The 115,343-nt window shown below is 45.2% G+C and carries 106 protein-coding genes, 4 tRNA genes and 5 pseudogenes (1 of these 115 running past the window's edge); 21 read left to right on the top strand and 94 right to left on the bottom strand.

Features of this window, described 5'->3' with window-relative positions; all coding sequences use genetic code 11:
* Positions 1–494: the 3' portion of a sensor histidine kinase gene (locus N773_RS0100595; RefSeq protein WP_024855943.1), read on the top strand. 388 nt of this gene lie to the left of the window's left edge; 494 of the gene's 882 nt are visible here — the last part of the coding sequence; the start codon falls outside the window, past its left edge; it ends in the stop codon at positions 492–494.
* Positions 495–520: 26 nt separating this feature from the next.
* Here N773_RS0100595 and N773_RS0100590 read toward each other — a convergent pair whose 3' ends face one another.
* The 3 genes from N773_RS0100590 to N773_RS0100580 all read right to left on the bottom strand — a co-directional run bounded on the left by N773_RS0100590 (position 521) and on the right by N773_RS0100580 (position 2,201).
* On the bottom strand, positions 521–1,279 hold the full coding sequence (locus N773_RS0100590; RefSeq protein WP_024855942.1) for a DUF3169 family protein: 759 nt from the start codon (positions 1,277–1,279) through the stop codon (positions 521–523).
* On the bottom strand, positions 1,266–1,484 hold the full coding sequence (locus N773_RS0100585; RefSeq protein ID WP_024855941.1) for a helix-turn-helix transcriptional regulator: 219 nt from the start codon (positions 1,482–1,484) through the stop codon (positions 1,266–1,268). Before N773_RS0100585 ends, N773_RS0100590 begins: the two co-directional genes overlap by 14 nt.
* A gap of 87 nt (positions 1,485–1,571) precedes the next feature.
* Positions 1,572–2,201 (bottom strand): hypothetical protein, encoded by a 630-nt coding sequence (locus tag N773_RS0100580; protein ID WP_024855940.1) that lies wholly within the window; start codon positions 2,199–2,201, stop codon positions 1,572–1,574.
* Positions 2,202–2,481: 280 nt separating this feature from the next.
* Here N773_RS0100580 and N773_RS0100575 point away from each other — a divergent pair, with 280 nt between their 5' ends.
* Both N773_RS0100575 and N773_RS0100570 read left to right on the top strand, forming a co-directional pair.
* Positions 2,482–3,300 carry an AraC family transcriptional regulator gene (locus N773_RS0100575; protein WP_024855939.1) on the top strand — a complete coding sequence of 273 codons (819 nt, stop codon included), beginning with the start codon at positions 2,482–2,484 and terminating at the stop codon, positions 3,298–3,300.
* Positions 3,301–3,309: 9 nt separating this feature from the next.
* Entirely contained in the window at positions 3,310–3,792 is a 483-nt protein-coding gene (locus N773_RS0100570; RefSeq protein ID WP_024855938.1) for a hypothetical protein, read from the top strand.
* 68 nt (positions 3,793–3,860) lie between these two features.
* On the opposite strand, the gene N773_RS0100565 is transcribed toward N773_RS0100570, so the two are convergent.
* The 13 genes from N773_RS0100565 to N773_RS0100500 all read right to left on the bottom strand — a co-directional run bounded on the left by N773_RS0100565 (position 3,861) and on the right by N773_RS0100500 (position 16,259).
* Complete coding sequence (locus N773_RS0100565; protein ID WP_037286760.1) at positions 3,861–4,709, bottom strand: TPM domain-containing protein; 849 nt, start codon at positions 4,707–4,709, stop codon at positions 3,861–3,863.
* A gap of 12 nt (positions 4,710–4,721) precedes the next feature.
* Positions 4,722–5,798, bottom strand: coding sequence for a hypothetical protein (locus N773_RS0100560; protein ID WP_024855936.1), 1,077 nt, complete (start codon positions 5,796–5,798; stop codon positions 4,722–4,724).
* A gap of 119 nt (positions 5,799–5,917) precedes the next feature.
* The gene (locus N773_RS0100555) at positions 5,918–7,264 is read right to left on the bottom strand and encodes an SPFH domain-containing protein (RefSeq protein WP_024855935.1); all 1,347 of its coding nucleotides are present in this window, start codon (positions 7,262–7,264) and stop codon (positions 5,918–5,920) included.
* A gap of 68 nt (positions 7,265–7,332) precedes the next feature.
* Positions 7,333–7,611, bottom strand: a complete 279-nt coding sequence (locus N773_RS0100550) for a hypothetical protein (protein WP_024855934.1) — start codon at positions 7,609–7,611, stop codon at positions 7,333–7,335.
* Between the two features lie 149 nt (positions 7,612–7,760).
* A complete protein-coding gene (locus tag N773_RS0100545) occupies positions 7,761–10,115 on the bottom strand; it encodes a protein kinase domain-containing protein (RefSeq protein WP_024855933.1) in 2,355 nt (784 codons plus the stop codon).
* Between the two features lie 538 nt (positions 10,116–10,653).
* Positions 10,654–11,895, bottom strand: a complete 1,242-nt coding sequence (locus N773_RS0100535) for a sodium ion-translocating decarboxylase subunit beta (RefSeq protein ID WP_024855932.1) — start codon at positions 11,893–11,895, stop codon at positions 10,654–10,656.
* Between the two features lie 27 nt (positions 11,896–11,922).
* Complete coding sequence (locus tag N773_RS0100530; RefSeq protein ID WP_024855931.1) at positions 11,923–12,390, bottom strand: OadG family transporter subunit; 468 nt, start codon at positions 12,388–12,390, stop codon at positions 11,923–11,925.
* A 311-nt stretch (positions 12,391–12,701) separates the two neighbouring features.
* Positions 12,702–12,977 (bottom strand): hypothetical protein, encoded by a 276-nt coding sequence (locus tag N773_RS0100525; protein ID WP_024855930.1) that lies wholly within the window; start codon positions 12,975–12,977, stop codon positions 12,702–12,704.
* Positions 12,978–13,543: 566 nt separating this feature from the next.
* Positions 13,544–14,485 carry a hypothetical protein gene (locus tag N773_RS22820; RefSeq protein ID WP_024855929.1) on the bottom strand — a complete coding sequence of 314 codons (942 nt, stop codon included), beginning with the start codon at positions 14,483–14,485 and terminating at the stop codon, positions 13,544–13,546.
* 83 nt (positions 14,486–14,568) lie between these two features.
* Complete coding sequence (locus N773_RS0100515; protein ID WP_080678372.1) at positions 14,569–14,901, bottom strand: hypothetical protein; 333 nt, start codon at positions 14,899–14,901, stop codon at positions 14,569–14,571.
* Positions 14,902–15,113: 212 nt separating this feature from the next.
* Positions 15,114–15,500: a DUF2809 domain-containing protein gene (locus N773_RS0100510; protein WP_024855927.1), complete on the bottom strand. Its 387-nt coding sequence runs from the start codon at positions 15,498–15,500 to the stop codon at positions 15,114–15,116.
* 10 nt (positions 15,501–15,510) lie between these two features.
* Positions 15,511–15,795: a hypothetical protein gene (locus tag N773_RS0100505; RefSeq protein ID WP_024855926.1), complete on the bottom strand. Its 285-nt coding sequence runs from the start codon at positions 15,793–15,795 to the stop codon at positions 15,511–15,513.
* 41 nt (positions 15,796–15,836) lie between these two features.
* Positions 15,837–16,259 carry a hypothetical protein gene (locus tag N773_RS0100500; RefSeq protein WP_024855925.1) on the bottom strand — a complete coding sequence of 141 codons (423 nt, stop codon included), beginning with the start codon at positions 16,257–16,259 and terminating at the stop codon, positions 15,837–15,839.
* Between the two features lie 863 nt (positions 16,260–17,122).
* Here N773_RS0100500 and N773_RS0100490 point away from each other — a divergent pair.
* Positions 17,123–17,923, top strand: a complete 801-nt coding sequence (locus N773_RS0100490) for a mechanosensitive ion channel family protein (protein ID WP_024855923.1) — start codon at positions 17,123–17,125, stop codon at positions 17,921–17,923.
* Positions 17,924–17,967: 44 nt separating this feature from the next.
* Here N773_RS0100490 and yicI read toward each other — a convergent pair whose 3' ends face one another.
* The 8 genes from yicI to N773_RS0100450 all read right to left on the bottom strand — a co-directional run bounded on the left by yicI (position 17,968) and on the right by N773_RS0100450 (position 28,120).
* A complete protein-coding gene (gene yicI, locus N773_RS0100485; RefSeq protein ID WP_024855922.1) occupies positions 17,968–20,313 on the bottom strand; it encodes an alpha-xylosidase in 2,346 nt (781 codons plus the stop codon).
* A gap of 400 nt (positions 20,314–20,713) precedes the next feature.
* Positions 20,714–21,976: a CapA family protein gene (locus tag N773_RS0100480; RefSeq protein ID WP_024855921.1), complete on the bottom strand. Its 1,263-nt coding sequence runs from the start codon at positions 21,974–21,976 to the stop codon at positions 20,714–20,716.
* Positions 21,977–22,106: 130 nt separating this feature from the next.
* On the bottom strand, positions 22,107–22,856 hold the full coding sequence (pflA, locus tag N773_RS0100475; RefSeq protein ID WP_024855920.1) for a pyruvate formate-lyase-activating protein: 750 nt from the start codon (positions 22,854–22,856) through the stop codon (positions 22,107–22,109).
* A gap of 12 nt (positions 22,857–22,868) precedes the next feature.
* The gene (locus N773_RS0100470; protein WP_024855919.1) at positions 22,869–23,756 is read right to left on the bottom strand and encodes a DUF3592 domain-containing protein; all 888 of its coding nucleotides are present in this window, start codon (positions 23,754–23,756) and stop codon (positions 22,869–22,871) included.
* 223 nt (positions 23,757–23,979) lie between these two features.
* Positions 23,980–24,231: an autonomous glycyl radical cofactor GrcA3 gene (grcA3, locus tag N773_RS0100465; RefSeq protein ID WP_013497868.1), complete on the bottom strand. Its 252-nt coding sequence runs from the start codon at positions 24,229–24,231 to the stop codon at positions 23,980–23,982.
* A 48-nt stretch (positions 24,232–24,279) separates the two neighbouring features.
* Positions 24,280–24,525, bottom strand: coding sequence for a hypothetical protein (locus N773_RS0100460; protein ID WP_024855918.1), 246 nt, complete (start codon positions 24,523–24,525; stop codon positions 24,280–24,282).
* Positions 24,515–26,635: a formate C-acetyltransferase gene (gene pflB / locus N773_RS0100455; RefSeq protein WP_024855917.1), complete on the bottom strand. Its 2,121-nt coding sequence runs from the start codon at positions 26,633–26,635 to the stop codon at positions 24,515–24,517. Before pflB ends, N773_RS0100460 begins: the two co-directional genes overlap by 11 nt.
* A 645-nt stretch (positions 26,636–27,280) precedes the next feature.
* Positions 27,281–28,120 carry a prephenate dehydrogenase gene (locus N773_RS0100450; RefSeq protein ID WP_024855916.1) on the bottom strand — a complete coding sequence of 280 codons (840 nt, stop codon included), beginning with the start codon at positions 28,118–28,120 and terminating at the stop codon, positions 27,281–27,283.
* Between the two features lie 329 nt (positions 28,121–28,449).
* Here N773_RS0100450 and N773_RS0100445 point away from each other — a divergent pair, with 329 nt between their 5' ends.
* The 5 genes from N773_RS0100445 to N773_RS0100425 all read left to right on the top strand — a co-directional run bounded on the left by N773_RS0100445 (position 28,450) and on the right by N773_RS0100425 (position 33,844).
* Positions 28,450–28,962: a YqiA/YcfP family alpha/beta fold hydrolase gene (locus tag N773_RS0100445; RefSeq protein ID WP_024855915.1), complete on the top strand. Its 513-nt coding sequence runs from the start codon at positions 28,450–28,452 to the stop codon at positions 28,960–28,962.
* Between the two features lie 150 nt (positions 28,963–29,112).
* A complete protein-coding gene (locus tag N773_RS0100440; protein WP_024855914.1) occupies positions 29,113–29,850 on the top strand; it encodes an N-acetylmuramoyl-L-alanine amidase in 738 nt (245 codons plus the stop codon).
* A gap of 371 nt (positions 29,851–30,221) precedes the next feature.
* On the top strand, positions 30,222–31,355 hold the full coding sequence (locus tag N773_RS0100435) for a serine hydrolase (RefSeq protein WP_024855913.1): 1,134 nt from the start codon (positions 30,222–30,224) through the stop codon (positions 31,353–31,355).
* Positions 31,356–31,412: 57 nt separating this feature from the next.
* A complete protein-coding gene (locus N773_RS0100430; RefSeq protein WP_024855912.1) occupies positions 31,413–32,855 on the top strand; it encodes a hypothetical protein in 1,443 nt (480 codons plus the stop codon).
* A 131-nt stretch (positions 32,856–32,986) separates the two neighbouring features.
* Positions 32,987–33,844: a hypothetical protein gene (locus N773_RS0100425; RefSeq protein ID WP_024855911.1), complete on the top strand. Its 858-nt coding sequence runs from the start codon at positions 32,987–32,989 to the stop codon at positions 33,842–33,844.
* Between the two features lie 248 nt (positions 33,845–34,092).
* Here the strand turns inward: N773_RS0100425 and N773_RS0100420 are convergent, their stop codons facing one another.
* From N773_RS0100420 to N773_RS22475, 3 genes are all read right to left on the bottom strand, one after another.
* The gene (locus tag N773_RS0100420; RefSeq protein WP_024855910.1) at positions 34,093–34,857 is read right to left on the bottom strand and encodes a type III pantothenate kinase; all 765 of its coding nucleotides are present in this window, start codon (positions 34,855–34,857) and stop codon (positions 34,093–34,095) included.
* Positions 34,858–34,969: 112 nt separating this feature from the next.
* Positions 34,970–35,635, bottom strand: coding sequence for an ECF transporter S component (locus N773_RS0100415; RefSeq protein WP_024855909.1), 666 nt, complete (start codon positions 35,633–35,635; stop codon positions 34,970–34,972).
* A gap of 16 nt (positions 35,636–35,651) precedes the next feature.
* The gene (locus tag N773_RS22475) at positions 35,652–35,807 is read right to left on the bottom strand and encodes a hypothetical protein (protein WP_196231588.1); all 156 of its coding nucleotides are present in this window, start codon (positions 35,805–35,807) and stop codon (positions 35,652–35,654) included.
* 233 nt (positions 35,808–36,040) lie between these two features.
* On the opposite strand from N773_RS22475, the gene N773_RS0100410 reads away from it, so the two are divergent.
* On the top strand, positions 36,041–37,369 hold the full coding sequence (locus N773_RS0100410) for a family 43 glycosylhydrolase (protein ID WP_024855908.1): 1,329 nt from the start codon (positions 36,041–36,043) through the stop codon (positions 37,367–37,369).
* A gap of 814 nt (positions 37,370–38,183) precedes the next feature.
* On the opposite strand, the gene N773_RS0100400 is transcribed toward N773_RS0100410, so the two are convergent.
* From N773_RS0100400 to N773_RS19430, 29 genes are all read right to left on the bottom strand, one after another.
* A complete protein-coding gene (locus N773_RS0100400) occupies positions 38,184–38,825 on the bottom strand; it encodes a glycoside hydrolase family 25 protein (RefSeq protein WP_024855907.1) in 642 nt (213 codons plus the stop codon).
* A 20-nt stretch (positions 38,826–38,845) separates the two neighbouring features.
* Positions 38,846–39,157 (bottom strand): hypothetical protein, encoded by a 312-nt coding sequence (locus tag N773_RS0100395; protein WP_024855906.1) that lies wholly within the window; start codon positions 39,155–39,157, stop codon positions 38,846–38,848.
* A 2-nt stretch (positions 39,158–39,159) separates the two neighbouring features.
* Positions 39,160–40,107: a hypothetical protein gene (locus tag N773_RS0100390; protein ID WP_024855905.1), complete on the bottom strand. Its 948-nt coding sequence runs from the start codon at positions 40,105–40,107 to the stop codon at positions 39,160–39,162.
* Between the two features lie 23 nt (positions 40,108–40,130).
* Positions 40,131–40,493, bottom strand: coding sequence for a hypothetical protein (locus tag N773_RS0100385; RefSeq protein WP_024855904.1), 363 nt, complete (start codon positions 40,491–40,493; stop codon positions 40,131–40,133).
* Positions 40,483–40,938, bottom strand: a complete 456-nt coding sequence (locus tag N773_RS0100380; RefSeq protein ID WP_024855903.1) for a hypothetical protein — start codon at positions 40,936–40,938, stop codon at positions 40,483–40,485. The genes N773_RS0100385 and N773_RS0100380 overlap by 11 nt, the downstream gene beginning before the upstream one ends.
* A gap of 12 nt (positions 40,939–40,950) precedes the next feature.
* Positions 40,951–41,316: a hypothetical protein gene (locus N773_RS0100375; protein ID WP_024855902.1), complete on the bottom strand. Its 366-nt coding sequence runs from the start codon at positions 41,314–41,316 to the stop codon at positions 40,951–40,953.
* Positions 41,317–42,067: 751 nt separating this feature from the next.
* Entirely contained in the window at positions 42,068–43,042 is a 975-nt protein-coding gene (locus N773_RS0100365) for a hypothetical protein (RefSeq protein WP_024855901.1), read from the bottom strand.
* 188 nt (positions 43,043–43,230) lie between these two features.
* A complete protein-coding gene (locus N773_RS19465) occupies positions 43,231–43,863 on the bottom strand; it encodes a terminase small subunit (RefSeq protein WP_024855900.1) in 633 nt (210 codons plus the stop codon).
* 522 nt (positions 43,864–44,385) lie between these two features.
* Positions 44,386–46,323, bottom strand: coding sequence for an ABC-F family ATP-binding cassette domain-containing protein (locus N773_RS0100355; RefSeq protein ID WP_024855899.1), 1,938 nt, complete (start codon positions 46,321–46,323; stop codon positions 44,386–44,388).
* Between the two features lie 133 nt (positions 46,324–46,456).
* Entirely contained in the window at positions 46,457–46,777 is a 321-nt protein-coding gene (locus N773_RS0100350; RefSeq protein WP_196231587.1) for a hypothetical protein, read from the bottom strand.
* A gap of 790 nt (positions 46,778–47,567) precedes the next feature.
* On the bottom strand, positions 47,568–48,413 hold the full coding sequence (locus N773_RS0100345) for a restriction endonuclease (RefSeq protein ID WP_024855897.1): 846 nt from the start codon (positions 48,411–48,413) through the stop codon (positions 47,568–47,570).
* Positions 48,414–48,520: 107 nt separating this feature from the next.
* A complete protein-coding gene (locus N773_RS0100340; protein WP_024855896.1) occupies positions 48,521–49,057 on the bottom strand; it encodes a phosphoribosyltransferase family protein in 537 nt (178 codons plus the stop codon).
* A 37-nt stretch (positions 49,058–49,094) separates the two neighbouring features.
* Complete coding sequence (locus tag N773_RS0100335; RefSeq protein WP_024855895.1) at positions 49,095–49,496, bottom strand: hypothetical protein; 402 nt, start codon at positions 49,494–49,496, stop codon at positions 49,095–49,097.
* Positions 49,497–49,531: 35 nt separating this feature from the next.
* On the bottom strand, positions 49,532–50,929 hold the full coding sequence (locus N773_RS0100330; protein ID WP_051454306.1) for an NCS2 family permease: 1,398 nt from the start codon (positions 50,927–50,929) through the stop codon (positions 49,532–49,534).
* Positions 50,930–50,987: 58 nt separating this feature from the next.
* Positions 50,988–51,542, bottom strand: coding sequence for a hypoxanthine phosphoribosyltransferase (gene hpt, locus N773_RS0100325; RefSeq protein WP_024855893.1), 555 nt, complete (start codon positions 51,540–51,542; stop codon positions 50,988–50,990).
* A gap of 22 nt (positions 51,543–51,564) precedes the next feature.
* Entirely contained in the window at positions 51,565–52,194 is a 630-nt protein-coding gene (gene upp, locus N773_RS0100320) for a uracil phosphoribosyltransferase (protein WP_024855892.1), read from the bottom strand.
* 62 nt (positions 52,195–52,256) lie between these two features.
* Entirely contained in the window at positions 52,257–53,624 is a 1,368-nt protein-coding gene (locus tag N773_RS0100315; RefSeq protein ID WP_024855891.1) for a uracil-xanthine permease family protein, read from the bottom strand.
* Positions 53,625–53,868: 244 nt separating this feature from the next.
* A complete protein-coding gene (locus N773_RS0100310) occupies positions 53,869–54,495 on the bottom strand; it encodes a hypothetical protein (RefSeq protein WP_024855890.1) in 627 nt (208 codons plus the stop codon).
* Positions 54,492–55,163 carry a CDP-alcohol phosphatidyltransferase family protein gene (locus N773_RS0100305; protein WP_024855889.1) on the bottom strand — a complete coding sequence of 224 codons (672 nt, stop codon included), beginning with the start codon at positions 55,161–55,163 and terminating at the stop codon, positions 54,492–54,494. Before N773_RS0100305 ends, N773_RS0100310 begins: the two co-directional genes overlap by 4 nt.
* Before the next feature lies 1 nt (position 55,164).
* Positions 55,165–56,496 (bottom strand): B12-binding domain-containing radical SAM protein, encoded by a 1,332-nt coding sequence (locus tag N773_RS0100300; RefSeq protein WP_024855888.1) that lies wholly within the window; start codon positions 56,494–56,496, stop codon positions 55,165–55,167.
* Positions 56,497–56,501: 5 nt separating this feature from the next.
* On the bottom strand, positions 56,502–58,136 hold the full coding sequence (locus tag N773_RS0100295; protein ID WP_024855887.1) for a class I adenylate-forming enzyme family protein: 1,635 nt from the start codon (positions 58,134–58,136) through the stop codon (positions 56,502–56,504).
* Positions 58,120–58,770 carry a lysophospholipid acyltransferase family protein gene (locus tag N773_RS0100290; protein WP_024855886.1) on the bottom strand — a complete coding sequence of 217 codons (651 nt, stop codon included), beginning with the start codon at positions 58,768–58,770 and terminating at the stop codon, positions 58,120–58,122. Before N773_RS0100290 ends, N773_RS0100295 begins: the two co-directional genes overlap by 17 nt.
* Before the next feature lie 172 nt (positions 58,771–58,942).
* Positions 58,943–60,082: a leucine-rich repeat domain-containing protein gene (locus N773_RS20940; RefSeq protein WP_024855885.1), complete on the bottom strand. Its 1,140-nt coding sequence runs from the start codon at positions 60,080–60,082 to the stop codon at positions 58,943–58,945.
* 252 nt (positions 60,083–60,334) lie between these two features.
* The gene (locus N773_RS20935; protein WP_024855884.1) at positions 60,335–61,570 is read right to left on the bottom strand and encodes a leucine-rich repeat domain-containing protein; all 1,236 of its coding nucleotides are present in this window, start codon (positions 61,568–61,570) and stop codon (positions 60,335–60,337) included.
* A 281-nt stretch (positions 61,571–61,851) separates the two neighbouring features.
* Entirely contained in the window at positions 61,852–63,249 is a 1,398-nt protein-coding gene (locus N773_RS20930) for a leucine-rich repeat protein (RefSeq protein ID WP_024855883.1), read from the bottom strand.
* Between the two features lie 281 nt (positions 63,250–63,530).
* Positions 63,531–65,867: a BspA family leucine-rich repeat surface protein gene (locus N773_RS20925; RefSeq protein ID WP_024855882.1), complete on the bottom strand. Its 2,337-nt coding sequence runs from the start codon at positions 65,865–65,867 to the stop codon at positions 63,531–63,533.
* A gap of 179 nt (positions 65,868–66,046) precedes the next feature.
* Positions 66,047–67,246: a leucine-rich repeat domain-containing protein gene (locus N773_RS20920; protein WP_024855881.1), complete on the bottom strand. Its 1,200-nt coding sequence runs from the start codon at positions 67,244–67,246 to the stop codon at positions 66,047–66,049.
* Between the two features lie 251 nt (positions 67,247–67,497).
* Positions 67,498–69,066 (bottom strand): leucine-rich repeat domain-containing protein, encoded by a 1,569-nt coding sequence (locus N773_RS20915; RefSeq protein ID WP_024855880.1) that lies wholly within the window; start codon positions 69,064–69,066, stop codon positions 67,498–67,500.
* A gap of 202 nt (positions 69,067–69,268) precedes the next feature.
* On the bottom strand, positions 69,269–71,113 hold the full coding sequence (locus N773_RS19430; protein ID WP_024855879.1) for a BspA family leucine-rich repeat surface protein: 1,845 nt from the start codon (positions 71,111–71,113) through the stop codon (positions 69,269–69,271).
* Between the two features lie 344 nt (positions 71,114–71,457).
* On the opposite strand from N773_RS19430, the gene N773_RS0100250 reads away from it, so the two are divergent.
* Positions 71,458–72,387: a LysR family transcriptional regulator gene (locus N773_RS0100250; protein ID WP_024855878.1), complete on the top strand. Its 930-nt coding sequence runs from the start codon at positions 71,458–71,460 to the stop codon at positions 72,385–72,387.
* A gap of 255 nt (positions 72,388–72,642) precedes the next feature.
* Here N773_RS0100250 and gdhA read toward each other — a convergent pair whose 3' ends face one another.
* Positions 72,643–73,992, bottom strand: a complete 1,350-nt coding sequence (gene gdhA / locus N773_RS0100245) for an NADP-specific glutamate dehydrogenase (RefSeq protein ID WP_024855877.1) — start codon at positions 73,990–73,992, stop codon at positions 72,643–72,645.
* Between the two features lie 668 nt (positions 73,993–74,660).
* Between gdhA and N773_RS0100240 the strand changes: the two genes are divergently transcribed.
* The 4 genes from N773_RS0100240 (at position 74,661) to N773_RS0100225 (ending at position 78,970) form a co-directional block, all read left to right on the top strand.
* Complete coding sequence (locus N773_RS0100240; protein WP_024855876.1) at positions 74,661–74,843, top strand: hypothetical protein; 183 nt, start codon at positions 74,661–74,663, stop codon at positions 74,841–74,843.
* Complete coding sequence (locus tag N773_RS0100235) at positions 74,840–76,639, top strand: PIN domain-containing protein (RefSeq protein WP_024855875.1); 1,800 nt, start codon at positions 74,840–74,842, stop codon at positions 76,637–76,639. Before N773_RS0100240 ends, N773_RS0100235 begins: the two co-directional genes overlap by 4 nt.
* A 71-nt stretch (positions 76,640–76,710) precedes the next feature.
* A complete protein-coding gene (gene uvrC, locus N773_RS0100230; protein ID WP_024855874.1) occupies positions 76,711–78,555 on the top strand; it encodes an excinuclease ABC subunit UvrC in 1,845 nt (614 codons plus the stop codon).
* 4 nt (positions 78,556–78,559) lie between these two features.
* Positions 78,560–78,970 carry a peptide deformylase gene (locus N773_RS0100225; RefSeq protein ID WP_024855873.1) on the top strand — a complete coding sequence of 137 codons (411 nt, stop codon included), beginning with the start codon at positions 78,560–78,562 and terminating at the stop codon, positions 78,968–78,970.
* 439 nt (positions 78,971–79,409) lie between these two features.
* Here the strand turns inward: N773_RS0100225 and N773_RS0100220 are convergent, their stop codons facing one another.
* The 17 genes from N773_RS0100220 to N773_RS21690 form a co-directional block, all read right to left on the bottom strand.
* Positions 79,410–79,787 (bottom strand): VOC family protein, encoded by a 378-nt coding sequence (locus N773_RS0100220; protein WP_024855872.1) that lies wholly within the window; start codon positions 79,785–79,787, stop codon positions 79,410–79,412.
* Positions 79,788–79,847: 60 nt separating this feature from the next.
* A tRNA-Cys gene (locus N773_RS0100215) sits at positions 79,848–79,918 on the bottom strand.
* A 9-nt stretch (positions 79,919–79,927) separates the two neighbouring features.
* Positions 79,928–80,000, bottom strand: a tRNA-Gly gene (locus tag N773_RS0100210).
* A 39-nt stretch (positions 80,001–80,039) separates the two neighbouring features.
* Positions 80,040–80,113, bottom strand: a tRNA-Asp gene (locus N773_RS0100205).
* A gap of 25 nt (positions 80,114–80,138) precedes the next feature.
* A tRNA-Val gene (locus N773_RS0100200) sits at positions 80,139–80,214 on the bottom strand.
* 297 nt (positions 80,215–80,511) lie between these two features.
* The gene (gene hslO / locus N773_RS0100195; protein WP_024855871.1) at positions 80,512–81,393 is read right to left on the bottom strand and encodes an Hsp33 family molecular chaperone HslO; all 882 of its coding nucleotides are present in this window, start codon (positions 81,391–81,393) and stop codon (positions 80,512–80,514) included.
* A 96-nt stretch (positions 81,394–81,489) separates the two neighbouring features.
* A complete protein-coding gene (locus N773_RS0100190) occupies positions 81,490–81,867 on the bottom strand; it encodes a hypothetical protein (protein ID WP_024855870.1) in 378 nt (125 codons plus the stop codon).
* 30 nt (positions 81,868–81,897) lie between these two features.
* The gene (locus N773_RS0100185) at positions 81,898–82,653 is read right to left on the bottom strand and encodes a class I SAM-dependent methyltransferase (RefSeq protein WP_024855869.1); all 756 of its coding nucleotides are present in this window, start codon (positions 82,651–82,653) and stop codon (positions 81,898–81,900) included.
* The gene (locus N773_RS0100180) at positions 82,650–82,958 is read right to left on the bottom strand and encodes a YerC/YecD family TrpR-related protein (protein WP_024855868.1); all 309 of its coding nucleotides are present in this window, start codon (positions 82,956–82,958) and stop codon (positions 82,650–82,652) included. Before N773_RS0100180 ends, N773_RS0100185 begins: the two co-directional genes overlap by 4 nt.
* A gap of 129 nt (positions 82,959–83,087) precedes the next feature.
* Entirely contained in the window at positions 83,088–83,798 is a 711-nt protein-coding gene (gene yihA, locus N773_RS0100175) for a ribosome biogenesis GTP-binding protein YihA/YsxC (RefSeq protein ID WP_051454240.1), read from the bottom strand.
* Between the two features lie 84 nt (positions 83,799–83,882).
* Positions 83,883–84,278, bottom strand: coding sequence for a cytidine deaminase family protein (locus N773_RS0100170; RefSeq protein ID WP_024855866.1), 396 nt, complete (start codon positions 84,276–84,278; stop codon positions 83,883–83,885).
* Between the two features lie 20 nt (positions 84,279–84,298).
* Complete coding sequence (gene lon / locus N773_RS0100165; RefSeq protein WP_024855865.1) at positions 84,299–86,725, bottom strand: endopeptidase La; 2,427 nt, start codon at positions 86,723–86,725, stop codon at positions 84,299–84,301.
* Positions 86,726–87,015: 290 nt separating this feature from the next.
* Positions 87,016–87,261 (bottom strand): 30S ribosomal protein S18, encoded by a 246-nt coding sequence (rpsR, locus tag N773_RS0100160; RefSeq protein WP_024855864.1) that lies wholly within the window; start codon positions 87,259–87,261, stop codon positions 87,016–87,018.
* Between the two features lie 54 nt (positions 87,262–87,315).
* Positions 87,316–87,909, bottom strand: coding sequence for a single-stranded DNA-binding protein (locus N773_RS0100155; RefSeq protein ID WP_024855863.1), 594 nt, complete (start codon positions 87,907–87,909; stop codon positions 87,316–87,318).
* A 69-nt stretch (positions 87,910–87,978) separates the two neighbouring features.
* Positions 87,979–88,269, bottom strand: coding sequence for a 30S ribosomal protein S6 (rpsF, locus tag N773_RS0100150; protein ID WP_024855862.1), 291 nt, complete (start codon positions 88,267–88,269; stop codon positions 87,979–87,981).
* Between the two features lie 133 nt (positions 88,270–88,402).
* Positions 88,403–89,368 carry an RING finger protein gene (locus N773_RS0100145; RefSeq protein WP_024855861.1) on the bottom strand — a complete coding sequence of 322 codons (966 nt, stop codon included), beginning with the start codon at positions 89,366–89,368 and terminating at the stop codon, positions 88,403–88,405.
* A gap of 159 nt (positions 89,369–89,527) precedes the next feature.
* Positions 89,528–90,646, bottom strand: coding sequence for an ISAs1 family transposase (locus tag N773_RS21690; protein WP_024855860.1), 1,119 nt, complete (start codon positions 90,644–90,646; stop codon positions 89,528–89,530).
* A 377-nt stretch (positions 90,647–91,023) separates the two neighbouring features.
* Here N773_RS21690 and N773_RS0100135 point away from each other — a divergent pair, with 377 nt between their 5' ends.
* A complete protein-coding gene (locus N773_RS0100135) occupies positions 91,024–92,520 on the top strand; it encodes an LCP family protein (protein WP_024855859.1) in 1,497 nt (498 codons plus the stop codon).
* A gap of 309 nt (positions 92,521–92,829) precedes the next feature.
* Here the strand turns inward: N773_RS0100135 and N773_RS19425 are convergent, their stop codons facing one another.
* Positions 92,830–94,308, bottom strand: coding sequence for an IS1182 family transposase (locus N773_RS19425; protein ID WP_043537916.1), 1,479 nt, complete (start codon positions 94,306–94,308; stop codon positions 92,830–92,832).
* 444 nt (positions 94,309–94,752) lie between these two features.
* On the opposite strand from N773_RS19425, the gene N773_RS0100125 reads away from it, so the two are divergent.
* Positions 94,753–95,130, top strand: a complete 378-nt coding sequence (locus N773_RS0100125; protein WP_024855858.1) for a hypothetical protein — start codon at positions 94,753–94,755, stop codon at positions 95,128–95,130.
* Between the two features lie 19 nt (positions 95,131–95,149).
* On the opposite strand, the gene N773_RS0100120 is transcribed toward N773_RS0100125, so the two are convergent.
* Both N773_RS0100120 and tnpB (N773_RS23445) read right to left on the bottom strand, forming a co-directional pair.
* Complete coding sequence (locus N773_RS0100120; protein WP_024855857.1) at positions 95,150–95,344, bottom strand: hypothetical protein; 195 nt, start codon at positions 95,342–95,344, stop codon at positions 95,150–95,152.
* Between the two features lie 92 nt (positions 95,345–95,436).
* Positions 95,437–95,601, bottom strand: a pseudogene (gene tnpB / locus N773_RS23445) (IS66 family insertion sequence element accessory protein TnpB); the annotation flags it as partial.
* A 170-nt stretch (positions 95,602–95,771) separates the two neighbouring features.
* Here tnpB (N773_RS23445) and N773_RS0100115 point away from each other — a divergent pair.
* Genes N773_RS0100115 through N773_RS0100105 form a run of 3 tightly spaced genes read left to right on the top strand, consistent with a single transcriptional unit; the run spans position 95,772 to position 99,711 of the window.
* The gene (locus tag N773_RS0100115; protein WP_024855856.1) at positions 95,772–97,709 is read left to right on the top strand and encodes a tyrosine-type recombinase/integrase; all 1,938 of its coding nucleotides are present in this window, start codon (positions 95,772–95,774) and stop codon (positions 97,707–97,709) included.
* Positions 97,706–98,674 carry a tyrosine-type recombinase/integrase gene (locus tag N773_RS0100110; protein WP_024855855.1) on the top strand — a complete coding sequence of 323 codons (969 nt, stop codon included), beginning with the start codon at positions 97,706–97,708 and terminating at the stop codon, positions 98,672–98,674. Before N773_RS0100115 ends, N773_RS0100110 begins: the two co-directional genes overlap by 4 nt.
* Entirely contained in the window at positions 98,671–99,711 is a 1,041-nt protein-coding gene (locus N773_RS0100105; protein ID WP_024855854.1) for a tyrosine-type recombinase/integrase, read from the top strand. The genes N773_RS0100110 and N773_RS0100105 overlap by 4 nt, the downstream gene beginning before the upstream one ends.
* Before the next feature lie 4 nt (positions 99,712–99,715).
* On the opposite strand, the gene tnpB (N773_RS22110) is transcribed toward N773_RS0100105, so the two are convergent.
* The 5 genes from tnpB (N773_RS22110) to N773_RS0100080 all read right to left on the bottom strand — a co-directional run bounded on the left by tnpB (N773_RS22110) (position 99,716) and on the right by N773_RS0100080 (position 103,076).
* A complete protein-coding gene (gene tnpB, locus N773_RS22110; protein ID WP_024855853.1) occupies positions 99,716–99,994 on the bottom strand; it encodes an IS66 family insertion sequence element accessory protein TnpB in 279 nt (92 codons plus the stop codon).
* Positions 99,988–100,305 (bottom strand): IS66 family insertion sequence element accessory protein TnpA, encoded by a 318-nt coding sequence (tnpA, locus tag N773_RS0100095; protein WP_024855852.1) that lies wholly within the window; start codon positions 100,303–100,305, stop codon positions 99,988–99,990. Before tnpA (N773_RS0100095) ends, tnpB (N773_RS22110) begins: the two co-directional genes overlap by 7 nt.
* Before the next feature lie 419 nt (positions 100,306–100,724).
* On the bottom strand, positions 100,725–101,024 hold the full coding sequence (locus N773_RS0100090; protein WP_242840333.1) for a sigma-70 family RNA polymerase sigma factor: 300 nt from the start codon (positions 101,022–101,024) through the stop codon (positions 100,725–100,727).
* A gap of 10 nt (positions 101,025–101,034) precedes the next feature.
* Positions 101,035–102,768, bottom strand: coding sequence for a recombinase family protein (locus N773_RS0100085; protein WP_024855850.1), 1,734 nt, complete (start codon positions 102,766–102,768; stop codon positions 101,035–101,037).
* A gap of 125 nt (positions 102,769–102,893) precedes the next feature.
* Positions 102,894–103,076: a hypothetical protein gene (locus N773_RS0100080; protein ID WP_024855849.1), complete on the bottom strand. Its 183-nt coding sequence runs from the start codon at positions 103,074–103,076 to the stop codon at positions 102,894–102,896.
* Between the two features lie 259 nt (positions 103,077–103,335).
* On the opposite strand from N773_RS0100080, the pseudogene N773_RS21680 reads away from it, so the two are divergent.
* A pseudogene (locus tag N773_RS21680) lies at positions 103,336–103,691 on the top strand (IS66 family transposase); the annotation flags it as partial.
* 163 nt (positions 103,692–103,854) lie between these two features.
* On the opposite strand, the gene tnpC reads toward N773_RS21680, so the two are convergent.
* The 12 genes and pseudogenes from tnpC to N773_RS19400 form a co-directional block, all read right to left on the bottom strand.
* A complete protein-coding gene (gene tnpC, locus N773_RS0100075; protein ID WP_024855848.1) occupies positions 103,855–105,489 on the bottom strand; it encodes an IS66 family transposase in 1,635 nt (544 codons plus the stop codon).
* A 152-nt stretch (positions 105,490–105,641) separates the two neighbouring features.
* On the bottom strand, positions 105,642–105,998 hold the full coding sequence (tnpB, locus tag N773_RS0100070) for an IS66 family insertion sequence element accessory protein TnpB (protein WP_024855847.1): 357 nt from the start codon (positions 105,996–105,998) through the stop codon (positions 105,642–105,644).
* Positions 105,992–106,366 carry an IS66 family insertion sequence element accessory protein TnpA gene (gene tnpA, locus N773_RS20905; protein ID WP_024855846.1) on the bottom strand — a complete coding sequence of 125 codons (375 nt, stop codon included), beginning with the start codon at positions 106,364–106,366 and terminating at the stop codon, positions 105,992–105,994. Before tnpA (N773_RS20905) ends, tnpB (N773_RS0100070) begins: the two co-directional genes overlap by 7 nt.
* A 454-nt stretch (positions 106,367–106,820) precedes the next feature.
* A complete protein-coding gene (locus N773_RS0100060; RefSeq protein WP_024855845.1) occupies positions 106,821–107,933 on the bottom strand; it encodes a hypothetical protein in 1,113 nt (370 codons plus the stop codon).
* Positions 107,930–108,403: an RNA polymerase sigma factor gene (locus tag N773_RS0100055; RefSeq protein ID WP_024855844.1), complete on the bottom strand. Its 474-nt coding sequence runs from the start codon at positions 108,401–108,403 to the stop codon at positions 107,930–107,932. Before N773_RS0100055 ends, N773_RS0100060 begins: the two co-directional genes overlap by 4 nt.
* Positions 108,404–108,711: 308 nt before the next feature.
* Positions 108,712–108,900: pseudogene (locus N773_RS23440) on the bottom strand (BspA family leucine-rich repeat surface protein); the annotation flags it as partial.
* Between the two features lie 103 nt (positions 108,901–109,003).
* Complete coding sequence (locus tag N773_RS0100050) at positions 109,004–109,747, bottom strand: IS1096 element passenger TnpR family protein (RefSeq protein ID WP_024855843.1); 744 nt, start codon at positions 109,745–109,747, stop codon at positions 109,004–109,006.
* Between the two features lie 169 nt (positions 109,748–109,916).
* Complete coding sequence (locus N773_RS0100045; RefSeq protein ID WP_024855842.1) at positions 109,917–110,717, bottom strand: IS1096 element passenger TnpR family protein; 801 nt, start codon at positions 110,715–110,717, stop codon at positions 109,917–109,919.
* Positions 110,718–111,270: 553 nt separating this feature from the next.
* Positions 111,271–112,080, bottom strand: a complete 810-nt coding sequence (locus N773_RS0100040; protein ID WP_024855841.1) for a nucleotidyltransferase domain-containing protein — start codon at positions 112,078–112,080, stop codon at positions 111,271–111,273.
* A 54-nt stretch (positions 112,081–112,134) separates the two neighbouring features.
* Positions 112,135–112,806: pseudogene (locus N773_RS19410) on the bottom strand (UDP-N-acetylglucosamine pyrophosphorylase).
* Between the two features lie 10 nt (positions 112,807–112,816).
* Positions 112,817–114,677 (bottom strand): annotated as a pseudogene (gene glmS / locus N773_RS19405) (glutamine--fructose-6-phosphate transaminase (isomerizing)).
* 111 nt (positions 114,678–114,788) lie between these two features.
* Positions 114,789–115,343, bottom strand: a 555-nt coding sequence (locus N773_RS19400) for a thiamine pyrophosphate-dependent enzyme (protein WP_347495387.1), incomplete at its 5' end; no start/stop codon positions are given.

The raw sequence follows: 115,343 nt of genomic DNA, 5'->3' as shown, positions 1-115,343 counted from the left end.
AGGAGCTGATAAACTCATTCTTCGAGCTGTGGAAGATAATCTCCTGCGGCAAAAGTCCCGAAAGATCAAACATTGATATCGTAGCCGTACTTGAAGAAGCAATAGTACATTACTACGATGACTACTGCGGCAGGGACAGGCAGATAGTATTCAACTGCACACAGCGCAAACGAATGGTATCATCAAACAGGAATATGCTGCTGCGAATTTTCGATAACCTCATCGGCAACGCCCTGAAACACGGCGAAGGCGACCTGACCATCACCGTGATCGAAAGCGATGAACTGCGTATAACCTTTGAGAACGTTCCTATCTCTCAGGATATCGACACCGAACATATCTTCGATGAATTCTACACTACCGATATCTCCCGCACCAAGGGCAACACAGGACTCGGGCTTGCGATAGCCAAGCAGTTTACCGAAATGCTGGACGGGACTATCTCCGCTGCGCTTTCAAACGGCAAATTCATACTGACTGTTACTATGCAGTGAGCCATATCTGCGGCTTTTTGGGGATATCAGTGCTTATGTTCAAGCTTATACGCCGTAACGCAGTATGCGGTGTTCATTGTCAGCCATATGACACCTATGCATATTATTGGGATAAGCCCGTAGTGCAGTATCGTCTGAAGTACAAAAGCCAGGAACCACATGAACAAACAAGCGACATTTCCCGCCCTGTATGCGGTGAATCCTGCCTGCCATATCAGCTGTTTCTGGGCTTCGTCACAGCTGTCGAGCCATTTTTTCTCAAATTTGGGGTCAAATACCGAACCTTGTTTTTCGGGATTCAGCTTTTTGACGAGGTCCACACATCTGTCAGTCAGTAAAAGGGCACCTGCCATACCCAGCAGGAATACCACTGTGACCAATGTAAACAGCGCTGCAGATACCCTTGACTTTTCCAGGAAATATACTGCACTTGCTAAAAGCATGGTATTGAATATCATGTCGGTGGAACCGATGATATTAGCATGGTCAAGGGTGCTTTCCACACTGTCGATATAGTCTTCATCGTCGCCGTCCCACTTTTCGGCGGCTTTTTTTGCTGATATCATTTTCGCAAAAGCAGTGATAAGTCCGCCTATTACTATTACAGCGTGCAGAACAGTCAATACTATCGCGGCGTACTTTTCGTTTACCCTGAATATTTCCCTGAAATCCACTCCCTTGGTGGCTTTTCCCGCCATTCTTCCGACAGCGTAACCCAAAAAATACATCACCAGTACAACACACGCAACTTTCAGAACCACATTCAGTGTCTTACTCTTTTTCATTTTCGTCCTCCTCATATTCAAAAATATCTTCTACACTTACCTTGCATATCTTCGCCAGTTTCAGCGCCAGCGTGACCGACGGCGAATAATCTCCCCGTTCTATCTGGCTGATAGTCTGTCGGGAAGTACCTGCCAGCTTGCCCATCTCAGCCTGATTTACCCCAAGACGGGCACGCATCTCTTTTAAATGATTGTAAAGCGGCATCTCACCACTCCTTGTCCGTTTTTACCCTGACCTCCGAGAAATTTTTCGGAGGTCTTATTATTTGTGCTTATGTTTAAGCCCCTATTTTCAAAGCTGCATATCCTCTTTCTTCTCGTCATCCTCATTGCCGCCGATATTCACCTTATCCTTGCCTATCCTGATAGCCGCACCGCTGCATAACGTGATGAATCCCAGTATCAGAAATACAAATCCTATGACATTCATGGTGTTATCCTTGAAGCAAATGAAGAATACTATCGAAAAGGTGAAAAATGACGATGCTGTCATACCAAAGGGGGCAAAACCGCTGTCCTCAACATCCTTTGCAGTGGTTATCTCGCCGTTCCAGTCAACAGAATTAACACCTGTGAAGACGATTATCTCCTGTATCTGTGCTTTGAGATATTCAACAAAAGCATCTTCTTTCAACTCATAGCCCTTTGCCGTAAAATTGTAGTTCTTTACCAGCCTGAAACGCTTTTTGTCGTCGGGGTCGATGATCTTATCGAAGGTATAAAGGCATATGCACTGCTTCTCTTTATTGGTGAGACAGTAGGCAATGCCCTTGCTGCCCAAAGCTTTTTCACAGGCTGCCTTTACTTTTTCGGTATCATCGAAAAGGGCGGTAAAATTGGGGTCAGCGAACTTTTTCATCCTTACCTTGCTTATATCTGTCTGGCTTATCTTTCCGTTTATAGATGCTATGTTCTCTTTCATGACAATACTTCCTTTCATTCTGACAATTATCTTTTTCACTTTGACAAGTATTCTTTTCTTTATGACAACTATCCTTGTCATATTTGCATTATACCACTGACAAGGATAGTTGTCAACAATTTTGAGACAGAAAAGAGCATCTTCGTGTAAATGCACAAAAGTCGCAGTCTACAATTATTTAGAATGTGGAATTTTGCACGAGGGCTTGTTTGCTCTTGACGATGGAGAGTATTTGTGGTATTATAAATATAACAATATTAACCTATGGAGGTTACACACCATGTTCTTTGACGATTACCCTATCGTAGGCACCGAGACACGTTTGCCTATATACATAATAACCATCGGACAGAATGAATATCAGTCCCACGTAAGCAGACCCGAGGGCTTCCGCTACCCGCAGATAATCTACTGCACAAAGGGCAGCGGTATGCTGAACGTAGGCGGCGCAAGCTACCGCATATCCCCTAATATGGGATTTTTCCTGCCTGCTGAAACGCCGCATGAATACTATACCACAGGTGATCTTTGGGATACCCGCTGGATAACCGCAGGGGGCTACGGCTATGACCGTATGCTGAAAGAATTCGGCATGACAGAACCCCGCGTGTTCAGGCTTAGCGATATTAATGTGCTGGAAGAAGGCTTTATGAAGATGCATGAGGCGCTCCGCAGTGATACGATATTTGGTAATTATCGCGCATCGGGACTGCTTTATAACTTCCTTATAGATTTTTACAGGGTAGTATCAGGCGAGTACGAGGGCAGCGAACCCTCGGGACCGCTGGTAAAGGCTATCGAGTACATAAACCGCAATTATCCCGAAAAGATAACGCTGGAACAGCTTTGCGATGTATCCGGTGTCAGCAAACAGCATCTGTGCAGGCTTTTCAGAAAGTCCCTTAACTGCCGTCCTACTGAATATGTGGCAAAACGCCGTATACGCGAGGCTAAGACGCTTCTTGCAAATACGGAGAAGCCTATCGAACAGATAGCTGTGGAAACAGGCTTCTGCACCCCCGGATACCTGTGCGAACTTTTCAAGAGGTATGAAGAGATAACTCCCGGCGAGTATCGCAAGGAATTTACAAGGGATTAGTTCAGGCCTATGAAAGTTTCATTTGATCTTGATGACACGCTTTTCGTATCAGAGAAGAAATTTAAAGTTGAACCTGCGCTGGGCTTTCCGTGGAATCTGATCTACAAGGAAAGACTAAGGGCGGGGACTATCGACCTTATGAATTATATAAGGAATGCAGGTATAGAACTCTGGATATACACCACATCTTTCCGTTCGGAGAAATATATCCGCGGGATGTTCCGCCGCTATGGCATAAAGCTTGATGAAGTCGTTAACGGCAAACGCCATGCCGACGAAGTACAGAAGGGACATTCGGAGGGTATGCCATCGAAATACCCCAGCAAATACCGCATCGACCTGCATATCGATGATGATATCTCCGTTGCGCAGAACGGTCGGACATACGGTTTCAAGGTATTCACTGTGGGCGCACAGGACGATGAATGGGCGAACAAGATAATAAGTGAGATAGATAAGATAATGACGAGAAAGAAAGAGGAAAAGCGGTGAGATCGCTTATCACAGAAATTTAAGAAAAAAATAACGGCGGAGAGCTTAATGTTCTCCGCCGAGTTTTTTTAGAATTTTCCGCCCGAACCACTGTGGCTGTGTCCTGAGGAACTGTGGTGTGACGATGTTCCGCCGCTTCTGCCGCTGCTTCCGCTGCTGCTCTCGATACGTGTCCTTGTGACGTTTTTGTACAGGAAGTTATCGCGCTTAACAGTAATTTTGAAGCTGCCCTTGCGTATATAGTCGTCAGCACCGTGCTGCATGGATACGCTAGTCAGCTGTGCTTTTATGGATTCCGATACGATAAGACCAATAACCGCACCGCCTATCAGAGAACCTAATATCCAGCCGGGATGAAGCCTGCCCTTTGCCTTGTGGTTTACATCATAGGGTGTGCCTTTCTGCCATTCCTTGATGAAATCCTCACTGATATCGGCAAATTCATCAAATGCCTCTGCATAGTCGCCCTTTTTGAGTTCGGGAAGTATCTGATCCCACATAAACTGCTGACCATAATCGGTAAATATCTCTATGCCCTTACCGCATCCCGAAAACCATCGGTCACGTTCTTCCATTGAAAGCATCAGCACAAAGCCATCTTTGCTTTGCCCGAAGCCGAAACCGTTGTAATCGTAATAATCATCTGCATAAGCCTGAGGACTTCTGTCACCCAGTGAATAGCAGGTAAATATCACAACGTCTATCTGATACTCCTCGCTTATCCTGTCAAGCTTTTTAAGCAGGGCAGATTCTGCAAGTTCAGGAATTATATCGGCATCATCTACAAGACGAGGCTTGAGCCTTTCCGCGGGGATAGTGCGGGTAGAGGCGAATTCCTCGGGAATAGAGGCAAACGCGGGTATTGCGCTTATCACCATTACTGCTGCTGCCGCAAGGGCTGCAAAAATCTTCTTCATGATGCGCACCCCCTATCTGAAAAACATATAGCCTATGCCGAATATGGCTATAGCTGATATTATGGCCGTTATAAAGAATGTGCGCCAGAAAGCCTTGGGGTCGCAGGGCAGGTTGCCTACGAACTTTCCTGTCTGACCGTTCATGCCGAAGAGAAATGTTTTGCCGTTCCAGCTGGTGGTCAGTACCCATACAGGATAGAGGGCATACTTTGCCTTTGCCTGTTTGAGTCGGAGATTATCGCCCTCCTTGGTGACGCTGGAATAGCCCTGAACCGTATTTCTGAATGCGTCGTCAACACTTTCCTTGGCACGTACTGTGGCGCGTTCTGTCGAATCATCGGAACTGACATCGTACTTATCTGCCAGATAACCTGCCAGATAAGCGGTCTGGAAAGGTACTGCGTCCTTGAAATTGAAAGGACCTACGGACTCCATCAGGTCATCGGGCATTTTTGTGGAACCGTCAACGGGTATATTATCAAAGGACATAGTACCCTCGCGGTATACAGAATAGTAGCTTGTCTCGGTGATGCGGTAATTGCCCGAAGTATGGGAATGGGTCGTGGAACACTTATAACGCACACCTCCGTCGGCATCGGCATCAAAAAGCCAGCAGGGGACGTATATGCCCTTTACCTCGTCAAGATGGTTCTCATCCTTGAAAACCTTGGGCAGGAACTTCTTGCCGATGAGGTGCTTTTTAAGACCCTCAACCGCCGCATTCTTATCCACCTTGAAAGGTATGACGTAATCGGGTTTAAGGGTGCCGCGGAACTGACCTGTCATGACAACGGGGTTATCGCAGTATGGGCACTTAGTTGCACCAAGGGTCTCATCGCCGATTATCTCACCGCCGCAGGACTGACAGGAATAGACACGCATATTATCTGTCTCGCCCTCCTGCCACTGGTTGGCTTCGGGGTTCCAGTCTAACTCGTCGTTGCCGTCTGTGCTGAGGTCTTCGTCATATGCGAGGAGGGTATCCATATCGAACTCGGTCTCGCAGTAGGGGCATTTCATCTTCTGCACCTGAGAATTGAACTCTATGGCACCTGCACAGCACGGGCATTTATATTCTTGTACTGCCATCTATGTTTCTCCTAATCATTATATTCTGTCAAAAGACTGATACAGCCTTTGCCATACAAAACAATTGCAGAGATGCCTGCACCTCTGCAATCGCGTATTATTATGTTAAAATGCGCTTATCAGGTAGTTGCGTCGTTATCATCGAATACGTCGCCGCACTCGGGACAGAACTTGGGAGGATTGGAAGGATCCGCAGGAGTCCAGCCGCACTTGTCGCACTTATATACCTTAGCGCCTGCGGGCTTGGGTGCACCGCAGTTCTGGCAGAATTTGCCCTGATTTACTGTACCGCATGAGCAGGTCCAGCCGTTGACTTCTGCGGGAGCGGGCTTGGCTGCGCCGCAGTTCTGGCAGAATTTACCTGTATTTGATGTACCGCAGGAGCAAGTCCAGCTGTCAGCTGAGGGAGCTGCTGCCTGTGCCTGCTGCTGACCCATAGCGAATAGCTGCTGAGCATTCATGCCGCCAGCCTGCTGAGCCATATTTACGCCCATAAAGCCTGTCATAGCGCCTGCTGCATTGCTGCCTGCCGCACGCATAGCATCGCCCTGTGCTGCAACAAGTCCGCCTGCTGCCATGGTAGGATCTGCGTACATACTCATACGTCTGCCTTCCATGAAGAGCTTCTGGCTTTCCTGCTGAGCCTGCTTTATCATTTCCTGATCTTCCTTGGGCAGGTTGAGAGCCTTGATGGCAACTTCGATAACCTCGATACCCATATTCTTGCCCCATGAATCAGCAAGAGCGGTATTTACTGCGTTCTTCAGCTCGGTCTTCTTGCCTGCGATCTGGTTGGGTCTTATCTCCATATCCGAAAGGGTGGAGAATGCAGGAGTCAGCGCATCGATGAATTCAGCCTTCATTCTGGGAGCGATAGTCTCTTTTCTGTATTCGCTTGCCTGATTGCCGCAGATATTTGTGTAGAACAGCAGGGGGTCAACTATCTGGAATGTGTACATACCGCTGCACTTGATGGAAACATCAACGTCAAGACCGATCTTGGAGTCAACAACTCTGAAAGGTACTACCTCGGGAGTGCCGAAGAGGTTGTTGGAGATCTGCTTGGTATTGAAGTAGTAAACTCTCTGGTCCTTTCCGGGATCGCCGCCGTAGGTTATACGCTGACCGATCTGCTGGAATGTCTGCTTGATCTTCTGACCAAGCTTACCGTCAGCAAACAGTGATGGTGTGCCCAGTTCAAAAGTATATCTGCCGGGGCGGTTGCAGACTTCGATGATAGCGCCGTCTTCAACGATTATCATTGTCTGTCCGTCAGCTACTGCGATGCCAGAACCTGCGGTGATGATATTATCACTGCCCTTTTTATTCTGTCCTCTGTTTGTAATGACTTTCTGTCCTTTTACCATCAGCACTTCATCAGGGAGTGCCTCACAGTAAAAATATTCCTTCCACTGATCTGCCATTGTGCCGGCTGCTGCGCCGATGGCTGCTGCAATAAGTCCCATAGTTAGACCCTCCTTAAAAATTGTTCATTCTTCAATAAATATATAATACCTTATTATAATGGTATATTTTACCTTTTGCTATCTATCCGTTCATAGCCTTTCTGCGAATAGGGATTCTTGTTCACCTTCGGTTTTTCTGGAACATCGGGCTGAGAAGCTACCCAGTGCAGGAACAGCGTCCTTGCGCCTATGCCTGCAAGCCAGCATCCAAGCACCGTCCAGAAGCACCATATCGGGAGACCCAGCTTTAAATGCAGCACCAGAAGCACTGCGGCTATCAGTCCGCCCCATATATTCAGCAGGAGGTTCAGTGCGAATGAACCAAGAAAGCTTATCAGTCCTTTCACGCTATTCCTCCGTTCACAGAAAATAAAATTTTAATTGGAAAGCTACACAACTTTCCTAAATATTATAGCATATTTATTCACTGATTGCAAGACCTTTAGCCAAATTATTTTGGATATATTGCCAGTATTTTAATGCAAAGTTATCAAAATCATGGTTCAAGCAGTACCTTATTTCCGTTTCCGTCAACCACAACGATGTTTTTCAAACTGCCTCTGCCGAAGCTGCCTGTGGTACGACAGCTGACTTTCACACTGCGTTCGCCGTAGGGTACAAGAATTATATCCGTGGTATCGATAAGGTTGCCTCTTGCGTTTTCTGAACCGTTATAATAAATGTTCAGGTCAGGCCAGAGGAAATCCGAACCAGTATTGGTCACGGTCAGTTCGACCGTCAGCTTGTTGCCGTCTATCTCGGCGGACTCGACTTCGACTTCAAGTTCGTCCATATAGCCCACATCGTACCAGCCGCTTACCACGCCGTTACCCAGCATGGGGTCGGTGGAAGACAGGTAGTATGAATTCACATAGCCGTAAGTGTTATTATATACGGTATAGTACCATGCCGAACTGCCTGTATACCATATCTGCAAAGGAGTGCAGTCGGGTATGGCCGCCAGCTTTTTAGATGAGGAAGATTTTTCCTCACGCAGTGCCAGCGAATCGCCGTCTGTATCCACATACATTGTGCCCTTTGAGGTATAATTCAGTGCTGTACCCTCGGTAGCACCGCAGACCGTACAGGTCTTGGGTTTGGTGAGGGTGGCTTCTTTCCAGGTATGACCCTTTGCCTTGCCCCTTGTTTCGCCGCAGTGTTCGCAGGTCTCGGGTTCGGTGCAGGTTGCGGCTTTCCACTTGTGACCTATAGCCTTGCCCTCGGTCTTTTTGCATCTCTCACAGGTCTTGGGTTCGGTGCAGGTGGCTTCTTTCCACTTGTGACCCAGTGCGTCCTGACCTATCAGCCCGCAGACTTCACAGTACTGGGGCATTTCGCAGTCAGCGTCCTTCCAGGTATGTCCAAGTGCTTCGCCTTCGGTCTTTCCGCAGACGGTACAGGTCTTGGGGTGGGTGCAATCGGGCTGCATCCAGGTATGTTCAAGCTTGCTGCCCTCCTCCAGCCCGCAGACTTTACAGCGTTTCGGGTGGGTGCAGGTAGCGTCCTCAAACTCATGGTCTGCCAGTTCGCCGCGGGTCTTTCCGCAGCGGGTGCAGGTCTCGGGTTTTGTGCAGGTCGCCGCCTGCCAGTGGTGCAGGCATATGGTCTTTGTAAAGAAAAGCCCGCCTACACCCAGTAAAAAGCATATGGTCAGCCCGATGATCAGTGCCGCCCTTTTTGTAGCCTTTGAAAGATGTGCAGGCTTTTTCTCCTTTGGCGGGAGTTTTGCAGGGGGCTGTTTTTTGCGACGCTCGGGTCTTGCGGGGGCGGGGCGTACTATCAGTTCTTCCTCTTCCTCCTCGGTATCTCCCGGGCGGACAAAAATGCTGTCGGTCAGTTCGAGTTCGTCCCTTGTGTCTGTTTTTTCCTCTTTAGCAGGGGTAGTTTCGGGTGACTTTGTATCTACCTTATTATCAGTATCTTCTGTGGTATAGTAGCAGCCTTCCAGTGCCGACAGAAATTTTTCGGCATCGGGGATACGGTCGGCGGGGTCGAAAGCACAGCAATCCATGACCAGTTGTTTCAGCTTTTCACTGCCGTTTTTCGGCTTGCCGAAGTTTTTGCCGCTGAGTCTTGAAAATATAGCCGCATCGACTGCATTGCGGTTATCGCCCTCATTCACAAGGGGCAGACGGTCTTCATTCAGCAGATAATACAGGGTTATGCCCAGTGAATAGATATCGGCGGAAGCGCCGTAATGCTGTTCATTGGGGGTGCGGGCGTTCCAGACCTCGGGCGCCATAAAAGGCTGAGTACCCACAAAGGTGGCGAAACTTCCCGCCCTTGTCTGCTTGGCTATGCCGAAATCACCGAGGTAGAATTCGCCTTTATCGTCAACATAGATATTATCTGGTTTTATATCGCGGTGGAGCATATTTATCTCCTGCATTGAGCGCAGGGCTTCACCTATCTGCGAAGCAAGCTTAGCCACCTGACGCGGGGACATTACTCCCCTGCTGTTTATGTACTCGGTGAGTGTGGTATAATATTCCATCTGAATGAGCACATCAAAGCCGATAACATCGCCGTCATCGCCGATGATATCGCGGTAGGTATGGTTTATGCAGTGTACCAGATGGGGCTTATCCCCAAGGCGGTACATATTCTTTATCTCTTCCGCCACCTGCTGTTTGCGCTCTGCCATTTCCTGCTCGCGGCTCTCGCGGGTGGTGGAAACGCTTCTGTCGAGGATAATGGGCAGTACCTTTACTGCGCAGTATCTCACCTGTCCGTAAAGCTCCTGACGGAACTTATATACCTTGCCCGAACCTCCGCTGCCAAGATAGGAATCCTTGTACCAGTTCTCCCAAAGCGGCTCGTAGGACGACAGTCTCTCGCCTATGTCTTTCATATGCTCACCCCCTTGCTTCACATTTGATGTTTGTCATACATCATCTTTTTCACCCACATTATATCATAAACTCACATTATTTTCAAGGCTAATAATCAACCTTTCATTTTACTTTCACCCGTTTTGCACATATCGCAACCCCTGCTTGCGGCGGTGCGCGTATCGGGGGACAAATCTTTCAATTCGGTAACGGGGACAGGGAGAAATGTAATTGTTTTTCGAGTTGTGAAGTTGCTGACATTGATGGAAATATGTGATATCAACGGTGTTGAAAAGATAAACGATACAGATGTCACCAAAGCGGCTGCACAGGCTCCTTTTTATGTTTCGGTATAAAGAATTTAATATATTTAACAGATTATGGCATAATACTCCAAGATTTTAGTAAATTTTTATCAATTGGTTATTGCAATTTTGTCAGTAATGTGTTATAATATCAATAACAGGGACAGGACTTCCCTTACTTGCTTATGCAAGGCAAGATATACTGGTCACACAAAAAAGAGCTGTCAAAACTGACAGCTCTTTTGCTTTTATCTTATTTTACTATCGCAAGCAGTACGCCCGCAGCAACGGCGGAACCGATAACGCCTGCAACGTTAGGACCCATAGCGTGCATCAGCAGATAGTTGGTAGGAACTTCTTCCTGACCTACCTTCTGGGAGATACGTGCTGCCATAGGAACGGCGGAAACGCCTGCAGAACCGATCAGAGGATTGATCTTGCCCTTTGTGAGGATGTACATCAGCTTACCAAGCAGGATACCGCAAGCAGTACCCAGTGAGAATGCGATAACGCCCAGCAGCATTACCTTGCCGAAGTCAAGGGATATTACCTTATCAGCCTGAGTTGTTGCACCAACGGTAACGCCCAGGAAGATGGTGATTATGTTCATCAGTTCGTTCTGTGCGGTCTTTACAAGACGGTCGCAGCAGCCGCTCTCTTTCAGCAGGTTACCGAACATCAGCATACCTACCAGAGGTGCAGCGGAAGGTATCATCAGTGCGATGATAAGTGTAACCAGTACGGGGAAGATAAGCTTCTCAAGTCTGGAAACAGGTCTCAGCTGACCCATAACAACGGAACGCTCTTTCTTGGTGGTCAGCGCTCTCATTATAGGAGGCTGGATGATAGGTACGAGAGCCATATAGGTGTAAGCTGCAAGAGCGATAGTACCAACGGAGTTGGAACTGTTGCCGGTCAGCAGACGTGACGAAACGTAGATAGATGTAGGACCGTCAGCACCGCCGATGATAGCGATGGATGCGCAGTCAGCAGCACTCATGTTGAGTATGGCAGCACCTACGAAGGTGAAGAAGATACCGCCCTGTGCAGCAGCACCGAGGAGGAAGCTTCTGGGGGAAGCGATCAGCGGACCGAAGTCGGTCATTGCGCCGATGCCGAGGAATATCAGCGGAGGATAAAGCTGGAGCTTAACGCCCATGTAGAGTATATCCAATAGTCCGCCGTGTTCAAGTATTCGTTGATAGTCGATGTAGTGGTCATTTACCGTGCCTGCATCTTCTTTGTAGTCTTTATAGTATTCCCAGAACTCGGGGTGATACATCTCAGCGCCGGGAAGGTTTGTCAGCAGCATACCGAAGGATATCGGCAGAAGCAGCAGGGGCTCGAAACCGCGTCCCACAGCGAGATACATGAACAGGAATGATATAAGTATCATTATGATGTTCTTCCAGCCGCCGTCAGCAAAGAATCCTGCAAAGCCCGATTCCTGTGCCAGCTGAGTCAGAGTGTTCCAAAACGATTGAATTATAGCCATTTTATCAGATCACGTTCCTTTCCAAAGCTAAAACGGGCGGGTATTATCCATTATGCCCGCAGCAGACCATGCAGATCTTCTCGGCTTAGCAGCCTTAACGCCCTTGAGCACGGGCTTTTTGCCGCTGCCCTCATACATTACGGAAAGGGCACCCATGATGGCTGCAACGACCTCTTCCTCGATACCGTCCTCAACTGCGGGTGCAGGTGCGGGGGCGGGAGCAGGTTCTGCCTTTACTTCGGCTTCTGCTGCCTTTGCTTTTGCAGCTGCCTCGGCTTCTGCCTTTGCCTTTGCTTTAGCTTCCGCGCTCTTGTTGATACCCTCGAATATCTTGCCGTAAAGCGTTACGAGCAGGATCAGGATTATCAGACCCATGAACACCACGGAAATACCCGTGATAACTACCGATGCGATAGTCTCGCCGCCGAGATCGGTCTTGTCGGGCGGGATATTGCTGGAAAGCAACTGAGCAAACTTGAATTGTAAATCACTCATATAAGAACTCCTCCAAGAATTTATTCAACATACGTATCAATTATACACCACCTGACAGAAAAATACAAGACCTTTTTGGCAAATTTTTATTTTTTTTAATAATTTTTTCTTACCGCGGTAAAACGTCGGTTTACAGGGGTATAATTTGTTAAGTGAAAGCGTTTTGAGAGCGTATTTACGCTTTGGGGTTATCAATTATTGTCATTTGTGAGATATTTTTCTTTCACATAAACATATCGCAAGTAAAAAAAACAGCCCCTAAGCATTTTCAAAAAATGCTCAGGGACATAGAGCGGATCTAATTTGTTAATTTATTGTTCTGATTTTTTCTTTTTGAGATTTGAAGAACATACAACGCCTGCACTGATCGCACTGAAAATCAGTGGTACACAGACAGCAAAGCCGACATTTATTCCCGAAAAGGCTTTATTCATGATAATGACATCGTGGATATACCCGATGGCAGACATAAGTATCAGCAGTATGACTGTCATTATTATAAATATCGGGACAAACAGTTTGAGCCAGTTTGTTTCTGTTTTTAAGCTCTCATAATGATCACACAGTTTTGCATAATAACCACGCATTGTCTTCATTCCTTTCGCAGTGATAATGGGATTTATCTATACCTGATTATACCACGATATTCATGTGCTGTCAATATTTATACCACAGGATGTTTTTCTACTAAGCCTTAAATCATTATCTATATCCAACGCTCTAACGTCGGTAGAAAAATTAAATAAGCAAATGCTAACACAATTAATATTATTACTGAATAAATAATTATCCTAAGAATATGATCTATTATCATAAAAATATAATCTATTGAACGTAACATAAAAGCTCACCTTCTCTATAATGATATGATTTTGAACGTATATACCTTACACTAAAAAACGAACATAGGATATCAATGATAATATTATTGCTAATATTATTGCTGAATATGTAGTTAGCTCGAAAAAACGTTCTATTAGCTTAAAAATATGCTCTAATGCACGTAACATAAGTTATCTCCTATTTTAACGATATTGATTTTAAACGTATACTTTTTCATAATGTGTATACCACATGATACCAAAATATACGGTCGTATACTTTGGTATATTTTCGTATCGGTTCGTATATTTTGGTACAGCTTGTATTTGGTTTACTGTTTGCCTGAATCATCAATGCCAAACATCTCATATAAAATAGTATTATTTCCACTGTGTTCAGCTTCATTTTTAATAAATTTCAGGTAGTATTTTCCGTTCTCTTTGTAAGTGGTACATTCTATCAACAGATTGCTATGATCTATGAAAGTATTATATGATATATTGTATATTTTATAATCTTCCTGTCCTTGACAAACATTTTCATTTCCTTTGAACTGTTTCAAATATTCGAGTTCCGCATCAATGCTGTCAAATCCTTCTGAAATAACAAACAATTTTTCAACTCTATTTTGAGAGCTTCTATAATATGCTTTGCTTATATCAAGGTCAATGTATTCCAAGCCCAGTTCAGACCAAAGGTTCTTTTTCTCCTGATCGGTAAAGGTTGTTTTTTCATAAGTCTTGATACGGCTCTTAATATATGTAAAATCCTCATCAGCTTCAATCATTGCAGCACCACTTTTATAAAATCTCAGGTAGTATTTTCCGTTTTCTTCGTATGTGATACAAACTATAGATTTATTCTCATTATCTATATCGGTATTATATCTTATACCCAATATTTCTTGAATATTATTTCTTTTATCATCATCTGTTTTATTTTCATTCTTGACCATATCACCTATATGGACATCTTCATTGAACTGTTTTAAATATTTGATCTGTGCGTCAACGCTGTCAAATCCTTCTGAAACAACAAATAGTCTATGACTATATATATTATAATATGCTTTGCTTATATCAAGGTCGATGTAATCCAAGCCCAGTTCTGACCAAAGGATCTTTGTTTCCTGATCGGTAAAAGATGTTTTTTCATGAAGCTTTGTACCACGCGCTGCATATTTTTCAAAGCTATAAACAAAAAAGCCCCAAAATAATAACACTATTGCTAAAAATATAATTTTAATGATATGTTCTTTTATAAATCGTAACATAAGTTATCTCCTTTTCCCCATTACAAATATAACGCCGTGTAAGTATTTAATTCCTTGGTTATCAAATGCAATATAAAGCATTATTATTCATCATTAAATCCAAACATCTCATATAATCCCCCGGCTTTTGGGACATAAAATTCCAGATAATATTTTCCGTTATCTTCGTAAGTGTAACAATTACGAAAATATCCTTTATCGGTACATTCTATATTAAATATTTCGTATAATATCTGTCCTTTGTAATTATCCGAAGTAACCGGGCTAAAGGGATCGTTAACTATTTCAATATTTTCGTTTCCATCGAACTGTTTTAAATATTCGATTTCCGCGTCAATGCTGTCAAATCCTTCTGATACAACAAATAGCTCTCTATTATAATATGCTTTGCTTATATCCAGATCAACATAATCCATACCCAGTCTTGACCAAAGGATCTTTGTTTCCTGATCGGTAAAAGATGTTTTTTTATGAAGACTAAAATAATTATGACAACTATAAACAATAGACCCCAGAAAATATAACACTATTGCTAAAAATATAATTTTAATGATATGTTCTTTTATAAATCGTAACATAAGTTATCTCCTATTCTATCTATAAACCTATTGTGGCATAGTGCGCATCGTCAGTCTTTATGGGTAGGTTTCATACAAACCGCTGCGACGGCGTTCAGCAGACTTCCTGCGGCGTAGGCAAAGATATCTTCCCATGCGAAGCCTGTGCCCATGAGAATTGCGGGCAGACTGCGTGGTGCAAAGCCGAGGATCTTGTAGAGCTCGAAATACTGCGATACTTCGACTGCGCAGGCGAATATGAAAAGTATCAGCGGCAGTGTGCGTGGGAATTTTTCGGTAAATATGCGCACGAAGAAGTACATTGCGGGCATAACGAGGACATCTCCGATATATGCACGGACGAAGCCGTGGGCGTACTTTCCTATGAGTATCTCGATGATGAGAAGTGCGGCGAAGATCGCTGTGTTTACTAGTTTACGTTTGGTTGACTGTTTCATAATTTTCTCCTTATTCCATGTGTTTTAAATGTACTCGGTATTTTCCGTCATACGGTTCTATCCTTATGTATATCCGTTTGCCGTCGCTGTATTGGTAATCATCGCCGCTTCCGGGGTATCCTTTTTCGATACCACACTTTATGTTGTTTTGCAGAAATTTCTCTGCGTCATCGACTTCGACAACAAGCTCACAGGTTATCGCAATAAGAAAGCTATCATCTTTATAGCTCGCGATCGATGCGAAAGCACGAATAGTACACCGCAAAGCAGCAAACAGCGAGAACATAAATGACATAAACGTACATGAGCGTCTTATTGGATTTTCTCTCCATATTATCACTCCATCTGTTTTTTACTTGCTATCCTGTTCTTGATCATGATCTTGATAGCTCCGATTATTGAAATTGCTATACATACATCAGCATGGAAATATAAACTGATAAGCACGCCTAATCCGTCGCCAGCATTTGGCTCTCCGCAATGGGAATGAAAAATGGTAAACAGAAAATAGAATACCGGTATAAAAAGCGAGAGCACAAACCCTATTACGGTAAACAATGCAACCGAAACCAAAAAGACCAGAAAAGGCTTTATTGAGTCGTAACGGATCACTCTCCAAAGTAAATAAATACCAAAGACAGCCCCGGAAATATAAATACCAATTATCGGGCCTATAGCGGCACCCAGAAATATAGTGATATTACAAATCACGGAACATATCAGACCATCAATGATCTCCAGCGAATAATTTTTCATCATATCATCTCTCCATCTTAGAAATTTGCATGCATTTTTAACGTGACATCATTATATCACGTTCGGAACTGTTTGTCAATAGTTTTTTATTGAAAAACAATATTTTTTTACTAAGTTTCAAAAATCCGATTTTTATGATATCATTTGCGGACGGGTGATTGAATATATATGGACGGACTGCGGGGTATGTCGCCCCTCTCTACATTCGGGTCGAGAAATCAACGAGCTGTCGCCGTTGATTTCGGGCGCGGCAATTATTTTACGGATATAGAAAGAGCGTGGACGTTTGTTTTGTCCACGCTCTTATTGATGATTATTGCCGCGCCTTTTTTGTTGGCTGGAGTTTGTTTCGCTCTTATAGTTCGTTTTGCATTTTGGTTTTGCGCCTTGGTGATTGAGGGACTCCGCCCCTCAAACTCCTCGCAAGCCTTTCGCGAAAGGCTTGAGCCAAAGCTCAATTCGCGGCTTAGTCTGTTTAGTGCTCTCATTTTATGCCGCGAAATCCGCCCGTCCGGCGTTAGGACCTTTTCGCGAAAAGATTGACCAAAAGCTCTCTTCCTTGGCATTCTATCCTAAGTATAGCTACGTTATCTTCCAGCCAATAATTATGAATTGTGAATTATGAATTATGAATTAAACAAGGCTCTCTTCCTTCGCATACTTACCCAACTTCGTGGTTGCCATATCCATATTGTGACCCGCCGTCAATCAATTTTATCGTACTATCAAAACTATAAATAGGCGGAAACGGCCCGCCCGGCCGAGGGCATTTTAGCGGGTTTACTTTTTTTGAAAACTGTGGTATAATATCTATGTAAAAAAGTTCAGCGCAGCCTGAAAATAAATGATAATTACGGAGTGATTCTATGCTAGACAGATTTCTTATACGTCTTGAAGATATGCTGCCTAATATGCTGGCGGCTGTGATAATACTCGCAGGAGGATATATCGCGCAGATGATAACACTTCGGCTGATGGGCAAAGCTTTGAAGCTGAAACACGTTGATGCTACGGTACACAAGTTCCTGATGTCCATGGTCAAGGTAATAATAACGATCATCGTTGTGGTGAGTGCGCTTTCGGCTATGAAAGTGCCTATGTCCTCGATACTGGCGGCTATCGGCACGGCGGGCATCGCTATCGGTCTTGCTTTGCAGGACAGCCTTTCAAATGTGGCAGGCGGGTTCATAATACTTTTTGCGAAGCCTTTCCGCTGTGGAGACTATGTAAAGATCGGCGAAAACGAGGGTACGGTGGATATCATCTCGATACTCTACACAAAGCTGAACACCATCGAAAACAAGGCGGTATACATTCCCAACAGCATAGCTTCAAAGAGCGCGGTGACTAACTGCACTTCAGAAAAGAACCGCTGTATCGAACTGAAATTCCCCATATCCTACTCGGAGGATCACAAGAAGGTCATGGAGCTGATCAGAGGTGTGCTTCAGGCTGAAAACAGGGTACTTTCGGTACCTGCGAAACCGCTGGTAGTCATCGGTGAACATGGCACTCATGCAGTCATAATACTGACCCGTTCATGGGTAAGGACAGAGGATTACTGGCAGACACGTTGGGATATTTTGCAAAAGGTCAAGGAAGCTTTTGACGAGAACGACATTGTTATTCCTTTCGAGCAGTTGGATGTGCATATGAAAGATAAATAAGCAAAGCTCGGAAAGCATAACGCTCTCCGAGCTTTTTTGTGTCATTAAAGTTCGATGATGACCTTGCCGTTTCCTGAGGCGGGGTTGACTTCAACGCATTTATCGGTATTAGCAACGCTTATCCTGAAGCCTGCCTTTGTATCGGTGTACTCGCACTCGATCTTATTGCCGTTTCTGGTGGCTTTAAGTTCGAACACCTTGTTAGCTTCGGTGTCGTATATCGGGCAAAGGATAGTCTTTCCGTCTTCGGGTTCGTAAATGGTGAAATTGGTACCGTCCAGATAATCGTACTCTATATCCCTCTTGAAGTTACCGTAGGCAATGATAGAGTTTGGTCTTGCAAGGGCAGGAATCTCGAAATAGCTGCACTTATGGGTGTACCATCTGCCGCCCTCGAATACCTTGCCTGTGATGATATCTGTCCATCTGCCCTCGGGCACGTAATACTGGGCTATGCCATCTTCGTTGAGTATGGGGGCAACAAGGATATTATCACCAAGCATATACTGTCTGTCAAGGGTGAGACAAGCGGGGTCATCGGCAAAATCTATGACCATAGCCCTCATCATGGTAACGCCGACCTCGTGGGTCTTTATTGCCTGTGACCATATGTATGGCATCAGCTCGCCTTTTTTCTTGGTGAAGAAGCGCAGAACATCGCAGCTTTCCTCATCAAACAGCCACGGCACGCGGTAGGACTGGTTGCCGTGAAGTCTTGAATGGGTGGAGAACAGACCGAATGCCGCCCATCTCTTGTAGATATCGGGGGTAGCAGTAGCTTCAAAACCTGCCATATCATGGGAGGTGTAGCCGAATCCCGAGATACAAAGGCTGAGACAGCCTCTTACGACTTCTGCCATTGAATTGTAATTGCCCGAGCAGTCGCCGCCCCAGTGTACGGGGAATTTCTGTCCGCCTGCTGTTGCAGACCTTGCGAACAGGCACGCCTTGTTTTCGCCGTAGTACTCTTTCAGCACACCAAATACGCACTCATTATAAAGGTATGTGTAGAAGTTATGCATCTTGATTGGGTCTGCGCCGTTATGGTAGACCACATCGCGGGTGGGTATCCTTTCGCCGAAATCGGTCTTGAAAGTGTCAACACCCATTTCGCACAGCTTTCGGAGGTATCCTGCGTACCAATTGCAGGCATCGGGGTTGGTGAAGTCAACTATCGCCATACCGGGCTGCCATTCATCGCACTGGAACACCGAGCCATCGATATTCTTTATGAAATAGCCGTGTTCCATGCCCTCGTCGAACAGGCGGGAACGCTGACCCACATAGGGATTAATCCATACGCAGGTCTTCAAGCCCTTGGTCTCGTGAAGCCTTTTCAGCAGGCCCTCGGGGTCGGGGAACTGTTCGGTATCCCATTCAAAGTTGCACCATTCCAGTCCTTTCATCCAGAAGCAGTCAAAGTGGAAGACCTGCAAAGGTATATCCCTTTCAGCCATGCCGTCGATGAAGCCTGTGATGGTAGCTTCGTCATAGCTGGTGGTGAAGGAGGAAGTCAGCCACAGACCGAAGGAGAATGCAGGGGGAAGTGACGGTTTGCCTGTAAGGTCGGTGTAGCCTTTCATGACCTCTGTGAGGTTCTCGCCGCCGAATACGAAATACTCCATATTCTCGCCCGGCAGTGTGAAACTGACCTTTGATACGGTATCGGAGCAGACTTCAAAGCTGACCTTATCGGTGGAGTTTACGAATATGCCGTATCCGCGGGAGGATACGTAGAAAGGCACGCTCTTGTAGCTCTGGTCGGAGCAGGTACCGCCGTCGGCATTCCATATCTCAACATTCTGACCATTTTTTGTGAAAGTTGTGAACTTTTCGCCGAAGCCGTAGAAGTACTCACCCACAGAGGTATCCAGCTGTTCTCTGATATAAGTCTTGTGAGGGTCAGCGGGATAGCTCCAGAAAGTGTCATCAGCCTGCACTACCATTCTCGCCTGCTGCTTGAATGCGCTCTCCTTGATAACGCCTGTGCTTCTCCAGCCGCCGCTTGTAAGTTTCTTATCTTTGTAATAATATGAAACTTCCCAGTTATCTCTCGATACTACAACTCTGGTATCACCCGATACCAGCACTGCTTCGTGCTCGGTTATAGTAACTGCGGGCTTGTAGCTGCCCTTGTTAAGCACGAAATGGGGTCCGTTATCCTTGTACCCCTTGTGGTGAGTCATATTCACCCTTATAACATTTTCAAATTCAGATGTATATGTTATCTCAAGATTTGCACTGCCCAGCAGCTTGTATCTCTCTCTGCCCGAAAAGGGTGTAGCCACTACCATGAAGCCGTTCTCGACTTCCACCACATCATAAGCCTGCACCATGTAGTTAACTTCGTAGCCCCTCTGATTGAGCCAGAAACCGTCAGCAAATTTCATTGGCTGTTACCTCCTAATTTTGCCCTGATATCAAAAAATGAAACCGTCAGCGAAAGTGTTCGCCGAAGTGCTTTAGATATATTTTAATACATTCTGCAAAGTAATGCAATAACAATTTACTGCATTGTGTAATATTATTAACCCATTATTGCGGTTTTTGCACTGAATTTTCAGTGAATTGATTTGATGTTCATATCATTTCCTGAAACCGCAAAAAAACAACGCCCATGCAAAAACATGGGCGCAATAATTATTCAATAGGGTCACTCTTTTAGTACATCAACACGAAGTTATCCTCCCCCCGCCGCAGGCAGGGAGAGGATAAACGCCAAGTATTTCAATTTCTGATACAACACCGGTTAATTTGGTGTGTCAGCGGGATAGCCATCTTATTCAATACTTATTCTATGCTGAGAAACTCATCGGGGATATAGCTGAGGCAGTCCTCAACGCACTGTCTGTTGAAGCCTTCGATATAGTTTCTCTCAAACATTTCATCGGTATAATCCTTATATGGATACTCGGCGCAGTTGTACCAATCGCCGTCGTAGCTGTCGGCTTCAAAATGGGATATTATGGGTATCGCCTTGACATTTTCAAAGCTGATAGTACCTGTTTCGGGGTCTTTCACAACATTCAGCTTGCCTATGATACCCACAGGTGCGCGGAGGTCGTACATGGTGGAAATGAAATTACCCAGACCGTAGTAGCAGAAAGCCTTTCCGCCGTCGGGCTTATCGATATAATTGCAGGTGCTTATGGTGTGCGCCTGTGTACCGATAATAAGGTCTGCGCCCCATTCTACCAGCTTGGGCGCCATAGTTTCCTGAACGACATTCAGTTCATTCTCTATCTCGTTACCAAAATGACAGCTTACCACCACCACATCTGCGAGTTCGTTTGCCGCCCTAACCTGACGTTCAACTATATCCTCATCGGATAGGTATACCACCCTGCCGGGTTCACCCTCTTCGATGTAGAAACCGTTTGTATGCTCCATATATCCCAGGAATGCAAAAGTTATACCGTTTACTTCCTTGGTGCGGATATTTTCGCTGTCGGCTTCATCGCGGTAAGCGCCGTAGTGTACAACGCCCTTGCTGTCCCAGTAGTCGAGACTGCTTATCAGACCGTTTCCGCCCATATCCAGCACATGGTTATTGCTCATGGATATGACATTGAAGCCGATATCCACCATATGGTCGCCGTTTGCCGTAGGTGTGGCAAAGAGGGGGTAGCTCTGGGGGCCGTAATCATCGGTCACGAGAGTTTCCTGATTTAGTATCGCAAGGTCAGTGCCTTCAAGGTAACGCTCCACATTCTGGTAAGCGTAGGTGAAATCATAATGATCGTCATTGCCCTTATGCCAAGCCTCGTTATAGATATTATCATGAACAAGATTATCGCCTGCGCAGAGCAGGGATACCACATTGGAGGGCTGATCTTCGGGGATAGGAAGCTTTTCAGCCTGCTCCTCATCGGTGGTTATCTCGTCCTCTGTCTTTTTCTTGAAATTCAATCCATTGTCTTTTATACCAACAGGGGGCTCTTTACCATTATCAAGGCCCTCTGTATCTCTTACACCCAGACTTGCGCAGCCTGCTGATGCCATCATCATAACGGCGCACAGGAGTGCTGTGAGTTTGTTTGCTTTCAAACGCATTATAATCCTCCGTTTCGGAATTGATTCAATAAGAGTATTATACCACAGAACAGAGCAAAAGTAAAGACCGAGATTTTTGAACCATAATCATTGACAAGGGGTGTGGCTTTTCAGCGAGCGTATGCCGCCACTATTTTTTGAAGTTTTCTCTGAGTTCGTCTTTCAGACCCCTCATGATGATATCTCTGGCGCGGAGTGCACCCTCTTTCGTCATCTGCGGAGTATCACCCAACGGATATTCCATTCCAAGTTCTTCGTACTTATGTCTGCCAAGGGTGTGGTAGGGCAGGACATCCAGGGCTTTAAGGGTCTTTATGCGGGCAAGAAAGTGTCCCAGCCTATACAGGCTTTCTTCGTCATCGGTAAGGTCGGGGACAACAACGTGCCTTATCCAAACGGGTATACCGTTATCGCTGAGATACTCCGCGAAAGCGAGTATACCTTTATTATCGTGACCTGTTATCTTTTTATGCATCAAAGGGTCGATGTGCTTTATATCCAGCATCACAAGGTCGGTGGACTTGATAAGCCTGTCGAATGCGGTGGTATCATTTGGTTTGAAAGTAATACCGCTGGTATCAAGACAGGTGTTTATGCCCTTGGACTTTGCCTTTTCAAAGAGTTCTGTCAGAAAACCGATCTGAAGACAGGGTTCGCCGCCTGTGCAGGTTATCCCGCCGTTATGCATGAATTCCTTGACCGCTTCATACTCGGTGAGGATATCCTCTGCTGTGACTTCCCTGCCGCCGTCAGACCGCCATGTATCGGGATTATGGCAGTAAAGGCACCTCATGGGACAGCCCTGAAAGAACACCACAAACCTTGTTCCAGGACCGTCAACTGCGCTGAAACTTTCTACCGAATGGATACGTCCCGTCATTAAAACATCTCCTTAAAATATACCAAAAAGCCTTAACAGGCATATCACGCCGCCGCCCAGCATCAGTGCGCCGAAAACCATCAGCGCCCATGCCGAGGGGTCGCTGCCGCGGTAGATATCCCTTGGGTCATTGGGGTTGACCATGATATCTGTACCCTGACCCTCATAGAACTGCTGGGGACTGGTATAAACATCATCATAGGCAGTATAGGCTCTTCCGCCTGCAATATACTGCCATATTGGTGCGTACATCATATTATGATGCTTGTCTCCGCGCTTTTGTCGGTTGCCTATGCACACTGCCCTTGTTTTCTCAGTACAGCGGCGGAGTTTCATGTGCCTTGTTACAGGCGGCGTGCCGATGAGGATAATTCCGCTCAGAGTCAGTATCAGCGATGACATATGAAGCGACAGTGACGGTACGAAAAGCGTGACAAGTCCAGCAGCACCTACCGCACCGCCGCCGATAGCCGTCATCAGGGCTTTCAGCTTGCGCTCGGGTTTATAATCGTCCATTTTACGTCGGCAGAGTATGCCTGTACCCATTATGCCGAAGCCAAGGGACATAGCAGCCAGGGAGCCTGAAAATCTGCCTATGGTGAGAAGACCGATTATTCCCGCAAATAACGGCACAAAGCTTTTCAGGCTGAACTGCTTATCGGGCACGTGTTCGGGGAGAAGGGTATTCTGACCCAACTGCACAGGCTGACCCTGCGGAACGTTCTGACCCATAGGCTGACCCATCTGCATCGGCTGACTGTTCGGCTGTACAGGGTGCCAGTTCTGCTGACCGTAGTTCTGACCATTCTGCGGCATCATATCACCGCTGGTGACCAGTTCCTGATCGCGCGGAAGTCTTTCGCCTGTCAGCTGTTCAAATCGATCTCTGCTCATTTGCATTCTGATTATCTCCTTTTTTGTTTTGTCTCCTGTTTTTATCTCTGTGGGCTCTGCCCATATTGATTTTACCATATTTTTCGGGAAAAGTAAATATGGTGCGTAAGAAAGTTTCGCAGGTAAGTGACAAAACATCAGCGGTGTATTGGTTGGGTATTGATCATTCAGAGATATTTGTCACCATATATAACAAAAGCCCCCGAAGAACGGGGGCTTTATCATTAATTTACAAACTCTCGTGGAAAGTTCTGGAGATAACGTCGTCCTGCTGTTCCTTTGTCAGCTTGACGAAGTTTACTGCATATCCCGATACCCTGATGGTCAGCTGGGGGTATTTCTCGGGGTGTGCCTGTGCATCCAGAAGTGTCTCGCGGTTAAGCACGTTGACATTCAGATGATGTCCGCCCTTTTCGGCATAGCCGTCAAGCAGACCTATAAGGTTATCAACCTGTGCGTCGGTAGGTTCAAAATTTGCCATAACTATCCGTCCTTTCTTATACTAAACGATAGCTTTGGAACTGCCGTATCACAGTTCCTCGTCGTCCTCATCGGGCGCTTTTTCGTTGGGCTGACAGCACGCTCCCGTGCCGCAGTCGTTGCTTCTGAAAGTCTGAACGGTCATTTCGGGCTCGTCCTGACCCTCACGCTTGGCTTTCAGCAGGGCTTCGGCGTCAATATTTATATGACCCTCGCCGCCTGCCATAAGCCTGTCTATCATTTCGACAAGTTCGTTTACCTTGCCGTCTTCATCGTTTGAAGCTTTAATTGCCATTATTAAGATCCTCCGCGATGCTTGCGATATCGATATCGCCTACGAACATTTCATCGTCCTTGCCCAGTGCGCCGGGGATAATGGAGAAGGTATTGGAGATACCGTCCTGTGCGTGTCTGAAAGGCAGCTTAGCAACAGATGCCAGTGAAGAAGCAGCACCGTGAGTGTCTCTGCCGTGCATGGGGTTAGCGCCGGGTGCCAGAGGCACGCCTATCTTTCTGCCATCGGGGGTGGAACCAGTCTTTTTGCCGTATACAACATTTGATGTGATAGTCAGTATGGACATGGTAGGCACGCCGTCACGGTAGGTATGGTGCTTTCTGATCTTGTTCATGAATCTCTTAACGATATCAACAGCAAGCTTGTCAACTCTGTCATCATTATTGCCGTACTTGGGGAAATCACCCTCAACGATGTAATCAACAACAACATTTCTTGCTACATCTACAACGTTTCCTGCCTTATCCTTTATCTGGATATCCTTGCGGACAGGCTTTACCTTAGCGTACTTGATAGCGGAAAGTGAGTCAGCAACTACGGAAAGACCTGCGATACCAGTTGCGAAGTATCTCTTGACATCTCTGTCATGGAGAGCCATCTGGAGTCTTTCATAGCTGTACTTATCGTGCATGAAGTGGATAACGTTCAGGGTATTTACATACAGACCTGCCAGCCATTCCATCATATCGTCGTACTTCTCCATAACATCGTCGAAGTCCAGATATTCGCTGTCAACAGGACGGTACTTAGGACCTACCTGAACGCCAAGGCGCTCATCAACGCCGCCGTTTATAGCGTACAGCAGGCACTTAGCAAGGTTTGCTCTTGCACCAAAGAACTGCATTTCCTTGCCCACTACCATTGAAGATACGCAGCAGGCAACAGCGTAGTCGTCGCCGTGAGTAGCTCTCATCAGGTCGTCGTTCTCGTACTGTATAGCAGAAGTTCTTATTGACATCCTTGCGCAGAACTTCTTGAAGTTTTCGGGCAGCTTAACACTCCACAGAACCGTCATATTAGGCTCGGGTGCGGGGCCCAGATTGTTCAGTGTATTGAGGTATCTGAAAGAAGTCTTTGTTACCATGGGCACGCCGTCGATGGAAACGCCGCCGATAGACTCTGTTACCCATGTGGGGTCGCCTGAGAACAGGGAGTTGTACTCGGGAGTTCTTGCGAACTTGACCAGTCTCAGCTTCATGATGAAGTGGTCTACCAGTTCCTGAGCCTGTTCCTCGGTCAGAACGCCGTTTTCGATATCTCTCTGGATATAGATATCGATGAATGTGGAAGTTCTTCCCAGTGACATTGCTGCACCGTTCTGCTCCTTGACAGCTGCAAGGTAGCCGAAGTACAGCCACTGTATAGCTTCCTGAGCGTTCTTTGCAGGTCTGGAGATATCACAGCCGTATATCTCGCCCAGCTTCTTCAGTTCGCCCAGTGCTCTGATCTGCTCTGCCAGTTCCTCACGCAGTCTGATATTCTTTGAAGTCATTCTGACCAGAGAATTATCCAGCTGATCCTTCTTATCCATTATAAGGTAATCAACGCCGTAGAGTGCTACACGTCTGTAGTCACCGATGATACGGCCTCTGCCGTAAGCATCGGGCAGACCTGTCAGAATAGCTGCGTGTCTAGCCAGCTTCATCTCGGGAGTATAAGCATCAAAAACGCCCTGGTTATGGGTCTTTCTGTACTCGGTGAATATCTTCACTATCTCGGGATCGACCTCATAGCCGTACTGCTTGCAGGCAGCCTGAGCCATTCTCAGTCCGCCGAAGGGCTGAAGAGAACGCTTGAAAGGCTTATCTGTCTGGAAGCCTACTATCTTTTCAAGATCCTTGTTAAGATAGCCTGCTGCATGGCTTGTGATGGTAGATACTATCTTGGTATCCATATCCAGCACGCCGCCTGCTTCTCTTTCCTGTCTTGAAAGCTCGGTCACCTGTTCCCAAAGCTTGGTTGTAGCCTCGGTAGGACCAGCGAGAAAGCTCTCGTCACCGTCATAGGGTGTGAAATTTTTCTGGATAAAGTCTCTAAGATTGACAGAGGTACTGGACCATCTGCCGGGATTGAAACCTTTCCACTCCTCATCGAACCAATTTCTTTCCATTGTACATCTCTCCCTAACTATGCGGCACAGCACCAAAAAGCTCCCGTTATTTTTACGAAAGCCCAGATATCATTCATGCCGCGTTAATTGTTCGGACGATCTGCCCCGTACCCTCGGGACACTGACACAATATATAGATCATCGTTTGATTTAAGGATATCACATTTAACACTATATGTCAAGGTCAAATTAGAAATATTACGCAAGCTTAACAGTTTTTTCATATGTTACCAAACGCCCTGAAAAGCTTGATTTTTCGCATTTTTTATACATGGGTCATTCCATGAGGTATATATCTGCAACAAATTTGTGTACTAAAAAACGTACAGAAAGTCGCAGAATGTTAATTTTTTAACGACCTATATATACGATTTCACACACTAAAGTGTACTTTTTTGGTCTATTTTTCGAACGACTTTTTACCCTAATTTTACGACCTATATTCTTATACACCGTGTATCTCGTGTTCTTAACGGACTGACTTTCTTGGCAGAATATGGTCAAAATTTTGTTAAATGCCCTATGCGAATGAATATTTTTTTAACAATATTTCGCAATATCAATGATAGTATGCCCGATGGTCTTCTAAATATTCAGTCAGCAAAACAAAAACGGAGGCAGCATGGGCTGTCCTCCGTAATATAATTACTGCTGATTGTTTGAAAGCTCTTTAAGTTCTCTGCCTGCTTTCAGAAGCTCGCGCAGATCATCTGCATCACCTGCGTTTATGGCGTCGCGGTACTCGGTCAGGCGTGCGATGATACAGTCAAGTTCGTCCACGAGGGGCTGCTTGTTCATCAGGAAAAGCTCTGTCCACATATTCTCGTTCAGCTTTGCCACACGGGTGAGGTCTTTGAAGGAACCTGCGGAAAATCCTGCCTGTTTCAGCAAACTGGGGCTCTTGACATATGCGCTTGAAACCACATGGGCAAGCTGTGAAGTGAAGGCGATTATACGGTCATGCTCCTCGGTTGTGGAGGTTACTACCTTTGCAAAACCTATCTCATAGGCAAGCTGTGATATCTCTCTGACGGTCTTTGCGGCGGTATCATCGGAAGGGGTCATGATAAAGCTTGCACGCTCGAAAAGGTTGTCAACAGAGTATGCAAAGCCCGAAAATTCACGTCCTGCCATGGGGTGACAGCCTATGAACACCACGCCTTCCTCTTTCAGCGGAGCTTCTACCGCTTCAACTATCGAAGTTTTTACACCGCAGGAATCTATAACTATGCCGCCCTTTTTGAAATTCGCCTTGTTATCAAGGATAAATCTGATAGTCTGGGCAGGGTGAAGACATACCATAACGATATCGCAGGTGTGCAGGGTATCGGTGGTGAGTTCGCCGTCTATCGCTTCCTGAGCCACTGCTCCTGCTATGGCTGCACGGTCGATATCCAGCGCAAAACAGCTGTGATCGGTATTCTTCTTTATAGCTTTGGCAAGAGAGCCTCCTATCAGTCCAAGACCGACTATGCCTATCTTCATATAAAAAACGTCCTTTCGTATTTTATTGCTTTTATGTAATAAAGTATAACACTATAAATGTAAGTTGTCAAGTACATGAGAAGTTACTTTAAACTTAAACGATTTCTTTAGATGTTTTAACGAATCGAAATTTTTCGTGGTATTTTTTAAAAAAATATTTATGAAACTATTGACAAATCGAAGTGGATGTAGTATAATATTGCTTGTGAGAAAGAGTTAATTTTCTTACGAATTATGAAGGTTTAGGTGATTTGGCGAAGAAGCAGCTTTTGGGCTGCTTTTTTCGTTTTTATATGAGTATTTCGAGTATGTGAACGGAGTGATGATCTATGAAGATACTTAATATTCACGGTTTCAGAGGAAGCGCTGAGAACGCGGCCTTCGGGGCACTGACAGGACTTGGACACGATGTTGTTTCGCCGCCCTTTGATTATGACTCTGTCACTCCCGATAAGGTGGCTGAAAAGCTGCGTCGGATAATAAAGGCGGATACTCCAAGGTATATTGTCGGCACAAGCTACGGCGGATTTTTTGCGGCTTTGCTTTCTGCTGAGACAGGCATACCCGCAGTGCTGGTGAACCCTTGTCTTATGCCATTCTATCATCTTCCCCTGCTGGGGTACGAGGGTGATATCGCACCTATGATAGCCCTTTTCGGCGGTCTTGCGAAGGCTGACCGCAGCATAGTGAAATGTATCATTGGCGGCAGTGATGAACTTATAGATACCCACTCGCTTGAAACAAACTATTACAGTGCTGAGAATATCACCGTTATACCCGAGGGGCTTCATTCCGGGGCTACTCTGCCGCTGGCGGAGTATTTCGGGGAAGTTATAAAATAAGTATCTGTTTTGCTATTTCAGAGTCGGATATTTGCTTATATCGGATAGTTTATGTGTTTTGGGCTCGGGTTTGCTGCCACGGAATTTCCCGGTCATAATTGCATTTTGCCTGCATATCATTCTATAAAATAACACTACGGAGGTACATACATGGAGTGGATAAAAATGAAGAAGATCGCTGTCTGCTGTGGGGCTTTTTTTGCGCTTTGCGGGGCGATATGGGCAGGCGATATTGTAAGCAGCAGGGCTATGAACAGGGTAACTAAAGCATCGGCGGCGGAGAGTATGGTGCGGCCGCAGGTGGTTCTCGATGCGGGGCACGGGGGCATGGACGGCGGCTGTGTTTCGGTGAACGGAGTGGCTGAAAAAGGCTTGAATCTGGATATTGCGCTGGTGGAGCGGGATATGCTGGAGGTACTTGGGTTTGATGTTACGATGACGAGAGAGGACGATTGCTCGATATACGATGAGGGTATCGAGGGGCTTTCAAAGCAGAAACAGTCGGACATGAAAAACAGATTGGAAATATTTGATAAATGCAGCGGCGTGGCGGTTTCGATACATCAGAATCAGTTCACTGACAGCAGATACAGCGGTGCGCAGGTGTTCTATTCGCGGAGAAACGGTGCGGGGGAACGTCTGGCGGGGGCGGTGCAGAGGCAGTTCGTTTCGCTTTTACAGCCCGATAATGAGAGGGAGACAAAGGCGGTGGACGATGAACTTTTTCTGCTTGACAGGACCGACACCCCTGCGGTGATGGTGGAGTGCGGTTTTCTATCTAATCCAGAGGAAGCGGCAAAGCTGGAAGATGCGGCGTATCGGCGGCAGGTGGCTTTTGCCATAATGTCGGGGATATTGAGTTACCGTGGTGAGGAAGTCGGAGGATAGGTTCCGGGTAAGATTTTGGACAGCAAATATCCGACGCTTCACTTGCCAGGAAAATAATGGTAAGAGTGTGATACTGAGATATTCACCGGGGACGGGGAAATGTTGATTTACTGAGTGATTTTTCGTACAAATTATAGTATAGGATAAATATATGGTATCGTCCGCGGTCGGATAATCTGTTCGGGTGCGGTCGGTACTTTTTTTACATTTATTGAGGAAGATGTCGATTTGTGTTGACTTTCGGCTTGGGATATGGTATAATATTTTCACATATACGACGGGAGATATCTCTGTGCAGACGAACATCTGCGGACGTTTACGGAGTTCGTTTTGTTAACATACAATGCAAACCGTCATAAGGTAGGATAGATATGAAAAACATAAATAAATGTGGGGTGCTGTCTGCTTTGGTCTGCGCGGCTATGCTGCTGGCAGGCTGCGGTGCGGACGTCAGCGCTTCGGATATTGTTCCCGTTGAAGACAAAGAATTGTCATCGGCAGAAACTGTGGAGAATATTACAGCGGAGGATAAGCCCTCGGTCATGTCGCCTGATGAATACAGTGAAGTCGTGAGCGATGTTGGCAGTATGGCTGATAACAGCAGTGAAGCTTCGGAAAGCAAGGCAGAAAAACCGAAACCGCCAAGAAAAGCGGTGGATTGTACTGTCGGGGGCGGCTACTGGTTCACGGTGAGTGATTTTAAAAAGGTATACTCCAACGAGGAACTGGAGAAGTGTTTTGACAGGCTTCAGGAGATATGCAGTGATGCAGATTTCCACATGGCGTTCTCTTTCAAGAATATCGACACCGGGGCGTATGTGGGTTACAGGCAGTACGACCAGTTCATGACTTGCAGCTGTGTTAAAGCGCCTTACGTTAAATCCCTGCTGGCTAAGGGTATCGACCTTAAAGAGAAGATACCGATGAACACCAAGTGGGAAGGCGATTTTGAAGGCATAGCCAACGAGGAATACGGCAAGGAATACACTGCCAAGAAACTTATCGAGTACACAATTCTGGACAGCGATAACACGGCTTACCAGCTTTTGTGCCAGAGATACGGCTGTGGAGATTTCAACAGCCATCAGTACGAGATAGGCTCGAACTACACCCTCGGGTACAATGCGGAGTGGATATTCACCTACTGCAATACCGATGATATGATGAAAGATTATGAGGACATCTACCGTTTTGCAAAGAAGAACAAGAACGGCAAATGGCTGATTAAACTGCTCAGCAAGGCACACCTGAACATACAGATAGGTGCAGCGCTGGGGGACAAGTACACGGTGGCGCAGAAGTACGGTTCGGATTATCAGGAAATGGCTTTCAACGACTGTGCGATAGTTTATGCGGATTCCCCGTTTGTGCTTTGCATAATGACGGAGCAGTATCCCGAAACTGAGGAGAGCTGCAAGGTGTTCAAAGACCTGGCACTGGTATTTGATGATATAAATTCGCTGATAGCGAAAGAGTCTGACAAGGGTGAAAAAGACAAAGAATAAAGCCTGAGGATATCAGGCGCGTGGGGAGTACACCGCAGGTTGAACGGAGGTATTTTTATGAGCGATTACAAGGTATATTCGGTACACATGGGCAAGGCAAAGTGTGCTGTTGATCTGGGTGACGGTTCGGAGAGAGGAGAGTATGTTGATCAGGATTACATACTCCACAAACTGGGCAGACCCCACAGAAGCATAAGCCTGATGTACTGTTATTATCCGCTGGACAAGGAGTTTCCGGGCAGGATATCGGAAGTGATGAAGGACGCTGATGTGAAGTTTCAGTGGGATTATCCCTATGATGATTACTTCACTTACAAGGGTGGACTTGAAGGAAACAGGGATGACGAACCTTTCACCTGCATGAGGGATATCAGGCGTCACGGACAGGACGTTACACTTACCCTGACTGCCGACCCTAATATATCCGACGAGCAGATAAGGGCTATCGCGGAAGACCTGAAAACTTTCGGCAGAGTGTTCCTGCGTGTGAACCATGAGAACACGGGCAACTGGTTCAGCTTTACAAAAAGGACGACCTATCAGGGCGTTGCGGATTTCTACTGCAAGTTCGTGAAGATAGTTCACGAGGTTGCGCCAAATGTTCAGATGGTGCTTTGCACAGGCGGTATCGAAGACCCGAACTCGGAAGAGATAATGATGGAAAAAGAATTCGCACAGTCCGTAAAAGATACGGATATATGGTCGGTGGACAAGTACATGGCACTGCACTGGGGCTGGCCTTTTGATGTGGCGCTTAGAGATCAGAAAGTCAAGAGCTACAAGCGCGACAGGGTGGAAGACACCTACAATATGACCAAGAGAAGCTACGAGCGTTTCAAGGTGATAAACGGCGGTGTCAGCAAGCCCATGGTGATGAGCGAATTCAATGCGGACGGCGATGTTACGGGCGCTTACGATCAGACGGTGATGGTCAGGGGATTCTGCGATATGCTGAAAGAAGATCCCGAGCAGTGGTTCAGCGGATTTACTTTCTATCAGTTCCGCGACAGGGGCAGACTTGGTCTGGAGATAGAAGACCCCAACAATCAGAATGTTGGTATCGAACAGCCTGTGATGAAGACTTACAGGGAGATAATCCACGATGATTTCTTCAAGCCCGAGATGAAGAGGGGCGGAGAGGTAAGTTTTCCTGTGAAGCTGAGATGGGGAAATTCCGAGGACGCTGAGGGTCTGGAGATACCGATACACTTTTACGGCGACCCCCATTTCTGTGAACTGACCTTTGAGGACGAGAGCAATCTGATGATAGAGATAAACGGCAAGTGGTTCTATAAATCGCCGAAAGCGAAGGTCATAGACCTGATGAGCGCATTCTACGAGAACAGACTTGAAGGTGCCAAAGACCTGACACTGAGGATATTTGCACCACCTGCAAGCGGCGAAAATGATCTGGGTGCGGAGGACGGAATGTTCAACAGCTATCAGACCATCGAGAAGCTGCCGAAGATAAGGATAGAATATGAGCCTGTGATGCTCTGATTTCGTTTACTATATGAGCGCGGTACTTTTTTGTACTGCGCTTTTTCTTTGTATTGACAAATAAAAAACAGATGTGATATAATGGTATGGATAATTTTTAGGCAGAAAGATCTGCGGGACGGAGAAAAGTTGTGAAGAAAAGTAAGAAAATTTTAATTGCCGTGTGCGTAATATGTTTGGTATTGGTGAGGATCTTTACACCTTATCTGGGGAGACCTTTTTTGATAAAATGTAATGTTAACGGAGACATGGATAAGAAATTTTATCTATCCGGCGATGTGAATAAAATATATTTATTTTCTTCTCATGACCCATGTATAAAATTTATAAAATACTGTAATGATCTTGAAGAATTATCCGTTTTGGGTAATCCGGATACATTCAATATAGAGGATATTGCAAATCCCAATTTAATAAAACTGTCCCTTAGCGGAGATGGCATTAACTGGTCAAGTTTGAATAAATGTACCGAATTGAAAGAGTTGTTTATTTCTTGTTTTAGTAATTTTACAACTGTAGAAGATATATCAGGATTAACTAAACTTGAAAGATTGACTATCTATAATGATGAAGAATTATCTTTAAGCAAATTGAACGAACTGAAAAATTTGAAGGAACTAACGATCGTTTGTTTGAACGAAATTGATTGTGAAGATCTTTCACAGCTGGAGAAGCTGGAAAAACTGAATCTGAATACACATGGATCGATGAAGTTTAAACAAAAGACAGGACTGAAAAATGCAGACCAACTGAACAAGTTGAAAAATTTAAAGGAACTGAATATCTGTTGTAATAATGATATCAACTGTGAAGATTTTGCGCAGCTGGAAAATCTGGAAGTACTGTCGCTGGAGAGCGATGGAAAAATAACGGGGCTTGATAGCGTTGGAATGGATAACCTTATACGTATCAATATCCCAATAACTAAGCTTACCAATGAGGCCAAGAAAAAGCTTAAAGAAAAAAGTGTTTTCATTAATTACAAATAGTAAGCTGAGATAATATAAAAGAAAAAAACTCCCTCACCTTTTTGTGGTCGGTAGATAATCTGCTATTGCTTTTTGAGTTGCCGCGCCTTTTTTGGGGGCGGAAGTTTGCTGTGCTATTTATGGCTTAGTTGCAGCGTCGCTTTTGCGCCTTGATGCGAGGGCTCTGCCCTCGCGCTCCCGCAAGCCTGCTAGCGCGAGGCTTGACCGCGCGCTTTGTTTCCTTGGCATTCTATCCGCAGTTGTGCTCGTCACATATTTTTCTTATATATAACGTTCAAACCTTTCAGCAGCAGGTCATCATCAAGTATGATATCTCTGCGGCAGAGGGGTACTACTGTTCCCGCTAATCCGCCTGTGGCTATTACTGTGCATTTCTGCCCCAGCTCTTCCTCGATGCGCTCTATCATGCCGTCTATCGCTCCCGCATTGGAGTACATAAGTCCGCTTTTAAGGCAGTCAACTGTATTGGTGCCTATTACGTGCTTTGGCTTTTCAAATGCGAATTTCGGCAGCTGTGCAGTTCGGGATATCAGCGCTTCGGAGGATACTGCCATGCCTGTTACTATCAGTCCGCCGAGGTAGCGCTTTTTCTCGTCGATGACGGAGAGTGTGGTGGCTGTGCCCATATCGATTATTATCATGGGGGCGGGGTACTCGTTGATACCTGCCACGGCATCAACAACAAGGTCACTGCCCAGCTGTGCGGGGTTATCTATAACTATTGAAAGCCCTGTTTTCAGCCCGGGTCCTATCACCTTTGGCTTAACGCCTATCAGCTTGCGTACAGCCGCGGAAAAAGTCGCCGTTATGGTAGGTACTACGGAAGATATTATCGCGCCGTCTATCTTATCGGGATGGATATCGTGCATCTCCATTGCGGTCTTGATATTTGCGGCATATTCAAGGTCGGTGGCGAGCTGATTTGTGTATATCCTCTCGCGGAAAAGTATATTGTCATTCTCGATACAGCCGAGAACTATATTTGTATTGCCTACGTCTATTGCTAAAAGCATTGGTATGCCTCCTTGTTATCATTTATAAAGCGGTTCTGCCTTAAACATTTTAGCACAAATGCAAAGATAAGTCAACATAAAAAAGGACGGCTCACTGCCGTCCTTTGATATATTATACGGTTGCTTTCTTCTGTTTGGGAGTGGGTGCATCGATAAGTCTTGCCTTTGAAAGTGCAAGTGCAACAGCTGAAGTAAGTACGGTGCAGGATATCCACTCGATAGCCACATTAAGTGTAACGACTGCTATTATGAACAGTACGAGGTTGTGATGACCCTCCATACCCTTTACAGTTTCGGAATCACCGAACATCATCAGCAGTGTGCTCATGAAGAATACGGTATTCAGGAATGCCACGCTGAAACCTGCAATGCCGCCTACTATCGGTGCGGGTAACTTGGTGGGTCTGAGATGATGTCCCGGTAACTTTATTGTCTTCAGGACGTGGGCGATAGTGCCTGCGAGAAGTCCTACAAGAACTCTGGGTACTACGCATAAGATAACTGTCCTTACGGGGCTGATATCAGTGAGAGCTACCATCAGTGGGCTCGGGTTTGTGAAAGCCATGATAGCGCTGGTGATGCCAAAGGAAAGTCCTGCCAGTGCACCGCCCTGAGGTCCAAGTGCGAAAGCTGCGATAGCTACGGGGATAGTTATGAGTGCGATGGACAGTGTACCTGTCTTGATGTAGCCATAGGGAGTAAGTCCCATAACCAAGATTATCGCTGTCATGATGCCCATGAGGACAAGGTTCTTTGTCTTATTGTTTTTTCTTGCCATATATTATTCCTCCTTGTTAATATCCCGCTATGATAGGCGGGTACATTACAAACGGGTGAAGGCTGTTCCTTTCACCGATGATATTATAGCACATATCCCCCGAAAAAGCTACTGTTTTTAGTGCGATATTCTTTACGAATTTTGATGACGGGGCGGTTACAGCCTTGTGCATATTGTCGGTGGAGGTGGTTGCAATTTTTGGCAGGATGTGGTATTATATGAGAAACGGTCGCTGTTAATGCCCCTTGACCGTAGTGAGCGAGGAACGAGCGAACGAAGTGTCAAGCTTCTCGGGCGCACCGCCGACACAGTCGCGGTTAGGGTTTTGCCGCGCAGGGGGAGTATGAGGGGCAACGGTCGACGCAGTCACCGTCCGTCCCTCATTTAAAATCAGGAGGAATAAATATGGCTAATCCGATACTGCCTTTATGGGAATATATTCCCGATGGAGAACCGAGAGTTTTCGGGGACAGGGTATATCTTTACGGGTCGCATGACAGGGTATCCTGTGATAAGTTTTGCGACTACAAGCTGAAAGTCTGGTCGGCACCGATAGATGATCTTAATAACTGGGTGTGCCACGGTGACAGCTTCAGGACGAAAGACGGCGGGGAACGTCCCGCGGATACGGACTGGACGAGAAACGAGTGCTACGCTCCCGATGTTATCGAAAAGGACGGTAAGTACTATCTGTATTCGTATATAGTTGGGTCTAAGGGGGCTGTGGGAGTATCCGACAAGCCCGAGGGACCTTTTAAGGCGCTGGGTCAGTATATCTACGGTGAAGATGTTGAAGTCGGGGACGACGGCATATTCAACGATGCGGGTGTGCTTGTTGACGATGACGGTAAGGTTTATGTGTACTACGGATTTGAAGGTTCCCACATGAACGAACTCGACCCTGCGGATATGAGGACGGTAATAAAGGGAAGCTATATGCACCCTGTTATGCCCGATACTCTGGATATCCCCGTTGAGCGGAGATTTTACGAAGCAAGTTCTCCGAGGAAGATAAACGGTCGGTACTACCTGATATATTCGCCGCGAATGGGAAGCCGACTTGCTTATGCCATAAGCGATTCACCCAGAGGACCTTTTGAGTACAAGGGTTACATCATCGACAACGGCGTTGACTATCCTGCGGGCAACAATCACGGTTCGGTGGCCTGCATAAACGGACAGTGGTATGTGTTCTACCATAGGATGACGAATGATACCATAATGTCCCGCCGTGCCTGTGTGGAGAGGATAGAGATACTCGAAGACGGCACTATACCGCCTGTTGAGATGACTTCACTCGGGTTTGAAAAATCACTTGACCCATATAAGATAATCCCTGCGGAGATAGCCTGCGTGCTTAAAGGCGGGTGCTTCATCACGGAGAAAGATATCTTCACAAGGGTGATAACGAACATCACCGAGGGCAGTGTGTTCGGGTATAAGTATTTTGATTTCGGCGACGACTATACCGGTGACAGCATTACTCTTGCAATGAAAGTGCGGGGCATGGGTGTTAACTGCAAGGTGAAGATCCTGCTGGACGGTGAGGACGGCGAAGAGATAGGCGAGCTTGATATAGGGACTTCCGACGGTGTATACAGGTGCAAGGTGAAGAATGTTACGGGCAGACACGCGGTATTCTTCAAGGCATATCACGGTATCGAGGGCTGGATGAAGGCATCCTTTGACAGAAGGTGTCTGTTTGAAGCGGAGAGTTTTTGTGTTTTGAAGTAGGGGAGATTTTTAATTCATAATTCATAATTCATAATGCATAATTGATGGCAGGAAGATAACGCAGCTGTACTTAGGATAGAATGCCAAGGAGACAAAGCGCGCGGTCAAGCCTCGCGCTAGCAGGCTTGCGGGAGCGCGAGGGCAGAGTCCTCGCATCAAGGCGCAAAAGCAAAATGCACAGCGAACTATAAGAGCACAGCGAACTAACCGCCATGTCAAAAGGCGCGGCAATATCAAAAATCGAGCGTGGACAAAACAACCGTCCACGCTCTTTCTGTCTGCGTGAATATATTGCCGCGCCCGCCGTCAAACAGCGAAGCGTCTTTTACGGCTCGACCCGAACGAAGAGAGGGGCGAAACCGCACAAAGCTACACCCCCAAACCAAACCATCGACCAGCCCGACTACCCCCGCCACAATAATCAAGAACATCTATCTATGACATGACCTGCCAGAGTGCAGAACTCTTATCCCAAGTACTGCGCTATCAGGTCGCCCCTGTCGGGTCGAGAAATCGGATTCGCTTCGCTGTCCGATTTCGGGCGCGGCAATATTTTACGCAGATAGTTTGAGCGTGGACGTTTGTTTTGTCCACGCTCGGAATGTCTTTATTGCCGCGCCTGTTTGGTCGGGAGATAGTCTGCTATTGCTTTTTGAGTAGCCACGTCGCTTTTGCGCCTTGAGTTGAGGGCTCTGCCCTCAAACTCCCGCAAGCTTTTCGCGAAAAGCTTGACCAAAAGCTCCCCTCTTTGGCATACTTACCCAACTTCGTGGTTGCCCTGCCAACAATTAATGAACACACTAACGCTTCGCTTTTAGTGTTGTGAATTATGAATTGAAAACCCGTTCAGCCCTTTCTCTTTCATTATCGCAGGATAATCAAGATATGCCCTGTCACAATCGCAATTCCCCTTTACCCCACTCACTCTCCCTGTCGATGTGTACTGCCACATACCATATGCCATGTCATATGGCGGCTTCTCTACCCCGTATGCCGCTACCCATACATCATATCTTTTCCTGCACTCCACAGGTACTTTCTCCGTCAGAAAATTAGCATAGCTGTAGATCGCCGCATAATACCCCGCTTTCTCCAGCTTTCCGCAAAATGCCTTGACCATATCTCCTATGACCCTATCCGATAGCCCCCGCTGTGATGTATCCTCTATATCATAACACAGAGGATACTCAAATTTCTTCTTACCCACAGCTTTCAAAAATACCTCCGCTTCCTTCTCCGCTTCACGGGCGCTTACCGCGTATGAATACCAGTAAGCCCCGATATCCAGCCCCGCCGCCTTTGCCTTGCGGTAGTTGTCCTCAAAACAGCTGTCCTTCTGCGAAATATACCTGCCGTACCCCGCATTTATCATCACAAACTTATACCCCGCCCCCTTTACTTTTTCAAGATCCACATCACCCTGCCATTTTGAAATATCTATACCCTTTACAGCCATGATTCTTCTCCTCTCTCCCGTTAAGGCAGTACCCTCACCCTGAAAATATCCGATTTGAATATCAGCATCTCGCCCTCCTCAATTTTCAGTGCACGGAACTGCGCATCTATATCACCGACCTCAGCCAGTATATCACCATCAGGGGCTATCTCGCCCCCGTATATCTGTATCACCCTCTGTATGCCGCCGAAGTCCAGCACTATATCATAATATGCACCCTCGAATTTCGGGTGAATGACCCTGTGTACTCTCAGACCATTCTCATTCCTGTGCCCAAGCACATTCCCCCTCGGCAGAGTTACCCTGCCGCAGTCGTCTATCGCTATCAGCATACCTATACCTCCTTCTGTCCGTACCTGTCGTTATAGCACATCACCGTTGTGGTAATGCCTTTCCTGCCGCCGACTACTTTTATATAGTTTATGTTCTTCCCTGTCAGGGTGCTTTCGCCCGATACCTTGTCCATAAGGTCTTCACCAAGCCAGCCCATGTAGGTCATGCCCACTTTTCTCACCCCCTTGTTTGAATAGTCAAGCTTGTGCTGAAGTCCCACCTGCGGGTCGTAAAGCCACTGCATATCCAGCGGATAGTACCTCGTCCTGACGATATCCATTCTCGCCGCCGAAGCATCATGCGCTTCATAAGGATAGGTGTCACCCAACTCTTTCATGTATACGTCCGAGAGAAGATATCTGCTGTCCAGTGAACTCACCACCGAAAGCTTCTTCACCCCCGAATAATCCATCACCCTCCGCGTGCCCGCCGTCATTCTCACAGTGTTCAGCCCGCTTATGAAAGGGTAGTACCCCGTCGCCTTTATGCAGTAAGCCACCGCCGCTTCCCATACCGTCGAACCCTCGTTGATGTATATGTTCGACACAACAGGGGTAGGGTCTTCATAGGTTATGTAAGGGCTTGCCAGATTTGTCTGACAAAGGCTTTTCAGCGTGACATTTGTGTTTATACGCGGATAAGGCTCGTTCTGCGCCAGCAGAAGAGTATACCCGCGGGAATCCACCCTTACCCGATGCCCTCTACCGAACCTCTCTATGCTTACCTCGTCTGCCAGACCGCTGTGTATCTCCACCCCGCCTAACCTGACTCTCACCCCCACCACATCAAGCGCCGATATATCAGGCACACCGTCCTCATAAAACATTCCCGAAAACCTCGTATACGGCACATATAAAGCTTTCTCGAACACAAACCCCGTACACCACACATACTCCCTCACCCCAGTACCGCTCCCCGTATCCACCACAAGCTGTAAAATGCAATCCATTTTCATTCTCTCCTTTCACGAAATCATATCTCATATCCGCCGAATCTAAGCCTGTACACACCCCCGACTTCCCCGCTTTTCTCCGAAAGCGTGCCCTCTAAAAGTATCATCGTCCCGTAACTCCTGTTATCAGCTGTCACAGTGCTTACGTCCGATGAAAAATCCTCAATGATGTCCTGCAATACCGCCCTTTCGTCGGGGGCGAATTTACCGACAGCAAGTATCTCCAGCCCTCTCGAACCGTTAGTCCGAAGTTCCGTACCGCCCCCGACCTTAACATATTCCAACTGCCTGTCACGCCGAAAAACGCTCAAAGAATCGGGGTAAAGGGTATTCAGCCCCAGTTCAAGAGTATGCCCCCCGGGCTGAACTATCTCAAATCCCATGATTACCTCCGTTCTCCGATACCTCTTTCAGACACACCCCGAATATCACTTTCATCTCACGCACCAGCCTCATGATCTTCATATCGCTCCCCGAAGCCCCGAGTTCCACCGTCACCCCGCCGAAACCGCGTATCATCGCCGCCCCCGCACAGGCATCAAAGCACCTGTCATCAAAACCGATATGGTCGCCGAACATTCCCGCCTTGCCCATCAGCTTGACTTTGAAAACTATCTCACCCGCGACCGCAGCGTCCCCCGAATCTATCCTCCTGCCGCTGTCCGTCAGCCTTACATTATCAAGCGTCCATACCGCCGTACAGCCCTCGATATCCCCGAGAATGATATCCGTGTATTCCTCAAACGCCTTAAAACCACTATTCTCCAGTACCTCCGCCAGAGCCGACTTTATCTCGTAAAGTCCCAGACTGTCCAAAATTTTTACCATATAAATACCTCCTCACATAGTCTCAAACAAGAACCCGCCGTCGGGCATAAGCCACTCGATACGAGCCATTGCCTGCTTTTTCAGCTTATCAGCCGCATCTATCCTGTGACTGAAATTTCCGTTGATATCAGCACTTCCCGAAACCGTCACCGCATTCTGTTCGCGGAATGCTTCGCGGCAAACGTAGTCGTAAACCGCCGAGCAAGCCGCGGCATATTCGCAGGCATAAATATCCTCACCGACGATTTTGTCAACGTCAAGAGCGGATTCTACGGCTTTCATGGCTTCCATTACCAGTGTTTCGACTTCATCGACCTTATCATTTCTGCACCCGCTCAGCTGATAAAAGCTGAGGAGTACCCTATCAAAATCAAGCATGATTGCTCCTTTCTGCCCAAGAGGGCAATTAAATTAAGCAGTACGAGGTAAGATATGCCAAGGAAACAAAGCGCGCGGTCAAGCCTCGCGCTAGCAGGCTTGCGGGAGCGCGAGGGCAGAGCCCTCGCATCAAGGCGCAAAACTAAAATGCACAGCGAACCATAAGAGCGAAAGAAACTTCCACAAAAAATGCGCGGGCAATACCAAAATTCCGAGCGTGCGCAAATCCATTTCCCCCGCACAAACTAAGTCCGTAAATATTGCCCGCGCCCGAAATCGGACAGCGACAGCGAATCCGATTTCTCGACCCGAGGGACGAGGGGCGACAAAACCGCAGTACGTCCCTAAAATGAAAACACGTATTTTATACCTGTACTTGGGATATCCTGTTCTAATCAAATGTACTGCGGTTGACGTTTCGCCCCTGACGGGTCGAGAAATCAACGAGCTGCCGCCGTTGATTTCATGCGCGGCAATATCTTTACGCGGATTGTTTGTGCGTGGTCGTTAGTTTTGTTCACGCTCGGGATTTGGATATTGCCGCGCTTTTTTGGGTCGGAAGTTTGCTGTTCTATTTATGGCACTGTTGCCACGTCGCTTTTGCGCCTTGATGCGAGGGCTCTGCCCTCGCGCTCCCGCAAGCCTTTCGCGAAAGGCTTGACCCAAAGCTCATCTCCTTGGCATTCTAACCCCAGTACAGCTCCCTCGCCGCCCCCACCCCAATTATGAATTATGAATTATGAATTGTGAATTAAATAAGCCCCGTCACCAGTACCCCCACAGCATCTTCACATACCTTCGTCACTCCCGCTAACAGCGAACAGCTTATCTCATTCATCTGCGTGCCTATCAGCTTGTCACTGTCTACTACCACATCACTGCCCAGTATCAGCTCAGCCGCCGCTGTGCTGTCTACACCTAACACCTTGTTCACAGGCATCTCCGCACATTTAACTAACGTCACCCCGTAAGGCGTCTTTATCCTGCCGCTCGTCATAAAGTCCCCCACACAGAACTTCATCTCGGGCAGCGCCAGTATCTGCGCCATCACCGCAGGACTGCACACCATCACATCCATATCGTGCGTGCTCATATCGCTCCAGAACTTCGCTATGTCCGCATAGCTTATCGCGTCCCCCGCTATGGTCGATGGCACTACATCTGTTATAAGCTCCGTGCATATCCAGCTGTTCAGCCCCCTGCCAACAGACTCTCCTATATCTCTCAGCACTATCCCGAAAGCCTCTAACCTCTGCTTTCTTACCGCTTCGTAGGAACAGCTCAGCATTCTCGCAAATTTCTTCACCTCGCTCGCCGTACTGTTCAGCACCACCGTTGTCTCGGGAAGATCGTCCCCCTGATCCACAGGATCACTGCCCGAACGTGTTATCGTAAATCCCCTGAAATCCATGCCGTCAGTCCGTGATACCGCTCCGCATACCACGCCCGCTATGCTGACTTTCTCCACCCCTTTCTTTATCATTCTCCTCACATATTCAGGGAAAAGCACCGCCGACTGCGCTGTCACGAAGAACTTCTCCACCATGTCGCTGTTCGCCCCCGATACCTTTATACCGAATCTCTTCAGCTGTCTTTCAAATGCGTCCAGCCCCCCGAGTTCCGTGCCCTTGTAGCCCTCATCGGGGTCAAGCTCCGCCAGTGCCTGTGTAAAGCTCTTGCCTGTGATGTTGTAAAGTGATCTTTCAAGTCTGATATTGTCGTACATAATTACCTCCGTTTTCTTCTGCCGTCAACTTTTCCCGCACCCCCGGCAGATACAGGGCGCGTTCATTTCTTTCTCCGACTGCTCCCGTGTTCTCACCGCTCAATTCCCCATAAGACCATCAGTCCCGCTGTCGGCTGACACCTCCGCAGTCGTTTGTATCCAAAATTATTCCCTTATTTTGTTATCTACTAAACCCTGAATGCTTCCATCTCGCCGCTGTCATATTCCGCCGCGACCCCCGCCGCTTTTCCCGATGCCGCTTCCTCTCTCAGCTGACGCGACAGCTTCTTTTTCAGCTCCATCAAGGCGAAAATATCCATATCCTCCACCTCACCGATATCATAGCTCTTCACAAAGCACCCCAGCCTGATGATGTCCCCTCTCAGTTCTTCGCAGAATTGCACCTGCGCCGCCGAAACTTCCTTCAATTCGGGGTCAAGCTCCACCAGCTTCTCCAGAGCCTTCTGCCTGTCATAAAATTTCATCTCAACACCGCCCCCCTTGACCTTCTTTATCTCCGCAACGTTGAAAAGGTCAGCCGAAAGCACTTCCTCCCTCGTAGGTTCATCCGCAAAAAGCAGAGCCGCCGCATCGTTTATGCTCCCGAAAGCAAGGCGCGAAAGCCCCGTCTTCACATAGCATAAATTCTGCTCGTCAGCATCGTCCAGTTTTCGTATCGCCCTCTTGACAGACTTTCTCGCCAGCATATCCGCTTCAAGCTCCTTAGCCTCCTCGGGACTGTACCCCAGCCTGACCGCTGTCTCCGAACCGTTCCTCGTCCTTACAAATGTCTTCGCAAATCTTGTTGGTGTGATCTTCATAATGTTTCCTCCTTTTCTGACTTTCTCACTCGAAAAAGTCTTTTCACTATCACCCTTTTACCCCCAAAAAGTTGTACGTTTTTGTACAACTCTTGCAGAAATATGTCCGAATTAAATAATAAAACATTTGTTTCACCAAACCCCGATCTGAAAAACTATGCACAACTCACAACAAACACGCAGTCAGATATTAATAGGCTAAAAATTCAAAAAAATAATTTTTGCCCCTTTCCACCTCTCAAAAACCACCCCCGAAAATAAAAAAAACGACAGCCCGCTCCCGCGAACTGCCGATAAAAAAATATGATCATCCCGCTGACACACCATATTGATCAGTGTCATATCGGAACTTGAAATACCGGGCGGTTATCTTTCCCCCGCCTGCGGCGAGGGAAAGATAACATCAACATGAGGTTTCATTGTTATATAACACCTTGTAGTGGTGTGTTGATAGGATAGCCGATAAAAAAAGAGGACTGCCGTACCATAGGTACAGCGGTCCTCCGCCGGATCATATCCAGTTTATTCCAGGCTCGCCCACTCGTCCATCATCTCGTCGAGCTCTGTTTTCTTAGCCTCAAGAGCGTTGCATCTCTCCGTCATCAGCTCAAAATTCGCCGCAACTTCGGGGTCTGCTATCTCGTTCTCCAGCCTGAAGATATCCACCTCAGCCTGCTCGATAAGCTCCTCCAGCTCTTTCAGACGCGCCCTGCGCTTCGCCTCCAGCTGACGCTGTTCCTTGCTGCGGTAGCTTATCTCCTTCTGCTCCCGCCTGTCCTGCTCCGCCTGAATTCGCTTCTGCTCCGCAGCCGCTTCCGCCGCCGACTTTTCAGCCGCACTTATCGCCGCCGCATACGCATCGAAATTGCCCTCGTAGCAGTTCACCTCGTCCGCCTTTACCTCGATTATCCTGTCAGCCACCTTGTTAATAAGGTATCTGTCGTGGGATACCAGTATGATAGTACCCTGAAATTCCGCAAGTACATCTTCCAGAACTTCCTTCGTGTTCAGGTCGAGATGGTTCGTCGGCTCATCAAGGATAAGCACATTTCCCCGTGTATACGCCATTATCGCAAAGCACAGCTTAGCCCTCTCGCCGCCGCTGAGCACCGATATGGGCTTGAATACGTCCTCACCTGTCAGCAGTACCGAACCCAGTGCCTTTCTCGCCTCCGCAGGTGTCATGGCAGGGAACCTGTCAAGCATCTCATCAATTACCGTGCTTCCCATGTGGAGTATATTATGCTCCTGCTCAAAGTAGGATATCTTCACGTTTCCGCCCCACACGATGTTTCCACGCTCATGGGGTATGATGTTCTGTATCAGCTTCAGTATCGAGGTCTTGCCGATACCGTTTGAACCGATTATAGCCGCGTGCTCGCCCCTCCTGATGTGCATATCAAGGCTGTGTATAAGGGTCTTGCGGCTCTCGCCCTCACCTACGACCAGCGGGCAGTCTATCACCTTGACGATGTCCTTTGTCGGCTCAATATCGTATTCCAGCTTTATCTTCGGCGGGCGGGTGAACATCAGAGGTTTCTCGATGCGCTCTATCCTGTCCAGCATATGCTGGCGTGATTTCGCCATCTTCGCCGTCGAAGCCCTCACCTTGTTCTTGGCAATGTACTCCTCCAGCTTCTTTATCTCCTCCTGCTGAGCCTCCCACTCTTTCAGCTGACGTTCCGCGTTGTGCTTCTTCTGCACCACATAAGCCGAATATCCGCCCTTGTAAGAGGTCAGCCTGCCCAGCTCTATCTCACAGATACGGGTGCATATCTTGTTCAGAAAGTACCTGTCGTGGGATACTATCAGTATCGACCCCTTGTAGCTTTTCAGATAGTCCTCCAGCCACATCAGCGTGGTGAAATCCAGATGGTTCGTAGGCTCGTCAAGTATCAGCAGATCGGGACTTTCCAAAAGCAGTTTCGCCAAAGCAAGACGCGTCTTTTCACCGCCCGAAAGGGATGATATCACCCTGTCACGGGGCACATCGCCAAAGCCCATACCGTTGAGTATGCGACTGATGTTCACATCTATGCGGTAGCCGTCATTAGCCTCAAAATACGCCGATAACTCCGAGTATTCCGCACTGACTGTCTCCAGCTCAGCCCCCGTCAGCCCTGTCATCTGCTGTTCCAGCTCGTCCATTCTCCTGCGTGCCGCCAGAAGCTTGTCAAAAGCCTTGTGAAGCTCCGCATCAATGGTGGACTCACTTTCAAGACCGCTGTTCTGCCTTAAAAATCCGATAGTGCAGTTCTGAGAAATCTCCACCGACCCCAGCCCGTCATCAGTCTTGTCAAAGCCCAGACTGCCTGTGAGGATATTCAGAAGCGTAGACTTGCCACAGCCATTCACTCCGATAAGACCGATAGTCTCCCTGTTTTCGATGACGAGGTTGATATCCTTCAAAAGCGGCTCGCCATTAAAATATTTATATAAATGCTCAATTTTAACCAGCATAACTTTCTCCTGTCATTTTTACCTGTTTATCCTTACGCCCGGATCAAGACCTGCACCCACGGCAGATCAGCTCTTATCATATGCCGTGTGACGCCTCGATATCCGCGTATCAGCGACATTATCCCGAGTCCGTTCAAAGTCCCATGATATAGCTGTTAAGTTCATCTTCCTTATCGCAGGATATCACCGTCGGTATCCCCGCACTCCAGAGGACTTTTGAAATTTCGTTCATCATCGGGATAATATCCTTATATATCTCAATTTCCGCAGTAAGCTCGTAATACAGAAAACCATCGGGGTACATACGTAGTTTCTCCGCATGAAACTCATCGTTCTTCCTTATCATGACATCGAACCTGCCGAATGAACAGTCCGATAGACCGAGCTTTTTCGCCTTGCCGAAATGCTTTTCGAGTATAGCGAGAACACCCTCACGGGATAAAGACGTGTGCATATAGAGCCTGCAAAACAAGAACAACACCTCCAAGACGCAAATATGTGCATTATCTTTTTTATTATAGCATAAACCGCAGGAAAAGTAAAGATAAAAAAATGAACTATCTTAGATGCCTGCCAAGGAGAAGAGCCTGATTCAAACCATTCGCGGCAGCAAACCCGAGCCCCAAACAAACTAAGCCGCGAAGAGAGCTTTTGGTCAAGCTTTTCGCGAAAAGGTCCTAACGCCGGACACGCTCGACACAGTCAACGTTGGCGAATTTCGCGGCAGTAAACTAGCGTCTCAAACAATGCCGCGAATCAAAGCGCGCGGTTTATGCGACTGCGTCGGCATATGCCTCGCGCTAGCAGGCTTGCGGGAGCGCGAGGGCAGAGCCCTCGCATCAAGGCGCAAAACCAAAATGCACAGCGAACTATAAGAGCACAGCAAACTAACCGCCATGTCAAAAGGCGCGGCAATATAGGCATACAGAGCGTGGACAAACAATAGTCCACGCTCAAACTTTGTCCGTAAATTATTGCCGCGCCCGCCGTCAAACAGCGAAGCGTCTTTGACGGCTCGACCCGTCAGGGGCGACCTGATACCGCAGTGCTTGGGATAATAGTTCTGCACTCTGGCAGGTCATTCCATAGATAGATGTTCTTGATTATTGGAGCGGGGGTAGTCGGGCTAGTCGATGGTTTTATTTGGGGACATAGCTTTGCGAGTTTTCGCCCCTCAGCTGCAACTGCGTCGGCATATGTCTCACGCTTTGATTTCTTGGCAAATTCCTCAAAAGTGCCTTTATTTATTCTTTATCCATATTATCCATTTCAAGGGGTATCTCCAGACCCACTGTACCCGGGGTGTGGGAGGGAAATACACAGGTGACGTACTCCCAGCCGCCATGGGAGGCAAGATTTGGGGCAAGGGCGCGAATATCGCTGATGCGCACCCCTGTTTCGGGGATTATCTCTATCAGGAGTTCGCAGGTGTCTTCCAGATACTCCGTGCCCGCAGTTTCCACAGCTATACCCTGTTCAGCAAAAAATTCTTCCACCGTTTGCGCACAGTAGCTTTCGGGCGGGATATCGGGAGTATCGGAGGCTTTGCGGGAGGTATCCTTGATACCCCGCTTTCTAAGCATTTTTTCAAGGGTATCCCTGTCCCAGAGTTCAACACCGTTGACCTCTGCAAGCTTGCGGGCGGCGGCAGTGAAATAGCTGTTGGTCATAACAGCACCAACCTCACAGCCGTAGTAGGCAAGCCCGCCTATGACTTCCTGTACTGCGGAATTGTTCAGCTTTTTATCGTAGCGCTTGCACTGCACCGCATAGCGGCGGTGCTTTTTCACTGCGATGATATCAACGCCGAAATCCCCCGAACCCTTTGTGACTTCGATATCCCTGAAACCGTTTGCTTTGAGGATATTCGCGCAGGCGTATTCAAATTCGTGACCCTCCATAAGGTCAAGCTTTTTGAGGGTCAGTCTGCCGAAGTGACGTATCACGGTCATCCCGAGAAAAAGGGGTATGCTGAGGAATGGCAGATAAGGGATATAGCTGTAAAATCCGGGACGGTCGCCGCCTGTACAGAAGAATCCTGCCAGCTTATATGAAGCCACTGCCGAACCGACCAGAAGGATCGTCAGCATAATAAGTATTCGCTTGATAGACCGTCACCACACTTTCAGCTAATAGTATAACAGATTTTTATGCAAAAGTAAAGGCGCTCCCCCGCAGGAAAGCGCCCGTGATCGCATTATTTGAAGAACAGCGGAAGTTTTTCAAGGAAGAATATATCCGTTCTGTCGGCTGCATCGCCCTCTGCGAGGACTGCGCCCGCGCCTACGATATTTCCGCCTGCTGCTTTTACAAGCTCCTCAACTGCTGTGAGGGATTCGCCTGTGCTGATAACATCATCGAGGATAAGCACGCGCTTGCCTTTCAGCCTTGCTACATCCTCCTGTGAGAGGTAGAGGGTCTGTACAGCGGCGGTGGTTATGGACTTGACCTGTACCGAGATAGGGTCGGTCATATAGAGCTTAACGGACTTGCGGGCTACCACGTAGTTCTTGCCCGACTGTCTTGCAGCCTCGTATGCAAGCGGTATGCCCTTGGATTCAGCTGTGATTATAACATCGAACTCGGGGGCTTTTTTCAGCAGCTCGGTTGTTGCCGCAACGGTCATCTCAACGTCAGAGAACATTATAAAAGCGGCGATATCCAGCTTTTCGCTCGCTGAACATATGGGCAGCTCTCTTGTAAGTCCTGCCACCTTCAATGTGTATGTTTCCATTTTAAACACTCCTTAATATTATGGGCATAGCCCGGCTTTATTTAGATGAAAGATCCTCTATCGGGTAGTCCTCGGATATCCTATACACCGCGAACCAGGAATTTTTCTCGGTACAGCTTACTGCGAAATCGTAATCTTCGCCGTCTTTTTCGCCGTAATGATCCATGCCGTCAAGACTGTACATCCTGCGGTAGCCTTTTTTCTCAAAAAGCTCCTCGTAGTCATCCTTGCTGCTGCCGATGAATTCGATCATGCCGTCCTCGGCACTTTTATCCGTGGTGAAACCCTTGCTGATCTTCAGGTAGACCAGAGTAGTCTTCGGCAGTTCAGCCATACCGTAGCCGCAGTCCACCAGAGCCCTGAGGATACTGCCCTCAACGAACAGCACCGCCATCAGAACGACCGCGAAGAATACTCCAGCTAATTTTTTATTATCCATCATTTTCCCTTTCAGATATTCCGTGTTTCAGACAATCACAGGAATATATATTTCAGCACGAACAGCACTGTCAGCACATACATTATAGGGTTGATCTTCTTGGCTTTGCCGCAGAAGAGGTTGATGACAACGTAGCTCATAACGCCGACTGCTATACCCTCAGCTATGCTGTAGAACAGGGGCATAGCCAGTATGCACAGATATGCGGGTAAAGCTTCGGTATAGTTGTCGGGGTCGAACTTGATATCGGTTATAGAGCTGAACATCAGGAAGCCGACTACTATCAGCGCGGGTGCTGTTGCGAATGAAGGTATCGCTATGAATATAGGTGCGAAAAGCATCGAAGCCAGGAACAGCAGTGCGGTAGTTACTGCGGTAAGACCTGTTCTTCCGCCTGCGCCCACACCTGCTGCGGATTCAACGAATGTTGTTGTAGTGGAAGTACCCAGAACTGCGCCGCCTGTTGTAGCGATAGCATCAGCCATGAGTGCGGGACGTATGGCAGGGAGTTTGCCGTCCTTATCAAGCATATCAGCCTTTGAAGCCACGCCTATCAGAGTTCCCAGAGTATCGAAGAGGTCAACGAACAGGAATGAGAATACAACTACTATAAAGTTGAATATGCCTACACTGCTCATATCAACATCGAAGCAGCCGCCGAAGGTCTTGCCGAGTGCGGTGAAATCAGTCATGGAGAAGCTTGGCAGCAGTGAGAACCAGCTTTCATTATCGGGCACGTAAAGTCCCACGCCCTGACATATCATACCCAGTATCCAAGTGCCGAATATGCCTATGAGTATGGAGCCGCGGACTTTTCTGATATACAGTACCGACATCATGACAGTGCCGATAACAGCCAGCAGAGCGCAAATACCGCGGGTGTGGAAATCCTCTCTGAAATCAACAAGTTCTACCAGGGTCGCGCCGCCAACTGCAAGCTTGGCATTCTGGAGACCGATGAATGCGATGAAAAGACCGATCCCGACGGATACCGCCTTTTTCAGCGAAAGGGGTATGCAGTTGAATATGGCTTCCCTGACCTTGGTCACGGAGAGAACTATGAATACTACGCCTTCGATGAATACCGCCAGCAGTGCTACCTGCCATGAATAACCCATGGAGCCGCATACTGTGTATGCCATGAATGCGTTAAGACCCATGCCTGCGGAAAGCGCAAATGGGAGATTAGCCATAAGACCCATGCACATAGTACCAAGGAAAGATGCAAGGCAGGTCGCCAGCAGAACAGCGGTGCTGTTCATGCCTGCCGCGGAAAGTATGCTCGGGTTGACTGCAAGTATATACGCCATCGTCATGAATGTGGTTATACCTGCCATTATCTCGGTGCGTACATCGGTGCCGTGGGCTTTCAGCTTGAAGAATTTGCCGAGAGCACCTGTTTCGGTAATGGTCTGCACTTCCTTATTGCCCATCAGTTCAGAGGGATGAGTTATGTGGTTCCTCTGCTTTTTTCTGCTTCTGCTCCCCATATCACTTGTCCTCCTCAAATTCAGCTATACAAGGCAGATTTCTGTAATACTCGCCGTAATCGAGACCATATCCGATAACGAAATAATCGGGTATAGTGAACAGTGCGTAATCCGACTGCAATTTAACCAGCCTTCTTTCGGGCTTATCCAGCAGTGTTACTATCTTCAGCGAGAGAGGGTTCTTGCTTTCAAGGTATTCCCTGACCTTGCTGAGAGTCCTTCCCGTGTCGATTATATCCTCAACTATAACAACATTATACTTGCTTATATCCTGTGCGAGGTCAAGAGTTATCTCAACATTTCCCGAGCTTTCGGTACTTTCAAAATAACTTTTTGCCGCCATGAAGCCTATCTCGTGGGGGATGGTTATGGCACGGCTGAGATCGGCGAGGAATATGAATGCGCCTTTGAGGATAGTTACGAGAAGCAGGGGCTTGTCCTTGTACTCCAGGCTGAGTATCTCGCCTGCTTTAGTTACAGCTTCCTTTATCTCTTCCTCGGATATCACAACTCGTTTGATATGCTTGTGGAATTCAGGCATATTGGTCATCTGCATCTGCGTTCTCTCCCTTCGTTATTTACTTGGTTCCGAATATCCTGTCTCCTGCGTCACCGAGACCGGGTACGATATATGCGTTCTCGTTGAGCTTTTCATCAAGGCTGCCCACGTAGATATCGATATCGGGGTGAGCCTTTTTCAGCGCTTCAAGACCCTCGGGCGCAGCAATAACGCACATGAATTTGATATTGGTGCAGCCCCTCTGCTTGATGAAATCAACTGCCGTTATGGCAGAACCGCCTGTGGCAAGCATGGGGTCGGGGAGGATAACAAGTCTCTCGTCGATATTCTCGGGGAGCTTGCAGAAATACTCATGGGGCTCATGGGTAACTTCATCCCTGTAAAGACCGATATGACCTACCTTAGCAGATGGCACCAGAGCAAGTATTCCGTTTACCATGCCGAGACCTGCACGGAGTATCGGCACAACTGCCAGCTTCTTGCCTGAAAGCATAGGAACATCAGCCGTAGTTATAGGCGTTTTTACGCTCACCAGTTCGGTGGGCAGGTCGCGGAGAGCCTCATAGCCCATAAGCATGGCTATCTCCTCAACAAGTATGCGGAAATCCCTTGTACCTGTGTTTTCATCACGCAGCAGAGATATCTTGTGCTTGATAAGTGGATGGTCGATAATAGTTACTTTTCCCATTTTGAAAACCTCGCTTTATATAATTATAAATTGTTTACTGTGGAATGCCGGCGCACGTTTCATCATTCGCTCTTGCCGCTGTCCTTTTTCTTGGACAGCATTATATTTGTCAGTATGCCGAGTATCAGTGCGGCAGCTATCTCTGTCAGTGTTACCTTGCCGAAGCTTATGCTGAGTCCGCCGATACCTGCAATAAATATAACGGAAGCTGTGAACAGGTTGCGGTTATCATCGAGATCGACTTCTTTGAGCATTTTAAGTCCCGAAACAGCGATAAATCCGTAAAGAGCCACGCAAACGCCGCCCATTACGCATGATGGTATCGAATCTACAAAAGCCACAAAAGGCGTTACAAAGGAGAATAGTATACAGCCAATTGCAGCTGCGATTATTGTGACCGTCGAAGCATTGCCCGTTATAGCAACACAGCCCACGCTCTCGCCGTAGGTGGTATTGGGACAGCCGCCGAAAAATGCGCCCGCCATTGAACCTACGCCGTCACCGAGAAGTGTGCGGGCAAGTCCCGGTTCTTTGAGAAGATCTCTGCCGATAACGGAAGAAAGGTTCTTGTGGTCGGCAACGTGTTCGGCAAATACTACCAGTGCCACAGGTACATAAGCCACAAGTACAGTAAGTATATAACTGCCTGTCAGGTCGCCGAAGCCCTTGAAGCCTTCAAGGAAAACAAGGTCGGGAAGCTTGAAGAAGCTTTCGGCGGTAACATTTCCATCTGGGAACATTACTTTCGGGAATACAGAAAGATCTATTATTTTAAGTGCTTCGATATCTGCGGCATCACCTATCACCGTGAAAATCACCGCTGCCGCATAGCCTGCAAGTATGCCCATAACAAAGGGCACAAGGCGAAGCATCTTTTTGCCGTAGGTGGAGCACAGCATAGTCACCGCAAGGGTGATAAGACCGCATATCAGCGCGGCATACTTAGCACCTGCCACATCTGTGACATCGCTTTTCTGCAAATCTCCGATGGCATTTCCCGCAAGGGAAAGACCGATTATCGCAACAGTTGGGCCTATGACCACGGGGGGCATCAGCTTGCCAAGCCAGTCAACACCGACAATGCCTATAAGCGCGGCTATCACCACATAAACAAGTCCTGCGGCTATCGCACCTATGATTATGCCCAGCATACCAAGCTGCATAGTCGCGGCACCCGCAAACGCGGCGGACATCGAGCCTATAAAAGCAAAGGAAGAGCCCAGAAATACAGGGCTTTTCTTCTTGGTGAACGCAAGATACACAAGTGTGCCCACACCTGCGCCGAACATTGCGGCGGCGGGGGTAAGTCCGTTGCCGATTATCACGGGAACAGCGATCGTTGCCGCCAGTATCGCCAGCATCTGCTGAAGGGCAAAAACGATTATCTGCCCTGTTTTCGGCTTAGCTTCAACATCATAGATAAGCTTCATTATACTTCACTACGCCTTTCATCTAATTATCACATTCATAGATTTATTTTAGCATATTTCGGTAAGAATGTCAATAATAATAAAATATTTCAACTTATTTTAGTATACTATTAATATTCCAAAAGATAGAAAACGCATACTTTACAAAAGTATGCGTTGACATTTTTATAGATTTTTCATACCGTTTTTTGCGATCCTGCGGCTGTAAATTTCTTCCTGCCGAAAAATAAACCTGTACTACTGGTCATTTTTGATTTGTGATAAGACGTTTCGTCAGCGGGATAAGAAGTTTCACCATTCCGCGGAGATATCGTTTTATACAGAATTTCTGCATATATTCATCATGTCTGTCACAGGGTCGTTTGCTTATCTTTCCCCGGAAATATTGATATTTCATGAGGAGTTCATCTATGTCCTTTATGGAATATCTCCAGTAGGGCTTTGCAAGGCTGACCGCCCTGCTTTTTTCTATCACCTGTGCGGTAAAACTCATGCAGTTTTCAGCACCTGCTATCCTGAAACCGCCTATCAGCGGCATAGTCGCCATCGAGAACACATTGAAGAGATATCCCCCTGTCTCACGGTCTTTTATAAAGGTAAGGATATCAGCATAGGCATCTTCTTCCACAGGCAGGCGAAAGACTTTCACGCCGTAATCCCTGTGTTCACCGAATGCGTAATAATCACGGTATTCGTGGGTGAAGCCCGCTTCAAAGGGATAGTAATGGTATCTTCTGGAAAAGCTGATATAGTCCGTCAGTGACTTATCAAGACAGACTGCTATATGCGTGTAGGGATAGCGTGTAATTTTTCGCGCAACGCTCCCAAGACCTGTATGCGCCTTTATCAGCACGATGTAGATATATCTCATCTCTGACTGGCCTCCAGCCGCTTGAACAGGGCTATTATCATGCGTATCATTTCATAGTACATAGGTATCATGGCGATGACTGCTATGATATCCACAACCGTCACACCGTGGCTGAAAACTGTGAATACCTCGTTCCCCTTGAATATCATGGCGCATATCGCTATCACGGTATAGCTGATATGGGCTTCGATAGGGCCTAAGCGCGGAAACTGGAATTCGTTGAAATAGATGATATAGTTCATCATGGTTACATTCATAATGCCGTAAAGGGGTGCCGCCAGCGCCATTGGCAGAAGATGTGCCGCAGGGGTCAGACCGATAGATATTATCAGAAATGTTGAGAAAAGTATATCTACCATAAGGTCGTAATACGCACCCGCTTTTGAGGACAGCCCCCTCGACCTTGCTATATAGCCGTCAAGGTCATCTGCCACAAGATGCACAGCCAGACCCGCTATCGTACCCAGCCAGAACCATGACGACAGGTTGGTAAGAAGTGTCATAACTATGGCGAAAACTCCCCCCAGCGCACTGACCGTGGTCATCTGATTAGGTGTCATGCCCTTTGGTATATGCGGGCCCACGTGCTTGTATAAAAACTGCTGAAATCCCGTTTCCAGCTTGCTTGGTATCATTTTTTTCACGGGATTCTTATATACTTCTCCCATGCTATCCTCCGAACCTGAACATATTTTTAACTATCGAACCTATAAAGAATTTATAGTCGATAAAATCGTATATCCCCTGCCGCCATGCCCGCAGGAACAGTCTGCCGATGAGGATATGATAGTGCATATAGTACCGTCTTACACTCATATGGGCGGGCTTTGCCACCACATGGAGATAGTCCCAGTGGGAGGGGTCACGGGTGATAAGGCGGCTTCGGTATTCATCATATAGTTCGCTGTTCATCTCGGGGGTGAATATGGATATAGCCGCGTGTTTGAGTTTGTGCTTTCTCACCCATTTTGAGATATCCCTGAAATCCCGCGCCTTGAAATCCAGATCGACTATGAACATACCCATGGCGTTTATACCCAGATCGTTGAGTATCTCCACCGCCGCAGAATTGGCATATAGGTCGGACTTTTTGTTATAGCGGTACAGATGCTTGTCGTCCGCCGCTTCAAGTCCTACCAGCACATAGTAGAAACCTATCTCTTTAAGGCGTTCCATAAGGTCGCGGTGCTTGGATATGAAATCCGCTCTGCCGTAGCAGACATACTTTTTGTGTATGCCCCTTTCCTTTACAAGGCGGATAAATTCTTCAAGGCGCTTTTCGCCAAAGAGGAAATCGTCATCGATGAAATATATATTATCACATTCTATGGAAGCTATCTCGTCAACCACGTCTGCGATATCTCTTGCAGAGTAAGTACCGCAGTTCAGCCTGTTGCGGTAGCAGAATTTACATTTGTAGGGACAGCAGTATGCAGTCCTGACATGGGCGCAGGGCTGTAATTCAAGATAGCGGTAGCGGGGATGGGCATAAAAATAGCTTCTGTCGGGGCGGGGCAGACGTTTGATATCAAAGGGAACTGCCTCGTTTTCTATCCAGCGGTTCCCGCGGTTTATGCAGAGTCCGTTCACCGTGTCGAGGGCTTTGTTTTCAAGCACATTCACAATACCGAATATATCAAAACTCCTGAACACAAAATCGATATAGCTTTCATAGAACCTCTTGTGGCTGTGCTGTGCATGAAGTCCGCCTATCATGGTGATACAGCCAATATCCTTAGCGGCACGGCAGTACTCTTTCATGAAATTTTCCTGCCTTGTTCTTCCGCAGACGTACACCGCAAAGGGAGATATATCCGCAAGGCGCTTTACAAATGGCTGTTCTTCGACCTGACCGTCCCATATAAAAGGTTCATATCCTGCATCTTTCAGAACGGTGCAGATGTATTCAAGTTCAAGTGGTTCGTTGTCGATTATCCCCGCGAAATTATATTTTGTCCTGGATATCTCGGGGTGGACAAGCAATATTTTTCTGTTATCCATAGATATCACTCCTCAGCTTTCAGCGCAAGATAATCCACCTTGCCCACAAGGGTTTTCGGCAGGCTTTCCCTGAATCTTATATCTCTGGGCAGGGCGTATACCGCTATATCCTTTTTCAGCATTTCTTTGAGTTCATCGCGGAGAGTATCCTCATTCACACCCTCTTTGGGAACTACATACGCCCTTACCTTTTCGCCAAGTATCTTATCTTCCACACCCACAACGGCACACATTACCACATCGCGGTGAGAATTTATTACTTCCTCGATATTCTGCGGGTAGATATTGTATCCCCCCGAAACTATCATACGTTTCAGCCTTTGCCTGAAGTACACATAGCCCTCTTTATCCATATAGCCCAAGTCACCTGTGTGCAGCCATATATTGCCGTCATCGTGCAGGCGCAGAGTATCGGCAGTTTCTTCCTCAGCTTTGTAATAGCCTTTCATGACAGTTGTGCCGCGGAGTATTATCTCGCCTGTTTCACCCGCAGGAAGTTCGTTGCCCTCGGTATCAACTATCTTGAAATAGGTATCGGCATAGGGCAGACCTACGCTTTCAAGCTTGTCGGAATCCTCGGGCAGCAGACAGCAGCCTGTTACGCACTCTGTCAGACCGTAGCCCTCTCTCACACGGGCTTTGCTGCCGTGGGAAGCGAGAAGTTCGTTCAGCTTTTTCTTTGAACTCGCAGAAAGCGAATCTCCGCCGGATATAACTGTCTTGATGAAACTCATATCCTTGCCGTCGAAATCCTTGTTCATAAGCATAGCTTCATATATGGCAGGCACTCCCGCGATTATATTAGGCTTGTATTTGAAAAGCAGTTCATGGAATTCAGCCGCAGAGAATTTCGGCAGAATTATCGCCGTACCGCCCAGTATTAAAATAGTATGTATGCATACCCCCAGCCCGAAGCCGTGGAATACAGGCATTACCGAAAGCATCTTCTCACCTGCGTACAGATCGCCGCAGCCGTCGATACTCTGGTCGGCAAGGGCATTGAAGTTGCGGTTCGTCAGCATTATGCCCTTGGGCACACCTGTCGTTCCTCCGCTGTACAGTATCGCCGCAGTATCATCGGGAGCGGAATTCACATTGATATTCTGCCTGATATCCTTTGCCCCTGCAATGAGATCCGACCAGCTGTCAAATCCCGTATGTTCGGGAAGCTTGCCTTTCAGCTTTGCGAAATATCCCGCCTGTATCACAGGGGGCATATAGGTGCTGACACTGACAGCCACAGCCTTTTCGGGGCAGACCCTCATGCAGACCTTTCTCATTTTATCCGAAACGGAATCAAGGAAGAAAACATATTTGCTCTCGGTAAGTTCCATATATCGGATGATCTCGTTTTCCGCAGACATCGGGTGTATCATGTTCGCCACTGCACCCACTTTGTTTATGGCGTAAAACAGGAATACCGCCTGAGGGATATTCGGCAGGCATACGGATACGCTGTCGCCTTTTTTGACACCCGCCGCCGCAAGTGCGCGGGCTGTTCTGCCTATCTCACCGATAAGCCTGCGGAAAGTCAGCTTGTTTCCGAAATAGTTCAGTGCGGTATGATCGGGATATTTCTTCGCTGTCATGACAAGATATCGATACAGCGAACAGTCGGGGTATTCAAGATGTCTTTTCATTTCTGCTGCTCCATTCTTCAAAAGAGGTCATTTTTTTGGACTCTAATTCTTCCTTCGGCATGACCCTTTTCAACAGGGCGCCAATGCTGTTATAGAGTTTTCTGTTGGTCTTTTCCGCATCGCCCGTGGCTTTGAAAGGCTTGCCGAATATTATAGTCAGCCCGCCGAAAGGCTTGTACTTCCCAGCTATGGCATAAGGCACGATGACTGCCCCCGTATCCTCTGCCATAACAGCCGCGCCATACTTAAAAGGCAGAAGCAGTTCGTCGGTGTAATTTCGCTTCGCCTCGGGGGAAACATTCACAAGTTCACCATCGCGGAGGGCTTCCTTAGCGGTACGCAGGGCTTCGGGATTATGCTTTGCATGGAGGTCTACGGGGATAGTGCCCGAGCTCCTGAAAAACCAGCCGAAAGCACTGTCATGCAGGTCTTTTTTGGCAAGGGTGCGAACTGTCCTGCGGGTGCTGATATCCACGAGGATAGGGTCGAGGGCGTGCTTGTGATTGCCCGCAATGACCGCCGCCCCGTTCTTCGGGATATTCCCCGCGCCAATTATCTTCGGCTGAAACAGCACATAAAACAGCGGCGCAAGCACCGTCCGCATCACTTTATATACCACGACTCTCTTATCCACCCTGAAAGACCTCCGGAACGTAATAATTAATTCATAAATATTATAGTATGATTCCCGCCCGATGTCAATAGAAAACCAAAACTTCCCGCCAATATTCACCAAACCAACAAAAAGACACTCCTGCTTTTTCAAGCGGAAGTGTCCGTTATGCTTCATAAATTTGTGATTAATATTACCTTACAGTAAGTGGAAATGTCCTGCCATAAAGCTTGCCATCGTAGAGGAAAGTATTAAGATTGCTCGTATCCCATTTGCCGTTGATCTTGGCACATATCGCAACAATATATTCTTTTTTTGCGGTCAGCTTTGGCGAAGTATATGTCGTGACGTCAGCTTCGGTCATACCAACTACCTTCCACTTGCCTGCATTCTTTATTGCTATGCCGTACTGCTCAGCACCTTCAACTTCTGTCCATGTCAGGCGGAACTGACGGTATTTTGAACTGTACTCTTCCTTTATCAACTCGGGATATTTTGTTTTGCTGCCATCAGCATCAATTACATTGAAGTTGCTGCCGCTTTCAAGAGCATCATGATATGCATATGAATCCATATAGCAATTTATCATAAGATTTGTTGAATTCTTGTAGGTATTTGTGGGTTCATCGTAATCACTAAAGGCATCATATCCTATGTATGTCACGCTTTTAGGGATAGTAATACTTCTAAGGTTTTTTCCGCAGTTGCAAAAAGCCCCCCATCCGATTTCCTCCACACTATCAGGTATAACTATTTTCTTCAGAGCTGAGCAATTTTTAAAAGCCCAATCACCTATAATCTCAACACTATCGGGTATGTCAATGCTCTCCAGACTGCTGCAATTTTCAAAAGTCCCACCCTCAATACTCTTCAGATCCTTGGGTAATGTAATACTTTTAAGACTCAGGCATTTATAGAAAGCACATCCACCTATATATTTCAGATTTTCAGGCAATGTGATACTTTCAAGTTTTGAACAGTATTCAAATGCACTATCATCAATTTTTGTAACACTATCGGGTATAACAATACTCGTTATTTCAAAATCATCATAATATTCCTCAAATGCGGCGAATCCAATACTTGTTACAGGCGCACCATTTATCTCAGCGGGTATCTCGACCTCTGTATCAGAACCGATGTACCTTGCGATCTCAACAGTACCATCTTCAAGCAGAGTGTACTCAAAATCGCCAAATGTAAGTACTTCTGTCTCTTCTTCAGCACTCGCCGAAGCTAACACGCTGTTGTTTACTACTGTGTTGGGCAGTGCTGTGCCACCGAATACAAAGCTCAGTGCCAGCAGACCCGAAATGATCTTTTTACTTTTCATTTTAAGTTCCTCCTAAATAAAAAACAATTATGTTAATAGTTTAACACAGCATGCAAAATATGTCAATACATTTACAAAAGTTTCCTCATAGTCACTAATTATATCATTATTATTAACTTTGTTGTTGTTCTTTATTTTCTTTCGCGTTTCAACAAATAGAACGGTACAAAAAAACAGCAGAGCCGAAGCCCTGCTGTAGGAATGTTTTCAGTTAAAACCGCCCCGCTGTCAGGGCATTATATCGGTGTTATTTTACTTTACTGCAATAGTGAAAGCTCTCTTTGTGAAATCAGTTGTCTCCCACTTACCGTTGACTTTGGCGCATATTGCTACGTCATACTTGCTGCCTGCTTTAAGCTTAGGTGAAGTAAATGTCGTGGTCTTTGCATCGGTATAAGCCTGTACTTTCCACTTTCCTGCCAGATTTACTGCGATTCCATACTGCTGTGCGCCTTCTACCTTAGTCCAGTTAATGCGGAACTGGAAATAATCTGTATATTTGATCCTTGCAACTTTTGCAAATTGTGCCTCAGTCAGTTCAGGATATTCGGTCTTGTCTTCAGCATCGATGATCTTGAAATTGACAGCGTTTTCAAGGGCGTGTTTTTCAGCGGCAGAACCATTATAACACTTCAATGTAAAAGATGGTTCTTTGTTTTCATCGGCAGATCTGTAATTTGACGTAAAAGTATTTCCGCCAATTGATTTTAAGCTTGCAGGAGCCACTAATTCTTTAAGGCTGGTGCATTTGTAAAAATTCGAGCTATATATAGTGTTAATATTTTCCGATAACTTAACATCCGTAAGAGAAGTACACTCATAAAAAGCCAGAGTTCCAATAGTAGTCACACTATCAGGCAACGATATGCTGACAAGCTTTTCACAGTTTGAAAAAGCATAATCTTTAATTGATTGTAAACCTTCAGGAAAGTTGATATTTTCAAGGCTGGAACAGGAACGAAATGCATTTTCACCTATAGATGTAATTCCGGAAGGCAGTTTGATGTCAGTAAGAGCTGTACAATCAACAAATACAGCTATCTCGATCTTCGTTAAGTTGCTTGATAATCTTACTTTTTTCAAAGCACTGCAGGAGCTGAATGCTATGCTGCCTAAAGTTTTGACACTATCGGGCATTTCAACTTCAATCAGATTTTTGCAGGAACTAAATGAAGACCCGCCTATTGATACAACACCGTCCGGTATGGTTACTTTCGTAATATTATTGTTTTTTTGAAATGCAAATTTACCGATGCTTGTTACAGCCACACCGTCAATCTCACCGGGGATCTCTACAACTTTATCAGTACCGGTGTATTTTGTGATCTCAGCCGTACCGCCATTAATAGTGTACTCATAGTCACCGTATGTAAGCACTTCTGCAGCAGAAGCCACCACGCTATTATCAACAACTGTGCCGGGAATAGCTGCCCCGCCGAGTACGAATGTCAGCGCCAGCAGACCAGAAATGATCTTTTTACTTTTCATTTTCAGTTCCTCCTAAATGAATAATAATTTTATTTTTTTATAAATATTAATTATGTTTTATTCTATCACAGCACCAAGTATATGTCAATATATTTGACAAAACTTTTTCACAATTACTAATTATATCATTATTATTAACTTCGTTGTTGTTCTTAATCACTTTCGCATATCAATACTATCAATTGACAGAACGGTACAAAAAAACAGCAGAGCCGAAGCCCTGCTGTCGGGATATTTTCTGTTAAAACTGCCCGCTGTCAGGGCATGATATCGGTGCTATTTTACTTTACAGTAACTGTGATCGCTTTTTTGATAGGATCAGATGTATCCCACTTACCGTTAACCTTAGCTGCAACAGCTACCTTGTATTTCGTACCGGGCGTCAGGTTCTTTGGCGTAGTGAATGTTGTTGTCGAAGCCGGGATAGAATTAGTCCATACTCTCCACTTTCCCGAAAGATATACAGCGATTCCGTACTTTTCAGCGCCCTTAATAGGATCCCATCTGAAACGTATCTGATGATACTCAGAACTGTATTCAGCTCTTAACAGATTAGGAGGAGGGCAAGCAGGGAGTTTTTCATCGATCAGCTTGTAATTCAAGCCATTTTCTTTTGCATATTTTTCAGCGTATGAACCGCTGTAGCAATTGATAGTCACGTTCTTTAATGGCTTATAGCTATCATCGTGTGTATCATATTCTGAAAATGCATCCTCACCTATTTCGGTTACACTTGCGGGAATTGTAATGCTTTTAAGGTTATGGCATTCCAAAAATGCAGCATCTCCTATGGTTTTTACACTATCAGGTATTACTACATTTTCCAAGCTTTCGCAGCTTTCAAATGCCGCATCATCGATAGATTCAACACTATCCGGTATAACAATGCTCTCAAGGCTTTCGCAAAGTATAAAAGTACCAAAACTTATCTGCTTTAATCCCTCCGGTAATATAATACTTTTGAGATTTGTGCAGTAAAAAAATGCGCGTTCACCAATATATTCCACACTATCGGGTATAACAATGGTTTCAAGATTATCCAACCCTATAAAAGCGAATTCTCCAATTAACTTCGCACCATCAGGTATAACAATGCTATTAATTTTACTACAGTTTCTAAAAACATGATTACCCATATATTTAAGATTTTTGGATAATGTAACACTTTCAAGGCTTACACAATTTGCAAATGCAAAATCTTTGATTTCCGTAACACTATCGGGAATAACAATGCTCTCCAAACAATTGCACATTTTAAAAGCTCCCTCCCCAATTGTCTTCACACCATCAGGGATAACAATGCTCTCCATACTATTGCACATTTCAAAAGCTCCCTCCCCAATTGTCTTCACACCATCAGGGATAACAATGCTCTTAATTTCTCTACAAAATGAAAAAGCTTTTTCACCAATGCTAGTTACAGCCACACCATTCATCTCAGCGGGTATCTCGATTTCTGTGTCAGAACTTTTGTAAAAGTCGTAAAAATGGTAAGATGTTATCTCAGCAGTACCATCTTCCAGCAGTTTGTACTTATAATCACCGTATGTAAGTACTTCTGCCTCTTCTTCACTTGCCGAAGCTGCCACGCTGTTGTTTACTACTGTGTTGGGCAGTGCAGCACCGCCGAGCACAAATGTCAGCGCCAGCAGACCAGAAATGATCTTTTTACTTTTCATTTTCAGTTCCTCCTAAATGAATAATATTTTTATTTTTTTATAAATATTAATTATGTTTCATTCTATCACAGCGCCAAGTATATGTCAATATATTTGACAAAACTTTTTTACAATTGCTAATTATATCATTATTATTAACTTCGTTGTTGTTCTTAATCACTTTCGCATATCAATACTATCAATTGACAGAACGGTACAAAAAAACAGCAGAGCCAAAGCCCTGCTGTCGGGATATTTTCAGTTAAAACCGCCCGCTGTCAGGGCATGATATCGGTGCTATTTTACTTTACAGTAACTTTGACAGCATCATAGATAGCATCCCTTACATTCCAATTACCGTTGACCCTGGCTGCGACAGCAATCTTGTATTCCGTACCGGGTGTAAGGTTCTTGGGAGATGTAAAAACAGTAACATCGGCAGGTATAGAACAAGTCCAAACTCTCCACTTGCCTGCTAAATATACAGCTATACCGTACTTTTCGGCATTCTCATAAGGTTTCCATCTTAAACGTATCTGGTGATACTCCGAGCTGTATTCAGCTTTGATGACCATCTTCTTCGGAGGAGGACAATTAGGGAGTTTTTCATCGATCAGCTTGTAATTCAAGTCGTTTTCTTTTGCATATTTTTCAGCGTATGAACCGCTGTAGCAATTGATAGTCACGTTCTCCAACGGCTTGAAGATATCTTCACTTTTTTCATAATAACTAAATGCATATTCACCTATTTTTGTTACACTTGCGGGGATTGTAATGCTTTTAAGACCAAAACAGTTTCCAAATGCATGTGAACCTATTTCTTCCAGTCCTTCAGGCAAAGTTATACTTTCAAGTTTTTGACAATTTGTAAAACCCGCAACATCTATTTTCTTCAAACCTTTCGGCAATTCGATACTTTTGAAGTTACAAAAACAAAATGCACCTCTGCCGATATTTTCAACACTATCGGGTATAACAATGCTCTCAACGTTTCCACACGATATAAATGCTGACTCTCCAATTGTCTTCACACCATCAGGGATAACAATGCTCTTAATATCGTAACACATTTCAAAAGCTTTCATACCAATGCTTGTTACAGCCGCGCCATTTATCTCAGCGGGTATCTCGATATCAGTGTCAGAACCGTTGTAAAATGTTATCTCAACGGTACCATCTTCAAGCAGAGTGTACTCAAAATCGCCATATGTGTTCGGAATGTCGGTTGGTGTTTTATAATAGCGGACGTAAGTGTTCTCGCTATCATTTTCTATAACAGCATAATACTCGTCACCGCTTACAACAGTACTGGGAGCTTTAGCATTTGCCCAGCCGTCGAAGTTGGGAAGCTTTGCATCTTCATTTATACTCTTGAAATTCTCGCCGAGTGTAAAGGTGTTAAGATTATAACAGCCATTAAACATATCTTCCATATCTGTTACATTGCTTGTATCAAAGCTGCTCAGATCAAGTGAAGTCAGATCAGAACAATTCGAGAACATATGGTGCATATATATAACGCTACTTGTATCAAATCCGCTTACATCAAGCTCGGTCAGGCTATCACAATTACTAAACATATAGACAAGATTTGTAGCTTTGCTTGTATCAAACCCGCTTACATCAAGTTTGGTCAGGTTTTTACACCCATTGAACATAACGCTCATATTTTTTGCCTTGCTTGTATCAAATCCGCTTACATCAAGCTCGGTCAGGCTATCACAATTACTAAACATATAGACAAGATTTGTAGCTTTGCTTGTATCAAATCCGCTCACATCAAGTTTGGTCAGGTTTCTGCACCCAGAGAACATACTGCCCATATCTTCAGCATTGCTTGTATCGAATCCGCTCACATCAAGTTCGGCAAGGCTTTGGCACCCACTGAACATATAGCTCAGTTTTGTAACTTTGCTTGTATCAAATCTGCTTACATCAAGTTTTGTCAAAGATCTGCAACCATCGAACATACCGCTAATACACTCAGCGTTGCTTGTATCAAATCCACTTACATCAAGTTTTGTCAGAGATCTGCAACCATCGAACATCTGGTGGATATCCGTAGCATTGCTAGTATCAAATCCGCTCACATCAAGTTCGGCAAGGCTTTCGCACCCATAGAACATATTGCTCATATCTGTAACGTTGCTTGTTTCAAATCTGCTCACATCAAGTTCAGTCAGATCATAACAACAATAGAACATTTTGCTTATATCTGTAACTTTGCTTGTATCGAATCCACTTAAATCAACTTTGGTCAGAGTTCTACACATTGCGAACATACTGTTCATATTTGTAACATTGCTGGTATCAGCCTTTGAAAGATCAATAGCAGTACACTGGATATTCTCAAACAGTGACTTGCAATTTTCTGGTAAAACCGTTCCCTCTTCGGCTATAATGGTTCGTACGGACGGTGCTTTGGATCCTCTGAATTGATACATTTTTTTTACGTCTACCTTGCCCCTGAGAGTAAGCACACCTGTTGCTTTATCAAATGAATAGCAATCTCCCTCAATAGTATCAGCGTGCGCTGTTATTACCGATGCTACGTTGCTCACTACCCCATCTGGCAGTGCCGCGCCGCCGAGTACAAATGTCAGTGCCAGCAGACCTGAAATGATTTTTTTACTTTTCATTTTATTACCTCCGAATCTTTTAAACAGATTAAACAAACGACATAAAATATCGGATTATCCCGACCGCAGAAACTGTACTTTTGAAGCACAGTCTGCGTAATGGATAAGCATGAAATAATATGTCGTTTGATAATTATTATATTTCTTTTTTAATGGTATGTCAATAGTGGGTTTTCACATTATCTTACAACAAGGGGAAATGTCCTGTTGTTGAAGATGTCTTCAACCTTGTTTGCCTCCCATTTGCCATTGACCTTTGCACATATCACAACCTTATAGCTTTTGGATGCACTCAGCTTTGGCGAAGTATATGTTCTAGTATCAGCATCAGTGTAAGCCTGTACTTTCCACTTGCCTGCCAGCTTTACTGCTATGCCGTACTTCTCAGCGCCTTCTACTGCTGTCCATTTCAGACGGAACTGACGGTATTTTGAACTGTACTCTTCCTTGATAAGCTCGGGATATTTAGTTTTGCTGTCATCAGCATCGATCACATTGAAACTGTTGCCGCTTCCCAAAGCATACCAAAATCCTCCTGAATCCTTGTAGCAATTTATTATCAACTTCTTTAACGGCTTATAAGTATCTGTAAGTTCATCGTAATAACTAAACGCATCACTACATATACCAGTTTCTTCTATACTTTTAGGAATTGTAACACTTTTAAGATTTTCGCAATCGACAAAAGCACGATATCCGATTGATTCCACACTATCAGGTATATTTATATCCTCAAGATCTAAACAATATGCAAAAGCACTCTCATCTATATTTTTTAGATTTTCAGGTAATTTGATACTTCTAAGCTTGCAGCAGGTATCAAAAGTACCACATTCAATATTCTCCAGATTTTTGGGTAATGTAATGCTTTCAAGATTAAAACAGTAACAAAATGCAGAGTATCCAATATATTCTACACTATCGGGTATAACAAAGTTCTTAATACCAGTTTTGTAAAAAGCAAAATCACCTATGTACTTCAGATTTTCAGGCAATGTGATATTTTCAAGGCTAGAACAATGTTCAAATGCACCTGCTTTAATCACAGTAACACTATCGGGTATAACTATGCTCGTAATTTTTTCAAAATGATCATCATCATATTCATTAAATGCTGACTCACCAATACATGTTACAGGCGCACCATTTATCTCAGCAGGTATCTCGACCTCTTTTGCATCAAGACCCATGTACTGTAATATCTCTACCGTACCATCTTTATGCAAAGTGTAGATATAATCACCAAATGATTCATATGATGATTCCTCTTCACTTGCCGAAGCTGCCACGCTGTTGTTTACTACTGTGTTGGGCAGTGCTGTGCCGCCGAATACGAATGTCAGTGCCAGCAGACCCGAAATGATTTTTTTACTTTTCATTTTAAGTTCCTCCTAAATAAAAAACAATTATGTTAATAGTTTAACACAATATGTGAAATATGTCAATATTTTTATAAAATGTTCCTCACAATCACTAATTAAATTAATATAATTAACTTCGTTGTTGTTCTTTATTTTTTTTGCGTTCCAACACATAGAACGGTACAAAAAAACAGCAGAGCCGAAGCCCTGCTGTCGGAATATTTTCAGTTAATACCGCCCCGCTGTCAGGGCATTATATCGATGTTATTTTACTTTACAGTAACGGTTACAGCGTTCTTGATAGCGTTAGATGTATCCCACTTACCATCGACTTTAGCCGCGATAGCTACCTTGTAGGTCTTGCCGGGAGTAAGGTTTTTGGGAGTGGTATAACTTACAGTAGTATAGGGTATCTTCTGGGTCTGTATCCTCCACTTGCCAGCAAGATATACAGCTATGCCGTACTGCTGTGCGTTCTCGACCTTATCCCATGTAAATCTTATCTGGTGATATTCTTCACTGTAATCGACCTTGATGTTTGTGGGATATGTGGGTTTTGCAGCATCTAACAGCTGATAAGTCAGCTTGTTTGTCACTGCATATTTATGTGCTGCTGAGTTAGTATAACAATATACGGTCACTTTACTTGACGCAGCTGTCTGAGTCAGAGAATTAGAATCGGTGAATATATTATCCCCTATTTCAGTAACACTTGCAGGTATCGTTATGCTTTCAAGATCGCTGCACCCGCCAAAAGCGCTTTTCCCGATACTTTCAACGCTATCAGGTATAACTGCGGTTTTGATAAGTATGCAAGCATTGAAAGCTGACTCACTGATAGTTTTCAGTTTTTTGGGAAATGTGATGCCTGCAAGATTGCTGCAGTCTTCAAAAGCACTTGCGCCTATAAGCTCAAGATTAGATGAGAATGTTACACTTTCAAGAACTTCACAAGCTGAAAATGCTTTATCATTGATACTCTCTACTGCATTAGGGATAACGATACTTTTCAGCATTTTACAATTTTCAAAAGTGCTTTCTTCTATAGACTTTATGTTTTTGGACAGAGTGATGCTTTCAAGTGCTGAGCAATCAGAAAATGCATTTTTTCCAATAGCTGTAACGCTGTTAGGTACAGTTACCTTGCTGAGGCTTTCACAAAAAGCAAACGATGCTTTTCCTATAGACTCCAGATTTTCGGATAATGTAACACTTTCAAGATTTGAGCAATAAGCAAATGCAGAATCTCCTATAGATGTAACGCTGTCTGGTATATTTACTTCACTGAGTTTATCACAGTGAGCAAAAGTACTACAGCCGATAGTTTGTAAATTTTTAGAAAAAGTTACACTTTCAAGACTTGAGCAGTAAACGAATACATTATCAGCAATAGAAGTTACGCTGTCAGGTATAACGATCTCTTTCAGAGATTCGCATCTGACAAATGTTGAGTTATTGAGAGTTTCCAGGTTGCTGGACAGAGTAACTTCTTCAAGTGCATTACAATTAGAGAATGCTGACACATCAATTGAAACAACACTGTCAGGTATGACAACACTTACCAGATTAGCTTTTCCGCTGAACGAGCCGGATCTTATATGACTAACGCTGACGCCATCTAGCTCGCTTGGTATCTCGACTGATGAGTCAGAACCGGCATACCATAATATCTCTGCCGTACCATCTTTACGCAGATTATAAATATAGTCACCGGATTCCTTAGTTTCAGCGCTTGCGGTAACAGCTGAGAAGCCGGTTACTGTATATCCGGGAATGATCGCACCGCCGAAAACTAAAGTAAGTGCCAGCAGACCCGAAATGATCTTCTTACTATTCATCTTTTAACCCCCATTATTTTGACAATATAATCAGCCTGTACATCGGCAGGACATCGCCTGCTGTTTGACGTATATTATACAACAATTTCTAGCATTTGTCAACATATTTTATCAATATTATCATAAATGTCAAAACAGCGCCTGATTAACTCAGACGCTGTTGGCATCATGTCAGATTTGAATTTAAAGATATATGCTAATATTACTTTACAGTAACAGTGATTGCATTCTCGATAGCACTTGAGGTAAACCATTTGCCGTCCACCTTAGCCGCGATCGCTACCTTGTAGGTCTTGCCGGGGGTAAGGTTCTTGGGAGTGGTGTAGGTAGTGTCAGTGATATCCTGTGCCTGGACTCTCCACTTGCCTGCGAGGTATACAGCTATGCCGTACTGCTCAGCGTTTTCAACTTTGTCCCATGTAAATCTTATCTGGTGGTATTTCTCGCTGTGATCTGCTTTGATGTTGGTGGGGGTATTTCTAAAATAACGAACATAGGTATTGTTACCATCGTTTTCGATAACTGCGCACGAATAGTGGAATTCTTCACTGCTTACAATGGTTGAAGGATCATTAACATTAACCCAGCCATCGCCATTTGGAAGGTCGGCATGTGGGGTTATTGTTTTGAAATTTTCTCCAAGAGTAATTCTTTTCAAATTCTCACAACCACTGAACATATTGTCCATATGTGTGACTTTACTTGTATCAAAGTTGCTCAGATCAAGTGAGGTCAGATTTACACAGTTTCTGAACATGGCACTCATATCTGTCACATTGCTTGTATCAAAGCCGCTTACATCAATAGAGGTCAGATTTTCACAAAATTGGAACATATAAAACATATCTGTTACATTGCTTGTGTCAAAGCCTCTAACGTCAAGTGCGGTCAGGTTTTTACAATATTCGAACATTCCTGACATATCTGTTACATTGCTTGTATTAAAACCGCTTACATCAAGAGAGGTCAGTTTCATACAATATCTGAACATTCCGTACATATCTGTTACATTGCTTGTATCAAAACCGCTTACATCAAGAGAGGTCAGATCTGTACAATTTTCGAACATTCCTGACATATCTGTTACATTGCTGGTATTAAAACCGCTTACATCAAGAGAGGTCAGTTTCATACAATATCTGAACATTCCTGACATATCTGTTACATTGCTTGTATCAAAGCCGCTAACATCAAGTTCAGTCAGTCTTTTACAGTCTTCGAACATTCCTGACATATCTGTTACATTGCTTGTATCAAATCCACTTACATCAAGAGAGGTCAGATATACACAATCTTCGAACATTCCTGACATATTTGTTACATTGCTTGTGTCAAAGCCGCTTACATCAAGAGAGGTCAGATTTGCACAATCATCGAACATTCCGTACATATCTATTACATTGCTTGTATTAAATCCGCTTACATCAAGAGAGGTCAGGGCTTTACATGCTTCGAACATTCCGAACATATTTGTTACATTGCTTGTATCAAATCCGCTTACATCAAGAGAGGTCAGATATGCACAATCTTCGAACATTCTTGACATATTTGTTACATTGCTTGTGTCAAAGCCGCTTACATCAAGAGAGGTCAGGCTGTAACAAAGAGAGAACATTATTGACATATCTGTTACATTGCTGGTATTAAAACCGCTTACATCAAGAGAGGTCAGATTCATACAACCTCTGAACATTCCGAACATATTGGTGACATTACTGGTATCTGCATTTGAAAGGTCAATAGAAGTACAATTAATATAATCACCAAACAGATAACTGCAGTCTTCGGGTAAAACCGTTCCCTCTTCGGCTACAACGGAACTTACGATCATTCTATTGCTGAATGTCCTTAATTCATCACGGTTAACCTCGCCCCTGAGCGTAAGCACACCTGTATCCAAATCAAATGAATAACAGTCTCCATCAACAGTATCAGCCTGTGCTGTTATGACCGATGCCACGCTGCTCACTACTGTGTTTGGAAGAGCTGTGCCGCCGAATACTAATGTCAGCGCCATCAGACCTGCTACGATTTTTTTGTTGTTCATAATTATGAACCCTCCTATATAAAAAACAATTTAACGACATGGACCCGACTAAAACTATTTTATCCCGACAATAAAAATTACTTATCCCGGCCGCTTGTGCTGTGCTTGGCGACACTGACAAGATCGGGATAAATATGAAGATCATGTCGTCTACGGTTAATTATATTACATTTTTAACTGTTTGTCAATAGACACGCTAAAATAAAATGGTATTTTCTTTGAAGATAGTTTTTGTTCAACACTAATCATCGCTGTATGGCTGATATATGCTCTTGACATATAAAAATTTATATTGTATAATACATATGTCAATATGTACTTTTCTATATAACGGAGTGATGAAAATGAACCTGACACATCTTCGATACATTGTGGAAGTTGAGCGGCTGGGGTCGATAACCAAGGCGGCGGCGGCGCTTTATATGGGTCAGCCCAACCTTTCAAAGGCCATAAAAGAAATGGAACACGAGGTCGGTATACCGATATTCAAAAGGTCTGCAAAGGGTGTAGTGCCTACGGACAAGGGCAAGGAGTTTTTGCAGTACGCTAAAGCCATACTCGTTCAGCTTGACAAGATGGAGAATCTTTACAAGGACAATGTGAGCAACAGGGTGAGCTTTTCACTGCTTCTGCCCCGCGCAAGCTACATCACCCATGCATTCACCTGTTTTCTGAACAGGGTATCGGACAGGAAGGCAATGGATATCAAGATAAAGGAAACCAACTCGATGGAGGCTATAAACTCGGTGGTGGAGTGCGAATACGATATGGGTATAATCCGCTATCCCATCGCATACGAGAGCTTTTTTCTGCCGCTGCTGGAGGAAAAAAATCTCACGATACACAACAGCTGGGAGTACGATTATGTGCTGATAATGAGTGCGGACAGCCCTCTTGCCAATGAAAAAGAGATAACTGAAGAGACCCTTGAAAAGTACATCGAGATACTTCACGGTGACAATACCGTACCGAATATATCGGCGGTATACCAGAAGAAAAACACTGAACTCAATCCTCACAGACGGCATATATATGTATACGAAAGAGGAAGTCAGTTCGATATACTGTCGGCTTGCCCCGAATCATATATGTGGGTATCGCCAATGCCGCAGGAGATACTTGACCGCTGCAAGCTGGTACAGCGCAGCACACCAAATATCCGCAAGACCAACAAGGATGTGCTGATATATCAGTCGAGCTATCGGCTGAGTGCTACCGATAACATATTCGTGGAAGAACTTGAAAAAGTACGCGAAGAGATAACAGTAAGATAAAATGTGGTTATCCTGCTGACATACCACAAAAACAGCGGTTATCTATCCCCCGCCGCAGGCGGGGGATAGATATACAACGCTCAATTATCCTTTTGTTTACCGCATTTTCAGCCGGTGTGCTAAAGGGATAGTCAGAATATAAAAACGACCGTATACGGCACAGGCTGTATACGGTCGTTTTGTGCATAAAAATATACCCGCCGAAACCGACGGGTATATTGATATATAAGGACTATATAGTTTAAATGGCTTGAATTATACCACGCCCTGAGCCTTCATAGCCTCAGCAACCTTCAGGAAGCCTGCGATGTTAGCGCCTGCGATCAGGTCATCGCCCAGACCGTACTCATTAGCAGCCTTAACAGAAGCGTCGAAGATATTCTTCATGATCTGGTGCAGCTTAGCGTCAACCTCTTCAGCTGTCCAGTTATATCTCATGGAGTTCTGGCTCATTTCCAGACCGGAAACGGAAACGCCGCCTGCGTTAACTGCCTTTGAAGGAGCAACATTCAGACCGTTTTCCTTCAGGTATGCAACAGCATCAGCAGTTGTAGGCATATTAGCAACCTCGATATAGTACTTAGCACCGTTAGCAACGATATTCTTAGCATCATCAAGATTTACCTCGTTCTGAGTAGCGCAAGGCATATAGATATCAGCCTTAGCCTCCCAAGGCTTCTTGCCTGCATAGAAAGGTACACCGAACTTGTCAGCATAATCCTGAACTCTGTTTCTGCAGGAAGCTCTCATCTCCAGCAGGTAATCTACCTTCTCGCCTGTGATGCCGTCCTTGTCGTAGATATAACCGTCAGGACCGGAGATAGTAACTACCTTACCGCCCAGCTCGTTAACCTTCTTGATAGTACCCCAAGCAACGTTACCGAAGCCGGATACTGCAAAGGTCTTGCCCTCGATGGAATCATTGTAGTGCTTGAGCATCTCAACTGCATAGTAAACAGCACCGTAGCCTGTAGCCTCAGGTCTGATCAGGGATCCGCCGTATTCCATACCCTTACCTGTCAGAACACCTACGAACTCGTTTCTCAGTCTCTTGTACTGACCGAACAGGTAGCCGATCTCTCTTCCGCCAACACCGATATCACCAGCGGGAACGTCTGTATCAGCACCGATGTGCTTGCAGAGCTCAGTCATGAAGCTCTGGCAGAATCTCATAACTTCAGCGTCGGACTTGCCCTGAGGGTCAAAGTCGGAACCGCCCTTGCCGCCGCCCATAGGAAGGCTGGTCAGGCTGTTCTTGAAAGTCTGCTCGAAGCCCAGGAACTTGATAACGGAAGCGCATACTGTGGGGTGGAATCTCAGACCGCCCTTGTAAGGTCCGATAGCGGAGTTGAACTGGATACGGAAACCTCTGTTTACCTGTACCTTGCCGTTGTCATCAACCCAGGGAACACGGAACATTACCTGTCTCTCAGGCTCAACTATTCTGTCGAAAACGCCTGCATCGATAAGGTCCTGTCTCTTGTCAGCAACAGGAACAAGGCTCTCAAGAACCTCATAAACTGCCTGGTGGAATTCCTTCTCGCCGGGGTTTCTCTTCTCAACCTGCTCGTATACCTTCTGGAGGTACTCATTCTTCAATGCCATTGTAAAAACTCCCATCTTAAATAAATAATTACTGTCAGAGTCCGACTACGGCGTACACTTGTACGCTCCGGACTCACACTGCCCTATTATTATAGCACACTCTTTTCGGTTTTGCAAGTCCAGAAACGCAAAATTTCAGAATATCAGTGAATTTTAGTACATTCGGAATAATTATTGCAAAATTCATCTTTATATTTATGCAAATAGTCGGAATAGTTCTGTATTTACATGAAAGATATTTTGCTGAAAACATCGGATAAATCTTCTTAAAATGCCATATTTACGCCTATTTTTGCTAAAATGAATTTTTACGCCGCAATTCCTGCAAAAACAATTTCGCACCAATATCACACCGTCACATAACACTTAAATGTCGGGATATCATATTTTCCGTCTGTCATATTCGTGAAAATAAATCCGTAATAATTAAAGGAAAATATATCCCGATATCTTTACATTTTGTATTTTATATGGTATAATACCAGTGACGGTGATATGTTTTCACCGAATCCGAAACGGACGCGGCAGTGCAGTCTGTTACTGCGGCAGCACGGAGTTCTTTATACCGACTGACATATATCCCACTTGACCTATCCCATATTTTCAGGCAAGGTCATAAACTGTAATTGATACACATAAGCGATGGCATATATCGGGTACGCCCATATATGCGATACAAAAATATCACTTTATCCGAAGCGGATACTTTCCCTTTCGCACAGGTGCGCAATACCTTTATGTGCGGCGAGGGACAGCCGCAGGAATGTCTGAACGGTACCGAGGTTCTGTGTGAGCCGATATTGTACATTACACTGCCTTTCCGTAACATACCGAAAGGACAAGACAGATGAAAATTTATCTTATCGACTTTGAAAATGTGAAGTCAAAGGGTCTGACAGGCATAGACAGCCTGACCGAGTATGACCGCGTCATCATTTTTTACAGCGAGAATGCGGACACCATCAATTTCGAGATGCACCAGAAGGTGCTGATATCCAAAGCCGAAGTTGAGTACTTCAAGGTACACGTAGGCGGAAAGAACGCACTGGATTTCCAGCTTTCAACACTGCTGGGATATCTTGTGAGCAAGAACTATTACAGCCATATTTTCGTTATCAGCAACGACAAGAGCTTTGATTTCCTGCACGATTTCTGGCACGGCAAGTACATAGCAGCTCCGGACTGCATAGTTTACCGCACCAAGACCATAGCTCAGGCTATCAACTATGCAGGCGGAAAGAAACAGCCTATCCCGGATGACGACGACGATACGGATACAGCTGTATTTGCTCCTGCCGAGGATATTTCGGACAGCGAGCAGGAACAGGAAACTCCCGACACCAAGGAAGAGCCCGTTAAGGAAGTTCCCGAGGTAAAGGAAGCTGCTCCCGTTAAGGCTGAGCCAGCGAAAGTTCAGCCCGAGAAGAAAGAACAGCCTTCCGCTAAGAGCGAGACTTCGGAAAAGGCTGTTGCTATGAGTGCAGACCTCACCGAGAAGCGCACTGCAAAACCCGCACCCAAGCAGGAACCCGCAAAGGAGAAAGCACCTAAGCAGGTGAAGAAAACCACTCCCGCAAAGGAAGATGAATTCACCATAAGTGCAGAGGAGCTGAATGCTCTGGAGGCTTCGTTCAGTGCTTATTCCATCATCGATGTGAAGAAAGCAGAAAAAGCCGAGAAGAAAGCCGAGCCTGCCGAGGTAAAAGCCGAAGTCAAGGAAGAACCTGCAAAGGTCGAAGTTCCCAAGGCTGAAACACCCAAGGAAGAACCCAAAACCGAGCCTGTAAAGGAAGCTCCGAAGAGCGAAAAGCCCGCAGAGAAGCCCAAGGCTCAGAACAAGGCATTTTTCGCATCGCTCAAAGAGATAATGAAAAAAGCCGACTGCACGGCAGAGATGATAAATCACATATCACAGTTGCTGATAAATTCCGATACCAAGGAAGAATTCCACAACGCTCTTGCCAAGGATTACAAGCAGGATGCTACCGAGCTTTATAAGCTTCTGCGACCGAAATATCTCCGTCTTAAAGAGATGTATGCCGCAGAGCACCCCGAGTATGTCAGCCCCGATACTGTAAAAACACAGCCTGTGGAGGATACTCCCAAGGCAGAGGAAACTGTCAAGACAGAAGTTCCCGCAAAGATCGAAACTCCTGTCAAGGCTGAAACTCCCGCGAAGAAAGATGTTCCCGCAGAAGAACCTGCAAAGGTCGAGAAGAGCGAAGAGGTCGTCAGCGAGAAGACCGAGGAAGTTTCCGAGGAGGCACCTGCCGCTGAGGAAAAGCCGGCAAAGAAAAAGGCTAAGACCACCAAAGCTAAAACTACCAGGTCCAAGAAATCCGACGATGCAAAAAAATCCGAAGAGGAAAAGAAGCCTGCCAAGACAGCAAGATCCCGTACCAAGAAGAAAACTGAAAAGCCCGCTGAATCTCCTGTTGATAATATCTCAGGCGACAGACTTGAACAGCTGCTTGACGGCAAATGTTCCACCGAAGATGTTGAACTGATACGTCAGCTTTTCAGGGAAGTTCCCTCAAGGCAGCAGCTTTATATCCGCATGATAAAGCAGTTCGGCAAAAAGGAAGGCTGTGTATATTACAGCGCCATCAAAGCGGAATATGAAGCCCTCAAAGATATTATAAAATAACAGCGCACGAAATACCGAAATGATAATATCCCCTGTCTGCGGACGGGGGATAATTCTTGAATGGAGGATATATGCATATCACCGAAGAACACAACCCGCGTCTGCCCTATCTGCGGGACAAGACCTCAAAGCTTACCACTTCGCCAGGGGTCTATATCATGAAAGACAAGAGCGGAAAGATAATATACATCGGCAAGGCGAAGAACCTGCACAACCGCGTGACTTCCTATTTCCGCAAGGGGCAGGATCATCTGCCGAAGGTGTGGAAGATGGTATCAAACGTGCATGACTACGAGTTTATCGTGACGGACAGCGAGTTTGAAGCCCTTGTGCTGGAATGTTCGCTGATAAAGATGCATACACCGAAGTACAATATCCTGCTGAAAGACGACAAGGGTTACAGCTATATCCGCGTGACCAACGAGCAATATCCGCGAATACAGGCAGTTTTGCAGAAGTCAGACGACGGCGCGGAGTATATCGGTCCCTATACCAGTTCATTCACGGTGAAGCAGGCTGTTGAGGAAGCAAACAAGGTATTCAGACTGCCGACTTGTACAAAAGTTTTCCCTCGTGATATAAAAAAGGAGCGTCCCTGCCTTAACTACCACATCAAAAGGTGCATGGGCGTTTGCACGGGGCATTTCAGCGAGGAAGAGTACCGCAAGACCGTCGCACAAGCTGTCGACTATATCAAAAACGGTTCGGCGCAGTCCGTTGAAAGGCTGACCGCCGAGATGGAACGTGCGGCGGAAGAGCTTGAATTTGAGCTCGCCGCAAAACTCCGTGACAGGATACAAGCCATAACCAAAGCCGCCGAAAGCCAGAAAGTCATTGATGAAACTATCCCCGATTGCGATATCATAGCCATATCCCAGAATGTGGAAATAGCCTGTGCAAGCGTGATAATGTACCGCGGCGGCAGGCTTACGGACAAAGCTGACTACTACCTCGGAGATCGTGCCGAGCCAGCGCAGATGCTGGAAGAGTTCGCGCTGAGTTTTTATGCAATGAAAGAGGAAGCACCCAAAAATATCCTGTTGGCGGAAGAACCCGCTGATATCGAAATGCTGGAACAGTATCTCCGTGAGAAATACAACCATGCAATATATGTAACTGTACCAAAAAGAGGATATCTGACAAAGCTTTGTACTCTTGCAAAGAACAATGCCAACGCATTCATATCCGTCCGCGTTGGCAGAACAGGCCGCGAAGTCGCAGGGCTGGAAGAACTGGCGAGAGCGCTGGGCATGGAAAGACCTCCCCGCTTCATCGAGTGCTACGATATATCGAACCTTGCTTCCAGCGATATGGTGGCGGGCATGGTGGTATTCGAGAACGGCAGACCTTGTCGGAAATTCTACCGTAAATTCGCCATAAAAACCGTGTTCGAGCAGAATGACTACGCCTGTATGACAGAGGTCATCGAAAGGCGGTTTGCAGAATACAAAAAGGGTGAGGACGAGGGCTTTTCACAACTGCCCGACCTGATACTTCTGGACGGCGGCAACGGTCATGTAAACACGATACGCCCCGTGCTTGAACGGCTTGGGATAAAAGTTCCGCTGTATGGTCTGGTAAAGGACGACCATCACCGCACGAGAGCGATAGCCACAGGAAACGGCGAGATATCCCTGCTGAAAAGCCGAAGTGCTTTTTCACTGGTAACTCAGATACAGGACGAAGTTCACCGCGTAGCCATAAGCTACCAGAAATCCAAACGTAAGAAGAGTTCATTCACCCTTGAACTCACTCAGGTCAGGGGTGTGGGCGACAAGAAAGCACAGAAGCTGCTGCGGGAATTCAAAACAAAGGAAGCGCTGAAAAGGGCATCCATGGAAGAACTTCGTGCTGTGGCGGGAATCACCATTGAGACTGCACGGGAACTGAAAAAGATAATAGACGAAATGAGTTGATGATATGGTAAGAGAGATAGTACACGATGTTCTGTTTTTAAAGCAGAAGTCCACAAAAGCGGACAAAAATGATATGCAGATAGTCACTGACCTTAAAGACACACTGAAAGCTAACCACGACAGGTGCGTCGGCATGGCGGCGAACATGATAGGGTATAATAAACGCATCATTATCTTCACAGCGGGTATCATGGATATCGTGATGATAAACCCTGTGATAGTGAAGAAAGCTCAGCCCTACGAGACCGAAGAGGGCTGTCTTTCGCTGACAGGTGTGCGCAAGACCAAGAGATGGGAAAAGATCACCGTTGAATATCAGGATACGAGCTTCAATAAAAAGCGCGGGGATTTTACGGGATTTGTGGCGCAGATAATACAGCACGAATGTGACCACCTCGAAGGCGTGATAATATAATTCACAATTCATAACACTAAAAGCGAAGCGTTAGTGTGTTCATTAATTTTTGGCAGGGAGATAACTTTGCTGTACTTAGGATAGAATGCCAATGAAAAGAGCTTTGGGTCAAGCCTTTCGCGAAAGGCTTGCAGGGAGCCACAATCAGCAAAGCTGATTGTTGAGAGGCAGAGCCTCTCGGTCAAGGCACAAAAGCGATGTGGCAACAACGCTATAAATAGAACAACAAACTTCCCGACAAAAAAGCGCGAGCACGCTGCCAACGCAGTTGCAGCTACAAAAATCAGAGCGTGGACAAAATAACGTCCACGCTCTTTCTACGTCAGTATAATATTGCCCGCGCATGAAATCGGACAGCGAAGCGAATCCGATTTCTCGCTCCGAGGACGCTGCCGACACAGTCGCAGCTGAGGGGCGACCTGTTACCGCAGTACGTATATTACTTCTCGCAGAACAATTCTATCTCCTCACCAAGGGCACCATAGAAGAATGCCATTCTTGCAGGCAGAGGCGGTTCAGAGGGTATACAGATATCCTTGGGTCCTTTAAAAACCTCATAGCCCGCACTGCGCACCTTTTCGATCATACCGTCAACATCGTCCACAGCAAAAGCAAAATGCTGTACAGCACCTGTTGTCTTGACGCCCTCGCCGTTGGTGAATACTTCGATAAGGCAGTTGCCCGCATCGAACATTATACCATCCTTCCATTCGCGTTTGACAGAAAGACCCAGTATATCACCGTAAAGTCCCTTGACCGCCGCCAGTTCTTCCCCGCCGTGACATTTCAGGGAAATATGATGTATACCCTTTACCATTATATCACCTCGTAATTATAGTTATAAAAAAAGAGTGATGACCATATAATCATCACTCAGAGGCGCCACCCAGATTTGAACTGGGGATCAGGGTGTTGCAGACCCACGCCTTACCACTTGGCTATAGCGCCATAAAAAAGAGCGGATTACGAGGCTCGAACTCGCTACCTCCACCTTGGCAAGGTGGCGCTCTACCAGATGAGCTAAATCCGCAAGTGCCAATATTTAATTGACAGTGTCTTTCGACACAAGCGACCCGGATGAGACTCGAACTCACGACCTCCGCCGTGACAGGGCGGCGTTCTAACCAACTGAACTACCGGGCCGTAAGAGTTTTATTCAAACTCTTGATGGTGGGGACTACAGGGCTCGAACCTGTGACCCTCTGCTTGTAAGGCAGATGCTCTCCCAGCTGAGCTAAACCCCCATTTTGCTGGACTTTGTGAGGTTTTCGTTTTTTGTTTCGTCCCTCACAACAGTATCTATTATACACCATTGCAAGCGATTTGTCAACCCCTTTTTTCAAGAAAAATAATATTTTTTTATTTTAATTTTTTAACCCTCGGTTAACTTTATTTTCAGTGCAAGAATCCCCCGCACTACTGTTATTTTCAATTTAAAAGGAGAAGCTCACGATCACCGCATAACGCGGATCACGTGAGCCTTATCCCAATGTTCGACCATAGCTATTATACTCTATTACAAACTATATGTCAAGCAGATCTTATTCCTTGCTTTCAGCTATCAGCTTGCGCACTTCATCGGGGGTGAAGCTGTAATGCTTGCCGCAGAAGTGGCATTTGATATCGATATCCTCGCCATCCTTGATGATGTCATTAAGTTCATCAACACCAAGGGAAATCAGCACTCTCTCTGTTCTCTCACGCGAGCAGTCACAGCGATACTCTACCTTGAAATCATCAAGCACATTGGGCTCAAGACCTTCAAGAGCCATCAGTGCTATCTCATCGGTAGTCCTGCCATCTTCCATAAGCCTGGTCACAGACTGCATAGCCTGAATATTCTTCTCTATCTGAGTGATTATCTCATCACTTGCGAAAGGAAGCACCTGTATCAGGAAACCGCCTGCGTTCTTTACTGTCAGATCAGCATTGACCAGTACACCAAGAGCGCACACGCTGGGTACCTGCTCACTCTGAGCAAGGTAGGCTGTTATATCCTCAGCTATCTCGCCGCTGATAAGGGGCACCTGACCCACGTATGGTTCTTTAAGACCAAGGTCTTTTATAACGGTGATAGTACCGTCCGTTCCGACTGCACTTGCAACATCAAGCTTGCCTATGGCATTAGGCGGAAGTTCGACCACGGGCTGCATAACATCAGCCTTGACATTTCCGTAGCTGTCCGCAACAGCTATCAGCTGACCTGCAGGTCCGCCGCCTTCTATCTTAACGGTTATCTTGTCTTCCTCGCCCTTCATGCCGAAACCCATAAGCGAAGTACCCATAGCAAGTCTGCCCAGCGCCGCAGTTACCACCGCCGAGGACTCATGAACGCGCTCTATCTCCTCAACTATATTCTTGCCGTCAATGGCAGAGCATACCACCGAAGCGTCCTTTGAGATCGCCCTTACTATTCTTCCCACTTTAAATTACTCCTATCATAAGTAAATGATCAGTCTTTAATATACACCCAGCCCTTACATCAGAATACGCATGATGCATAGCTATATTCGTTTTTATTATAAAAAGCTCATGAATCCGCCGAAAAACAGGAACACCGCAAGGGTTATCGATACCACTGTTGCACCTATCATTGGCTTGATATATTTTTTTGACTTCGATGAGCCTTTTACTCCCACACCTATCAATGCGATAATACCACACAAAGGATTTAAAAGAATGCATATGCAAAGCAGTGTACACAAAACGTCGTTATCCTTTGTTAACAGAGCCTCTGTCTGACTAATGCCAGCTGCTGCGTCTTTCCTTTTGCGGGCAAGCACTTCCTTTGCAGTTTCGATATCCTCTTCCGAATACAGATCTCTCTGCTCGTTGATTATCTGTTCAAGGTCGGAAATGCCGTAGGTTTCAAATTCCTCTTTTACATTATCTTCCATATTATTATCCTCATTATAAACAGCACAATACTATTCAGCGCCGCGATCTTTACGCCTGTACACGTACAGCTCGCGCTCGGTGGTGCTGTCGGGCGGGTCGTTGGTAAGTCCGTCATAGATGCCTACCTTTTCAAACCCGAACTCCTCAGCAGTCTTCTCGATAAGGTCACGCGGAAGCAGTATCTCGGTGATGTACTCGGTCTCGCGGGTATAGCTGCCATCTTCTTTTTCAGCAAAGAAATCCAGAGCGATATCCACCCTGCCGTCTGCACGGCAGTTATTTCTCCATGCACAGAACAGCCCGTCAAGTTCATAGACGAAACTGTTGTCGCCCAGTACCTCACGGTGCTTGTACTCGGTATTCAGATCAAATATAAACAGCCCGCCGTCACAGGTGAACATTGAAGCACGCTCCACAGTTCTGCGGAAAGCTTCCTCATTCGGGAGATGGTTCATGCCGTCAAGTACGCAGACGATGATGTCCGCCGCGCCCCAGAGGTCGAGTTCCGACATATCCTGACATATATAAGTGATGTCGCTGTCAGGTGTACGCTGTTCTTCAGCTTCTTCCAGCATATCCGCAGATATGTCCACGCCGATAACATCCAGCCCCAGATTTTCAAGTTCACGGCAAAGTCTGCCTGTGCCGCAGCCCAGTTCAACGACCACCTCGTTCTCACTGCTGTATTCAAGCCCCAGCTGACGTATCCTTGCAGCTATCGCCCCGTAGGGAACGTCTTTCTGCAAGGCGTCGTAATATCTGGCAAAACTGCCGTAGCCGTTCATTCCTCGGTTTCCTTTTTCTTCTCCAGCCTGTCGAAGACTATATTATATCCGCCGCTGCCGTCATAAGAAAGTGACCTGTTCACGCGGCTTATAGTTGCCGTGGATGCGCCGGTCTCCTTGACGATATCGCTGTATACGTGCTTGTCTGTCAGCATCCTTGCCACCTGAAAACGCTGTGAAAAGCTTTTCAGCTCAGGGACTGTACAGAGGTCTTTAAAGAAAAGCCTGCACTCTTCAAGAGTTTCAAGGCAGAGAATCGCTTCATAAAGCTCGTCCAGATTTGCTATCTCTAATTTATCACGCATAAAAAACACTCCTTTACATTTACTGTATTTTTCATATTGTAAAGTGCTAAATTATAATTATATTTTAGCACATTACAGTGTAAATGTAAAGGGGTATATTGAATATTTTATATTAATATTTTAAATCTTTTATCTGTTGCGGTTAGGGGTGAGAAACCCTGTTGGCGGCTCGGTATCGTCTTCATCATCAGGCGTTTCTTCGGGGATATCTTCCTCTTCTGACCCATTTTCAGTACGCGCGTACCAGTCTTCGCGTATCTCTTCGATGATGGCTTTCAGGTCATCCACACCCTCTCCCGTAACTGCGGAGAAAGGTATACAGTGGATATCCTCAAAGTAGGGTATCTCATCTTTGAAAGCTTCCATGCGCTCCTTGCGGGCGGTGGGTTTCAGCTTATCAGCCTTTGTCAGCACTATAACAAAAGGTATCTCGTTATCGATGAGATAGTTTATCATCTGAATATCGTCCTTGCTGGGGGCATGGCGCATATCTATCAGCTGGAACACCAGTTCAAGGTCGCGGTCAAAGTCAGCAAGATATCCGCCGATAAGGTCGCCCCAGCCTTTTTTCTCACCCTTTGATACATTGGCATAGCCATAGCCCGGAAGGTCTACAAAATAAACGTCTTCCACCGAGAAGAAATTTATGGTCACGGTCTTTCCGGGAACAGAGCTGACCCTTGCCATATTCTTGCGGTTGAATATCTTATTTATCAGCGAACTTTTGCCCACATTCGACCTGCCCGAGAATGCGAACTCGGGTCTGTCGGACTCGGGTATCTGAGAAAGCTTGCCGTATGAGGTGATAAATTCTGCCTTATTGAAATTCAGCGGTTTCATCCCATTCACTCCTGTCTGTTATTTCACAAAAAGAGGGCAGCCACGGTAGACAAAGTCACCGTTCAGCCCTCCCATGCATATATCTTATCCTATCCGCCACTCGGGTGTAAGTTCCCCGAGGGTCATTATTCGCCCGGCTTCGTAGTCCATCATTATCTCGATATCCTTGTAGCTTTCGGGCATCAGCTGAACCATCAGCTCTCTGCAAGCCCCGCAGGGCGCGCCTTTTGATGGGTTCGGGGATATGCACAGCACCTTGGCTATCTCCTGCTCGCCGTTGGTTATCATGTTGAATATGGCATTTCTCTCAGCGCATATCCCAAGAGTCGAACAGGTATCGATACACACGCCTGTGTATATCTTTCCTGATTTTGACAGCACAGCCGCAGACACTTCGCCGCATGTAACGTAATCCGATATCTTACGCGCACCGAGGACAGCTTTGGCAGCATCATACATATCTTTCCATATCTGTTCCATTTTGTTTCTCCGTTATATTTTTATACTGTCTTTCTGCTTCTCGCTCTTACTCTCGGCTGAGGATTGCCCATCATATCGGGCAGAACAGCGTTCTCGGGAGGCTTTACAAGTGCCGCATCAAGGACATCGGATATCCTTTCGGCAAACACGAATTCAAGACCGTCCTTTACAACGTCGTCTATCTCGTCAAGATCTCCCCTGTTCTTTTCGGGGACAATAACAGTCTTAACACCAGCCTTGAAAGCAGCCATTGTCTTTTCACGCAGACCGCCAATAGGCAGAACCTTGCCTGTAAGAGTTATCTCGCCTGTCATAGCAACATCCGCGCGGACTTTTCTGCCGCTGAGTGCGGATACAATAGCGGTTATCATCGTAACGCCCGCGGAAGGACCGTCCTTAGGGACAGCACCCTCAGGTGCGTGGATATGCATATCCTTTTTCTCGTAGAAATCCTTTTCGATACCGTATTCTTCCGCTATGCTGCGGCAGTAGCTTACAGCTATCTTTGCAGACTCTTTCATGACATCGCCAAGTGAACCTGTAAGTTCTATCTTGCCCTTGCCGTCAAGTACAAGAACTTCAAGGGGCATCAGCACGCCGCCGACAGCAGTCCATGCAAGACCGTTTACACAGCCTATCTGGTCTTCCTTTGCGGCATCATCGGGCAGATACTTGATATGTCCCAGATAATCTGGGATATTCTTGGCACTGAATGTTACTTTCTTAACATCGTTCTCGACTATCTCCCTTGCAGCCTTTCTGCACAGCGAACCAATTGTTCTTTCGAGGGTTCTCACGCCTGCTTCGCGGGTGTAACCGTCTATCAGCTGATATATGCCGTCATTGGTCAGCTTCATCATAGAGGAAGTCAGACCATGCTTTTCGAGTTGCTTTTTCACCAGATGCTTCTTTGCGATATTGAACTTCTCCTCGCGGGTATAGCTTGAAAGCTCGATGACCTCCATTCTGTCAAGCAGAGGTGCGGCAACGGTATCCAGAGTATTAGCTGTGGTTATGAACAGCACACTGCTGAGGTCATAGGGAATTTCGGTATAATGGTCGCGGAAAGCGTTGTTCTGCTCGCTGTCGAGAACTTCAAGCATAGCCGATGAAGGGTCACCCCTGAAATCGTTGCTCATCTTATCTATCTCATCAAGGAGCATAACGGGATTGCTCGAACCCGCAAGCTTCATGGCATTGATGATACGTCCCGGCATAGCGCCGACATAGGTCTTTCTGTGACCTCTGATATCGCTCTCGTCTTTGACACCGCCGAGAGATACGCGGACAAACTTACGGTTAAGCGCCCTTGCAACAGATTTGGCAACAGATGTCTTACCAACGCCGGGAGGTCCCACAAGGCAGATTATCTGACCCTTGATATCGGGAGTTAACGCCCTCACTGCAAGGTTCTCGATGATCCTCTCCTTGACCCTTTTCAGACCATAGTGATCCTTATCAAGGACAGCCTGTGCCTTTTTAACATCAGCTGTATCCTTGGTGTAAACGCCCCATGGCAGACCGAGAACAGTATCAAGATAACCTCTTATTACAACAGCTTCCTGCGAAGAACCAGCCATACGTGAAAGTCTTCTGACTTCATCATTCAGCTTTTCCTTGACTTCATCGGGGGCTTTGAGTTCTTCGACCTTATCGTAATACTTCTGTATTTCGCCCTCGTCAGAACCATCGAAGCCGCCTTCGCCCAGTTCGTTCTGGAGAGCCTTTATCTGCTCGCGGATATAGTATTCTCGCTGATTATCTTCTATCTGGCTCTGTACCTGCTCATGTATCTCCTTTTCAAGAGAGAGCACATCTATCTCCCTTGCGAGGATAGTCATCATCAGCACTAGCTTTTCGCCTGCGGACTGTGCTTCAAGCAGAGCCTGTCTGTCAATGAAAGCCAGAGGCACGTTGAATGCCACAGCTTCAAAGAGCTCAGAAGCAGTTTTAGCGCCCATTACCGCGGTATATATCTCCTGCGGCATCTTGGGCATAAGTCTCGCGTATTCCTCGAAAGCCTTGCGGACTTCGCGTTCAACAGCGTCAAGCTCGTGATTATACAGTTTATCCTTGGAATAATTTGGAAGAGGTTTCACAACAGCTTCATAGCAGTCATCGTGGACTATCATCTCCGCAAGTCTCGCCTTGCGGACACCTCTCACCATGCACCTGCAAACGCCGCCCGGGCTTTTTATGACCTGACGGATATTCGCAATAGTACCTATCCTGAACATATCCTTTTTCTCGGGGGATTCAACATTTATATCTTTCTGCGCACAAAGGAAGACATCACCGCTGAAATCGTTTCTTGCGTTATGCAGACTTTGTATAGACATTTCCCTGCCCACGTCGAAATTGACGCTCATTCCGGGAAAAACGACCAGATCTCTGGTAGGTATCATCGGCATCAATGTGCCGTTCTTTATATCAGTACGCTTTTCCATAAAAGCTCCTTTCGTCTGAACATTTCATACAAAAACAGTATATCTGCTTTTTTATATTATAACATATTTCTCCTCTCATTGCAAGAGGAAATGCTATGCAGAAAACTTCTGAAAGAGCAGATATAAACCGCAGTGGTAACTGTGGCTTATATCCGCCCTTTTGCACCTTTTGGCACGAAATGATCATCGGTCATTTCTCTGTCACGACGACAGATCAGCCGACGATCCGACACAAAAATCGTTCCAATATAAAAACAGAGGTATCCCGAAGGATACCTCGTAAAATCATATTAGTCTGCAACGTAAGGCAGAAGAGCAACGTGTCTAGCTCTCTTGATAGCCTTAGTCAGCTCTCTCTGATGATAAGCGCAAGTGCCTGTTACACGGCGGGGCAGGATCTTTGCCCTTTCTGTCATGCACTTTCTGAGCTTAGTGATATCCTTGTAATCGATCTTTTCAGCTCTGTCAACACAGAACATACAAACCTTCTTGCGACCTCTCTTAACAGGTCTGCCGCCAGTTCTTTCCTTTTCCATGGTATGATCTTCCCTCCTCGTTAGGAATTATCAAAATTCGTTTTAATGATCTTATCAGAATGGTACGCCGTCGTCTGAAAGTACATCTTCAAACTCCGACAGGTCACCGATGTTCAGCGCGTCGTTAGACGGTGCCTGATTATTGTTATTGTTGAAATTGTTCTGATTACCGCCGTTATTTCCGCCGAAACCGCCACCGAAGTTTCCTCCGTTATTGAAGTTATTTCCTCCAAATCCGCCGTTTCCGCCATTTGAGTAGCCGCCGTTGTTACCGTAGCCGCCATTTCCGCCGCCGTAATTGTTTGAATAATTACCGCCGCCCTGGTTGGCTTTTTCACCGGTAAACGAAACACTGTCTACGAATACTTCCGTAACGTAGTGCTTTGTGCCGTTTTTATCTTCGTAAGTTCTTGTTCTGAGGTTGCCCTCGATAGCGATCATTCTGCCCTTACCGAAATATTTTCCGATAAACTCAGCCTGCTGTCTCCATGCAACGCAGGTGATAAAATCAGACTGATACTGACCGTTCTGATCCTTGAAATTACGATCTACTGCGACATTGAATGTAACTACAGCCTGTCCGTTAGGTGTCTGTCTTACTTCAAGATCCTGTGTGATCCTACCCATCAAAATAACTCTGTTCAGCATAACTCTAATTCCTTTCAATAAAAATACTCATTCCATCAAACTGCTGATACTTCTGATTCTTTCCGTCACTTACTTAGTAGTGATCAGGAAACGTATAACGCCGTCAGTGATGCCCAGTACTCTCTCCAGCTCTGCGGGGAATTCGGTCTTGCTGTTGAAAGACCACAGTACATAAGTACCCTCTGTCTCGTAGTTGATCTCGTAAGCCAGCTTGCGCTTGCCCCATACGTTCAGCTCTACGTTTTCAGCGTTAGCCTTGATCATGTCATCGAACTTTGTTGTCAGCGCGTTAACGCCTTCCTCATCGAGCTTCTGGCTGAAGATGACCATTGCCTCGTAGTTCTCATTGATCTTTGCCATTTTAGTACACCTCCTTTTGGATTTCGCCTGTACGATATAATACAAGCAAGGATTAACTCATATATTATAACACCGACTGTGCTTTATGTCAAGGGCTGCACAGTCGGTGTTTGTAAATTTTTTATAAACTTGATCAAAAGTACTTAGCAACTACCAGCATTGAGCCGATCGAGATGATGTTATATATCATGAAAGACAGCAGCATATATCCGTAAGAAGTGCCGCCTTTTCTCATTATACGCTCGCTTATGGCATCGCGGTCTTCATCCTCAGATTCGCGGTATATCTTGAAGATATCACGTCTTGCCTGCTTATAGTAAAGGTAATTTGCAAAAAATCCTGACATTATCTCCAGTATCATACTGACATACATAGTGATCTGCTTCAGCAGCTGGAAATTGTGCGATTTCACATCTATGGCAAATTTTATGGTTATATTGTAGTCTCCCGAGCTGAAAGATTCGATCATAAACGGCAGATTTAGCAGACCCAGCAGCAATGCTGCCGCCAAACCCCAGCCTTTCATCTTGCGGTACATAAAGTACATCGGCGGGAAAAGGAAAGCGAATATATTCAGCGAAAGCTTTCTGTCGGTTTTTCCGAATTTTATGAAGCTTGGAAGGAAGCCCAGAGGGTTGGGTCCAACATATCTTGCCAGATCCCCCAGCTTTACGCCGTCGATATCCGAATCCTGTGTCAGCATGACAGGGGTCATGTTTATGCCCGGGATATTGGTCTTCATGGGGTCGGGCGCAGTATCGTGCCTTTCATCTGATTCGTCGTTGAAAGGTCTGGGAGCGTCCATATTTATAAGTGGGGTACCGCACTGTTCGCAGTAGCGCAGGCTCGGGTCATTCTCCGCACCGCACCTGATACAGCGCTTGACATTTGATGCGGAAGTAACAGGTATCTCAGGTTCGGGTGCATCGGGGAGCCAGCTCACATTTTTATCATGCAGTATATCGTTTATACATCTGCCATTTTTTTCATAACAGCTTCTGTGGTAGGGCGTGCCGCAATCGGGGCAGACAACTATATCGTCATCGTCAGTGAATCGTTTTTCGCAGCATATACATTTTGAGCCTGTATAATTCGTCATTTTTCTTTTCCTTTCGGTGTTCTGTCACAAACTCATATCTGACTTTCCGAACGTCATTGATATTCAGTATTACTATGATACATCGTGATAAAACTTTTCTTTATATTATACCACACTCTTCATAAAAATGCAATACACCACTGCAAATAATCACGGAAATCAATTTTCAAAAATCACCCTCGAAATCATCTGCGGCTCCATAAGACATTCAAACATAAGTTTGGATATGGCGGCTTTAGAATTGTTCCGATTTTTAAAGTTCTTGATTAAATTTATCGCAGCTTTTCTGAACATATTCAGGCATTGCTGAACGTCTTTGTTTTCGACTCTGCACCAATCTTCTTCAAAATGAACATCAAGCAGCCAGTGCATTGACTCAACCGACCATTCCATTCTTGCATGATGAAGGAGCTGTTCCGCTGTCATTTCGCGGCTTGAAAGGTAATAGTGCCATTCGCTCGAAGTGCCTTTTTTCGTTGCAAATTCAGTATGAATGGCTCCTATGTACTTCAGATTTTTCCACTCTTTTTTCTGTTCCAGCCAGTTGATATCTGTTGTTACATACGCTGTCCTTGTTTCAACTCTGCCACGGTTTTTCTCCGTTCTTGAAACTGTTTGCATAGTGTCTCTGAGAGAACTGTCCTGCACATAATCCTCGATATCTTTCTTCAAATTTGGGTGATTATCCTTAACGCAAAGCAGATAATCTGCCTTTTGTTTTACGATAATCTCAGCAGTTTCTTTCTGACAGTTCAGTGCATCCGCAACAACTATATTACCCTTTATTTTCAGTTCTTTCAGAAGCTCCTGCACCGCAGGTATCTCGTTGCTTTTATCGTCCGTGCTGCGTTGTGCCAGGGTCAATCCAAGTTCGCATACCTGTGCGCTGATGATGTGCAGAGGACTTTCGATCTTACTCATTTTAAGTGTCGAACAAACAGTTTTCCCGTCAAGAGAGATCGTCATACTTTTGGACTTTTCGGGCATGAATGAATAGACCCAATCCGCAAAACAGCGGTTGAGCGATTCGGGCTTGACATATTTCAGCAGGCTCAATATCCAATAATAGCAAGGGACATGATCGATTCCGAATTTCTCCTTTAAGAATTCGCTTACTCTGTCATTTGTCGCCCATTGATGAATCTGATGAATGTTTCTAAGTCCACAGATACTTCCAAGAATTGCTATTGTAATGATATCGGGGATACTGCAAAAATAGCCGTCATATTCCTCATATAATTCAATATCTTCAAAATACTCGGTTATTCCATTATTCATGCCTATATTATATCATTTTCCAGGTGCTCTGTCCAGTAATTTGTACAATCTGAAATATAAATGTAACTTTTGAAACCTGATTTTTTGAAAATTGATTTCCGTGGCAAATAATATTCAGACATCATGCAGGAGCAGTTCAAAGAACGAAAGTGTACCAAAAAACGTGCAATTTCGACACAGATATATACTAATGCCCTAAAAAATGCACTTTGTACGCGGGTTTATTCGTTAGTTTTGTGTGTTGTAATTTCATGGGAATTGAGATATAATATAATCTGTATGAGATTATACAGATATACAGTACTCAGAAAGCAAGGTACAGTGGTAAACATAAAACGGGCTTACAGCCCTTTCCGCTGAAAAGAGGAATATTTACTATGAAAGAAAATAAAGAGAATACCCTGGCATCCGCAGAGCTTAGAGACATGATAAATCATGCCATGATAAACAAACGAAACAGCGAAGCTGATGAAGATCTTAAATCTAGCATTGCTAAGGCCATGGATAAAAAAACGAGCACAGGTAAGATCCCTAGTGCCGAACACAGCAAGAACAGTGATAGCATACATAGCGAGCCGAAGATCAAGGCAGAAAAGAAAAAGCGTTTTCCCATAAATATGCGAGGCGGCTGGAGTTTGCGCAAGAAGACAGGCGTTACACTCGGATTCATTTTTCTGGCACTTGTACTGCTGATGGCGGTAATAGTGTTTCTGTTCTTCCACTACACGGGTCTGCTTAAAGACCGTGACGATTCCATAAGGACGGAAAAACCTCCCGTTGACAGCCGTGATCTTGTAGATGAGCCTGACACTCTCGATGAGGAAGCCAAAGAGAAAGAGCTCCGCGAGATGCTTCAGCAGAGATCGAAGAAGATATCCAACGAAAAGGTAATGAATATACTGCTGATAGGTGAGGATATCCGTGATACAGCCGAACAGGACAGAGGCAACACCGACGTTATGATGCTTATCTCTGTAAACAAGGAGCACAAGACCGTCACACTGACCTCGCTGATGAGAGATACCTGGGTATATATGGAAAAATTCGGCATCAGCAACAAGCTTAATCAGGCTTACTGGTACGGCGGCGCTGAATATCTCTCTGAAGTAGTTGAGGACTATTACAGTGTAAAGATCGACCGTACAGTAAAGGTGAACTTCCAGCAGTTCATAGACATAGCAGAAGCTGTCGGCGGACTTGATTTTGATGTCAGCTACACCGAAGCAGTTGCAATGCGCGACCCCATGGACGAGCAGAACCATTATCTGCACAACCCCTCAGGTACGGATTATGTTGATCTTAAACAGTATGGCAAGGACGATTCTGTGAATTATTACGATGTTGACGGCAAGTTCTGCACCAGCATCGAATATCAGTCCGAGGAAGACAATGTCATCAGTATGCACCTTAACGGAAATCAGGCATTGGCTTACGCCCGTGTAAGATACGGCTGCGGCGATGACTACGGCAGAACGATGCGTCAGCGTGAAGCGATACAGGAGATCGTTTCCAAAGCGAAAAAGCTGAATCTTGTTGAACTTGATGCGCTGATGAACAAGGTACTTCCAGAGGTGGAGACTGACCTTGAGGACGGCGAGATCGCGGAAATGCTGCTCAACGCTTTTGATTATATGAATTACGATATCCAGCAGCTGCGTCTGCCCGTGGACGATTACTTCACCATGGACTTTATCAACAGCCAGAGCTGTCTTTCACTGACCACATGGCAGTTCCAGGCTAATGCGGCAATGCTCAGATACATAGTTTACGGCGACTGCAAGACTGTTGAAGAAGCAAGAGCACAGTACCAGAAAGAGATAGACGACGGAACATTCTATGAAAAGAACGAGTTCCAGCCGCCTGTATCCTGGTAATAATGAACAGCCCCTTTGGGCTGGGTATGCAAAACATATATGGTTACTACTGGAGGAAACCTTTCTGAAGAAAGGTTTCCTCCAGACCTCTTTCTAAAGACTTCTGCTTCTTTTTTGGCGGGGACAAACAATTTTATAAAGAAAGCGCAGTACGATACATACTGTGCTTTTTTGGTATGACTGTCCCCGCCAAAAAAGAAATAAAAGTTTTCGGAAAGGAGTTTGAGGGGGGTGTTGCAATCGCAGCACCCTCTAACCATATCCGAACATCAGAGTAAAAAAACATATTTACTGGTGAAATAAGCTGTTTCAGTGCGCACACCCCCAAGCCCTCTTCAAAAAAGAGGACTCAGTTCTGATGTTATTTTTCCCCCTGCACAGGAATCTTCTGAAGCCATGATCCTGTTTCAGTACTCCGAATACGCCTTCAGCCTGTATGCTTCGGTTCATTCTGAGCTGTTTTCCGAATTCGGTCGTTATATTTTCCAGGCTTTCTGTTCTCAGTTCTTTGAACTTATGCGATATAGACAGCGTCTTGTTTCCTTTTGCTTTTGTACAGTTCTGTTTGTAGGGACAACCTTCGCAGCTTTCACATCTGTACATAGCTTTTTCGGAAACGAATCCCGTCTTGCTTTTTTCGTGTTTAGTCCCGACTCTCCAAAGTATCCTGCCGGCTTTGCATACGAAAATATCGCCCATTTCGTGGTATTCCATATTCTCGGGTCTGCCGTATTTTGTACGATAATTCCGCTTTTTGCTCTGCTCATAATTTACGGGTTTTATGTATGAGGTCATGTTATGTGATCTGAGATAAAGATAGTTCTCCTCGCTCTCATAACCCGCATCACAGATGATGTTTTTCAATACAAACAGCTCCAGATCGTTGAGCTTTGACAGAAACGGGATCAGCGTATTTACATCGCTCCGTTCGCTTGAAACGTCTATACCTACAATATACTCGCCTTCCACTGCTGCCTGTATGTTGTATCCGGGTTTCAGCTGACCGTTTCTCATATGGTCTTCCTTCATGTGCATGAATGTTGCATCGGTATCTGTCTTTGAAAAGCTGTTTCTTCCGTCAAAAAGGCTGTTATATTGTTCGTACTGCTGTATTTTCTGCTGATATCCCTCAAGCTTTTCAAGTGCTTTCTGATATACTGATTTATGATGTCCTTTTCCGTAAACTCGTTCAATACCAAATTTTATCATAAGTGAAGAAAGTGTACCGATCATATCCGAAACTGGCGTATTTTCGGGGAATCTCACACCATAAGCATAATTTATCTCATCAAGTATCTCAGGCAGTTTTGCTCGCAGTTTCTGTTCGTTTTTGGATACAGACTTCTTCCAGACGAATGTATATCTGTTTGCATTAGCTTCGATCTTGGTGCCATCAATGAACAGGTTCTTACCGCTTATCTCTTTCATATTCAAAAGATACTTTACAACAGCGTAAAACACACGATCGATCTGTTCTCCCATTTTCTGTCGAAATCTTGAGATAGTGCTGTGATCCGGAGCTCCAAAGCCATCGAGAAGCCACATGAAATGGATATCCCTTTTGCAGAGCTGTTCAATCTTACGGCTTGAAAAAGAGTCGTTCATGTAGCCGTAGATGAGTATCTTCATCATGATATCCTCGGGTATGGCGCCATTCCACTTGCTTACTATCGTGTATTCTTCTTTTTGATAGATCTCATCTATAACATTGCTCAATACTCTGACAGGTGAGCTTTCTTCGATGTAGATCTCATAATTCATGTTAAGACGCACTTGACAATTTCTCATTTTTGTGGTACAATCCTTTCGTTGGTTTGATGTTATATTTGCAATTACATTATACCACAAAATGAGACGCCTGGCACTACCTTTTTGGTGTGTCAGGCGTCTTTTTCTTTGTTGGGGCTGCAACAGCCCCTTTATTTTCATTGTAGCGAGCCTGTACAAACTCTATATAGTGAATTCACTTTCAATTTGATCAATGGAATTTTAAGACTAGAAAAATGTATAATCAACGCCTGATTTGAAGTCCAGTAAATTCGACTTCAAATCAGGCGTTGATTACAGATAAAAAATAAAATCTGTCTAATACTATTCAACATTCTAAAATAGTTTTCAAGAGCTTTAGACGTTTTCTTAATGTCATTTCAAAAAAGGTGTGGTTATTCTTTGCATCATTGAGAGTGTGATTCGGCGGTTGCTTTTTTTTAGCTGATGTGGTATAATTTGTAGATGAAAGTAACTCTTATACATGCACAAAGTGATAGTATGATTCTTATCATTGACAATATTAATGAATTAAAATGTTTATTCGGTTTTGTGCCTGAAGAAATTGAATATGATGATGAAAAATTAAAACAGTATAGTAATAATTGTACGTTTCTGTACAACTTTAAAGAGCAGATACTAAACCGAACAAATCACACTAGTGGCGTTGTACTTTATAGTCTGTATTACTGGCAGCATAAATATATAGAAAGAATGCATGAGCTTTCTTATTCGGACGAAAGCTATGAGCAATGGAATTTTAAGACTATGGAACAGATAGAATACACTTGTGGAAAGGTAGACCTTGCTCTGTTAGAAAAAATCGAAAACAATGAAATATAAGTCGAAAGATTATTTAAAATCATCGAGAACCAAACATGGAAAGCTGAACACCGAATTCCTTTTCCATAACAACAGATGTTTGCTCTGTTTTTCTTCCGAATATCTGCTTTCTGAACCAATCAAGCTGCTGGTTGGCAAGTGCTAGTTCTTCTTTGAGGACAGCATTTTCATTACGGAGTGATACTATTTCCGATGTCATATTTTGTTCGGACATAAAGCAACCCTCCGTTCGTGATGATACATCCATAATACCACGAAAAGAGGGGCTTTTCAAGCACATATTCTGAATATTCGGTAAGTATTGCCTTAATACAGCGCGCCCGGTTTTCCTTCACGGATAGCTTTCGGCTGTTCGATCTTCAAACCTTCTAAAAGCCAGCGAATTTGCTGAGATGTGAGCATTACAGCTTCTGTTTCACTGCGTGGCCACTGAAATCTTCCGTTGTCAAGGCGCTTGTACAGCAGCAGAAAACCATCGCCCTCTTATCCGAATATTCGGATAAGAAGGCTTATCCGCAGGTTTTTGTTATCCGAACATTTATTAGAGATAAGGCGTGTTCCTGCTGTTTAAGATAAATTCCGAAAAAAAATGTTCGGATAACAATATTTGGGTGTATCATTATCTCAGGAGGTGATACACAATGAACGAATATCGCAAAAATGTTACTATTGTTTTAAACTTTCTGAAAGAAAGGGGGTATGCGCAATCCACAGTTAAAAATCATGAACGGTTTTACACTCTGCTGGCTGACGATCTTGCGGCTAAGGATATAACCTATTCACCAGAATACGGAAAAGCTCTGTTATCCACATTACCGGTGCCTGCATGGCTCCCTAAAAGCCGTATAGAAAATGCGGCTTGCATTTCAAAACTTGATGATGCATATATCCACGGATGCATCATCAATGCCCAGGCATCACCCAGGAAGAGTTACTCCAAGCTATCGCTTAACAGCAACTTTGAAAACCACATCACAAGATTCCTGCGTTCTCGCGAAAATGTTTTTACAGAATCGCAAATAGCAAATGTCAAACGAAGGTGCTCATTGTTCTTGAAGTGTATGCAATCCAAGGGAAGGATGGATCCATCTGAGATAACCTACGGTGACATAGATTCATACCATGAGGAGCTTGCGCACTTGAAAAGGATTTCCCGAGTTATTGAAGAGTCAACTTTGCACCAGTTCCTGCAATTCCTGGCCGAATCGGGAAAGGTTCCTTACGGTCTATATCTGAGAATATATGCATTGGAGACGGAATGTTCCGTCAACCTGGACGATTTTCCACCTGATGAACAATCCAGGCTTATAAAGAATAGCTCTGAGGGACAAGTCCGGTTGTCGCCTGAAAGGTTTTTGTCTGAGGGCCTGGAACTTATCAGACTCCATCAAGAGGCAGGCTATGTCCAGAAATATACAGAAGCATCTAAAAGGGCAATTCTTCAGCTATACCTGTTCCTTGATTACCACAATCTGTGGTATGACCCAGACATGGCAGACATTTGGCTTCATTCGGACTGCGTAAAAAAACGTCTGTTCAAAGGCTGTTCGTGGAATACAGCGCGGCACATACTGTTCATGTTTTCCGATTATGTTACATCCGGGTCAGTCCATTTCGAGAAGAAGTTGCCGAGGGGAATCAACGGCATAAATAACATTCCAGAATGGTGCTTGACACCACTGCTTGACTTTGCCGAGAGCCGCCGCAAGATGAAACTGGATGAGAACACCGTTAAAAACGATATTTACTCCATACTCAGATTTTGCCGGTTTATAATCGGTGAGGGCCTGTCATCGTATGGCGATGTTAACGGAAGTCATCTTGCTGATTTCAACCTTGCAGACCACCATGGAACCCCAGAGGGCAAAAATGCATGCAACAACCGGGTGAAGCGGTTCCTTAAGTACCTGTATCGTAAAGGTCTCAACGCAAACCCATCGCTGTATATGGCTCTTGGCTGCTCGGCGGCACCAGTGGAGACCGTTGTGGTAGTACTCACTTCCAGTGAGATCGAGGAGATCAAAACTTTTGTTGGCAATGCATATACGGATCTTGAGATCCGCGACAGTGCAGTCATAATGCTCGGACTTGAAATGGGAATGCGCAGCAGCGATATTGCAAACCTGAAGCTGGAGAACATTGATTGGGAAAACCGTTCCATTCTGTACAGGCAGAACAAGACAGATGCTGATGTATGGGTACCGATGCCAGTGGCGGTAGGCAATGCCATCTTCAGATACCTGAAGATGGCACGTCCAAGAATGGCGGTATGCAGAAATGTATTCGTTGATTTCAAGGCTCCGTTTAGCGGCATGAGCCGAAACATATGCTACAGTGCGTTAAAGCGAGCTTTGCCTGACCGCGATGTAAGGGGATCAGGTTTTCACGTCACCCGAAAAACATTTTCGACAAACAGGCTTAGAAACGGAGTTCGTCCCGAAAGCATAGCAGATGTAATCGGGCACAGGGACACGGAAAGCCTGAAGCATTACCTTTCCCTTGACGATGAACGCATGGCGGCATGTCCGCTCTCCCTTGCGGATCTTCGCCTTGAAATGGAAGGGAGCGATGCGTTATGATGAATATCGCTTTCAAGAGCGTCCTGGCCCCATACATACAAGGGTTACTGGATCAAAAAAGGTCACTTGGCTTCAAGTATGACAACGAGGCATATATACTCGCACGCTTTGACAAGTATTGGCTGGAGACCAATGGGGATTCGGATGACGTGACAATGGAATCTCTTGAAGGATGGACGCGACTGCTTCCGACAGAGGGAAAGTCATCCCAGGCTGGGCGGATATCTGTGATACGGCAGCTGACTCTGTACATGAATGGCCTCGGCAAGATTTCATATGTTCCTATAGATGTTATACGTTACAGCCGCCCTGTTGTCCACGTTCTGTCACCAGAAGAGGTTGCTGATCTCTTCCGTGTGATTGACGGGTATGTTCCCAAAAAGCAATCCACGGAAGTGACAAGGATGGCGTATGGTTACAGGGTGATTTTTCGACTGATTCTTGCAACGGGTCTGCGCAGAAGCGAGGCGGTGTGCCTCCGGCTTGATGACATCAACTGGAAGAACGGTTCCATTACCATTTATAATGCAAAGGGTCATAAGGACAGGGTGGTTTTCATGTCTGGGGATCTTACGAAAGTCATGAGAAAATACACCAGTGACAATCTACGCCTAATGGACACTGAGTGGGTTTTCCCGTCCTTTGATCCCGCCAGGCATTTTTCCGGTGGTGCACTTTCCATACGCTTTAGGCAATTTTGGAAAGAAACCGTATATGCGCCGAGTTGCGCAAAGCCCCCGACAATCCACTCACTGCGTCACACTTATGTTGTTATGCGCATGAATGCATGGATATCCGAGGGAATCGACCTGAATGTCATGCTGCCTTACCTCAGCAGAGCGTTGGGACACAAATCGTCCAATGAGACCTTCTATTATTACCACCAGGTCAAAGAGACGTTCCGTATTATACGGGAAAAAGACAGCCTCGCGTATGAGATTTTTCCGGAGGTGAGGGTCAGATGAATAATACGGTTAAAAAGAAGCTCTTCTTTTCCATGACGTTGGACTTCCTTGAAACCTATATACCCCAGGACAGTCCAAGCCTGAAAACGGTAAAAACATATAGGGACGGACTTAGCATTTTCAGGAGGTATGTCTCGGACGAAAAAGGGATATCCATGAAACGATTCCTTTTTGAGGATTGCACTTTTGACTTTCTCCTTGACTACCGGAACTGGTTGCTCGACTACAAGAAACACACCAGAAGCACAGTCAACAACAGGCTTGCGGCAATAAAGTCATATGTCCGGTACGCTTCATCACGCGATGTTTCTCTCCAGCAGGTATATTTGAGCATTACCGATGTTCCATTTTTGCGCGTGGAAAAGAAGATGCGACCCATAATCGAGGAACGTTCAACGCTCAAAGCTTTTTTAGATGCTCCGCCCAATACAAGGACGGGATGCAGGGACACGATGATGCTTTCCGTTCTGTTTGACACGATGATACGCGCGGACGAACTCATAAATATCCGGTTGAAAGATGTTAATCTGAAGGTTGCTGCACCCTATATTCTAATTAAGGGTAAGGGCAACAAGGAACGAACAGTCCCTATTTCTGAAAATGTAGTGTCTCTCATTGAAGCGTACATGGCAGAATACCATGATGGGGAGTCAGCTGGGTCTTCCGTCCCATTTATCTACACAGTGTCCCATGGTGAGATACATTCTATGTCGGAAAGGAATGTGGAGCGCATAGTGAAAAAATATGCGGACATTGTCCGAAAGGATCATCCAGACCTGCCCAATCCAGTTTATCCACATATGCTTCGAAGAACACGGGGAACATACCTTTATCGTGATGGAGTGGCAATAGAGACGATTGCTGTGGCAATGGGGCATTCGAGCATCCAGACCACGAAGGACCATTACGCATTTCCATCTTTGGAACAAAAACGCAAGGCCATGGAAATAGGGAACCCTGTAATATCTTCTGGCAATGAGGTACCAGAATGGCCCGATGACGAGGATGAATTTGCACGGCTTTGCGGCTTGAGGTAAATTTTTATCCGCATATTTTTTTGAAGGAACAAGGCTTGATCATCAGCATCAAGCCTTGTTCCATAAAAATGTTCGGATAACAAAAACCTGCGGATAAGCCCTCCCACAGCAGACCTTTGATGCGGTCACAACGTCTGCCGCAGAACAAAAACAATGCTTTCGAGAACGGGTCAAGTCGAAGCTGAGCCTGAACGATAGTCGCAAGTCCGTCTATCCCGCGTCGAAGGTCGGTGTATCCCGTAACAAGATAGACCTGTGCGTCCGCTGCCAGATCATTCAGCATAGCTCATGCACCAAAGCGGTCAGAGTGTCCGCAGATATATCTGCCGGAAGAGATATTTGAAGTCCGTTTTTCTCAATGTGGATATTTTCGTTTGAGCAAGGAACTGATACAGGAACGATGGTCGGAAAATTTTCGATATACTTTTCACGCACTTTTCTTAGGCGGTTGTAATACGTGTTTGGCTTGATCCCATTTTCTTTGCACCATTCCCGGATCGTCAGACCGCTTGCCTGCTGTGCTTTGATCTGCGCAGACCATTCCTGAAGCTGCATTTCTTTTTTGATTGTTGTGATGGATGTTGTTTTGTCCATACCTGTTACCTCCTTGTCTAATCGTCTCCAATGAACTCCATGGATCAATTTGGATTATTCAATTTACTTCATGGTGTTGTTTGGAGTTTATTATACTTCATTAGACTTTGGTGAGGTAGGTGCGGAGGGTTATACGCTTACCGCAAAGTGCTATAAAACAATGAATCATCGTGTTGATGTTATCCTTCCCTCCGTCGTAGGCGGTGGGAAGGATAACCGCCTAGTATTTCAAGTTCCGATATTACACCAATTAATTTGGTGTGTCAGCGGGATAACCAGATTTCTATTTTCAAATTTACAACATGACACGTATGAGTTCATATGAGTGGAACTTTGATTAAATCGACAATACTGCAACAATTATAACGACAGCAAAAAAGACGTAACTATAAGCTGAACTGTTTTCAGGATGTCATACTTTATTCCAGTTCATGCCTCAGCTTCTCCAAAGCCCTTTTTTCTATCCGCGATACATACGACCTGGATATCCCCAGCTTTTTAGCCGCCTCACGCTGAGTGAGGGCAGGTTTGCCGAAAAGCCCGTACCTCATAACAATTATCTCCTTCTCACGATCATCAAGGCACTTATCAAGATCGATATACATCTGTTCCGCACGGACAAGAAGTTCTATACGCTCCGCAACGTCCTCGCTGTCGGTCAGTATATCCATAAGTGAAAGACTGTTACCGTCTTTGTCTGAACCTGTCGGCTCTTCCATAGAAACATCGTTAGCCGTCTTTTTCAGGGAGCGGAAATGCATGAGTATCTCGTTTGCTACACTCGCACTCCGGCTCTGAATGCGGCACATCAGCACCCCCGCTTTCTGCGCCCATAAGATACAGGTGGATATTCTCGCCGTCCCACTCAACACGACGCACGAAGCAGCGTATAACATCACGCTTTTTCATAACATCTAATGTGTCAATAGTTTTAGCGAATGACGACAGCATATCCGCAAGGCTTTGATACTGCTCGTCGGTGATGTCGCTGTTTTCCATAAGCCTGCGGTGCTCGGATATCTGCCTTTCAAGCTCGGAAGTCTTAGTGTGCAGATCGTTTATTTGCGAGATGATGTCATCAGCAGCCATAGTATCGCCTGCCAAAGTCAAAGCCTTAACAAGATTTGTGCGCTCGGATTCATACTGCTTTTTCTTTTCAGTCAGCCTGTCGATTTCTGCCTGCGAATCAGCGAATGTCTCATTCAAACTCTTCTGTGAATTTCTTAGCAGCTTCATCAGCTCCGAATCGTCCTCGCCCAGGTGCTTTATCTCATCGCATATCTGACGGTCAAGCTCGTTGCCGTTAATTCGCTTATTATCACACTTGAGACCGTGACTTCTTTCTTTGAGCTCGCAAAGGTAATCATATACCTTCTCGCCCTGCTTGTTGACCCTTGATGAAAGCTTTGGGCGCATAAAGCTTCCACAGCACGCACAAAACAGCAGTCCCGACAGAAGTGCGGTATTGCTCTTGGGCCTTCGGTATGCCTTGTCCCTGTTCTTTTCAAGCAGATGCTGTACCTCTACCCAGCGCTTGCCCTCGATAATTCCCTCGTGCTTGCCAACAGCCACTATCCACTCGCTTGGAGCTTTCTGCTTCATTGACCTTCCCTTTTTCTGTATGGTCTTGTTGTACGCCATAATACCGTGAATGCCGTCAAAGTCATCGTGTGAACCGTACAACTGCATATCTTTTTCGTTCAAATATACCCATGTATCCTCGTCAGCAATGGCATATACAGGGTTTTGCAGAATGGTCTTAATGGCAAACCTCGAAAGCGTGTTGCCCTTTTTCGACTTGAAATCATTATTGAGCAGATAGGTCTCCACCTTAGTAATAGAACGCAGTTCAACAAACTTAGTGAACACCAGCCTGACAAGCTCTGCCTCTTCGGGATTTTTCTCCAGCATTCTCGCCTTATGTATCTTGCCATCAACCGTCTTACTGCCTACGGTCTCGGCACTCCTGTAACCCGTTGGCGGATTGCCGCCCAACCACCGTCCCGACTTTGCAAGCTCATGCATATTGTCGGTTATTCTCTCTGCAATAATGTCACGCTCCAGCTGTGCAAAAACCGAGCTTATCATCATCATAGCCCTGCCCATAGGCGAGGTATCATCAATGTTGTCGCTGACCGAACGAAAACTAACGCTGTGTTCTTTCAGCTCCTCATAGGTGTTCACAAAGTCCGATGTGTTGCGGCTTATCCTGTCAAGACGGTAGCAAATAACCAACTGAAACTCACCATTGCGGCAGCGCTCCATCATCTCCTGAAATTTCGGGCGCTTGGTGTTGCCACCCGAAAAGCCCTCATCCTCGAACTCCACAATGTCCTCATCAACTACATCATATTTGCTTTTCAACGCCCGTCTGCATATCTCAATCTGGTTTTCAATGCTCTCACCTTTACCGGTGAATTTGGATTTGCGGCTGTAAATTGCGTATTTTCTGTTATCAGGCATATTATTCTTCCTTTCGTTATATTTGCAATTGTTATATATCATTATGGATATTATATCATTATTATTAGCAATTGTCAAGTGCCAGATTTAAAGACCTCTCTGAATGTCAGGAGAGGTCTTTGCGGTCAATCGTTTTTCTGCGATGCGATATTTTCTATCACCATATCAAGCAGTTGTTTCTTCTTTTCTTTTGAAACAGGCAGTGCATCAATGTGAGCCGTGATAATCTTAGCGTGGCACTCAGCAACAGTCGTTTGAAGCTGCCTGATACCCTCAGCCGAAGTGGGATAATGTAATACGATTTTCATGTTATCACCTTTTCTTTTTGTTTTCAAGCTAAAAGCTTATCATTGATATACAATCATTGGCTTTGCTCTAAAACTATTATATAAGAAAATTGTATGTGATATTATCATGATTCTGCATAAATTTACAAATGAGTTAAATAGAATATGACTGTTTATTCTATGGTTTGTGTTTGTAGTCTTATGAACTATCAGCATTTTCGTGGTATCATTAAAGTATCATCACGAACGGAGGGGTGCTTTATGTCCGAACCAAATATGACATGCGTTGAATGAACGGAAATATCTTTACACGTTTCTTGAAAACGGTGATGTTCCTATTGATAACAACAGGGCTGAGAATGCGATAAGACCGTTTGCTGTCGGCAGACGTTATGTTCTAAAAAACATAACAGACGCAACTGGCTATTCAGCAACACAGCCAACGGAGCAAAAGCGAGTGCGGCGCTGTATTCGATAATTTCAACTGCGCAAGCTAATGGTCTTGATGCGGAGAAATACTTGACCGAGGGCTCGGGGGTGTTATGTTCTGCTGGTATTTATGCCGTTTTCAGTTCAAAAAGAGTAATTCCAATAACATTGGAAAGAGCCGGTTTGATGCTTACTTTTCACAAATAATAAAGCCATCCTGATAGTAAGCGCCAACCAAACCCAGCCCCTAAAGAGAAAAGCCGAGGCTTCCAATGAAACCTCGGCTTTGATTATTAGAGCCATCTACTTGTACTTTACTACCGGTTACTATACTTCTCTACCAACGGCTGTAACTCTACTTTACAGCCAATTACTTTACCTCACTGTAAGTTTGCTTACAGTATGGTGGAAGTGCCATGCTCCAAGGCATTACCGATTTAAGCTGTGTTTCAGTTGGATCCGCACCCCACTTGGGCAGGACGGTCAGCAGATAGAGCAGATACCCATAGACATCAAGCTCATTTCTTTTTGCTGTTTCGATGATGCTCATAACTGCTGCGCTTGCAGCGGCTCCTTTTTCCGTGTCGCTAAAAAGGAAATTCTTTCGGTTGATGACATAAGGCTTCACCGTTCTTTCGGCTAGATTATTTGTCATTTCTACATCGGGATTGTCAAGGAACAGGTACAGCTTCTTTTTCTGATTTTGGGCATAGGTAACTGCCTTAGCCAGGTTTGAACCTTGACTAGGGCGCAGAGTATTTATTATCTCATATGCCTTGTCGAGCAGAGGCTTTACTTTTTCCTGCCGCATTTCAAGTATCTGCTCCCTTGTGTATTCTGCCTCCTTAGCCGCTTGTTCATAGTCTGCTGCCTTGCTGATCAGTGCAACTATCTGCGCTGATGGACAGGTGGTATCTCCATCTGTTATGCAGTCGAAGAAGTATCTCCGGCAATGAGCCCAGCAGCCGGCACTCTCATAATCTCCGCTGCCATAGGACTTCATTCCGTCCGTTTGCACAACACCCGTGTATCCTTCAAGCAGCTTCTCGGCAGTTATCTTGCTGCGGCTGTCACGGTAATAGTACAAAGCGATCTTCTTTGATGCACTTGCCCCTGTGCAGATAACCCACATCTGGCATTTTTTCTTAGATGGCTTGCCGTCTATCTTCAATACCCTTGTTGGAGTCTCATCGGCATTCAAAACCGGTTCGAGGAATGAATACATACGCAGCATTCCGATGACCGGTTCAAACCATTTTGCACCCTTTATGACCCAGTTTGCAAGTGAAGTGCGGTTCAGATAAATGCCCCTCAGCTTCCAGTATTGCTCCTGTCGATACAGAGGTTCTCCGAGCTGATACTTTCTCTGCATTATATCCGCGACCAGCGACGGATCGGGCAGCCCCTTTTCGATGACAGCGGCAGGAGTCTTGTTCTCCGCTTTGATTATGTTGGACCTGATCCCATTCTTATCGCAGTTTCTGCACTTATAGACCTTGCGGTAGTATTCTATCTTGTAGATCTTTTCGGGAATGACCGCAAGCCTTGTTGTCAGATATTCTTCGGTATATTCTGTAAGAGCATCACCGCACACACCGCAGATAAGCTGATTCTCGGGCAGATCAAAAACGACCTTTTTGGTTTCAAGGTCTGTTCTTATCTCATTTCTGCCGCGGTGCTTTCCGGTCTTTGCAGACTTTCTCGTTATCTTTTCTTCGTTAGGTTCCGACAAAGCTAAATTTGACTGTTCTTCGGCTTCATTGAAAAATCCTTCAAATGAAAGCTGACCATCACATAGATATTTACCCTTTTCGCTTTTCTGACCAAACAGCATTTTATTGCGTTTAAGAACAAGCTCGGTAAGATGTTCTATTCGGAGGTCTTTGTCTTCATTTGATTTTTTTAATTCACTGTTTTCTTTTTCCAGTTCAGCTTTTTTCGATTCAAGTTCGGAACACTTTTTTGCGGCTTCTTCATATGCTTTTTTCAGTTCTTCGTATGTCATAAAAAGCGCTCCTTTTCTTGTTTTTTTCAGTGGTTCCCGATACTTTAATTATACCACAAACCGCCCGATTTTTCAAGAAAAAGAACGCTTTTCACTGCTTTCCGGGCAGAGAAATATTGTCAACATTTATGTGCAGATTTAGTGTTGGATATTCAGCATATATCCACACCACCGCTGATCTTTTTTATTGCTTTCGGCTGGTCGATAGACAGCCCCTGCATCAGCCATATGAATTGCTCTCTCGTAATATCCCTTACTTCCTGCTCATTGCGTGGCCAGTTGAAACGACCATTTTCAAGCCGTTTGTAGAACAGCAGAAAACCGTCACCCTCCCACAATAGTGCTTTCAGTCGATCCCTGCGCCTTCCGCAGAACAGGAACAGGCTATCCGAGAATAAGTCGAGATCAAACTTCCGCTGTACGATAGCAGCAAGGCCATCAATAGATTTTCTCATATCCGTATGCCCGCACACGATGTAGATATTGGCAGCTGACAGTTCTTTCAGCATTGGCTCAGTCCCCGAAGCAATGCGAGCACAATATCTCCGGATATATTCTGAGGCAGCTCGATCTCGATGCCGTTCTTGCGCATCATTATCTTATCCTCACAACTGCATTTCTTCACTGCATTCGCGATAACCGAATTGCTCGCATCCGAAACAGCAGCGGAAACACTTACCGGAACGATACTCTGATTTTCGCTTTCTTCGATAAGCTCGGTTCTGATCACATTCAACCTTTTGTAGTAGGTACTGATATTGATGCCGTTCTCATTGCACCATTCTTCGACTTTCTTTCCGCTGCTCTGACATTCCTGTACCATTGCCGCCCATTCTTTGTGACGCACCTGCTTTTTTATCTCGCGTATTCTTCCCATGATATCTTACTCCTTTCAGGTTTCGATTTGCCTTCAGAGTAATTATATCATTCTTTGCTAACTTTGTCATTGGCTGGGGGTGGTTGGCGGTTACTCCTGATACTGCAAAAATGCAGTATTTGGATGACTTATGATTCTTTACGAAATATTTCACCAACTTAGTTTTTCTCGGACTTATTTTGGTCAGCTATCAAAAGGTAATTCCACTAATCAACCTGTAAAAAATGGACTAATGTGGTATAAATCTTCGATGGCTGACGTCCATTCCTGAGGTGGATCGCCGTTTTTTTCAAATACAGGGCAGCAAATATAAGCCTGACCCCATTTTGTTACTTGAGCCGATCCTCTGTACGGAGTATATCGCATACCGGAACGATGGTTATATAACGTTAATTTATCTTGACATAACATTGTTGGTGCGGCATTACCTTTATCACGTTCTTCATATTTATCCTTATTTAAGTATATATGTCTCTCCGCCTGCTGTAAGTGTGATATTTTCAGCACGTGTATAGTCAATGCCAGGGAAACTCATCCATGTTTTGCATTTTCCGGCTTCAACAGTTTCACTATCTGTGACATAAGTTTCATCATCAGCGAGACAATAGGAGTAGCCGATTTCCTTTGGAGAGTATTCAATGCCGTCAACTGTGAGGACGAATTGCCTTGCAAATTTTTGCCAGTCGACATTGAATTTATCCATTACGTTGTTATAATCTGTCTCGCCGCCTGCAAGATCTGTTTCAAGGAAATTAAAGTTGAATCCGAATGATGATTCGTATGAACCGTACTCTGCATATATCAGATCGTAGTCAACGTTTCCGCTGCTGAGGGTTATTCCGTTGTATAAATCGAAATAAGAATCCTTCAGTGCATGATCCGGAACTATGAATCTGTACTCCATATCCACATCATAGTCAAATTTCTGATTTACCGGATCACTTTCAAAGCTTATCTGCTTAACTGCTGCGATGACCTCCTCTTCGTTCACCATAAATGCTGAAGGACCGTCCAGGCAGACGTGATATAAATTGCTGACTTCGGGGTCTTTTTTTCCGTATGCGTCACACATTCCATATTCGTCAAGGTGATTATTATAATTGTTCTCGTCGAGGATATAGGCGAAAAGATGGATCCTGTCGTTCTTTGAAGCAAGGGTCTCGTCATTTACTGTGACATCAAAAATAATTTTAGGAGATATCTTGTCGCCTGTTACCGAATCAAGCGTGACTGTGAATATTCCGTCAGACTGTTCCTGACCGATATTGCAGTAATGTCCCTGATCGATGATCTCTGCTGTTGTTTCATCTTCACCGAAGAAACGGCTGAATGTCTCGCCAAACGGACCGATGCCGATAGCCGATACAGCTGTACCCGTTATTGCCAGGCAGGCAGCAGATGTTATAATGATCTTGCGTATTATACTTCTTTTGGTTGATTGTTTCATTGTGATATTCCTTTCTGTATTAGCAGATGTCTTTGCTTTTTCAAGCATTTCTGCTGGTGTTAAGTTGAAGTGTTTATCACATACGTCGTCCATTGCCTTTTTATAGCGATTTTCGTTCACAGCCAATCTTCCTTTCTGAGAGTTTTTTTTAGTTTGTCCCTGCCTCGTTTCAGCCTTGTCTTAACAGTAGCTTCCGGGAGTTCAAGGATATTTGCTATTTCGCTTATACTGTACTCTTCATAGTAAAACAGATGGATGGGTATTCTGTACTTTTCAGGAAGTTTCATGACCTCGCAAATGATCTCATCAAACTCAGGTTCTTCATCCGAGAGAAGATCATCGGGAATGGGAGAAGCAGAAATATGTTTTTGGTTTCGGAAATGATTGTTGCAGTTGTTTATGGCAACTCTGATAAGCCATGCCTTCATGTGCTCGTCTGAAAAAAAGTCACCGTCGTATGTGTATAGCTTTATAAAGGTATCCTGCGAAAGCTCAGAAGCATCATCGGTATTCCGCACATAACTGTATATGACGGAATATACCGTTTTTCTGAATTCTTCATATGCCCATAGGAATTTTTCTTCTGTCATTATAGATCTTCCTTTTTTGAAACGTTTCATAGGGTCTTTTCAGGACCTTTACACTCATAATACACATCTGCATCGGAAAAAGTTTCACTTTTTCAAAAAAATTTTCCGCGGCAAGATCTAACAACAGCAGTCGATATGGATCACTGTTTGATGAGCAGCTTTTTTCAGACTGAGTTCACCTGATAGCTGTAGGGATTCTTCTTTGGAACTTTTCGGCGTCATTATTTTATTCTACCGGATTTTTGGGCGTTAGTCGACTGCTCTTTCAATATAACACATCAAAATATGTGTCGGATCTTATTCTTGTGTTACTTTATTGTAACGGTAACAGCATTCTTTATAGCATTAGCAGTATCCCATTTTCCGTTAACTCTTGCAGCGATCGCTACCTTGTAGGTCTTACCGGGTGTGAGATTTTTAGGAGAAGTGTAAACCGTTCCAGTGATATTCTGTGCCTGAACTCTCCACTTCCCTGCCAGATATACAGCAATTCCGTACAGACACAGAATATCACTGACACATTTTTTATATCTCCCAAGAATTTTACTTCAGGAAAAAGCTATAAAGTTGCTATTGCTGCAAGAGTTCACCATATATTCTTTAGAGCATATTCTCAGGTTTGCTCTTTCTTCCTGTCCAGCCAAGAAATCTCGCCCAGTTCAGCGTTTCTTCACGTTTCGGATTTGAGTGGTCATCGATTTCTTTCAGAAATTCGATAAAACCGTAAATTCCACCCACATCGTCACAAACGTTAAGGCCATCAGTTCCAATACAAACAGGCTTGTTTCCGATGTCTATCTTAACAAGCGTCTGTCTCAGTTCTTCACACACCTCAGAGTGTTTGCTGTCTTTGTATTTGTAGTTTTTGCGTGCATCATCGTATGTAAATACATCAACTCTTGACCAGCCGTCCTTTGCTTGATAATTCAAGAAGTTTATTCTGTCATAGATTTCTTCGCAGGTGATCTTCACGCACCAATCGTCACCGTAATCATAATGATAATATAATTCGCTAACGTTAGGGATAAGTTTTGGTCTAAGTTTAAAAAGATCATTTGATGCTATACTCCAGTATTTTAAAGAAGCCTTATGTTCGGCAATAGCATCATCAGCAGTCATTCCGTAAGCGTTTTTTATCTTGGATGGATTTTCAAAACCTATCTCCATCAGATTGCAATAGCTCGTCCTCCATGTAAGAAGCTGCCGTACAGCTTCATTGAGTGCTTCTGCTTGCTTTTGGTTTGACGTAGTCAACTCTTCGATTTCTTCTGTATCAGCCATTGAACTGAGTATTCTTGCTTTCCATTCAGGAACTGAGAACGCATCATCCGAGCAGCTTATCATCAATTCATTGATACGCAGATTTTCAAGCAGATAGTTTGGATCTTGCTCATATATGGTTTCTCTGAGGGAACTATCTGCCTTAAGATCTATATGTTCGCCCAGCTTGCTGATCTTTCTCCTATTATCCGAATAAGTGTTACATACCGACAGATAATCATTATCGGTGTACTTATGTTTTCAGCCAGGTCTTGAAGCTCTTATTCTGCATATAGTCATCATCGGCATAACTGTCATCAACATCTTCATCATGTAGATAAAACAGAGTTCCCACAAGTTCTGCCCACTGATTTGTTTTATTCTCTGTCAGCTTTTTAAATATGTCATCGGGCAGGCTGAAATTGTGAAGATGCGAGTTCTGCCAGCCAAACAGCTTCTGGATCATATAGTGCATTGAATGAAGGGTCATATTGCCCTGGACAAGAACTGTTCTGCTTATTGAGCTTTCAGCCTTAGCAAGTTTCAGAGCATCACTGTCCAGTTCCGGCTGCTTTGAATCCGAATCCACCAGTTCCAGTCTTAGCCGGAGAACACAGTTTTTGTTCTCCTCGCACTTGACGGGAATATTAAAGTTTGTAAAATCAGCTTTGATCTCAGGTATTTTCTCGATGCTTATTTCCGTACTATTCCCTCTTTTCATTCTTTGCGCGGCCAGCTTCATACGCTTTCTGTACTCGCTGCTCCATTCGGCATCATTTGAAGAAGAATTACCATATACTCCCCTGCTATAAGGAATATACGCCTGTACATTTTTCACTGTCATATGAAGCTTTTCGGCAATTTCCTCTGTCGAAAGCCCTTGTACATAAAGTTCACCTATCTCAAGACTACTCCTGCTGCACCAAAGACCTTCGGTGATAAGTATCCTCTGTACCTTAACTTTGGAAAGACCAGTTTCAGCAACAGTATCCTTTACCGACTCAGTTTCATTGTATATAGATATGACCTTTTGGTAGATGTCCCGCTCACTCATAGGTAGCACTCCTAATATTTATTTCAGCTGATGGGTATATTATAGCAAATAAGCAATTAGTTGTCAACCTAAACTTTCGTGTCTTTTAAAAGTGCATTTTGGAGTTTTGAATCCTAGTGCACTTTTATATCGCAAAATATTCTCATTAACGAAATGGCTGTTAAATCACCGTTCATTGCGTATTTTTTGTCCTTACGCCAATTTTCTGATTTATTGAAAGCCTGTCATTACCTCTCTTTACTTGTTTCTTTATACTTTTTATATTAACGTTTGAAGATATCCCTTTCATCAAAGTTCTGACTATACCATAGATCCAAGCAAAAGGAATTAGAAATGAGTGTTTTTTGACAGGATTTCCATGTATGTCGTCCAATGCTTTGAAAATAACGAAAAAAACCAAGTCTTCTTATATTGTACGCTGTAGACATGATTCTTTTATCAGTTTTCTTTTCTGATGAATTATTTGCCTTTCTACCAAAGTTACCAGTTTCGAAATAAAACATTCAAATACTCTTCTAAAACACTTTTGGATTTCATTACCAAATTCAGATCATTAGGTAGACCAAAGTATTCGACACACATTTCTGTTGTATTCAATGGCCAATTCGTCTAATCCGATACTTCTTGCAATAGGAATATATTTATTATCCCACAAATTACGATCCATGGCCTTATGAAGAAAAACTTCCCAATCTATGATTTGACGTAACCCAAGATCACAACCTCTCATATGCTGATTGATGTGCCCCAAAAGTACAAGTCCATTTTCTATATCCGGCAGCACCGGTATTTTATATCCGTCCAGTTCGCGATACTCTCGTTTATATATTCCTTGTTCAAGAATATCATCCATATCAAAACCTTCAGAACTAAAATGGTGATGTAATTCTATTATTATTCCGTTTTTCTTATATACGATATTTCGTTCATATGCTAACATATGACCATTCTCATCCTTGTTATGGACATAAATATATCCGTTACTTTCTAGTAATTCAACAGCCTCTTCAAATCTATCACGAGTGACAAGAATATCAATATCACCCATAGCTCGCAAATACGGCTTTGGATAATACTGCGCAGCAGCAGATCCTTTAAGAATAACACAAGGAATATCATTGGCATCAAGCAACTTTATGAGTTTATCCTGTTCAAACAGAATCCTCATATACGTTGCCTTACCCATTTCGACACTTACGTCCTTAACTGGAATAACAGGGCTAATTATCCCCAAAACAGTCTGAGCCTTAGCTTCTTTTACTACCTCATCCCAATCTGTATCAGCAGGAAAATTAGGCTCAATATCAAATAGTGAAGCTTTTATTGCTTCTAATAATGCAACTTGAGTCGTGGTCAATTTCATTTCAGCTTCACTCCTTGATGTTTTTGAAAAAGCACCCCGAAAGGTGCTTCATCGTTATTCCCTGTCTTCTTTATGAATGATCTCCCCATTATCCTTCCAAATAGAATCAGCAGGCACAACGCCCCTTACGCAAGAGGTCGGATAAACATTACTATGTCTACCAATGACAGTACCTGGATTGCAGACGGCATTACAGCCAACCTCAACATAGTCGCCTATCATCGCACCAAACTTCTTGATACCTGTCTCGACTTTCTCACTCCCGTCACGGACGATAACATTCTTTTTATCGGACTTTCACATTTGATGTGATCGAGCCTGCACCCATGTGGCTGAAATAGCCGAGAATGCTGTCGCCAACATAATTGTAGTGCGGAGTCTGAACGTGGTCGAACAGAATAACATTCTTCAGTTCAACACTGTTTACCCACAACACAGTCTGCACCTACAAGAGCAGAACCACGAATGAATGCACAATGACGTACTTCGGTATTCGGTCCGATGATGCATGGCGCACCAAGATAAGCAGTCGGGAAAACCTTTGCAGTCTTGTGTACCCAAACGCCTTCCTCTCGAAGCTCATATTCGTTAGGGTCTAAGGTTTTGCCGAGTTCAAGGATAAAATCCTTTATGCCACTGAGTGCTTCCCAGGGGTATGTAAATTTGCTAAGGTAGTCCTTAGCAAGTGGTGTGATCAAGATCATAGAGATCGGAAATTGTGTACATAGCTTTCTCCTTATTCAACAGTAACGCTCTTTGCGAGATTTCTAGGCTTGTCAACGTCATAGCCCTTGCCGACAGAAACGTAATAACCCATCAGCTGCAACGGAATAACCGACAGACTTCCTGCGAACAGCGGATCCATCTTCGGGATATACACCGTGAAATCGGCGGTATCCTCCATCGCATAGTTGCCGTAGGTTGTCAGTCCAGAACGTGTGCGCCACGACTCTTGACCTCAACCATGTTGCTGACAGTCTTCTCATACAACTCTGGCTGGGTCACAACGCTGATGACCACAGTTCCATCTTCGATAAGGCTGATAGGACCGTGTTTCAGCTCACCCGCAGCATACGCTTCAGAATGGATATAGCTGATCTCTTTCATTTTCAGGCTGCCCTCAAGGCTGATTGCATAGTCGATACCTCGACCGATGAAAAAAGCGTCCTTGATGCCGACAGCTTGGTGGAGAACCACTGTATGCGCTCCTTATCTTCAAGAATACGGCTGATCTTTTCGGGAATGGTATTTATCTCATTGATAAGCTCGGCATATCTCTCGTCGGAGATTTCCTCTCTTGCCTTTGCAAACTGGGAGAGCGAGCAGATAACCTGCAATAAGCTGTGTGCTATACGCCTTTGTTTGTTGCAACGGATATTTCGGGACCTGCAAGAGTGTAGAATACATTATCCGCTTCTCTTGCGATAGACGAGCCCACAACATTCACGATACCAAGCGTTTTGAATGCCCTGATCCTTGGCAGAGCGAAGTGCCGCTAGGCTATCGGCAAGTTTCACCCGACTGGCTGATGATGATAACAAGGACTGTTCTGTTTCAGTTTCATCTTTCTGTAACGGAACTCGCTTGCAAGCTCAACACGAACCGAAAGACTTGTCAGTTCCTTCTATTACATACTGAGCCGCCATGCCGACATGGTACGCCGAGCCACAGGCCAACAATGTATATCTGCTCGATATTTCGCATATCCCTCGTCGGTCAAACCAACGCTTTTCAAAGCTGATAACGCCGTCCTTGACAACGGAATTGATGGTGTCACGAATGACCTTCGGCTGTTCATGAATTTCTTTCAGCATGAAATGCTCATATCCGCCCTTTTCGGCAGACTCGGCATCCCATTTGATTTTCTTTCAATGGCTTTGTGGATTTCTTCTTGATCTATGTTATAGAAAGTAGCCTTTCCTTTTTCGAGCTTTGCTATCTCGTTATTGCCAATATAGTACACATTACGGGTGTATTTCAGAATTGGCCGGAACATCAGAAGCTACATAAGTTTCACCATCGGCAATACCGATTATCATCGGGCTGTCTTTACGAGCGGTGTAGATCTCGGTCGGGATATTCTTTGAACATAACACACAATGCATAAGAGCCGCGTATACGTAGCATAGCACGAACGATAGAATCCACGGGACCCTCGTTGTACTTCTTTGTAATAGTAGTCCGATCAGCTTGACAGCAACTTCGGTATCGTCTGCGAATTGAGGTGGTAGCCTTTTCCTTTGTGAGTTTTTCACGCAAGTTCCTGATAATTCTCGATGATACCATTATGGCACGGGCAATTACATTCTCGTCATCGGAAGCGTGAGGGTGAGCATTGAGCCGCAGACGGGCTCTCCGTGAGTCGCCCATCTAGTATGTCCCTATACCGGCAGCAACCTTTGACTGCATTGCCGTTGTCGGTCATCTCCGCAAGCACACGCAGCTTGCCCTTTTCCTTTAAGATCTCAGTTTCATTCACACCGTCACGAACAGCGATACCCGCCGAATCAATAGCCTCTGTATTCGAGCTTTGCCAGCCCGTCAAGAAGTATGGGAGCTGCCTGTTTTGTTCCGGTGAAGCCTACTATGCCGCACATAGATAAATCTCCAACATTAAATAATATATTCCATAAAATTCCTGCTTATTCTCAATAGCTGTAGTAGTAGGTTCTCCCAAGATCATCTCTCGCACCAATATACACTTTACTTCAAATAAGAGAAAGCTCATTTCGGGCCTTAACTGCTTCAAGCTCTCTGTCAAGCGTTTCAAAACTATCAACACAAACCGCATTCGGATACCCGCAAGCTTTTGCCACGCCAACAACATCTATCTGCCCAGCAACCGTAGGCATTCCACCAACAGTTTCATGTGCAGAGTTGTTTATTACGATGTGAACCATATTTGCGGGCTTATTTGCACCAAGAACAGCCATGCTGCCCATGTGCATCAGCACAGCTCCATCACCATCAATGCACCAAACCTTACTATCAGGCTTGTTTATCGCTACGCCAAACGCTATTGAGGAGCTGTGACCCATGCTGCCAACCGTTAGAAAATCATACTTGTGGCTCTGTCCATTTGCCTCTCTTATCTCGAAAAGCTCACGACTTGCTTTACCTGTAGTCGAAACGATTGGATCTTCACCACTTATCCTAACGATATGACGGATTATCTCCTCACGTACCATGGTATTATCGTTTTTGTACTCGACCATCGGAGCGTCTGTCAGCGCACCCTTACGAATGACGAAAGCAACCTGCTT

It is taken from the genome of Ruminococcus albus AD2013 (assembly GCF_000526775.1).
Taxonomy (GTDB): Bacteria; Bacillota; Clostridia; order Oscillospirales; family Ruminococcaceae; genus Hominimerdicola; species Hominimerdicola alba_A.
The sequence above is the reverse complement of the archived record's forward strand: the minus strand, read 5'-3'. Positions and strand labels throughout refer to the sequence as shown.

Coding starts and splice junctions, on each gene's coding strand:
- N773_RS0100590 (WP_024855942.1), bottom strand. CDS start 1,279: ATGAAAAAGAGTAAGACACTGAATGTGGTTCTGAAAGTTGCGTGTGTT.
- N773_RS0100585 (WP_024855941.1), bottom strand. CDS start 1,484: ATGCCGCTTTACAATCATTTAAAAGAGATGCGTGCCCGTCTTGGGGTA.
- N773_RS0100580 (WP_024855940.1), bottom strand. CDS start 2,201: ATGAAAGAGAACATAGCATCTATAAACGGAAAGATAAGCCAGACAGAT.
- N773_RS0100575 (WP_024855939.1), top strand. CDS start 2,482: ATGTTCTTTGACGATTACCCTATCGTAGGCACCGAGACACGTTTGCCT.
- N773_RS0100570 (WP_024855938.1), top strand. CDS start 3,310: ATGAAAGTTTCATTTGATCTTGATGACACGCTTTTCGTATCAGAGAAG.
- N773_RS0100565 (WP_037286760.1), bottom strand. CDS start 4,709: ATGAAGAAGATTTTTGCAGCCCTTGCGGCAGCAGCAGTAATGGTGATA.
- N773_RS0100560 (WP_024855936.1), bottom strand. CDS start 5,798: ATGGCAGTACAAGAATATAAATGCCCGTGCTGTGCAGGTGCCATAGAG.
- N773_RS0100555 (WP_024855935.1), bottom strand. CDS start 7,264: ATGGGACTTATTGCAGCAGCCATCGGCGCAGCAGCCGGCACAATGGCA.
- N773_RS0100545 (WP_024855933.1), bottom strand. CDS start 10,115: ATGAAAGACATAGGCGAGAGACTGTCGTCCTACGAGCCGCTTTGGGAG.
- N773_RS0100535 (WP_024855932.1), bottom strand. CDS start 11,895: ATGGCTATAATTCAATCGTTTTGGAACACTCTGACTCAGCTGGCACAG.
- N773_RS0100530 (WP_024855931.1), bottom strand. CDS start 12,390: ATGAGTGATTTACAATTCAAGTTTGCTCAGTTGCTTTCCAGCAATATC.
- N773_RS0100525 (WP_024855930.1), bottom strand. CDS start 12,977: ATGCGTGGTTATTATGCAAAACTGTGTGATCATTATGAGAGCTTAAAA.
- N773_RS22820 (WP_024855929.1), bottom strand. CDS start 14,485: ATGTTACGATTTATAAAAGAACATATCATTAAAATTATATTTTTAGCA.
- N773_RS0100515 (WP_080678372.1), bottom strand. CDS start 14,901: ATGGATTATGTTGATCTGGATATAAGCAAAGCATATTATAATAGAGAG.
- N773_RS0100510 (WP_024855927.1), bottom strand. CDS start 15,500: ATGAAACAGTCAACCAAACGTAAACTAGTAAACACAGCGATCTTCGCC.
- N773_RS0100505 (WP_024855926.1), bottom strand. CDS start 15,795: ATGTCATTTATGTTCTCGCTGTTTGCTGCTTTGCGGTGTACTATTCGT.
- N773_RS0100500 (WP_024855925.1), bottom strand. CDS start 16,259: ATGATGAAAAATTATTCGCTGGAGATCATTGATGGTCTGATATGTTCC.
- N773_RS0100490 (WP_024855923.1), top strand. CDS start 17,123: ATGCTAGACAGATTTCTTATACGTCTTGAAGATATGCTGCCTAATATG.
- yicI (WP_024855922.1), bottom strand. CDS start 20,313: ATGAAATTTGCTGACGGTTTCTGGCTCAATCAGAGGGGCTACGAAGTT.
- N773_RS0100480 (WP_024855921.1), bottom strand. CDS start 21,976: ATGCGTTTGAAAGCAAACAAACTCACAGCACTCCTGTGCGCCGTTATG.
- pflA (WP_024855920.1), bottom strand. CDS start 22,856: ATGACGGGACGTATCCATTCGGTAGAAAGTTTCAGCGCAGTTGACGGT.
- N773_RS0100470 (WP_024855919.1), bottom strand. CDS start 23,756: ATGCAAATGAGCAGAGATCGATTTGAACAGCTGACAGGCGAAAGACTT.
- grcA3 (WP_013497868.1), bottom strand. CDS start 24,231: ATGGCAAATTTTGAACCTACCGACGCACAGGTTGATAACCTTATAGGT.
- N773_RS0100460 (WP_024855918.1), bottom strand. CDS start 24,525: ATGGCAATTAAAGCTTCAAACGATGAAGACGGCAAGGTAAACGAACTT.
- pflB (WP_024855917.1), bottom strand. CDS start 26,635: ATGGAAAGAAATTGGTTCGATGAGGAGTGGAAAGGTTTCAATCCCGGC.
- N773_RS0100450 (WP_024855916.1), bottom strand. CDS start 28,120: ATGAAGATAGGCATAGTCGGTCTTGGACTGATAGGAGGCTCTCTTGCC.
- N773_RS0100445 (WP_024855915.1), top strand. CDS start 28,450: ATGAAGATACTTAATATTCACGGTTTCAGAGGAAGCGCTGAGAACGCG.
- N773_RS0100440 (WP_024855914.1), top strand. CDS start 29,113: ATGGAGTGGATAAAAATGAAGAAGATCGCTGTCTGCTGTGGGGCTTTT.
- N773_RS0100435 (WP_024855913.1), top strand. CDS start 30,222: ATGAAAAACATAAATAAATGTGGGGTGCTGTCTGCTTTGGTCTGCGCG.
- N773_RS0100430 (WP_024855912.1), top strand. CDS start 31,413: ATGAGCGATTACAAGGTATATTCGGTACACATGGGCAAGGCAAAGTGT.
- N773_RS0100420 (WP_024855910.1), bottom strand. CDS start 34,857: ATGCTTTTAGCAATAGACGTAGGCAATACAAATATAGTTCTCGGCTGT.
- N773_RS0100415 (WP_024855909.1), bottom strand. CDS start 35,635: ATGGCAAGAAAAAACAATAAGACAAAGAACCTTGTCCTCATGGGCATC.
- N773_RS22475 (WP_196231588.1), bottom strand. CDS start 35,807: ATGCACAAGGCTGTAACCGCCCCGTCATCAAAATTCGTAAAGAATATC.
- N773_RS0100410 (WP_024855908.1), top strand. CDS start 36,041: ATGGCTAATCCGATACTGCCTTTATGGGAATATATTCCCGATGGAGAA.
- N773_RS0100400 (WP_024855907.1), bottom strand. CDS start 38,825: ATGGCTGTAAAGGGTATAGATATTTCAAAATGGCAGGGTGATGTGGAT.
- N773_RS0100395 (WP_024855906.1), bottom strand. CDS start 39,157: ATGCTGATAGCGATAGACGACTGCGGCAGGGTAACTCTGCCGAGGGGG.
- N773_RS0100390 (WP_024855905.1), bottom strand. CDS start 40,107: ATGGATTGCATTTTACAGCTTGTGGTGGATACGGGGAGCGGTACTGGG.
- N773_RS0100385 (WP_024855904.1), bottom strand. CDS start 40,493: ATGGGATTTGAGATAGTTCAGCCCGGGGGGCATACTCTTGAACTGGGG.
- N773_RS0100380 (WP_024855903.1), bottom strand. CDS start 40,938: ATGGTAAAAATTTTGGACAGTCTGGGACTTTACGAGATAAAGTCGGCT.
- N773_RS0100375 (WP_024855902.1), bottom strand. CDS start 41,316: ATGCTTGATTTTGATAGGGTACTCCTCAGCTTTTATCAGCTGAGCGGG.
- N773_RS0100365 (WP_024855901.1), bottom strand. CDS start 43,042: ATGTACGACAATATCAGACTTGAAAGATCACTTTACAACATCACAGGC.
- N773_RS19465 (WP_024855900.1), bottom strand. CDS start 43,863: ATGAAGATCACACCAACAAGATTTGCGAAGACATTTGTAAGGACGAGG.
- N773_RS0100355 (WP_024855899.1), bottom strand. CDS start 46,323: ATGCTGGTTAAAATTGAGCATTTATATAAATATTTTAATGGCGAGCCG.
- N773_RS0100350 (WP_196231587.1), bottom strand. CDS start 46,777: ATGCACACGTCTTTATCCCGTGAGGGTGTTCTCGCTATACTCGAAAAG.
- N773_RS0100345 (WP_024855897.1), bottom strand. CDS start 48,413: ATGCTGACGATCCTTCTGGTCGGTTCGGCAGTGGCTTCATATAAGCTG.
- N773_RS0100340 (WP_024855896.1), bottom strand. CDS start 49,057: ATGGAAACATACACATTGAAGGTGGCAGGACTTACAAGAGAGCTGCCC.
- N773_RS0100335 (WP_024855895.1), bottom strand. CDS start 49,496: ATGGATAATAAAAAATTAGCTGGAGTATTCTTCGCGGTCGTTCTGATG.
- N773_RS0100330 (WP_051454306.1), bottom strand. CDS start 50,929: ATGGGCAATAAGGAAGTGCAGACCATTACCGAAACAGGTGCTCTCGGC.
- hpt (WP_024855893.1), bottom strand. CDS start 51,542: ATGCAGATGACCAATATGCCTGAATTCCACAAGCATATCAAACGAGTT.
- upp (WP_024855892.1), bottom strand. CDS start 52,194: ATGGGAAAAGTAACTATTATCGACCATCCACTTATCAAGCACAAGATA.
- N773_RS0100315 (WP_024855891.1), bottom strand. CDS start 53,624: ATGAAGCTTATCTATGATGTTGAAGCTAAGCCGAAAACAGGGCAGATA.
- N773_RS0100310 (WP_024855890.1), bottom strand. CDS start 54,495: ATGAGATATATCTACATCGTGCTGATAAAGGCGCATACAGGTCTTGGG.
- N773_RS0100305 (WP_024855889.1), bottom strand. CDS start 55,163: ATGGGAGAAGTATATAAGAATCCCGTGAAAAAAATGATACCAAGCAAG.
- N773_RS0100300 (WP_024855888.1), bottom strand. CDS start 56,496: ATGGATAACAGAAAAATATTGCTTGTCCACCCCGAGATATCCAGGACA.
- N773_RS0100295 (WP_024855887.1), bottom strand. CDS start 58,136: ATGAAAAGACATCTTGAATACCCCGACTGTTCGCTGTATCGATATCTT.
- N773_RS20940 (WP_024855885.1), bottom strand. CDS start 60,082: ATGAAAAGTAAAAAGATCATTTCGGGTCTGCTGGCACTGAGCTTTGTA.
- N773_RS20935 (WP_024855884.1), bottom strand. CDS start 61,570: ATGAAAAGTAAAAAGATCATTTCTGGTCTGCTGGCGCTGACATTCGTA.
- N773_RS20930 (WP_024855883.1), bottom strand. CDS start 63,249: ATGAAAAGTAAAAAGATCATTTCTGGTCTGCTGGCGCTGACATTTGTG.
- N773_RS20925 (WP_024855882.1), bottom strand. CDS start 65,867: ATGAAAAGTAAAAAAATCATTTCAGGTCTGCTGGCACTGACATTTGTA.
- N773_RS20920 (WP_024855881.1), bottom strand. CDS start 67,246: ATGAAAAGTAAAAAAATCATTTCGGGTCTGCTGGCACTGACATTCGTA.
- N773_RS20915 (WP_024855880.1), bottom strand. CDS start 69,066: ATGAATAGTAAGAAGATCATTTCGGGTCTGCTGGCACTTACTTTAGTT.
- N773_RS19430 (WP_024855879.1), bottom strand. CDS start 71,113: ATGAACAACAAAAAAATCGTAGCAGGTCTGATGGCGCTGACATTAGTA.
- N773_RS0100250 (WP_024855878.1), top strand. CDS start 71,458: ATGAACCTGACACATCTTCGATACATTGTGGAAGTTGAGCGGCTGGGG.
- gdhA (WP_024855877.1), bottom strand. CDS start 73,992: ATGGCATTGAAGAATGAGTACCTCCAGAAGGTATACGAGCAGGTTGAG.
- N773_RS0100240 (WP_024855876.1), top strand. CDS start 74,661: ATGCGATACAAAAATATCACTTTATCCGAAGCGGATACTTTCCCTTTC.
- N773_RS0100235 (WP_024855875.1), top strand. CDS start 74,840: ATGAAAATTTATCTTATCGACTTTGAAAATGTGAAGTCAAAGGGTCTG.
- uvrC (WP_024855874.1), top strand. CDS start 76,711: ATGCATATCACCGAAGAACACAACCCGCGTCTGCCCTATCTGCGGGAC.
- N773_RS0100225 (WP_024855873.1), top strand. CDS start 78,560: ATGGTAAGAGAGATAGTACACGATGTTCTGTTTTTAAAGCAGAAGTCC.
- N773_RS0100220 (WP_024855872.1), bottom strand. CDS start 79,787: ATGGTAAAGGGTATACATCATATTTCCCTGAAATGTCACGGCGGGGAA.
- N773_RS0100190 (WP_024855870.1), bottom strand. CDS start 81,867: ATGGAAGATAATGTAAAAGAGGAATTTGAAACCTACGGCATTTCCGAC.
- N773_RS0100185 (WP_024855869.1), bottom strand. CDS start 82,653: ATGAACGGCTACGGCAGTTTTGCCAGATATTACGACGCCTTGCAGAAA.
- N773_RS0100180 (WP_024855868.1), bottom strand. CDS start 82,958: ATGCGTGATAAATTAGAGATAGCAAATCTGGACGAGCTTTATGAAGCG.
- yihA (WP_051454240.1), bottom strand. CDS start 83,798: ATGAAACCGCTGAATTTCAATAAGGCAGAATTTATCACCTCATACGGC.
- N773_RS0100170 (WP_024855866.1), bottom strand. CDS start 84,278: ATGGAACAGATATGGAAAGATATGTATGATGCTGCCAAAGCTGTCCTC.
- lon (WP_024855865.1), bottom strand. CDS start 86,725: ATGGAAAAGCGTACTGATATAAAGAACGGCACATTGATGCCGATGATA.
- rpsR (WP_024855864.1), bottom strand. CDS start 87,261: ATGGAAAAGGAAAGAACTGGCGGCAGACCTGTTAAGAGAGGTCGCAAG.
- N773_RS0100155 (WP_024855863.1), bottom strand. CDS start 87,909: ATGCTGAACAGAGTTATTTTGATGGGTAGGATCACACAGGATCTTGAA.
- rpsF (WP_024855862.1), bottom strand. CDS start 88,269: ATGGCAAAGATCAATGAGAACTACGAGGCAATGGTCATCTTCAGCCAG.
- N773_RS0100145 (WP_024855861.1), bottom strand. CDS start 89,368: ATGACGAATTATACAGGCTCAAAATGTATATGCTGCGAAAAACGATTC.
- N773_RS21690 (WP_024855860.1), bottom strand. CDS start 90,646: ATGAATAATGGAATAACCGAGTATTTTGAAGATATTGAATTATATGAG.
- N773_RS0100135 (WP_024855859.1), top strand. CDS start 91,024: ATGAAAGAAAATAAAGAGAATACCCTGGCATCCGCAGAGCTTAGAGAC.
- N773_RS19425 (WP_043537916.1), bottom strand. CDS start 94,308: ATGAGAAATTGTCAAGTGCGTCTTAACATGAATTATGAGATCTACATC.
- N773_RS0100125 (WP_024855858.1), top strand. CDS start 94,753: ATGAAAGTAACTCTTATACATGCACAAAGTGATAGTATGATTCTTATC.
- N773_RS0100120 (WP_024855857.1), bottom strand. CDS start 95,344: ATGTCCGAACAAAATATGACATCGGAAATAGTATCACTCCGTAATGAA.
- N773_RS0100115 (WP_024855856.1), top strand. CDS start 95,772: ATGAACGAATATCGCAAAAATGTTACTATTGTTTTAAACTTTCTGAAA.
- N773_RS0100110 (WP_024855855.1), top strand. CDS start 97,706: ATGATGAATATCGCTTTCAAGAGCGTCCTGGCCCCATACATACAAGGG.
- N773_RS0100105 (WP_024855854.1), top strand. CDS start 98,671: ATGAATAATACGGTTAAAAAGAAGCTCTTCTTTTCCATGACGTTGGAC.
- tnpB (WP_024855853.1), bottom strand. CDS start 99,994: ATGCTGAATGATCTGGCAGCGGACGCACAGGTCTATCTTGTTACGGGA.
- tnpA (WP_024855852.1), bottom strand. CDS start 100,305: ATGGACAAAACAACATCCATCACAACAATCAAAAAAGAAATGCAGCTT.
- N773_RS0100090 (WP_242840333.1), bottom strand. CDS start 101,024: ATGGAAGAGCCGACAGGTTCAGACAAAGACGGTAACAGTCTTTCACTT.
- N773_RS0100085 (WP_024855850.1), bottom strand. CDS start 102,768: ATGCCTGATAACAGAAAATACGCAATTTACAGCCGCAAATCCAAATTC.
- N773_RS0100080 (WP_024855849.1), bottom strand. CDS start 103,076: ATGAAAATCGTATTACATTATCCCACTTCGGCTGAGGGTATCAGGCAG.
- tnpC (WP_024855848.1), bottom strand. CDS start 105,489: ATGACATACGAAGAACTGAAAAAAGCATATGAAGAAGCCGCAAAAAAG.
- tnpB (WP_024855847.1), bottom strand. CDS start 105,998: ATGCTGAAAGAACTGTCAGCTGCCAATATCTACATCGTGTGCGGGCAT.
- tnpA (WP_024855846.1), bottom strand. CDS start 106,366: ATGGGAAGAATACGCGAGATAAAAAAGCAGGTGCGTCACAAAGAATGG.
- N773_RS0100055 (WP_024855844.1), bottom strand. CDS start 108,403: ATGACAGAAGAAAAATTCCTATGGGCATATGAAGAATTCAGAAAAACG.
- N773_RS0100050 (WP_024855843.1), bottom strand. CDS start 109,747: ATGATAAGCTGCTCGGATGATGCGTTCTCAGTTCCTGAATGGAAAGCA.
- N773_RS0100045 (WP_024855842.1), bottom strand. CDS start 110,717: ATGAGTGAGCGGGACATCTACCAAAAGGTCATATCTATATACAATGAA.
- N773_RS0100040 (WP_024855841.1), bottom strand. CDS start 112,080: ATGAAATTGACCACGACTCAAGTTGCATTATTAGAAGCAATAAAAGCT.